103 protein-coding genes and 1 riboswitch (1 of these 104 running past the window's edge) are annotated in these 98,403 nt (G+C 37.9%); of the genes, 29 read left to right on the top strand and 74 right to left on the bottom strand.

Annotated elements, in window-relative coordinates:
* The 3 genes in view from N7931_RS01725 to N7931_RS01735 are tightly spaced (at most 38 nt apart) and all read left to right on the top strand, a layout consistent with a single transcriptional unit that may run on beyond the window.
* On the top strand, nt 1-189 hold the 3' portion of the coding sequence (locus N7931_RS01725) for a methyl-accepting chemotaxis protein (protein ID WP_262791515.1). It extends 1,443 nt beyond the left edge of the window; the window shows 189 of its 1,632 coding nt (coding positions 1,444-1,632); its start codon lies off the left edge, out of view; its stop codon occupies nt 187-189.
* Nucleotides 190-201: 12 nt separating this feature from the next.
* The gene (locus N7931_RS01730; RefSeq protein ID WP_262791516.1) at nt 202-657 is read left to right on the top strand and encodes a copper chaperone PCu(A)C; all 456 of its coding nucleotides are present in this window, start codon (nt 202-204) and stop codon (nt 655-657) included.
* A gap of 38 nt (nt 658-695) precedes the next feature.
* A complete protein-coding gene (locus tag N7931_RS01735; protein ID WP_262791517.1) occupies nt 696-1,667 on the top strand; it encodes a DUF2333 family protein in 972 nt (323 codons plus the stop codon).
* Between the two features lie 34 nt (nt 1,668-1,701).
* Here N7931_RS01735 and N7931_RS01740 read toward each other — a convergent pair whose 3' ends face one another.
* Nucleotides 1,702-2,307, bottom strand: a complete 606-nt coding sequence (locus N7931_RS01740; RefSeq protein WP_262791518.1) for an HAD family hydrolase — start codon at nt 2,305-2,307, stop codon at nt 1,702-1,704.
* A 102-nt stretch (nt 2,308-2,409) separates the two neighbouring features.
* Between N7931_RS01740 and N7931_RS01745 the strand changes: the two genes are divergently transcribed.
* Together N7931_RS01745 and N7931_RS01750 are read left to right on the top strand one after the other, a co-directional pair.
* On the top strand, nt 2,410-2,691 hold the full coding sequence (locus N7931_RS01745) for a SemiSWEET transporter (RefSeq protein ID WP_262791519.1): 282 nt from the start codon (nt 2,410-2,412) through the stop codon (nt 2,689-2,691).
* A 27-nt stretch (nt 2,692-2,718) separates the two neighbouring features.
* Nucleotides 2,719-3,681, top strand: coding sequence for a hypothetical protein (locus N7931_RS01750; RefSeq protein ID WP_262791520.1), 963 nt, complete (start codon nt 2,719-2,721; stop codon nt 3,679-3,681).
* A 12-nt stretch (nt 3,682-3,693) separates the two neighbouring features.
* Here the strand turns inward: N7931_RS01750 and moaD are convergent, their stop codons facing one another.
* The 5 genes from moaD to moaA all read right to left on the bottom strand — a co-directional run bounded on the left by moaD (nt 3,694) and on the right by moaA (nt 6,571).
* A complete protein-coding gene (gene moaD, locus N7931_RS01755) occupies nt 3,694-3,939 on the bottom strand; it encodes a molybdopterin synthase sulfur carrier subunit (RefSeq protein WP_262791521.1) in 246 nt (81 codons plus the stop codon).
* Entirely contained in the window at nt 3,936-4,436 is a 501-nt protein-coding gene (gene moaC / locus N7931_RS01760; protein WP_262791522.1) for a cyclic pyranopterin monophosphate synthase MoaC, read from the bottom strand. The genes moaD and moaC overlap by 4 nt, the downstream gene beginning before the upstream one ends.
* 3 nt (nt 4,437-4,439) lie before the next feature.
* Nucleotides 4,440-4,988 (bottom strand): molybdenum cofactor biosynthesis protein B, encoded by a 549-nt coding sequence (gene moaB, locus N7931_RS01765; protein ID WP_262791523.1) that lies wholly within the window; start codon nt 4,986-4,988, stop codon nt 4,440-4,442.
* A 14-nt stretch (nt 4,989-5,002) separates the two neighbouring features.
* Nucleotides 5,003-5,596 carry a molybdenum cofactor guanylyltransferase gene (locus N7931_RS01770; RefSeq protein WP_262791524.1) on the bottom strand — a complete coding sequence of 198 codons (594 nt, stop codon included), beginning with the start codon at nt 5,594-5,596 and terminating at the stop codon, nt 5,003-5,005.
* On the bottom strand, nt 5,597-6,571 hold the full coding sequence (gene moaA / locus N7931_RS01775) for a GTP 3',8-cyclase MoaA (protein ID WP_262791525.1): 975 nt from the start codon (nt 6,569-6,571) through the stop codon (nt 5,597-5,599).
* A riboswitch (molybdenum cofactor riboswitch) is annotated at nt 6,559-6,703 on the bottom strand. It overlaps the preceding gene by 13 nt.
* Nucleotides 6,704-7,013: 310 nt before the next feature.
* Between moaA and N7931_RS19515 the strand changes: the two genes are divergently transcribed.
* The 7 genes from N7931_RS19515 to yacG all read left to right on the top strand — a co-directional run bounded on the left by N7931_RS19515 (nt 7,014) and on the right by yacG (nt 13,055).
* On the top strand, nt 7,014-7,454 hold the full coding sequence (locus N7931_RS19515; protein WP_316250558.1) for a prepilin-type N-terminal cleavage/methylation domain-containing protein: 441 nt from the start codon (nt 7,014-7,016) through the stop codon (nt 7,452-7,454).
* Nucleotides 7,455-7,536: 82 nt separating this feature from the next.
* Entirely contained in the window at nt 7,537-9,222 is a 1,686-nt protein-coding gene (gene pilB / locus N7931_RS01785) for a type IV-A pilus assembly ATPase PilB (protein WP_262791526.1), read from the top strand.
* A 15-nt stretch (nt 9,223-9,237) separates the two neighbouring features.
* Nucleotides 9,238-10,479 (top strand): type II secretion system F family protein, encoded by a 1,242-nt coding sequence (locus N7931_RS01790; protein ID WP_262791527.1) that lies wholly within the window; start codon nt 9,238-9,240, stop codon nt 10,477-10,479.
* The gene (locus N7931_RS01795) at nt 10,479-11,390 is read left to right on the top strand and encodes a prepilin peptidase (protein WP_262791528.1); all 912 of its coding nucleotides are present in this window, start codon (nt 10,479-10,481) and stop codon (nt 11,388-11,390) included. Before N7931_RS01790 ends, N7931_RS01795 begins: the two co-directional genes overlap by 1 nt.
* Nucleotides 11,387-12,004, top strand: coding sequence for a dephospho-CoA kinase (coaE, locus tag N7931_RS01800; RefSeq protein WP_262791529.1), 618 nt, complete (start codon nt 11,387-11,389; stop codon nt 12,002-12,004). The genes N7931_RS01795 and coaE overlap by 4 nt, the downstream gene beginning before the upstream one ends.
* A gap of 61 nt (nt 12,005-12,065) precedes the next feature.
* Nucleotides 12,066-12,812: a cell division protein ZapD gene (gene zapD, locus N7931_RS01805; protein ID WP_262791530.1), complete on the top strand. Its 747-nt coding sequence runs from the start codon at nt 12,066-12,068 to the stop codon at nt 12,810-12,812.
* A 21-nt stretch (nt 12,813-12,833) separates the two neighbouring features.
* Nucleotides 12,834-13,055, top strand: a complete 222-nt coding sequence (yacG, locus tag N7931_RS01810; RefSeq protein WP_262791531.1) for a DNA gyrase inhibitor YacG — start codon at nt 12,834-12,836, stop codon at nt 13,053-13,055.
* A gap of 276 nt (nt 13,056-13,331) precedes the next feature.
* Here yacG and ubiA read toward each other — a convergent pair whose 3' ends face one another.
* Nucleotides 13,332-14,210: a 4-hydroxybenzoate octaprenyltransferase gene (gene ubiA / locus N7931_RS01815; protein ID WP_262791532.1), complete on the bottom strand. Its 879-nt coding sequence runs from the start codon at nt 14,208-14,210 to the stop codon at nt 13,332-13,334.
* Nucleotides 14,203-14,745, bottom strand: coding sequence for a chorismate--pyruvate lyase family protein (locus N7931_RS01820; protein ID WP_262791533.1), 543 nt, complete (start codon nt 14,743-14,745; stop codon nt 14,203-14,205). The genes ubiA and N7931_RS01820 overlap by 8 nt, the downstream gene beginning before the upstream one ends.
* Nucleotides 14,746-14,869: 124 nt before the next feature.
* Here N7931_RS01820 and N7931_RS01825 point away from each other — a divergent pair, with 124 nt between their 5' ends.
* Nucleotides 14,870-15,259, top strand: coding sequence for a flagellar basal body-associated protein FliL (locus tag N7931_RS01825; RefSeq protein WP_262791534.1), 390 nt, complete (start codon nt 14,870-14,872; stop codon nt 15,257-15,259).
* A 57-nt stretch (nt 15,260-15,316) separates the two neighbouring features.
* Here the strand turns inward: N7931_RS01825 and N7931_RS01830 are convergent, their stop codons facing one another.
* Genes N7931_RS01830 through nudE form a run of 5 tightly spaced genes read right to left on the bottom strand, consistent with a single transcriptional unit; the run spans nt 15,317 to nt 18,539 of the window.
* Nucleotides 15,317-16,156, bottom strand: a complete 840-nt coding sequence (locus N7931_RS01830) for a rhomboid family intramembrane serine protease (RefSeq protein WP_262791535.1) — start codon at nt 16,154-16,156, stop codon at nt 15,317-15,319.
* 5 nt (nt 16,157-16,161) lie between these two features.
* On the bottom strand, nt 16,162-16,491 hold the full coding sequence (glpE, locus tag N7931_RS01835) for a thiosulfate sulfurtransferase GlpE (protein ID WP_262791536.1): 330 nt from the start codon (nt 16,489-16,491) through the stop codon (nt 16,162-16,164).
* A gap of 56 nt (nt 16,492-16,547) precedes the next feature.
* On the bottom strand, nt 16,548-17,132 hold the full coding sequence (locus tag N7931_RS01840; RefSeq protein ID WP_262791537.1) for a YceI family protein: 585 nt from the start codon (nt 17,130-17,132) through the stop codon (nt 16,548-16,550).
* Between the two features lie 2 nt (nt 17,133-17,134).
* Nucleotides 17,135-17,965, bottom strand: coding sequence for a 3'(2'),5'-bisphosphate nucleotidase CysQ (gene cysQ / locus N7931_RS01845; RefSeq protein WP_262791538.1), 831 nt, complete (start codon nt 17,963-17,965; stop codon nt 17,135-17,137).
* Nucleotides 17,946-18,539, bottom strand: coding sequence for an ADP compounds hydrolase NudE (gene nudE, locus N7931_RS01850; RefSeq protein WP_262791539.1), 594 nt, complete (start codon nt 18,537-18,539; stop codon nt 17,946-17,948). The genes cysQ and nudE overlap by 20 nt, the downstream gene beginning before the upstream one ends.
* Nucleotides 18,540-18,587: 48 nt before the next feature.
* Here nudE and yrfG point away from each other — a divergent pair, with 48 nt between their 5' ends.
* Nucleotides 18,588-19,256 carry a GMP/IMP nucleotidase gene (yrfG, locus tag N7931_RS01855; RefSeq protein ID WP_262791540.1) on the top strand — a complete coding sequence of 223 codons (669 nt, stop codon included), beginning with the start codon at nt 18,588-18,590 and terminating at the stop codon, nt 19,254-19,256.
* Here the strand turns inward: yrfG and N7931_RS01860 are convergent.
* The 8 genes from N7931_RS01860 to hrpB all read right to left on the bottom strand — a co-directional run bounded on the left by N7931_RS01860 (nt 19,240) and on the right by hrpB (nt 31,244).
* Entirely contained in the window at nt 19,240-19,992 is a 753-nt protein-coding gene (locus tag N7931_RS01860; RefSeq protein ID WP_262791541.1) for a DUF5020 family protein, read from the bottom strand. The genes yrfG and N7931_RS01860 overlap by 17 nt on opposite strands.
* An 84-nt stretch (nt 19,993-20,076) precedes the next feature.
* Nucleotides 20,077-21,150 (bottom strand): PepSY-associated TM helix domain-containing protein, encoded by a 1,074-nt coding sequence (locus N7931_RS01865; RefSeq protein WP_262791542.1) that lies wholly within the window; start codon nt 21,148-21,150, stop codon nt 20,077-20,079.
* A gap of 74 nt (nt 21,151-21,224) precedes the next feature.
* Nucleotides 21,225-23,141, bottom strand: a complete 1,917-nt coding sequence (locus N7931_RS01870) for an alkaline phosphatase D family protein (RefSeq protein ID WP_262791543.1) — start codon at nt 23,139-23,141, stop codon at nt 21,225-21,227.
* A 79-nt stretch (nt 23,142-23,220) separates the two neighbouring features.
* Nucleotides 23,221-23,880 carry a dUTP diphosphatase gene (locus tag N7931_RS01875; protein ID WP_262791544.1) on the bottom strand — a complete coding sequence of 220 codons (660 nt, stop codon included), beginning with the start codon at nt 23,878-23,880 and terminating at the stop codon, nt 23,221-23,223.
* An 18-nt stretch (nt 23,881-23,898) separates the two neighbouring features.
* A complete protein-coding gene (locus N7931_RS01880) occupies nt 23,899-24,603 on the bottom strand; it encodes a pseudouridine synthase (protein WP_262791545.1) in 705 nt (234 codons plus the stop codon).
* A gap of 76 nt (nt 24,604-24,679) precedes the next feature.
* Nucleotides 24,680-25,945 carry a GGDEF domain-containing protein gene (locus N7931_RS01885; protein WP_262791546.1) on the bottom strand — a complete coding sequence of 422 codons (1,266 nt, stop codon included), beginning with the start codon at nt 25,943-25,945 and terminating at the stop codon, nt 24,680-24,682.
* Between the two features lie 291 nt (nt 25,946-26,236).
* Entirely contained in the window at nt 26,237-28,579 is a 2,343-nt protein-coding gene (gene mrcB / locus N7931_RS01890; RefSeq protein ID WP_262791547.1) for a penicillin-binding protein 1B, read from the bottom strand.
* 157 nt (nt 28,580-28,736) lie between these two features.
* A complete protein-coding gene (gene hrpB, locus N7931_RS01895; RefSeq protein WP_262791548.1) occupies nt 28,737-31,244 on the bottom strand; it encodes an ATP-dependent helicase HrpB in 2,508 nt (835 codons plus the stop codon).
* A 204-nt stretch (nt 31,245-31,448) separates the two neighbouring features.
* On the opposite strand from hrpB, the gene N7931_RS01900 reads away from it, so the two are divergent.
* Nucleotides 31,449-32,060, top strand: a complete 612-nt coding sequence (locus N7931_RS01900; protein ID WP_262791549.1) for an outer membrane protein — start codon at nt 31,449-31,451, stop codon at nt 32,058-32,060.
* A 103-nt stretch (nt 32,061-32,163) separates the two neighbouring features.
* Here the strand turns inward: N7931_RS01900 and prsT are convergent, their stop codons facing one another.
* The 6 genes from prsT to N7931_RS01930 form a co-directional block, all read right to left on the bottom strand.
* On the bottom strand, nt 32,164-34,977 hold the full coding sequence (prsT, locus tag N7931_RS01905; protein ID WP_262791550.1) for an XrtA/PEP-CTERM system TPR-repeat protein PrsT: 2,814 nt from the start codon (nt 34,975-34,977) through the stop codon (nt 32,164-32,166).
* A 94-nt stretch (nt 34,978-35,071) separates the two neighbouring features.
* Nucleotides 35,072-36,034 carry a choice-of-anchor A family protein gene (locus N7931_RS01910; protein ID WP_262791551.1) on the bottom strand — a complete coding sequence of 321 codons (963 nt, stop codon included), beginning with the start codon at nt 36,032-36,034 and terminating at the stop codon, nt 35,072-35,074.
* 160 nt (nt 36,035-36,194) lie between these two features.
* Complete coding sequence (locus tag N7931_RS01915; RefSeq protein ID WP_262791552.1) at nt 36,195-36,326, bottom strand: hypothetical protein; 132 nt, start codon at nt 36,324-36,326, stop codon at nt 36,195-36,197.
* Nucleotides 36,327-36,501: 175 nt separating this feature from the next.
* Nucleotides 36,502-36,918: a hypothetical protein gene (locus N7931_RS01920; protein WP_262791553.1), complete on the bottom strand. Its 417-nt coding sequence runs from the start codon at nt 36,916-36,918 to the stop codon at nt 36,502-36,504.
* A gap of 11 nt (nt 36,919-36,929) precedes the next feature.
* Nucleotides 36,930-37,262: a DUF883 C-terminal domain-containing protein gene (locus N7931_RS01925; RefSeq protein ID WP_262791554.1), complete on the bottom strand. Its 333-nt coding sequence runs from the start codon at nt 37,260-37,262 to the stop codon at nt 36,930-36,932.
* A 166-nt stretch (nt 37,263-37,428) separates the two neighbouring features.
* A complete protein-coding gene (locus N7931_RS01930; RefSeq protein WP_262791555.1) occupies nt 37,429-37,869 on the bottom strand; it encodes a hypothetical protein in 441 nt (146 codons plus the stop codon).
* A 219-nt stretch (nt 37,870-38,088) separates the two neighbouring features.
* On the opposite strand from N7931_RS01930, the gene N7931_RS01935 reads away from it, so the two are divergent.
* Nucleotides 38,089-39,426 (top strand): sigma-54 interaction domain-containing protein, encoded by a 1,338-nt coding sequence (locus N7931_RS01935; protein ID WP_262791556.1) that lies wholly within the window; start codon nt 38,089-38,091, stop codon nt 39,424-39,426.
* 41 nt (nt 39,427-39,467) lie between these two features.
* Here N7931_RS01935 and N7931_RS01940 read toward each other — a convergent pair whose 3' ends face one another.
* Together N7931_RS01940 and N7931_RS01945 are read right to left on the bottom strand one after the other, a co-directional pair.
* Nucleotides 39,468-40,973 carry an MFS transporter gene (locus tag N7931_RS01940; RefSeq protein WP_262791557.1) on the bottom strand — a complete coding sequence of 502 codons (1,506 nt, stop codon included), beginning with the start codon at nt 40,971-40,973 and terminating at the stop codon, nt 39,468-39,470.
* Nucleotides 40,974-41,275: 302 nt separating this feature from the next.
* Complete coding sequence (locus tag N7931_RS01945; RefSeq protein WP_262791558.1) at nt 41,276-41,476, bottom strand: CsbD family protein; 201 nt, start codon at nt 41,474-41,476, stop codon at nt 41,276-41,278.
* A gap of 347 nt (nt 41,477-41,823) precedes the next feature.
* On the opposite strand from N7931_RS01945, the gene N7931_RS01950 reads away from it, so the two are divergent.
* Entirely contained in the window at nt 41,824-44,241 is a 2,418-nt protein-coding gene (locus N7931_RS01950) for a phosphoketolase (protein ID WP_262791559.1), read from the top strand.
* Between the two features lie 69 nt (nt 44,242-44,310).
* Here the strand turns inward: N7931_RS01950 and sugE are convergent, their stop codons facing one another.
* The 13 genes from sugE to gspC form a co-directional block, all read right to left on the bottom strand.
* On the bottom strand, nt 44,311-44,625 hold the full coding sequence (gene sugE / locus N7931_RS01955) for a quaternary ammonium compound efflux SMR transporter SugE (protein ID WP_262791560.1): 315 nt from the start codon (nt 44,623-44,625) through the stop codon (nt 44,311-44,313).
* A gap of 154 nt (nt 44,626-44,779) precedes the next feature.
* On the bottom strand, nt 44,780-45,538 hold the full coding sequence (locus N7931_RS01960; RefSeq protein WP_262791561.1) for a type II secretion system protein N: 759 nt from the start codon (nt 45,536-45,538) through the stop codon (nt 44,780-44,782).
* Nucleotides 45,538-46,002: a type II secretion system protein M gene (locus tag N7931_RS01965; RefSeq protein ID WP_262791562.1), complete on the bottom strand. Its 465-nt coding sequence runs from the start codon at nt 46,000-46,002 to the stop codon at nt 45,538-45,540. The genes N7931_RS01960 and N7931_RS01965 overlap by 1 nt, the downstream gene beginning before the upstream one ends.
* Nucleotides 45,999-47,225, bottom strand: coding sequence for a type II secretion system protein GspL (gspL, locus tag N7931_RS01970; protein ID WP_262791563.1), 1,227 nt, complete (start codon nt 47,223-47,225; stop codon nt 45,999-46,001). The genes N7931_RS01965 and gspL overlap by 4 nt, the downstream gene beginning before the upstream one ends.
* Before the next feature lie 2 nt (nt 47,226-47,227).
* A complete protein-coding gene (gene gspK, locus N7931_RS01975; protein WP_262791564.1) occupies nt 47,228-48,298 on the bottom strand; it encodes a type II secretion system minor pseudopilin GspK in 1,071 nt (356 codons plus the stop codon).
* Complete coding sequence (gene gspJ, locus N7931_RS01980) at nt 48,286-48,945, bottom strand: type II secretion system minor pseudopilin GspJ (protein ID WP_262791565.1); 660 nt, start codon at nt 48,943-48,945, stop codon at nt 48,286-48,288. The genes gspK and gspJ overlap by 13 nt, the downstream gene beginning before the upstream one ends.
* On the bottom strand, nt 48,945-49,322 hold the full coding sequence (gspI, locus tag N7931_RS01985) for a type II secretion system minor pseudopilin GspI (RefSeq protein ID WP_262791566.1): 378 nt from the start codon (nt 49,320-49,322) through the stop codon (nt 48,945-48,947). Before gspI ends, gspJ begins: the two co-directional genes overlap by 1 nt.
* Entirely contained in the window at nt 49,319-49,915 is a 597-nt protein-coding gene (gspH, locus tag N7931_RS01990; RefSeq protein ID WP_262791567.1) for a type II secretion system minor pseudopilin GspH, read from the bottom strand. The genes gspI and gspH overlap by 4 nt, the downstream gene beginning before the upstream one ends.
* 18 nt (nt 49,916-49,933) lie before the next feature.
* On the bottom strand, nt 49,934-50,368 hold the full coding sequence (gene gspG / locus N7931_RS01995) for a type II secretion system major pseudopilin GspG (protein ID WP_262791568.1): 435 nt from the start codon (nt 50,366-50,368) through the stop codon (nt 49,934-49,936).
* Nucleotides 50,369-50,370: 2 nt separating this feature from the next.
* Nucleotides 50,371-51,597 (bottom strand): type II secretion system inner membrane protein GspF, encoded by a 1,227-nt coding sequence (gene gspF, locus N7931_RS02000; protein ID WP_262791569.1) that lies wholly within the window; start codon nt 51,595-51,597, stop codon nt 50,371-50,373.
* A gap of 6 nt (nt 51,598-51,603) precedes the next feature.
* Nucleotides 51,604-53,082: a type II secretion system ATPase GspE gene (gspE, locus tag N7931_RS02005; protein ID WP_262791620.1), complete on the bottom strand. Its 1,479-nt coding sequence runs from the start codon at nt 53,080-53,082 to the stop codon at nt 51,604-51,606.
* A gap of 80 nt (nt 53,083-53,162) precedes the next feature.
* Nucleotides 53,163-55,310: a type II secretion system secretin GspD gene (gene gspD / locus N7931_RS02010; RefSeq protein WP_262791621.1), complete on the bottom strand. Its 2,148-nt coding sequence runs from the start codon at nt 55,308-55,310 to the stop codon at nt 53,163-53,165.
* Between the two features lie 36 nt (nt 55,311-55,346).
* The gene (gene gspC, locus N7931_RS02015; protein ID WP_262791570.1) at nt 55,347-56,249 is read right to left on the bottom strand and encodes a type II secretion system protein GspC; all 903 of its coding nucleotides are present in this window, start codon (nt 56,247-56,249) and stop codon (nt 55,347-55,349) included.
* 290 nt (nt 56,250-56,539) lie between these two features.
* Here gspC and hslR point away from each other — a divergent pair, with 290 nt between their 5' ends.
* Entirely contained in the window at nt 56,540-56,953 is a 414-nt protein-coding gene (gene hslR / locus N7931_RS02020) for a ribosome-associated heat shock protein Hsp15 (RefSeq protein WP_262791571.1), read from the top strand.
* Nucleotides 56,950-57,834, top strand: a complete 885-nt coding sequence (hslO, locus tag N7931_RS02025; RefSeq protein WP_262791572.1) for an Hsp33 family molecular chaperone HslO — start codon at nt 56,950-56,952, stop codon at nt 57,832-57,834. The genes hslR and hslO overlap by 4 nt, the downstream gene beginning before the upstream one ends.
* A gap of 105 nt (nt 57,835-57,939) precedes the next feature.
* Here hslO and N7931_RS02030 read toward each other — a convergent pair whose 3' ends face one another.
* From N7931_RS02030 to ectA, 10 genes are all read right to left on the bottom strand, one after another.
* On the bottom strand, nt 57,940-58,482 hold the full coding sequence (locus N7931_RS02030; protein ID WP_262791573.1) for a hypothetical protein: 543 nt from the start codon (nt 58,480-58,482) through the stop codon (nt 57,940-57,942).
* A 112-nt stretch (nt 58,483-58,594) separates the two neighbouring features.
* A complete protein-coding gene (locus tag N7931_RS02035; RefSeq protein ID WP_262791574.1) occupies nt 58,595-58,825 on the bottom strand; it encodes a DUF2789 domain-containing protein in 231 nt (76 codons plus the stop codon).
* Between the two features lie 26 nt (nt 58,826-58,851).
* On the bottom strand, nt 58,852-59,052 hold the full coding sequence (locus N7931_RS02040; protein ID WP_262791575.1) for a hypothetical protein: 201 nt from the start codon (nt 59,050-59,052) through the stop codon (nt 58,852-58,854).
* Nucleotides 59,053-59,106: 54 nt separating this feature from the next.
* Nucleotides 59,107-60,012: a TPR end-of-group domain-containing protein gene (locus tag N7931_RS02045; protein WP_262791576.1), complete on the bottom strand. Its 906-nt coding sequence runs from the start codon at nt 60,010-60,012 to the stop codon at nt 59,107-59,109.
* A gap of 12 nt (nt 60,013-60,024) precedes the next feature.
* The gene (locus N7931_RS02050; RefSeq protein ID WP_262791577.1) at nt 60,025-61,431 is read right to left on the bottom strand and encodes a sodium/proline symporter; all 1,407 of its coding nucleotides are present in this window, start codon (nt 61,429-61,431) and stop codon (nt 60,025-60,027) included.
* Nucleotides 61,425-62,090, bottom strand: coding sequence for a class I SAM-dependent methyltransferase (locus N7931_RS02055; RefSeq protein WP_262791578.1), 666 nt, complete (start codon nt 62,088-62,090; stop codon nt 61,425-61,427). Before N7931_RS02055 ends, N7931_RS02050 begins: the two co-directional genes overlap by 7 nt.
* Entirely contained in the window at nt 62,068-63,531 is a 1,464-nt protein-coding gene (locus N7931_RS02060; RefSeq protein WP_262791579.1) for an aspartate kinase, read from the bottom strand. The genes N7931_RS02055 and N7931_RS02060 overlap by 23 nt, the downstream gene beginning before the upstream one ends.
* 110 nt (nt 63,532-63,641) lie before the next feature.
* Nucleotides 63,642-64,043, bottom strand: a complete 402-nt coding sequence (locus tag N7931_RS02065; RefSeq protein WP_262791580.1) for an ectoine synthase — start codon at nt 64,041-64,043, stop codon at nt 63,642-63,644.
* A gap of 10 nt (nt 64,044-64,053) precedes the next feature.
* Entirely contained in the window at nt 64,054-65,325 is a 1,272-nt protein-coding gene (gene ectB / locus N7931_RS02070; RefSeq protein ID WP_262791581.1) for a diaminobutyrate--2-oxoglutarate transaminase, read from the bottom strand.
* A 12-nt stretch (nt 65,326-65,337) separates the two neighbouring features.
* Nucleotides 65,338-65,910, bottom strand: a complete 573-nt coding sequence (ectA, locus tag N7931_RS02075) for a diaminobutyrate acetyltransferase (protein ID WP_262791582.1) — start codon at nt 65,908-65,910, stop codon at nt 65,338-65,340.
* A gap of 100 nt (nt 65,911-66,010) precedes the next feature.
* Between ectA and N7931_RS02080 the strand changes: the two genes are divergently transcribed.
* The 3 genes from N7931_RS02080 to mdh all read left to right on the top strand — a co-directional run bounded on the left by N7931_RS02080 (nt 66,011) and on the right by mdh (nt 68,161).
* Entirely contained in the window at nt 66,011-66,454 is a 444-nt protein-coding gene (locus N7931_RS02080) for a chemotaxis protein CheW (protein WP_262791583.1), read from the top strand.
* A 7-nt stretch (nt 66,455-66,461) separates the two neighbouring features.
* Nucleotides 66,462-67,022: a MarR family winged helix-turn-helix transcriptional regulator gene (locus N7931_RS02085; RefSeq protein ID WP_262791584.1), complete on the top strand. Its 561-nt coding sequence runs from the start codon at nt 66,462-66,464 to the stop codon at nt 67,020-67,022.
* 200 nt (nt 67,023-67,222) lie between these two features.
* Entirely contained in the window at nt 67,223-68,161 is a 939-nt protein-coding gene (gene mdh / locus N7931_RS02090; protein ID WP_262791585.1) for a malate dehydrogenase, read from the top strand.
* A gap of 297 nt (nt 68,162-68,458) precedes the next feature.
* On the opposite strand, the gene ispB is transcribed toward mdh, so the two are convergent.
* Complete coding sequence (gene ispB, locus N7931_RS02095; RefSeq protein WP_262791586.1) at nt 68,459-69,430, bottom strand: octaprenyl diphosphate synthase; 972 nt, start codon at nt 69,428-69,430, stop codon at nt 68,459-68,461.
* Nucleotides 69,431-69,848: 418 nt separating this feature from the next.
* On the opposite strand from ispB, the gene rplU reads away from it, so the two are divergent.
* The 4 genes from rplU (at nt 69,849) to N7931_RS02115 (ending at nt 72,352) form a co-directional block, all read left to right on the top strand.
* Nucleotides 69,849-70,160 carry a 50S ribosomal protein L21 gene (rplU, locus tag N7931_RS02100; RefSeq protein ID WP_262791587.1) on the top strand — a complete coding sequence of 104 codons (312 nt, stop codon included), beginning with the start codon at nt 69,849-69,851 and terminating at the stop codon, nt 70,158-70,160.
* A gap of 19 nt (nt 70,161-70,179) precedes the next feature.
* Nucleotides 70,180-70,437, top strand: coding sequence for a 50S ribosomal protein L27 (gene rpmA / locus N7931_RS02105; protein WP_262791588.1), 258 nt, complete (start codon nt 70,180-70,182; stop codon nt 70,435-70,437).
* A 216-nt stretch (nt 70,438-70,653) separates the two neighbouring features.
* Nucleotides 70,654-71,826 carry an Obg family GTPase CgtA gene (gene cgtA, locus N7931_RS02110; RefSeq protein ID WP_262791589.1) on the top strand — a complete coding sequence of 391 codons (1,173 nt, stop codon included), beginning with the start codon at nt 70,654-70,656 and terminating at the stop codon, nt 71,824-71,826.
* Nucleotides 71,827-71,839: 13 nt separating this feature from the next.
* On the top strand, nt 71,840-72,352 hold the full coding sequence (locus tag N7931_RS02115; RefSeq protein ID WP_262791590.1) for a dihydrofolate reductase: 513 nt from the start codon (nt 71,840-71,842) through the stop codon (nt 72,350-72,352).
* 1,073 nt (nt 72,353-73,425) lie between these two features.
* Here N7931_RS02115 and ilvN read toward each other — a convergent pair.
* The 3 genes from ilvN to N7931_RS02130 all read right to left on the bottom strand — a co-directional run bounded on the left by ilvN (nt 73,426) and on the right by N7931_RS02130 (nt 75,926).
* Nucleotides 73,426-73,923, bottom strand: coding sequence for an acetolactate synthase small subunit (ilvN, locus tag N7931_RS02120; RefSeq protein ID WP_262791591.1), 498 nt, complete (start codon nt 73,921-73,923; stop codon nt 73,426-73,428).
* A 3-nt stretch (nt 73,924-73,926) separates the two neighbouring features.
* Nucleotides 73,927-75,645, bottom strand: coding sequence for an acetolactate synthase 3 large subunit (locus tag N7931_RS02125; protein ID WP_262791592.1), 1,719 nt, complete (start codon nt 75,643-75,645; stop codon nt 73,927-73,929).
* A gap of 101 nt (nt 75,646-75,746) precedes the next feature.
* The gene (locus N7931_RS02130) at nt 75,747-75,926 is read right to left on the bottom strand and encodes a DUF1289 domain-containing protein (RefSeq protein ID WP_262791593.1); all 180 of its coding nucleotides are present in this window, start codon (nt 75,924-75,926) and stop codon (nt 75,747-75,749) included.
* Between the two features lie 282 nt (nt 75,927-76,208).
* Here N7931_RS02130 and N7931_RS02135 point away from each other — a divergent pair, with 282 nt between their 5' ends.
* Entirely contained in the window at nt 76,209-78,080 is a 1,872-nt protein-coding gene (locus tag N7931_RS02135) for a GGDEF domain-containing protein (protein ID WP_262791594.1), read from the top strand.
* Here N7931_RS02135 and amrA read toward each other — a convergent pair.
* From amrA to N7931_RS02195, 12 genes are all read right to left on the bottom strand, one after another.
* Entirely contained in the window at nt 77,968-78,570 is a 603-nt protein-coding gene (amrA, locus tag N7931_RS02140) for an AmmeMemoRadiSam system protein A (protein ID WP_262791595.1), read from the bottom strand. The genes N7931_RS02135 and amrA overlap by 113 nt on opposite strands.
* Before the next feature lie 183 nt (nt 78,571-78,753).
* On the bottom strand, nt 78,754-79,149 hold the full coding sequence (gene maoP, locus N7931_RS02145; RefSeq protein ID WP_262791596.1) for a DUF413 domain-containing protein: 396 nt from the start codon (nt 79,147-79,149) through the stop codon (nt 78,754-78,756).
* Nucleotides 79,150-79,350: 201 nt separating this feature from the next.
* Nucleotides 79,351-82,050, bottom strand: a complete 2,700-nt coding sequence (locus tag N7931_RS02150) for a methyl-accepting chemotaxis protein (protein WP_262791597.1) — start codon at nt 82,048-82,050, stop codon at nt 79,351-79,353.
* Nucleotides 82,051-82,092: 42 nt separating this feature from the next.
* A complete protein-coding gene (locus tag N7931_RS02155; RefSeq protein ID WP_410369324.1) occupies nt 82,093-82,572 on the bottom strand; it encodes a chemotaxis protein CheW in 480 nt (159 codons plus the stop codon).
* Nucleotides 82,573-82,574: 2 nt separating this feature from the next.
* Nucleotides 82,575-84,704 (bottom strand): chemotaxis protein CheA, encoded by a 2,130-nt coding sequence (locus tag N7931_RS02160; protein ID WP_262791599.1) that lies wholly within the window; start codon nt 84,702-84,704, stop codon nt 82,575-82,577.
* 4 nt (nt 84,705-84,708) lie between these two features.
* Entirely contained in the window at nt 84,709-85,071 is a 363-nt protein-coding gene (locus N7931_RS02165; RefSeq protein ID WP_262791600.1) for a response regulator, read from the bottom strand.
* Nucleotides 85,072-85,092: 21 nt separating this feature from the next.
* Nucleotides 85,093-85,371: an STAS domain-containing protein gene (locus tag N7931_RS02170; protein WP_262791601.1), complete on the bottom strand. Its 279-nt coding sequence runs from the start codon at nt 85,369-85,371 to the stop codon at nt 85,093-85,095.
* Nucleotides 85,372-85,487: 116 nt separating this feature from the next.
* On the bottom strand, nt 85,488-86,096 hold the full coding sequence (locus N7931_RS02175) for an SCO family protein (protein WP_262791602.1): 609 nt from the start codon (nt 86,094-86,096) through the stop codon (nt 85,488-85,490).
* Entirely contained in the window at nt 86,096-87,001 is a 906-nt protein-coding gene (cyoE, locus tag N7931_RS02180) for a heme o synthase (RefSeq protein WP_262791603.1), read from the bottom strand. Before cyoE ends, N7931_RS02175 begins: the two co-directional genes overlap by 1 nt.
* 18 nt (nt 87,002-87,019) lie before the next feature.
* Nucleotides 87,020-88,099: a COX15/CtaA family protein gene (locus tag N7931_RS02185; RefSeq protein WP_316250560.1), complete on the bottom strand. Its 1,080-nt coding sequence runs from the start codon at nt 88,097-88,099 to the stop codon at nt 87,020-87,022.
* A complete protein-coding gene (locus N7931_RS02190; RefSeq protein WP_262791604.1) occupies nt 88,096-88,638 on the bottom strand; it encodes a hypothetical protein in 543 nt (180 codons plus the stop codon). The genes N7931_RS02185 and N7931_RS02190 overlap by 4 nt, the downstream gene beginning before the upstream one ends.
* On the bottom strand, nt 88,608-89,363 hold the full coding sequence (locus tag N7931_RS02195) for an SURF1 family protein (RefSeq protein WP_262791605.1): 756 nt from the start codon (nt 89,361-89,363) through the stop codon (nt 88,608-88,610). The genes N7931_RS02190 and N7931_RS02195 overlap by 31 nt, the downstream gene beginning before the upstream one ends.
* Before the next feature lie 22 nt (nt 89,364-89,385).
* Between N7931_RS02195 and N7931_RS02200 the strand changes: the two genes are divergently transcribed.
* Nucleotides 89,386-89,589 carry a DUF2909 domain-containing protein gene (locus N7931_RS02200; RefSeq protein WP_262791606.1) on the top strand — a complete coding sequence of 68 codons (204 nt, stop codon included), beginning with the start codon at nt 89,386-89,388 and terminating at the stop codon, nt 89,587-89,589.
* A 40-nt stretch (nt 89,590-89,629) separates the two neighbouring features.
* Here N7931_RS02200 and N7931_RS02205 read toward each other — a convergent pair whose 3' ends face one another.
* From N7931_RS02205 to lexA, 5 genes are all read right to left on the bottom strand, one after another.
* Entirely contained in the window at nt 89,630-90,511 is an 882-nt protein-coding gene (locus tag N7931_RS02205; RefSeq protein ID WP_262791607.1) for a cytochrome c oxidase subunit 3, read from the bottom strand.
* Between the two features lie 3 nt (nt 90,512-90,514).
* The gene (locus N7931_RS02210) at nt 90,515-91,069 is read right to left on the bottom strand and encodes a cytochrome c oxidase assembly protein (RefSeq protein ID WP_262791608.1); all 555 of its coding nucleotides are present in this window, start codon (nt 91,067-91,069) and stop codon (nt 90,515-90,517) included.
* Between the two features lie 2 nt (nt 91,070-91,071).
* The gene (ctaD, locus tag N7931_RS02215; RefSeq protein ID WP_262791609.1) at nt 91,072-92,664 is read right to left on the bottom strand and encodes a cytochrome c oxidase subunit I; all 1,593 of its coding nucleotides are present in this window, start codon (nt 92,662-92,664) and stop codon (nt 91,072-91,074) included.
* Between the two features lie 14 nt (nt 92,665-92,678).
* Nucleotides 92,679-93,800 (bottom strand): cytochrome c oxidase subunit II, encoded by a 1,122-nt coding sequence (gene coxB, locus N7931_RS02220; protein ID WP_410369325.1) that lies wholly within the window; start codon nt 93,798-93,800, stop codon nt 92,679-92,681.
* A 255-nt stretch (nt 93,801-94,055) separates the two neighbouring features.
* Complete coding sequence (lexA, locus tag N7931_RS02225) at nt 94,056-94,679, bottom strand: transcriptional repressor LexA (protein WP_262791610.1); 624 nt, start codon at nt 94,677-94,679, stop codon at nt 94,056-94,058.
* A 147-nt stretch (nt 94,680-94,826) separates the two neighbouring features.
* Here lexA and plsB point away from each other — a divergent pair, with 147 nt between their 5' ends.
* A complete protein-coding gene (gene plsB, locus N7931_RS02230) occupies nt 94,827-97,256 on the top strand; it encodes a glycerol-3-phosphate 1-O-acyltransferase PlsB (protein WP_262791611.1) in 2,430 nt (809 codons plus the stop codon).
* Nucleotides 97,257-97,284: 28 nt separating this feature from the next.
* Here the strand turns inward: plsB and N7931_RS02235 are convergent, their stop codons facing one another.
* On the bottom strand, nt 97,285-98,178 hold the full coding sequence (locus N7931_RS02235; protein ID WP_262791612.1) for a phosphoribulokinase: 894 nt from the start codon (nt 98,176-98,178) through the stop codon (nt 97,285-97,287).
* Nucleotides 98,179-98,403 lie beyond the last annotated feature (225 nt).

Below are 98,403 nucleotides of genomic sequence, written 5' to 3' on the forward strand. Positions count from 1 at the left end.
AATAATCAAATCGCAAATACAACAGATCAACAGACTCAATTATCTAAAGATATTGTGCATCATGCTGATGATATTTATCATAAAACCACAGAAACAGAACAAAGCTCAGCTGCCCTTGCTGATTTAAGTTACCAATTAGCGGCATTAGCTGATAAATTAAAAACAACCTCAAATAAATTTAAAGTTTGATTAAGAGAATTTATGAAAAAACTCGCAACCGCCTTGCTTACCTTAGGTTTAACTTTTTCAGTAAATGCCGAACTGATCTTTGAACAAGTCAGTGTCAGGTTAATGCCAAACTCACAAAAAAATACCGCCGCGTTTATGAAAATCACGAACCAAAGTGATGCTACGGTAAAGTTAATTGAAATTCGCAGTAATATAAGTGAAACCGCCGAGTTTCATACCCACATAATGCAAGACGATATGGCGATGATGCAGAAAATGGATCAGTTAATCATACCGGCCAATCAAACTGTCATTTTAGAGTCAGGTGGCCGACATATTATGTTGCTAAACTTAAAACAGGACTGGGCTAAACAAGGCGAAGCTGAAATTATTTTCAGAGATGCTCAACAAAAGCGTTATGAGGTGCATGCACCTATTGAAGCTGCACACCAGATGCATCATCACCAACATCAACACCATAATCACTAACGCCCAACTCACCGCAATAACGTGTAAAAAGGATAGTTATGAACAATAAAATCGTAAAAATAACCGGTCTGGCAGCCATAAGCATTTTTATCGTTTTATGGATTGTCTCAATTTGGTGGAGTCAGGAACCGGAAATAAAATCAATCCGCGAAGCCAGCCAATCTCACAGTCAGGTAACTGGCTATGCAACCACAACAGCTTTAATTAACGTTGCCGAAACTTTATTAAATAAATCAGGTGGGTTCACCGCAAATGATGTACTGCCCCCTTCGTTGTTTATGGATAATATGCCGGCATGGGAATTTGGCGCATTAGAGCAAATCCGTGATTTATCTTTGGCTATGCGTAAAGATTTTAGCCGCTCGCAATCTCAATCTCAGGAAGATAAAGATCTAAAAGTAGCTCAACCTCAGTTTAATATTGATCACAAAAACTGGGCATGGCCAAGTGCAGAGGGCGAATATGAAAACGCAATTAGTGCTTTAAAAAGCTACCGTGAGCGTTTAACCGACCAAAATCAGGCTGATGGTCAGTTTTATTCGCGCGCAGATAATTTAAGCGACTGGTTAAAAGAAGTTGAAAAACGTTTAGGCTCAACCTCACAAAAACTCAGCGCAAGTGTAGGTAAAGACAGATACAATACTAATTTAGCAGGCGATTCATCGGCTGCGCAGTCAACTTACACTCCGTTACAGGGTAAAGTAAAAACCAGTTGGTGGAAAATTGATGATGTATTTTATGAAGCGCGTGGCACTTGCTGGGCATTGCATCATTTTTTACAGGCTGTAGAAATTGATTTTGCTGATGTGCTCGCCAAGAAAAATGCAACCGTCAGCTTGCAGCAAATTATCCGTGAATTAGAAGCCACTCAAGATACAGTTTGGAGCCCGTTAATTTTAAATGGCGATGGCTTTGGCTTTTTAGCCAATCACAGCTTAGTTATGGCGAATTATGTATCACGCGCCAATGCTGCGTTAATTGATTTACGAAAATTATTAGAGCAAGGTTAAAACCGATTGCCGTCAGCTTAGCTGACGGCTTTATTTACTCAGATAAAAAATAGTCATTTTCAATATTCAGCATTTCCAGTACATCAACCACAAACATACCGGCACTTTTAGCTGCCTGAATACCCGCTTTTGCATCTTCAAATACAATACACTGCTCAGGTCTCATATTCATTAACTCTGCACATCGTAAAAAAGTATCCGGCGCAGGCTTTGGATTTTTTACCTGATCGGCGCCCACTAAATGATCAATTAAATGGCTTAAACCACACACTTCTAAAATTTGTTTAGCTTCGCCGGTGTATGCGCCGGTTCCTACCGACATAGGACGTTTACCTAAGTTTTCGCGGGCAAACTCAGCTAATTTAGTCGGCTTTACATATTGGTGAATGGTTTCACGTACAATCGCTTCTTTAAAGTCATTCACTTCGTCACTGGTTGCATTAATATTTAAATCATAATGTTTAACTAAAATATCAACGGTTTCTTTGGTTGGTACACCAGCTAACGAGCGCATTAACTCAGGGTTAATCGGAATCGCAAATTTATTTAACGCCTCGGTCCAGGCATTTTGATGTAAACGACCGCTATCTACTAAAGTGCCATCCATATCAAAAATAATCGCATCAAATTCTGTATACATATTTATCTACCGTTAAATTTAAGTAACAATCGTTAAAATTTTTTTGTGTTAGCCCAAAACAATTAGTACGATATATCATACTTTATAGTCTGGAGTGTTTAAATGAGTTTTATCGACATCATTGGATTTAGCGCTGCGTTTTGTACAACTTCGGCTTTTTTACCTCAAGCTTTAAAAGTATTAAAAACCGGTGATACCAAATCCTTATCGCTTGCTATGTATATTATTTTTACAACCGGCGTTGGCCTTTGGCTTGCTTACGCTTTGTTTATACAAGATATGGCTATGATAACAGCAAACGCGATTACTTTTGTGTTTGCATTTGCAATATTAGTCACCATTATTAAAAATACAGTTAAAGCAAAGCAGGTTAAAACAGAATAAACTTGGCTTTATACCAGCGGATAAACAATGCAGCTTATAAACTCTAAAATCATTTGGCAAAATAATCAGCATAATGCGTTTACTGATATGGTTGAATATCAGGGGTTGTATTTATGCTGTTTTCGTCAGGCAACTAATCATGTCAGCAAAGATGGGTTTATCCGCATTTTGTCATCCACTGATTTAATTAACTGGCAAACGGTTAGCCTGATTCGTAAAAGCAATTGTGATTTAAGAGATCCTAAACTCATTGTTCATCCTAACGGTCAATTATTACTGCTTTATTATTGCAAAGTATTTGATAATCAAGGCCGTAATACCGCTAATGTAAATTGCATTCACTTTACCTCTAACCCAGTTAGTTGGTCTGGCGCTAAAGTGCTGGGCAATAATAACTGGTGGCTTTGGCGAATTCGGTTTTATCAAAAACAAGCGTTAGGTATTGCTTATAACCGCAGCCAGAATAAAGTTAATTTATATCAAGGCGATCCTTTGCGCAGTTTTCATTTAACAATTGATGGATTATTTGGCCTCAAGACCCATGGTAAAGCCTATCCAAATGAATCTGATATTAGCTTTTTAGCCGATGGTACTGCAATTTGTATATTAAGACGGGATGCCGATTCTTATACAGCTCAATTAGGGATAGCTAAACCCAATTATAAAAAGTGGCAATGGTTTGATTTAGGCGAGTATTTAGGTGGACCTGCACTTTATAAACTCAAAAATGGACGAATAATTATTGCAGCTAGACGAATTTTAATGCCGTTTAGATTAGCAACTTGGTTATTTGAGTTAGACTTAACCAATAAAAAAATCATTCCGTTAATTGAGCTGCCATCATCCGGCGATAACAGTTATCCGGCTATGCTTGAAAAAGATAATCATTTATTCGTGAGCTATTATTCTCAGCACAGACAAAATGCGCAAGGCCAAATCAACCATCCATCTCAACCTTGTGCAATTTATCTAGCAAAACTGAGCTTATAGAGCTAAATCAATTTAACCACCGGTTACCGGCGGAAAAAAAGCAACTTCATCACCAGCTTTAACGGTCATATTGCCTTGCGCCATGGTTTGATTTACCGCAGCTAATAATTTTTTGTTGGTAAAAGTTGTTTGCCAGTTAGGGTGTTGGTTTAAAATTGCCTGCTTGACCTCTTCCAGGGTTTGGCAACTTTCAGTTAACTCAATAGACTCACAACCTAACTCTTCTCTTAATCGGGCAAAAAATAAAACTTTAATCATACCTTTTGTGCCTGCTGATTTTGCCAATGGCCGGTTTTTCCGCCGGCTTTGCTTAATACTTTTATGCCACCAATTTCCATTGCAGGATCAACCGCTTTACACATATCAAATAAGGTTAAAGCAGCAACAGACGCCGCGGTTAAAGCTTCCATTTCAACACCGGTTTTACCCGCTAGTTTGCATAGTGCTTCAATTCTGATCTGCTGTTTATCGGCCTGCACTTCAAAATCGACCTGCACTTTAGACAACATTAACGGATGACATAACGGAATTAAATCCGCACATTTTTTAGCCGCTTGAATACCGGCAATTCTGGCAACCGCAAATACATCACCTTTGGCATGACCACCGCTGATGATCATCTGAATTGTCTCTGCCGACATTTTAATAAAGCCTTCGGCAACTGCGGTTCTGGTGGTAACGGCTTTTTCAGACACATCCACCATGTTGGCTTCGCCCTGCGCATTAACATGGCTAAATTGTTTATGTTCAGACATGCATTAACCTCGGCTTTGGCAAGCTTGAATTGTCTCACCCACTTGTTTTAACTGAGCCACAAAATTACAAGGGCGTACACTAGCATCAATCTGAGATTTTATAATTTCATTCCAGCCGGTTTTGCAGGCACCGGTAGACCCCGGTAAACAAAATATAACCACTTTATTTGCCATACCGGCAATGGCTCGTGACTGAATAGTTGAAGTGCCAATATCCACCAGTGAAACCTGCCTGAATAATTCACCAAAACCTTCGACCGTTTTATCGAATAATGGCAACATGGCTTCTGGCGTGCTATCTCGTCCGGTAAATCCGGTTCCTCCAGTTGAAATCACCACCTGTACATTATCTGAGGCAATCCACTGCGAGCAAATTGAGCGAATTTGATAAATATCATCTTTAACTATTTTTTTATCTGCCAGTATGTGTCCGGCCTCTTTCAGCGCTTCAACCAAGTATTGACCAGATGTATCTGTCGTTTCATCACGTGTATCTGAAATAGTTAATACGGCAATATTTAACGGCTTAAATGGGGTATTTGCTTTAGCCATTTTATCCTCTTAATTTATGAGTAAATTTTGTTGGTCTGTTCGTCAATATAAGCTTGCCACTGCACTTGTGTATTGACGTTGATCAAATTTTGTATTTTGGCAGGTTCATTTAACTTTATTTCAGTTGCATCAACTGCTTTTAATACAGCACGCACAGATCTTTGTTTTGCACTTTGCTGCATAATACGATTAAGCTCAGCCTTTAACTGAGCCACATCATAAAAATAGACAGGTAAAAAATGTTGTTCAAAGTAGCAACTGCATTGCTGTTGACAACCAAATTGAATCAACTGGTTTAATAGCTCAGGTGTGAGTTTAGGCATATCAACCGGCACCACCATTAAAGCATAGTTTTGCGGGACAAACTCAAGCGCAGCGTGAATTCCGGCAAGTGGCCCTGCCTGCTGGTGTTTATCTGCGATTTGGCCTTGGTTTTTACCACTGACCAACACAGATTTAGCACCAAGTTGAGTTAACAGGGCTTTATTTTTTTCAAGTAAACTTTGGCCGTTTATGATTAGCTCAGCTTTATCCGTTCCCATACGGGATGACAAACCACCGGCTAATACTAAACCGACAAAAGGTTTATTGATGATACTTGCCTGCATTTAACCACCAATCATAGCTAAATGCTGGGTAATGCCAGTTTTGCCTTGCTGTAATAAATGACTCGGCGTTTTCTCAGCCAAGGAAGTTTGTAGCTTTTCAATTAATGCTTGCTGTTGTTGATCGCTTTGTAAAAATGCTCTTAAATCAATTCCTTGTTCGGTAAACAAACATAAATGAAGCTGACCTAGCGAGCTGACCCGCAAGCGATTACAACTGGCACAAAAGTCTTTACTGTAAGGCATAATTAAGCCAATTTTACCGGCATAATCAGGATGGTAGAACTCTTGCGCCGGGCCTGCTGCTTTATCACGAATAACAGATGACCAGCCCTGCTCAACTAATTGCTGTTTAAGACTTTCACCACTGACATGATTTTTATTGAAAAATTGAAGGTTATCACCGGTTTGCATTAATTCGATAAAACGCAACGTATAAGCATGCTGCTTAATCCAGCTTAAATAATCATTAAACTGACTGGCGTTATATTGCCGCATTAATACCGAATTAATTTTAATTGAGTTAAGTCCAAGCGCTTTGGCTTTTTCTAACCCGTTTAAAATACTCACTAATTTATCGTGACCGGTAATCAGTTTAAACGCTTCTGGCTGCAAGCTATCAATACTGACATTAAGAGCATCCAAACCAGCATCCACCCAATGATTAATCTGTTTTTCAAGATTAAATCCATTAGTGGTTAATGCCACTTGTTTGATGCCGGGTGTGGTTTTGCACACTGCGATAATATCGGCTAAATCTTTACGTAAAGCAGGCTCACCACCAGTGATCCGTATTTTACTTGTGCCTAATTTAGCAAACCCCGCCACTAAACGACGAATTTCATCCAAACTTAAAAATTCACGCGATGTATCGCACTGATAACCATCAGGCAGGCAATAGGTGCATTTAAAATTGCACACATCAGTAATCGACAGCCTCAAATAATGAAACTGACGACCTAATTTATCTTGTAACATAAACACCTTTCCAAATTAGGGAGGCTGTGGCATTTCTTTCACAACCCTGGCGAATCTAACGATTCGCGGCCTGAGCAACTTATCTGGCAAACAACCAAACTTAGCTAAACAGGCTCGGAGTTATTTTAATGATCATATCTACTTAATTCACAAACTAGTAAATATAAACAGTCTTTCATTGCAAAGCATAGTAACTTTAATCGAGAGTTCACATCATAAAACAAATTAATTTTCTATGCACTTTTTCCCTCATAATTCGTAAAAACACTGCTAGTGATTAGTAAAGTTATAACGCCGCACAACAAATAATTAAAAAAAAGTTATTCGAGCTTGTTGGATATAAATTCATAGACTAATTTTAATGGTAGCTTTATCAATCGAATAGATGGACTTAAGCAATATTAGGTTAAAAGTGTAGTAATCCTTATCTGGAGATTTAAACATGATGAATAAACAAAACCGTAATCAGGGTTTTACCTTAATTGAATTAATGATTGTTGTTGCTATTATCGGCATTTTGGCGATGGTAGCAGTGCCAGCCTATACCGATTATATGAAAAACGCAAAAATGGTAGAGCTGGAAAATACTGCAGGTTCACTCAAAGGTTTAGTAACAGCTTGTATGCTAAAAAATGTTGCCAAAGGTGCTGATACTGGCGAAGAAGCGACTGGCTGTAATGGTGGTACTAACGGTATTCCCTCCAATCAAGCTGATGGCACCGGAACTGGTAATATTGGTGCAATTACAGTAACAAATGGCGTTATTACTGTAGCAGGCAAAACAGGTAGTGATTTAGCAGGCAGAACAGTTGAATTACATCCTACTTATGAAACGGCAACCAATAAAGTCACTTGGGCAGATGAGGCTGCTGCAGAAGAGTAATTGCGATAAAAAATACTTATCAAATTTTGACAAAGGGAATTCTTCCCTTTGTCTATTTACCTGTTTCAAGAGCAGCCTTTAAATGCCAGCCATAGATTTAAGACTCTACTCAAATGTCCTTAACTTGCATCAGCAAGAAGAACTAAAACAACAAAATCTAAAAAATCATATAGAAGCACAACAGTTTATCGCCAAAAAAGTTTGGCTTACAGAAAAAGCTTTAGTAACAAAAATAGCACGTTTTTACCAAGCACCATGCTTTGATTTATCCTACCTTGATTTAGATATTATTCCCGATTCAATTCTTAAAGAGAAACTATCTGAAAAGCACCAGGTTTTACCTTTATTTTTGCGTGGCCGTACACTTTTTTTAGCAACGGTAAATCCAATTGCCATGAGCGCAGCGGAGGATTTTCAATTTAGCACAGGCTTTAATGTAGAATATATTTGTGTTGAAGCCACTAAATTACAAAAAGCAATTGAACGTAAATATGAAGGGGATGAAGCTCACCTTAGTTTATCTGATTTCGATGATTCAGAGCTTGCTAACATTGAAGTATCTGAAATTAACGAGGATGAAAATAATGATTTACCGGATCAGGACGATGCCCCTATAGTTGTTTATATTAATAAAATATTATTAGACGCCATTAAACGCGGCGCATCAGATTTACACTTTGAGCCTTACGAACACAGTTACCGCATCCGCTTTAGAATTGATGGCTTATTACATGAAATAGCCTCGCCTCCGGTTAATTTATCAACCCGCTTAGCCGCCCGTTTAAAAGTCATGTCGCGTTTAGATATTGCTGAAAAACGCAAACCCCAAGACGGCCGGATAAAATTAAAAATCACCGCCAAAAAATCAATCGACTTTCGTGTTTCAACTTTACCCACTTTATGGGGCGAGAAAGTAGTTATGCGGATCTTAGATTCCAGCAGCGCCATGCTAGGCATTGATGCACTAGGTTATGAACCAAATCAAAAAAAACTTTATTTAGATGCACTCAGCAAACCGCAAGGCATGATATTAGTAACAGGCCCAACCGGCAGTGGCAAAACCGTTTCACTTTACACAGGGCTAAATATTTTAAATACTTCAGAACGCAATATTTCAACAGCTGAAGATCCGGTTGAAATTAACTTAGAAGGCATTAACCAAGTACAAATTAATGCTAAAGCTGGTCTCACATTTGCAGGAGCACTCAGATCGTTTTTACGACAAGACCCAGACGTTGTTATGGTGGGTGAAATTCGAGATTTAGACACCGCAGAAATTGCAATAAAAGCAGCTCAAACAGGCCATTTAGTTTTATCAACTTTACATACCAACTCTGCCGCAGAAACCTTAACCCGTTTATTAAACATGGGTGTACCCAGTTACAATATAGCCAGTTCGGTCAGCCTGATTATTGCCCAACGCCTTGCCCGCCGATTATGTAATCACTGCAAACAACCGATTGAAAACCCACCCACTCACAGTGAATTACTTGCTTTTGGTTTTACCCCAGAGCAACTAGAACAAGTAACTTTATATGAACCCAATGGCTGCGAGTTTTGCTCAAAAGGTTTTAAAGGGCGGATCGGTATTTACGAAGTCATGCCGATTTCAAATGAAATGGCCAATTTAATTATGCACGAAGGTAATGCACTGCAAATTGCTAAACAAGCCCAACAAGAAAATATTAATAATTTACGCCAATCCGGCATTCAAAAAGTTATCGCAGGCACAACCAGCTTAGGTGAAATTAGCAGAGTAACTAATTAAAGCAGGAACAGGTTTATGGCAGCAGATAAAAAGAAAAAAGAAAAAATTGTCATTCAGGATTTTTATATTTGGCGTGGTGTAAACCGTCGGGGTGAAAAAGTAAATGGCGAACTAGCCGCTGACAATTTAACGGCTGCCCGCGAACAATTAAAACGCCAAGGCGTAAACCCAACGCATTTAAAGAAAAAACCTAAACCTTTATTTGGTGGCGGTTCAAAAAAAATAGGGGCAAAAGAAGTTTCGGTTATTACCCGTCAGTTAGCCACTATGCTAAGTGCTGGTGTACCGCTTGTTCAGTCTGTAGATTTAATTGCCAAAGGAAATGAAAACGCAAATATTCGCCGTTTATTAAGCACAATTGAGGTTGGGCTTCAATCCGGTACACCTTTTAATCAAGTGCTTAGAGAACATCCACAATATTTTGATGATTTGTACTGTGATTTAGTCAAAGCGGGTGAATTATCCGGTGCTTTAGATGTGATTTACGACAGAATCGCAACCTATAAAGAAAAAACTGAAGCCTTAAAATCCAAAATAAAAAAAGCGATGACTTATCCGGTTGCAGTGATCGTGATCGCGATTATTGTGACCTTAATTTTATTGATTTTTGTTGTTCCTCAATTTGAACAAATTTTTGCCAGCTTTGGCGCTGAACTCCCCTTTTTTACGCGGATGATTATTCATATCTCTAACCTCATTCAAAATAATGGGCCATTTTTAGCCATTGGCTTAGCTATATTTATTTTTTTATTTGTCCGCAGTTATAAAAATTCACAAAAACTACGTGACAAAGTAGACGCCTTACTTTTAAAGGCCCCTATTTTTGGCACTATTTTAAATAAAGCCGCTTTAGCCCGATTTTCGCGTACACTCGCCACCACTTTTGCAGCCGGTGTCCCATTAGTTGAAGCGCTGGATTCAGCCGCTGGTGCATCTGGTAACGCTGTTTACCGTAAAGCAATCAACGAGATAAAACTCGAAGTTTCAGCCGGTATGCAAATGAATATTGCAATGCGAACCACTAAATTATTCCCAGATATGGTGATTCAAATGGTACAAATAGGTGAGGAGTCCGGGGCAATTGATGATATGCTAAATAAGGTTGCAACCATTTATGAACAGGAAGTTGATGATGCCGTTGACGGTTTATCTGCTTTAATAGAACCGTTAATTATGGCTGTGTTAGGGGTCGTGATTGGAGGATTAATTGTTGCTATGTATTTACCTATCTTCCAAATGGGAAAAATTGTAAGCTGATGTTTGATAATTTAATTGAAGTATTTAACTTATACCCTGCTGTTTTTTATATTTCTGCTTTTGTTTTTAGTTTATTGGTTGGTAGCTTTTTAAATGTGGTCATTTACCGCTTACCGATCATGCTGGAAAGAGACTGGAAAAACGAATGCAAACTGCTTTTGAGCGATCCCCTAAACGAGCCTGACAATGACAAAATTCAGCAACAAATTGATCAGCAACCTACATTTAACTTAATCAAGCCTAATTCGTCTTGTCCGCATTGTAAAACCGAGCTCAAACCTTGGCATAATATTCCCCTATTAAGCTGGCTGGCTTTAGGCGGCAAATGTAGCCATTGCAAAACAGCTATTTCAGTGCGTTATCCCCTCATTGAATTATTAACCGGATTAACTGGGTTATTTGCCGCTTATCAGTTTGGGGTTTCTACCTTAACGCTTTGGGCTATGTTATTTAGCTTTATTTTAATCTGCTTATGTTTTATTGACTTAGACACCATGCTACTGCCCGATCAATTAACCTTAGGGTTAATTTGGTTAGGTTTAATGGCCAATCTCAATGGCCTGTTTGCTGCATTACCGGATGCCGTAATTGGCGCTGTTGCCGGTTATTCCGTGTTATGGATTATCTTTCAAGGTTTTAAATTATTAACCGGTAAAGAAGGCATGGGGTTTGGCGATTTTAAATTATTAGCTGCGTTAGGTGCATGGATGGGATGGCAGGCTTTACTGGTTATTATTTTATTATCTTCTGTCGTTGGTGCAGTGTTAGGTCTTATTTTGCTCAAACTACAAAATAAAAATAGCCAAACCGCAATTCCTTTTGGCCCTTACCTTGCTGTTGCGGGCTTTATCGCGTTTTACTGGCGACAAGATATTATTGAATATTACCTGCAAAACTGGGTTTATCTATGAGCCAGTTTATTGTCGGCTTAACCGGTGGTATTGGCAGTGGAAAAACCACTGTGGCCAATATGTTTGCTGAATTAGGGGTTGAGATTATTGATGCTGATATTATCGCCAGAGATGTGGTTAAACCAAATACACCAGCCTTAAACAAAATCGCCCAACAATTTGGTAAATCGGTTTTATTGGCTAATGGAGAGCTAAATCGCGCGGAACTCAGAACCATTATTTTTGCTGATGAGCAGGCAAAAAGTTGGTTAAATGCACTACTACATCCTGTTATCCGTAATGAAATGATTACCCAAAGTAAAGCAGCACAATCTGACTATTGTATTTTAGCCGTGCCTTTATTACTGGAAAATAACCTAACCAGTTTGGTTAACCGTATTTTAATTACAGATTGCAAACCTGAAACCCAAGTTTTTCGAGCCTGTCACAGAGATAAAAATTCAGCAGAGCAAATTAAGCGGATTATGGCTGCGCAACTTGACCGCGAATCACGAATAAATTACGCTGACGACATTATAGATACTGAGCTATCTATCGAGCAAGTTGCGCAAAAATGTAAAAAATTGCATCAACTTTATCTGAATTTAGCTTCAAACAGGCAAAAAATTAGCTAAATTTTAACCAGTGAGTTAAGCTAATTCAAACAATAAAAACATAAAAGAAACGAATCGTCACATGACTGATATTTTGTATGAATTTCCATTAAATGAAAAGATTCGCACTTATTTGCGAATTGAAAACCTGCTTGCCCGTTTAACTCATCAACTTGGTGATACAACGCCATGGGCGAGTCTGGATTTTTTAAGTGCCCTGTTTGCAATTTTGGATATTATTGAACGTGGTGATTTAAAGTCGGATTTATTAAAAGATCTTGAAAAACACGAAAAACAATTAGTCGCTTGGTCTCAACACCCCAGTATTAATAATTCAGCTTTGCAGGATTTATTACAAACCATAGTACAGCTCTCTGGGAAATTAACCACAACCAACAAATTGGGACAAAAATTACGAGATGATAAATTTTTAGCGTCACTTAAACAAAGGTTTTCTATCCCTGGTGGTAGCTGCTGTTTTGATTTACCCCATCTGCACCAGTGGCAACATCAGGATTCAGATATCATTGTTGCAGACCAACAGAGATGGCTGTCTGAACTAGAAATTTTAAAAACCATTATTGAACTAGATTTAAAAATGATCCGAGAGCGTGGGCAATTCCATAGCTATAGCGCTGAGAATGGCTTATATACAGACACTGTGGAAAACGTAGAGTTATTACAAATAAAAGTGCCCTCAGATAGCGCTTATTACCCAACCGTTAGCGGCCATAAACACAGGTTTTCAATTCGTTTTATGGAAAATAATCAGGAACAGGTTAAATCTGCTTGCCTGCAAAGTGTCAGATTTTTATTATCTGCCTGTTGATAATAAACCAGAGATAACCCAATGAAAGTGAAATGCCCCACCTGCCAGAATGAGGTAGAGTGGAAACCAGAAAATAAATATAAACCTTTTTGCAGTGAACGTTGCCGCTTAATTGACTTAGGCGAATGGGCAAGTGAAAGCCATGTCATTAAAGGTGAATCTTTTAATCAGCAGTTAACACCTCAAATTGATGAGTTTTCTGAAGATTTACCACCCGCTGATGAAGATTTTTTTAAACATTAAATTCTAAATTACCAACCGAGCTGTCCTTCTATTTAATCTAAATAATGACAGCTCATATCTAATATTATTTTAAGTTAACCTCAACTCTGGATAAGAAGTTAGCTAAAGCCTTAAATTTATTGGTTTTTAGTTTAAGTTCTTTTTCTTGTGAGGGATTTTTTCTGAGAACAAGGCGAATTTGAGTACGTAATAGCTGGCTATTACTAGCGAATTCAACGTAGTTATCGGGGAAAATAACCACTAGAAAGCAATTTGTTATCCAGAGTTGAGGTTAAGCTACGCAGTGCCGTAACTTAAAATAATACCGATTAACACGACTAACCCTGCATAATGGTTTTGTAAAAAAGCTTTAAAACAAACATCGCGTTCTCGGTGCCTGATTTGCCACTGCTGATATATAAAAAGTGCCAATGCTAAACCGACTGTTTGGTAATAAATTGCCCCTAACTGCGCCAGTTGACCCGCCCAAATTAACCCAGTAATAGTCAGCACATGTAAAATAAACACTGCTAGCTTATCAAAGCGCCCAAATAAAATAGCGGTCGATTTAACCCCAATTTTTAAGTCATCGTCTCTGTCAACCATTGCATATAAAGTATCGTATGCAACAGTCCAAGCCAAATTGGTAAAAAACAATACCCAAACAATTAATGCCAATTCGGCTTTAACTGCCATATATGCCATTGGAATTGCCCAACTAAAAGCGGCACCCAATACAACTTGTGGCAAATGCGTATAGCGTTTCATAAAAGGGTAGAGTGTTGCCAGTCCCAACCCGACAAACGACAATAAAATCGTTTGCTGATTAAGTAATAACACTAACCCAAACGAAACAATCACCAGCCCCAAAAACAACATTAACGCTTCTTTACTGCTCACTTTACCGGTTGCAAGTGGCCGATTTTTGGTGCGTTTTACATGACCGTCTACTTTTCTATCAGCAAAATCGTTAATAACACAACCTGCCGCCCGCATCACAAATACACCAAGCACAAAAATAATGAACAAATCTAACTTTGGCACACCTTCGCTCGCAATCCACAACGCCCATAATGTAGGCCAGAGCAACAGATAAGTGCCGATTGGTCTGTCAATTCGCATTAACTGGCAATAAGCGATTAATTTTTCAGAAAACTTCATGGTTTGATTATTCATAATAAAATTGGCAATCCGCTAAAAAAACTTCAGTAACGGTAAAAGGAAATTGTTGTAGTTTAAACACAGAGCGTCGTCCGTATAAGATATTTGGTAACTCACCGTTAAATAAAGTTTTGGCTAACTCAAATACCTTAGACTGAGCCGTAAATTCGGCTACTTCAATATCACAGCGCTCTAATCCGGGTAATTTAAAAATATATTCACCTAAAGGCTGCTCACCTAAATTTTGCAAACTCTGATTACCAGCTTCAATGGTTGAACGAGGCACTTGAGTATGCGCATAAACCCAAGGTTTATTTTGACAAAACAATAACACTTCACGAATTAAAGTTGGCTCATTAAAATTAAGTGAATTGCAATCTTCGGGATTAACCCAAGCTTCACCCAACACTTGAAGCTTAAATTGCGAAGATATAGTTTTGAGTTTTGCCGTTAACGACATAGGATCAAACAACCACTGTAAAATCTCAGGTTTTACAGTTAGACTATTAAGCCAATGAGCCTGCTCTCCGATTGGAAAAAAACGATGCATAAAATAGTGTCGCTAAACTCTAATTCATTGATATAGTTAATGTAGGCTATATGATAACAAGTTATGCTAAGGTTTTACCTGTTATCTTTTATTTTTTTAATTTATCGCTGGTCTTAAACACAAAATGAAACGATTAATTTTATTAGCTCCTCTACTTTATTTATCTATATTAAATAAAAGTTTTGCCGAAGATACATTCGCTTATTTTGGTTTTGAGCCAGATATAATTACTAACTATATCACAAGCAAAAAGAAGCCAGGTTATGTCAGAATCACTGTAGAGCTAATGTTAGAAGACGCTAGCTATATTGAAGTGGTAGAACACCATTCCCCACTCCTAAGAGATGCAATTGTTGATATTTTAGGAAAAGAACCCGAAGAAAAGATTAAATCTTTAAAAGGTCGAGAAGAAGTAAGAGCGTTATGTGCTCAGCAGATAAAATTACTACTTAAACAAGAAACAGGACAAGAGATAATAAGAGACGTTTTATTTACTAATTATCTCTATCATTAGATGAAAACTTGAAACAGCAAAAATGGCATTTATCCACTTTTGCTGTTCTTGAAAACGTTATTTTTTGAGCCATTTGGCTTCAACAATCGCCATTGCTAAACCAGCTAATAGTCCACCTAAATGCGCCCAGTTAGCCATTCTCAGGTTTAATATTTCACTAAAGCCAACCGCTAACCAAAGTAACATCATCACAATAATCCCGCTTGGCAGGTTGAGTCCGTTTAAACGGCCAAATTTCCCCGCTAACCAAGCATAACCCAGCAAGCCATAAACCACACCAGAAAGCCCGATAAAACTGCTGCTAACCATTAAATACTGGCATAAATGCGCAGTTAACCCTGTGATTAAGGTTGCATTAAACAACCAGCTTGCGCCTTTGATTTTTTCAAGTTGACCTGCCAGCCACACCCACCAAAATAAATTTAAAACTAAGTGAGTTAAATCACCATGCATAAATGCGGGTGTGATCAAACGGTAAATTTCATGCCAGTTTAAATTATGCAGTTGAGCCGGAAAACCTAAGTGCTGATATAGCGCACCTGAATAGCCCAATACCTGCAAGATAAAAATGAATAAAACGAATAACCCCAAAACTCGGGTCAAATAACCGGTATTTTGCCAAACGGTTCGTAATATACCGGTTGATGGTGGCTGGTTAGCAGATAAATCATCTACTTGTCCTCTATCCCACGAGGCTGCCCAAAATTTATCGTCATTAGGATTTTTAACAAAATCATCCAATAGTATTCTGGCATTATCCAAATCCGAGTCTTGCTCACATAATAAATGAAAACCATCTTCTTTATGAATAATCTGGTTCTCAATATTATTTTGGTGCAAATAATCGGATACCGCTTTTGCGGCTCTAATATTGCCAAATACAGCCAAAGTTAGCATCGGCTTTATTGCTCGTCTGCCAAAGTGACAAATTCAAACTCACGTCGCCAAGCTTCAAAACCGCCATCCATACTATAAACCTGCTCAAAACCTTGCTCGGCGATATATTGCGCAGCCCCCTGACTAGAAACACCGTGGTAACACACAACTACAACAGGTTGTTCATAATCGGTTTGCTGCATAAATTGCGCAAGTGAACCATTGGTTAAATGAAAAGCACCTTGAATATGCCCAGCATTAAAAGACGCTTCGTCACGAATATCAACAATGGCGACTTTTTGTGTTTGTTGGAGTTCAGTTAATTGCTGGCAACTTAAATGGGAAAAATCAGACATAATAAAATTCTAACCGCAGGCAAGTTGCACTTGCCTGCCTACTAAATTCAAAAAAGTTACGCTTGAACGTTAAAGCGTAATGAAAAGGTCACCGGTACAACATAAGTAATGGATGGCAAACCAGCTAGCTCTTGTAACTTATTAACACCGTCAACTAATTTAAAATCCGCAGCATTAATTAAAACAGGCTGGCGGCTCACTGCACTAATGTTGCCTTTATTGTCTTTAAATACGACTAAAGATAAAGCTAAGTTTTGTGATTGACCATGCAAGTTTAGTTGTGCATTAACGTCCATTTGAGTCACTGAGCCCGCTTCAATAGATTGTAATTGTGCAGGTTTTAACTGAGCTGTAATAGTAGCTTTAGCAAACTGGTTAGTTTCAAATAAAAACTCTTGCATGCGCTCATTACGAATTGGAATTAAGGTATCTACTGATGCTAAATCAATTTCAACCGTTACTTTACCTAAATCCGAAATTTCACCTGATAAGGTTTTAAAATGATGCGTTTCTGTGATTTGTGCTTTTTTGGTTGATAAAAAATTAAGCTGTGACTGTGAATTATCTAATTGCCATGCAGCCATAGCTGAATTGCCGAACAAACCTGCGGCAACTAATAAAACTTTTGGTAATAATTTCATTTTTATAAAGTCCTTAATGTTTTATGTGGAATAATCACATCTTGCCAGTTTATAGACTGGTCGCCAAGTACCAAAAAGTCAGGGTTGGCTAATGTTTCTCGCTGGTTATAAGTCAGCGGATTAAATTCAGCATCTAATATTTCGCCCCCTGCTTCGTGTAAAATACAGTGGCTTGCACCTGTATCCCACTCACCAGTAGGACCAATTCTTAAATAAAAATCGGCAACCCCTTCGGCGATCAGACAACTTTTAAGCGAGCAGCTACCTTGTTGCACTTTAGCATGGCTATTTGGATGAGTTAAATAACGCCCAACTGTATCCGACTTTTGAACTCTGGATACAGCAATGGTCAGTTGATCATTCGGTTGGTGTTTGGCTACTTGAATTGAAGTAACATGCTCGTCTTTCTGTTTAAAAGCGCCGTTGCCTTTGGTGGCATAATACCAAGTATTTTGAGTTGGCCAATAAATCACCCCCAATACCGGCCAGCCATTTTCAACCAGCGCAATATTAACGGCAAAATCGCCACTGCGGGAAACAAATTCTTGGGTTCCATCCATAGGATCAAGTAACCAATATCTTGACCAGTGTTCACGTTGAGCAAGCTTTAACAATTTAGTTTCTTCCGAAATCACCGGAATATCCGGCGTCAGTTCGGTTAACGCTTTAATTAAAACTTCGTTAGCCGCATAATCTGCGGTTGTAACTGGCGATTCATCATTTTTTTGATATAGCTCAAAATCACCATGCTCATATATTGTCATAATTGCATCGCCGGCTAAACGTGCAATCTCTTTAACTTGCTCTAACAGCTCAATCGGTTGTGGCTTCATTGTCACTCTTAAAATATGCTTGTGCTAAAAATAATGCAGCAACGCTTCTGGCTTCAGAAAAGTCTTCACGCGCAAGCAACTCGTCTATATTATGAACTGACCAAGGCACAATATCCAATGGTTCTGGCTCGTCTCCGTCAAGTTTTTCGGGATAGAGTGACTTAACTAACAAAATATGCATACTTGAACCAAAATAACTTGGCGCTAAGGTTAAACTTTTTAGCCTTTGAGTATATTTACACCCCATTCCAATCTCTTCTTTTAGCTCTCTTAATGCAGCTTGTTCAGGCGTTTCGCCTTCATCAATCAAGCCTTTTGGAAAGCCAAGCTGATAGTCATGAGTACCGGCCGAATATTCCCGAATTAAAATAAAAGTTTCATCATCTAACATAGGCACCATCATAACAGCACCTGGGCTTTTTCCGCGGTTTCCTCTTAGCCTTTCATAGCTGCGTTTTTCACCATTGCTAAATTCTAGCTCTAATGCTTCAATTTTGAATAAACGACTCTGCGCGGCGGTATGACTGGCTAATATTTTAGGTAATACTTTTTCAGGTAAAGATTTTTTAGTCATTTTTGTTATACTCGGAATCAACCAAAACAACATACCCTAATTAGATTTATGCTGCAATGGCAAGATATTGATACCGTTTTATTAGACATGGACGGCACTTTGTTGGATTTATATTTTGATAATCACTTTTGGTTATCTCATTTACCAATGCGCTATGCCCAAATCCATCAAAAAGATATTAATCAGGTTAAACAACAACTAAAACAAAGCTATCAGGCCTTACAAGGCCAATTAAAATGGTATTGTTTTGATTATTGGGAAAACACGCTTAACCTCGACATAATGCAGCTAAAAGCAGAAGTTGAGCATTTAATTCAGGTGAGAGACAGCGTGCCTGAATTTTTAACCGCGCTTAAAAATGCAAATAAAAAGGTGATTTTATTAACCAACTCTCACCCCAAGGGGCTTAAATTAAAACTGAATAAAACTCAGTTAACTCATTATTTTGATCAAGTTTATTCAACTCATGAATTTGGGTTTAGTAAAGAATCTCAAAAGCTCTGGCAAGCATTAATTGAAAAAGAAAGGTTTGATAAAAACAGAACTTTATTTGTTGATGACAGTTTAGATATTTTGCATTCAGCAAAACAATTTGGCATTAAACATCTTATTGCAATTGCCAACCCTGACAGCCAGCAACCCAGCAGAAATATCACTGAATTTTATTCAATTGAAGACTACTGGGCGCTGATTAAAGCGCTTAAAGGTGGTACTTAACCATTAAGCTAAATACGCTTTCGTCTTCAAGAATGTCTAAACCGTATTTGTTTTTCCAATAAGAATATTCAAAACCGGCTTCAAGTTTAGAGTCAGTCAAACCAATGTATGGGCTTAAATTAACCAATAATTGCGGGTTAAAATGAAAATCGGCCTTATGATCACTGCGCGCAGATGACCAGTCGAGATAACCATCAAATGAAACTTCAATAGCTTCCAGTGGTAATTGATAGCCCCAAACTAAGGTGAGCTGCACATCGTTTTTAGTGGTATCGTTGGCGGCATAATAGAGTTTACTGGAGAAATGTTTAAACGCGGCAAAATCCCAGTTTAAACCAACCCCATATAAAAAATTATCCATTTGGCCACCAAACTCATACGTGGCGGATAAAGTAACATCTTTAACCGCACCAAATTTAAGCTCGCTGCCAGTTAAATAACTTAAACTGATATCCGGTGAAATTTCGCCATAGGTATCATATTTAGCAAATCCAGTTGGTGCATCTTTTTTTTCAGTGCGATCTAAAAAGAAAAATACCCCACCCCATTTATAACCGGAGATATGTTCTAATGTCACCACATTTTGCTCACTGCTATCGCTGTAAAAATCAGAATGATTTTCACCATGTAAAAGCGATATGCTGTTATCACTCCAGATAGGTTTAGCAATGACAGTTTCTGCGCCTACCACGCTGCTAGCCATACAGGCAAAAGACAATAAAGTTTTAAATTTCATAAGTCAGTTTTTATTTACTCAAAAAGCTAGTTTAAACGATAAATAGCAAATGCACTAAATCCAGCAATAAAAATAGTAAACACCTTATTTTTTATGCCTAGCCCAAAATAAATAAAAACCGGTGATCACAAAAAATGCAGGCGTAAGCGCTAACACAAACCACAGAGCTTGAATTAAAGATCCGGCAAAATCCCCGATATGAAATTTATATCTAAAGTTCCAAACCTGAGTTGCAAAGTTAGCTTTTGAAGCATCATAAACTTGTAATACATTACCGCTTAATGGATCACTCCAAACCCAACTATAAGCATGAGTTTCGCCGGGCATTTTCATTCTAAAACCAATTGGCTGAGTTTGTTCTTTAGGTAAATAAATACGAAATAACTCAGCTTCCGGCAAAGCAGATAATGCGTTTTTATGTGCCAGTGTAAGCTGTAAATTAGCTAAGTTATTTGATGCAACCAGTGGCGCATCAGGTCTATCTTCAATTGACTGAAAAGTCACGGCTTCTACAATACTTGCTGTCACGTTTTTCCAGTTAAACGCCATGCCCGAAAATGCAACCAAAATGAGCGGTAATAAAATATATACTCCAACAACTGTATGTAATTGGTTATAAAATATTTTGGGTTTCGCTTTGCGGTTTATTTTTAGTCTTTTTAAGCGTTTTTTAGGTCTGACCCACAAATAAAAACCAATCAATAACTCAATAATTAAACATAAGCTGGCGATAGATATCCAATCTCTTAATACATATTCGCCCTGCTCATTTTGATACAATAACCAGCGATGATAACCGAGCAAATACCCATAAAATGTTTGGTAATATTGGTAACGGTGTAAAATATCACCGGTGAATTGATTGACACTGACATAGGTTTTATCCGCTAATTGAAATTGCCAAGCTAGGTTAGGTTTTGGCTCAAAAGAAACCGCATAAACCTGAGTATTGAGTTTGGTTTGAACTTGCTGTGTTAATACATCTAAACTCAATGCGGGTTGGTGATTTTCAGTTACCTGCCAATAATCTGGCTGAAAATAATGCTGTAGATCCTTGGCATAAATAAGCAAGGCGCCGGTAATACTTAATCCAATAAATAAAATGCCAGCAAGCAATGCAATTAATAAATGTGCCCGTCTGAGCCAAAGTTTAACCAATCTAATTTACTCCGCTTAGATTTGAATTAGCTAAATGCCAAAGCGTTAATTGTAAATAAGAAAGGTTTCTATTTTCAATCTTTATCTGAAAAAGCTATTTGTTCGCCGTTGCCAATTAACTGGTAAATATTGCGTGGTGCGCCTTTTTCATCCAGCTCAACTAAACCGATTCCTGCTTGGTTAAGCAGCCTTTCACCGTGAGAGGCTTGCGCAGGTTTTATCGGTTTAACTTTCATATTTTTACGTTTAGTAAACCAGTTAAGTGGCGACCAAGGTGCATACAACCAACGGTTGAGTCTATCTAACCAGTTTAATAAATCTGGCGGGAACTCGTTTTTTAAACCACTGCTGGTGATTTGCCAAATATTCGGGCTGTTTTTTCGTCCGCGTAAACTAACTTTAAATGCAAATGAATAATGCACATCGCCGGATAAAATAACAAAGTTTTGTGGTGTTTTTGGGTGGCGGAATAAGTTTAATAAAGTGTAAGCAGCGCCTTTATGTGCCATCCAGTTTTCGGCATCGACCATTAATGGTTTACCAAACCAAGTAAATACCTGCTGAATAGCCTCTATTAATTTTACGCCAAACATAGGGGCTGGTGAAACCAAAACAACAGACTCTTGCTCAAACAAGCTTTGCTGTAATTCAATTAAGGCTTCCCAGTCCATTAACCCGGAAGGTTTATCAGGTTTAGATAAAGACTGCCATCTTTGTGTTCTGCTGTCTAAAACCAAAAGTTTAGGGGTGGTCTGCCAGTGATAATGCCAATGGCCAAAATTAAGTAAGTCATCAATCAAATCTTGATGCGTTTGCTCACCTAATTGATCTAACGATTGTTGTACTTTTTCAATTAAAGCAGGTGAAAAATTGCTGGGTTCGTTGCCCCACCCTTGGCAAATAAAATACGCAAATAAGGCATTCCCTAAAATCCGTTTTGAAAAGTCATTCTGATAAGCTGTTTTTTCCCAATTGGCGGTTAAATTCCAATCATCGGTGACATCGTGATCATCAAAAATCATAGCACAGGGTAAATGCGCCATCACCCGTCTCACTTGATTTAAATTTTTAACAAATGTTTCTAAGACTTGCTGCTGCTTATAATAAGTTTCGCGCTCTTCTTCGGCAATTTCATCTGGCATTGAAAAGTCGGTAAAACACCAAGGTTCAGGTGACCAAGCCAACAAATACATGGCTAAAACTTCGTCTAATGCTATTAAATGATTGCCGGCATTGTCAGAGGTAAAAATAGGCTTTTTAACCGAGCTGAATAAAAGTTTTTTAACTTCGCCGCCAACTTTATCTTTAGGTAAAATCTGCTCTCTGTGATTGTAATAACTGGCATTAGTTTTTAATTCATCGGAATTATCTATTTGCGCGCCGTTAAACTTTTCACTGGCCCAGTTTAACTCTTTAAGTAAACGATGGATCGCGACCAGCATAGGTGTCGCCACATCGTCGGCATAAATCTGATCGCCACTCATAATTAATGCGCCCGGCCAGGTATTAGGCGACTCAATACGAGTTTGTAAAAACTCATCGGCGACCACTAAACCATCGGTTTGTCTTTCATTGCCTTTATGATGAGGTTTACGGCACGAGCCATGCAAAATATGCTCTAGTTTAGAGCGCAAAACAAATCCGGGTGTGGATTTTCCCGGATAACAAATATCATCAATTAACTCAGTTAATTTAATGGCCGGTAAATCATGGTGATGAAATTTAAGATCATAACCAACCCAGCTATCAAAAGGTAAAGTCTCTTCAAGCTGAAAATGAATTAAATGAAAATAACAATGCGGTGATGCAGTTAAGGTATGGCAAGTATCTCCATTGGCAGAATCGTAATGCAACGTTTGTTCAGGAGACACAAATAAGCTTAATTCAATATCGACAGGTTTTGAGGTTGCCAGCCAAATTGTCATTTGGTTTGGGGTTATTTTTCTTAAAATTGGGCCTGCTAATACTGACAATCCTTGATTAAAACTCATCCTGTCTCCTTAAATTTAAAGCCTGTTATTTATACCATTTATATTATTCGAGTTAACTTAATTAACAGGCTGAGGTGGGTTAGGTTAAATCCAATAACGCATACCTTTTTGCCAACTCATGATAAAGCTGATCTTGATAATCTTCGGCTTTCACATCTAGCTTTGCCATTACTTCAACTAAATGCTCGTTGTCTTCTCGACCACTCCACACCTTTACATAAGTACCTTCTTTATAACCGTTATCCTGACGGAAGAAGTTCAAAACATTTTTACTCACGTATTGAGCGTACAACTCATCCCAACTCATTTGGCAGTCAGCTAATAAAGCAGAAAATAAACCAATATCGTAACGTTTAGCGGCAGCAAGACCAATTAACAGCTCTAGTTTTTCCAACAAGTTAAGCTCAGCAAATACATAAGTTTGCCCATCAAAATTTAACTGTTGTGAACTTAAATTATCAAAAACATCTGCTTGTGCCTGAGTTTGTTCACCGTCATGTTTGATTAAAATAGCGGACAAAACAAAATGCCAAATATCAACTAACTCCATTTGTAACTGAGCTAAATCGCAGTCTTGTTTTTTCCACCATTTCCAGCCGTGATGTTCTATTGCTTCTGCACCTTCTATAACTACAGCACGAAGAAAAGGTGAACGCACTTGTATCCAGTTTGGATTTACTTTCGCATTCATTTTATCTTGTAAAGCCAACATGGTAGCAGCTTGGTTTGTTGTTAACATGATCATTCCTAATTTTAATTAAAATAATGCGACTTCATCGTCAGTTAAATAACGCCATTCACAAGGTTCAAGCTCGTCATCTAAACCTAATTCACCAATTTTAGCTCTATGCAAACCAACCACTTTATTACCCAAAGCGGCAAACATACGTTTAACTTGATGATAGCGCCCTTCAGCAATAGTGAGTTCACAATGCTGCGGTGAATTAAATTTAAGTTTGGCCGGTAAAGTTGGTTTATCATCGCTTTTTAAATCAATCCCTACCGCCACTTTTTCTATCATGGATAGTTGCTCATCTGCTAACACTGGCTCAGCTAATTCGACAATATATAATTTTTCACACTGGTAGTTAGGAGATGTCACCCGATGCGACCATTTTCCATCGTCAGTAATTAATACTAATCCGGTTGTATCGGCATCTAACCTACCAGCAATATGCAAACGTTCGGGTTTATCAATTTCCATTAACGAAATAACCGACTGATAAGCTTCTGTATCAGAGGTACTGCAAATGGTATCAATTGGTTTATGCATCATAATATAACGCTGACCAACAGTTTCAACCTGCTCTTCTAAATATTCAACATTTGCGTCTGCTGTTACTTTAAATGCAGGGTTAGTGATCACCTCACCATCTACTGTAAAACACCCTTTTTTTATCGCTTTTTTAGCTTCGTTACGGGTTAAATCTATTGCTTCACACGCATATTTATCTAAGCGCATTGCATTCCTCATTTAGCTATTTTTTTGATATTGTACGCAGAATTAAATTGAACGCTATTGTTGCAGGTAAATTTGCTTAGGCAATTTCAAACACTAATTGATTTTTTCCATTTAATTTCGCTTTATACAAATTTTGATCTGCTTGCTTGAATACCTGTTCATAGTTAATAACAACATCACCAGTCAGACAAATAGCTCCAGCGCTGACAGTTGTCTTTGGTGAAGTTGAAAGAGGCGTTAACTCTACAATGCTTTTAAACAATGCTTGGATAGTATCAGGGGAGCTATTCAGCATAATAACAATAAATTCTTCTCCTCCCGCTCGAACAATTAAATCTAATGGCCTTTGAGCAACCGACCTTAGAACTTGAGCAAAAGATTTTAAAATATTATCGCCAATGTCATGTCCAAACTGGTCATTAATCTGCTTAAAATTGTCTAAATCAAATACAGCAACAGCTAAGCAAGTTTTTGATCGAATAGCTGTTTTCATTAATCTATTATATTCTTCTGCAATACCTCGTCTATTGCGTAATAAAGTAAGAGGATCTTTTGTCGCAAGATCTTCCAGCTCTGCTTGAACCCCTTTTAAACGGCTAATTTCCATCCCATGCATTAATAAATACTGACTTTCTAAAATATCAGCTAATACGCACTCAAATTCAAAGGGAATAGATTTACCTTGGGCATTAATCAAGTTTACTTCAAATGATAATTGCCCTTTATCTCTCACATTCTCTATAAAATCAAACCAGTGTGCAGCAGTTTCAAATTGTTCTGAAATATGAAAATATGAACGACTTTTAACCTGCTCTTTAGATAAGCCTAAAAATTGAATCAACGCTTGATTAAATGTGATTAAAAAACTGGTTTGGGGATCACATACCATGATTAAGCTGGGGGTATTATCAATTACAGCTCTTAATAACATTAATTCTGAACGCTCAGTTTGCAATGCTTGTTGACGTTTTTTCTGGTGGATAACATGAATGATTGCATCACGAATTTCGGCGGGCTTAATGTCGCTAGTTTGTAAACAATCGCTAGCACCTAGTAGAAAAGCTTTTCGTTGAATGTCAGAGCTAATTTTTTTTGCAAATAGAACAAAAGCACATACTTGAGTGCTTTCTATTACAGTTGAAAAGAATAAAAATGGTTCAAATTTTCTAGGTTCGTAGTTAAATAAAATTAAATCAATATTGACCATTTTTAATATCGAGCTTAGATTATCTGCATTCTTATAAGCAATAATTTCGATATTGTACTTAGCCTTAACCATCAACGCAGAAAAACCTTCAACGTCTTGTTCATGATAGCCAAGCATTAATATTGTGCTACGCATAATTTGAACCCGTTAAGTAACCATCACCGATAGCTAAATCGAACTTTTGTTTAAAACGTGTTCTAGGTTGTCTTTTTTAAGTTGCTCTACCCCGTCTTGGGATACCAATATATCTAAAGAGCTAAGCTCTTTTGTTAAACTGAACCCCATTCATTAATATTAGTTCAGCTTAGTTAAAAAGAAAGTACTCGTTGAAATATCTTGAGTTCATGGTAACTCACCTGAGTTGAATTCATGCCTATTTACCTAAAGCCGAATAAATTCATCCTCCCATTTAAATAACAACAGTTTTTACCAATTAAATAAACGCTCAAGCCAAGATTTATCCTGCTCTTTTTTCTCCCACTCTTTACTTTTTGCACAAGTTTTTGCTGGTGGTAATAAATCGGTTTTTGCCGGTAACATAATCAGGTTTTCACAACCGGGTAAAGCATGTTCTCCGGTCAATTGATTAAAATAACGCATATCAACTGAGTCTGGTTTTGCCATCACCAAACTGGATGGCGTTCGCAGTTTTTGGTATTCACCAAATAACCTGAGCGCACCGGTTGCACCAGTTAATTTAGTTGGTTGGTTATCGTCTTTACCAATCCAAAATACAGCCAACTGGGCTTGATCATAACCAACAAACCAGCTGTCCAATAAATCATTAGTTGTACCGGTTTTACCAGCAAATTCTAGCCGAGAAAACTGGCTATTTAACCATTTAGCACTGCCTTTTCGAGTAACTTGGTTCAGTGCATAATTCATTAAATAAGCGTCAGCTTTATTCATAATTTCAACCGGTTGACTGTCATATTGCCAAATTGGTTGATTATCCATTGAATTAATGGTTTGAATTGCATGAATTTGCTGTTTTTGCCCAAAGTTAGCAAATACCTGATACAGTTCTGCGACTTCAAATGGCGATAAACTAATAGAACCAAGCAACATCGACGGATATAAATCTGGCTCATATCTCAGTCCCAACGCCATTAAAGTATCCGCTACATTTTTAAGCCCCAAACTCATCCCCAAATTAACGGTAGGCACGTTGCGTGAATGAACTAAAGCATCCACTAATAAAACGTCACCCAAAAACTGTTTATCATAATTTTTAGGTGCCCATTCTTTACCGGTTGAACTCGCTAATTTAATTGGCTGATCTTTTAAAATGCTGGCTAAGTTGTATTCAGGTTGCTCAAGTGCGGTTAAATAAACCGCCGGTTTAACCAAAGAGCCAATATTACGCTGGGCATTTAGCGCACGGTTAAAACCTTCATAATTAGCTTGCCTGTCACCTACAATGGCCTGAATACCACCACTTGCGCTGTCAATAATCAAACTCGCAGCTTGTAAGTCAGTTAATTTACGCTGAGATTCTATAGTATTTAAACCTGAGCTAATTGCCGTTTGTGCCTGATACTGAGTCAGCGGGTCAAAATGGGTGAATATTTTTAAGCCCGAGTGTAAATTAATATTTTTATCTAATACTCGTTTTAACTCAGCTTGTACCTGATCGATATAATCCGGATAGCGTCTTTTAGCTATCGCGTTTTTATCCTGCACTCGGATATCACGGGTGATCTCATATTGGTAATCTTCAGCACTAATTAAATTATTCTGAGTCATTAAACGTAAAATTAAATCGCGTCGTGCCATTGCTCTTTCTGGATGGCGACTTGGATTATAATAAGACGGCCCTTTAATCATCCCAACTAAAGTAGCAATTTCGTGAGGGGCTAACTCATTAACCGGTTTTTTAAAATAATAATGACTGGCTAAACCAATGCCATGAACAGAGCGGTTATGATTTTGTCCTAAATAAACCTCGTTTAAATAAGCTTGCAGAATTTCCGATTTGTTATATCTGGCATCTAATAAAATCGCAATATAGGCTTCTTTAAGTTTCCGCCACAAACTGCGCTCGTTAGTTAAAAACATATTTTTGACTAACTGCTGAGTTAATGTGCTTCCGCCCTGCACGGTTCTGCCTGCCTGAATATTAACCCATAAAGCCCGCGCAATAGATAAAGGGGCAACCCCATGATGCTGATAAAACTTTTGATCCTCAACCAACAATAAAGTATCAATAAATAATTTAGGCACTTCATGCAGTTTAACTAAAATTCTGTCTTCCAGATTATTTGCCTGTAACCTATCAATTAAATAAGGCTCTAACGTAAATTGAGTTTGGTTTTTAGTTTCCGTACTTTGTGCTTGATGCGTTTTGATTTGGTCAATCCGGTTTTTATAAAAATTAACTTCAATGACCTGCTCGTATACTTCGCTACGAGGTAAAGAATAAGCTCGTCGGAAAAAAGCCACGCCATTTGCGGTTTGTTTAAATTCACCCGGTGCTGTTAACTGACGCACTTTACGATAATCTAATAACTCCAAATGCTGAATTAAAGCACTACGGCTCAAGGCATCCGACTTTTTATAGCTGTGCTCAACACCATAAACTAATACTGGCAACTGCCATTTATTACCTTCAAATTTTTGTTTTATTTGTGCGTCAAAGTAAACCCCGGCTGCAACAATAACAATTAATAAAACAATAAAAATTTTAAATACCGTTCGCCAAAACCAAGGTTTTTTAGTGGATTTATTTTTGTTGGCCGATTTGGAAGATTTTGTTTTTTCAGTTGCCATAAGTTATTTGTACTGCCCGTATTAATTTACTACTGCGCATATCCGCACTTGCTTTCAAGTTATCAATTTTTAAATCACAAAAATAGAAAAACACTTTACCGTTAAATCAACCCATTCAAAAGTGTAGAATCTAAAATTTGAGACTTATCAAACAAGGTTAGTTAAATTTTTTAATTGATCGACCGGGCTTTTCATCAAGTGGTTTTTCCGGCCAGCGATGTTTAGGATATTTACCCCGCATGTCTTTAGCTACATCAAAATAAGAGTTGCGCCAAAAGTGAGCTAAATCACTGGTGGTTTGGATTGGCCGCCGCGCAGGTGATAATAGCTCAAATCTAAGCATTACTTTAGCTTGAGCTAATTTAGGTGATTCCAGTTGACCAAACATTTCTTGCAAAATAACCGCAACGGTTGGCCCTTGGAACTCGTCATAACGAATCGCTATTTTTTTATCACTCGGAGTAACATAAAACTCAGGGGCCTGTTCTGCCATAAATTGCTGCTGCTCCCAAGTTAAATTAGCTAATAACAAGTTATAAATATCAACTTGCTTGAGCTGTTTTAACGTTTTGACATTTTGCAGATAAGGCAATAACCAATGCTCAGCCTGTTTAATTAACTCAGCTTCAGTAATGGTTGGGAAATCATCAATTTGCTCGCCCAGCCACTTAGCTCTTGCTAGCCAATTTTGACACGCTGACGACCAGTTTAAAAAACTCAAACCTTCTTGTTTTACGATTGCTTTAACGCAGTTTTCAAACTCATGATTTGGAATATCCCTTAACTGATTTTCAGATAAAACCAGTGCTTGATACTTTAATTTTAAACGCCCTGTAATTGCCTCTTTTTTAGCATCCAGCGCATATTCTTTATGCTCGACTAACTGGTGTTTTAACTCAGCAGTGATTTGCTCAAAAGCAATTGGAGCTGAGCTAAATACGACGCCATCCTTGTTTTTTCCGTCACAGTCGCAAATCACCAGCCAAGGTTCGCCTTGCATTTTGTCGGTTTGATACAGCATCACACCACGGCCATTTGCCAACAAATACCTAAGCCCATTGCCTGCTCTAAGCTGAGCTAATCTATCAGGGTAGGCTTTTAATAACAAAGTGCTCGTTAAATCTTGCACTTTTGCTAAATTAATTGGCTCTGTTGGCAGTTGAATATTAAGTTTGTGAGCAAAACTTTTAGCTAATAAAACCACCTGCGCAATCAGGTTTTGTCGAACAATATGCTGACTTTGAGCCTGTTTTTTATCCCGAATATAATCCATTAAAAACAATAAACGTTCGGTAATATCTGAACTGTCGGCATTAATAAAAATATCTCTTTCAGATAACAGTGCAGCTAATAAACAAGCCAGTTGTTTTGCTGGTTTTGTTTGTGCGCTTAACAGCATACTGCTTAGTCTTGGCTCTAAACCAAATTGTGCAGCTCTTTGCCCTAGCGGGGTAATTTTTTGGTGAGAATCGAATAAACCAAGTGATTGATTTAAAAGCGATGCTTGCTGAAAATGATGCAAAGGCGCGGGGGTGAGCCAGTTTACATCCTGATACTGGTTTATGCCCCAAGCAGATAGCTCCAAAACTAAACTGGATAAATCTGAATTTAGTATCTCTTCGGGTTGATATTCATTTAAGTTATTTTGCTGGGATTCGCCCCATAAACGAAAACAAATACCACTTTGTAAACGACCCGCTCGCCCTGCTCTCTGAGTGGCTGATGCTTTTGAAATATAATTTGTTTCTAATCTTGATAAGCCACTTTTAACATCATAAACCAGCACTTTTTCTAAACCGGAATCAATCACAGCAGTAATGCCCTGAATAGTTAAACTGGTTTCAGCAATGTTAGTGGCAAAAATGATTCTGCGCTGCGTTGGGTGATAATCTGCCAGCACTAATTCTTGTTTACTAAGTGGTAAAGCGCCATACAAAGGCAATAACTCAGTTTGGCTCAGCTCTAATGTTTTAGCCGCATCGATACAGCGTTTAATGTCCGCTTGTCCGGGTAAAAAAACTAAAATATCGCCGCAGGTTTGACGATAACAAACCTCTTTTAAAGCTGACATAACCTGCTCAGTTAAAGTGCTTTTTGTTTTAGCAAAATATTCAACTTCTACCGGGTAAGTCCGGCCGGGGCACTTAATCACTGGAGCCTGGTTTAAATACGCCGAAATTTGCGCAGTGTCGATAGTAGCTGACATCACCAACAGCTTTAAATCGTCCCGAAAAGCCTGCTGTACTTCAAGCGATAACATAAGAGCTAAATCTGCATGGATCGACCTTTCATGAAATTCATCAAAAATAATTAACCCGATACCATTTAATTCAGGATCTTGCTGTAAGCGTCGGGTTAAAACCCCCTCAGTTACAATTTCTAAACGTGTTTGTTTAGAGATTTTTGACTCATTACGAATTTGATAGCCAATGCTTTGCCCTACGGTTTCATTTAATTGTTTAGCCAAATAAGTAGCAATTGATTTAGCCGCCATTCTGCGCGGCTCTAACATAATAATTTTACTGCCAGAAAATAAATTAGCCTGCAATAAAGCCAATGGGACAAAAGTGGATTTACCCGCTCCTGGCTCTGCCTGTAAAACTAAAGCAGAGTGCTCGGTAAGCTGTTTGGTAATCTCTGGAATAAATTCTTTAATTGGTAACAAAACTAAACACACTTTATGGTAAATTTGCTGCGCTATGTAGGGCTTAGCAATAAGTTAAGGTATATAAACAGCCGCTATGTTATACCGCAACAAGCCGAACAACAATCTGGCGTTTAAGCCTGTTACCAACATTTGCAAAAAATGCATGAGTTCATTACTCTGCGTGCAAATTATTAAAAACAATTAAAGATAAAGGAAATCACAGTGATTAAAAAATTACTTATCTGCTCACTCGCTTTGACCCCGCTTAGCGTTTTCGCTAACAACTTTTTTTATTTAGGTGCAAAAGGCGGTCTTGAAGATTTACGCGCTAAAGAAACACAATTAGTCAGCTATAATGCAGGCGGTGTGAGTGAATCGATTGCAGGTGGATATTTAGGCTATCAGGTTGAATTTTCAAAGTATTTTTCTGCAGCCATTGAAGCTGAGGTATTATCAAGAGATCATGAACTGCTTTACTCTGCAAGCGGCACAGATTATCAAGCCAAGATGGATGGTGCAACATCGGTTGGTGTAGTTTTAAAACATCACTATGCACCTAATGTCGATTTTAATCTAAGGTTTTCAGGGGTACAGTCTGAAGTAACAATTAACCCAAGCGCCGATGCAACCAGCAAAGAAACTGGTGATTTAAATGGCTACCAAATGGCTGTTGGTTTTGATTTAATGAATCAATCTCAAATGAGTTTCCGAATTGAATACGTCTACTCAAACTATGGTGAAGTTGCACTTTACCCATCAACAGAAACAGTTGAAGCAGATGAAACAGCGATTCGTTCAAATACAATTATGATTGGTGCTCATTACCGGTTTTAAGCTGAAAATGCCCTGTGAACAGGGCATTTTTCTGATTTAGTTCAGTAGCGTAACCAAATTAGTATTGCAGTAAAATTTGAGTTACCCTTTTTCTAAATTAGGTCTACTTTAGCTTCCCTAATAAATCTCTAGCTTGAGCTTGCTCTGCAAATTTTTGGCTAGTTGAAAGCGTATATTCCAGCTCTTTAACTGCTTGCTCATTTAATCCTAATTGGCTTAAACTAACAGCAATATAGTATCTTAATGATAAATTTTGAGGTGTTAGTACATACGCTTTACGTAATAAACCAAGCCCCTCATTAGCCTTCCCCTGTTGAGTTAAAATCCAGCCATAAGTCGTTAATATATCAGCATTATCAGGAGATAGCTGATAAGCATCAAACGCATACTTTGCACTTTTATCTATTTCATTCAATTCAGGCGTTAGATAAATTTGGGCGAGTCTCTCTAATAGAGCGGCTCGGTTAGGATTATTTTTATAATTCAAAAGAATTTCATATTCAATAGCTGCTTTATTAAATGATTTACGATAAAAATAATACTGCGCTAATAAATTCCTAGGGAAGTATCGTTCAGGGTACCTTTCAATTATCTCAGTTAAACAATGCACAAATGTATCTGCCGAATATCCTCGGAAGGTTAAGTGATACAACTTAGCTAATGCCAGTTCATTTGAATCATTTAGTTCAATTGCTGTAAGATAATGTTTTCCTGCTATTTCAATTTTACTTTGCTGTTCAGCCAGACGACCTTTTAAAAATAATATATAGCTCTCATTTGGATAAGCTTGGCTGATCTGATTCAACTGAATTTGTGCTGCCTGTGTTTGTTGGGTATCCAATAAAAGCTGAATCAGGTCTAGACTCACATTTTTATTCTCTGGCTGTATTTTTAAAATATCTCTTAAGCTTTTTTCTGCTCCAATGGGGTCCACCAGTTTTAATTGTAATTGGCTAAGAGCTAATAGATATACAGTGTTACCTTTTGCTATTAAAGTAAGTTTATTTGCCTCTTCTTTAGCTTTATCAATTTCATTTAAAGCAATCAGTATATAAGCACTCTGTAATATGTATTGGAAGTTATTAATAGAGAACCGCTTTAACTCTTCCAATTCAGCTAGTGCTTTACGAAATTGCTTTTCCGCTAGATATATATTGACCTTGCCTTCCCGCGCTGCAACATTATCAGACTCTATAACAATTATTGATTGGTAGCGCTTTAGCGCTGACTCAAATTTACCTAATTTAACTTCAATATTTGCTAATAATAAGAGACTGGGCAGGTGTAAATGATGCTGAGACAAAATTTGATTTAGTACGTTTTCAGCTTCACGGGTTTTATCTTGTAGGCTATAAATAGTTGCCAAATTATATTGTGCGCCTAATAAATCTTTATTCTGCGCCAGTGCGTCTTGAATTATTTGAAACGCCAAATTTAGCTGCTTAGTTTGAATGAAAATAGCCGCTTTTGTATTTAAAAAATTCGCATTGTTAGGATGGTTTATCAGTAGCTTTTCAATACTGCTTAATGCTTTATCGTATTGTCTAGTCTGTAAATTTAATATGCTATGCACTAATAATAATTTTTCGGATGCAGGGTAATCAACCAACAAAGCATCTAAATGCTGAAGCCCTTCATCATTTTTTCCTCTGGCTAACATAACCTTAATCATAAGTAATTTAACATCTAGGTTATTAGGGTATTCAGCAAGTAATAAATCTGAGATCGTGAGGGCCTTGAAAGTTTTTCCACGTAATAAATATTGCTCAGCTAAAACAATAAGAATTTTTGGATTATTAATTAAATCGCCCTGATAAGTTTCCAATAGGTTGACACCATCCATTATTTTCCCTAACGCAAAATGTGTTTTGGCTAATAAAATAACCACTTGGATATTATTTTTCTCTTTTTGATTTAGTGTTTGAAAATCTCTGAGAGCTTGTTCATAGCTAGTTTCAAAAAAAGATATTAAGCCTCTTAACATTAGTAAATCAGATTCAGAGTCAATTACTTCATTAGGAAGTGCAAAAAGCTTCTCTGTTAGGAACTCTAATTTACTATTGTATCCCTGATTATCCGGACGACTACTTTGCTCTTCCAACTGACTATTAACCAATATGGCAAAAGGATCATTAGGTTGCTGTTGTAATATTTGTGCTAGGGTATGCTGTGCGTGATTTTTTTCGCCCATAGCCAAATATAGATCAGCTAAGCTTTTTAAGATTAATTCATTATTTGGGGTTAATTGATGAGCTTGTAATAAATGATTAAGTGCTACATCATAATTTCCTTGAGATTTTTCAAGTGAAGCTAATAACTGTAAACTTGCAGCTGAATTAGGTTGATAACTTAAAGACTCAGTCAAATATACTTTAGCTTCGTCGTAATTATGTTGTTCTAATGCAATATTTGCTAAACCATTCAATTTATCTATAGGGTTCTGGGTGATAATACTGATCTGATGATAAGCATCTGCGGCACATGTATAGTTTTTTATTTTAAGGCATGCATTAACAACTGACTGATACCATTTAGTTTTTTGTTCATAACTCAGAGTGTCTGGTAATTGAAACTCAATAATCTGCTGATATAGCCTTAATTGGATTAACACCTGTGCCCATGAGTCGATAAATAGACTAAAATCTACTTTTTTGGCTATCACCTGATTAAATAACTCTTTAGCTTCGATGTATTTCCCCTGCTCAGTGAGTACTTTTGCCATTAAGACTTTTGCAGGTAAATGCTCTGGTTCACTTTGTAGAGCATTTTTTAAAAAAAGATTTGCATCTGAAAATTGCTGATTCTGATATGCAACTAAAGCCTTTTCATAATCAATTTGAACATCAGCTATAGAAGAGAAACTCAAATACCAAGACAAGCTTCCTATTAATAAATTAAGAATATTTTTTTTAAACATAACAAGTCGTTATTTTTTATTTTCTCCGATTATATAACAACAAAGACGGCTATAGCCGTCTTTGTTGTTATATAATCGGATTTAGGGACTAGTATTATGCTGCTTTATCTTTGTTTAAACGTACTAATAATAACAAGGCTGCAGCAAAAATGATTAAACTGGAAGGTTCAGGTACAGGCGTAACTTCAGGAGTCGGGGGCGAATAATTATATAACTTATTATGTAACTCTACTGAACTGTTAAAAGACAATGCAGCTAACCCCCCATCAATACTGCCAGTGGAAGCATACACATTAGCAAATGGAGCTAATACAGAACCATTCCAACCATCACCAATAAAATTGATTCCAGAAGCTTCATAAAAATTCCAAAGAACTAAAGGTGCCGCATTATTTTTATCAAAGTTTCCTGTAGCTTTAGACTTTAAATCTAAAATGCCAGTCCCACTAACATTAATAACAACAGGGATACTGGGGTTAGTATTAAAGGAAAAGCTACCATTTTGATTAAACAAGTCTGATGCTGAAATGCTATAAACAGATAATAAATCATCAGAGCTTGCACCTGAGGTAAATTTTAAATTATTAGAATCCCGAGTATCAAAAACACTATTAGTTGTTAAACTTTGATAATAAGCACTCTCAGCCAACACTTGTTCGTAAAGTAAATCAAAATCTGACTGTAACTCACTCTTTGGAACCTTTGTAACTGCGCCACCTGAGCCATTAGTTATCAAAGATGTACCAGATTTAATTTCTCCACCATAAACAATATTGTGCCCATTCTCTGCTTTAACTGAGCTAGCTTCAATATCACCTACGACGGTTACAGCATCCACCTTTGGGTTAGATGTAAGCCTAGAACCAACATCAATAGATAGACCAGGAGCGTTAATATTTCCCCCGACAAAAATTTTACCTTCAATATCACTACTTGTAGAAAGGTCTTCTTTAATAATTAAGTTGTAGGTATCTAATGTACCTTGGGCATTACTTTGGAAAGAAAACAAACATATAGATAAAAAGTAAACAACGGTGGTTTGCACGACATGCTTCATATAGCTTCTACTTCTAAAAATCAGAATCTTTATTTCGTTATTTAATATAAAGCAAAAAACAGACCAATAAATTTAACTATTTAATTTTAAACAACTTTAAAATAGACCAATGTTTAGAGTGTAAAGATAACTGACAATATAAACTAATGAAAAATTACCGTCATTTAGGTTCTGAATCCATTTGAGAGGGTGACCAAATATCTAATAATAAAGTAGTAACAACGCTTGGAGTCACAGCCAAAATACCTGAAGCAATAGATTTTAAAAGTGTATTGCCTGTTAGCATTGTCATTCCAAAACCTGCTATAAAACAACAACTCAGTCCTTTTTTACTAGACAGTATCTGTGCCGAATGAGTGTTTACCAAAGCTTTATGAACTCCGACTCTGGCATATAATTTAACTCTCTCCTCTTGTAGTTTTACTAAATTATACTCATTATTCCGACAGAACCATCTTAATAACATGTTAACCTCTGCTAAATTTGGCTTTAATATGGCTAATATTTTTTCTCAAAGAATAAAAAAGGTAAAACACCATAATTATATTCAATGACACCATCAGTAAAGCGACCAACCACCAAACCATTCCTGCTTTTATTAAAGCAACACTGATAAATGCAATTAAAGCAAACCAAACTCCTGCAACTAAAATAACAATTAATAGGATAACGGCCACGATAAAAAGTAAGCTTTTTAATCCTATTTCAATGTGCTGCTCTGCTGTTTTAAGATAATTAAAAAATAGATTTTGATAATCATCTACAATTTGAGTAATAGCAGAAATAAGCTCATTATACTCAGTTTGATTGGAACCAGAGGTTGAATTTGGTTCAACCTCTTTAGTTTGCTGCTTGGTCAGATCTGGCTGACCTGAATCCTGCATATAAAATCCCGTTAGCTTCGCTTAGAAAAACAAGAAGCTAATAATGCCCCAGCTGCAAAAGCAATTCCGGCTGATGCGAATGGGTGCTTATGAACAAAACCCTGAGCATTTTCTGCTAAATGATTCGCCTGAGCTTGTAACTCAGCTTTTTTCTGTGCAAGTGCTTCCGACGAATGGTGGGCACCTTGCCGAGTTGCCGTTTCTGCAGCTCGGGCTTTTTCTGCCATTGCTTCAATTGCTTTATGGGCTGCGGCAGTTGCTGCTTCGGTGATCACAGCTTGATTAGCTGTATTTAAAGTTTCAGTATTTTCACTAGTATTGGTTGATTTTGCTGTAGTTGCCATAACTAACACTCCTGATTGGTTTAATTAACTGGAATACTACTTTTGTTCCATCATTATTGATAATTTAGATTTATTACCTTCAAGCTATTGAACGTAAATAACAAACTCAAATTTCTACTTTCTGAGCATACCTATCTAATAGGCAAGATCCTTGCCATCACAACTATTACAAACACAAAGAAAACTGCCTGAAATCATCTAAATCAATTTGCAACCATGCGACCTGACTTGATAAAGAGCGCTTTAAAGAACCGTTTGGCAATTGGCTAATAGATTGTTTCAATTTGGATAAACAAGCTAACTCTATTTCCAACAACCTGTCAAAAACCTCACTTAAATTCTCATTTTCAAGATCTTGTGTAATTTTTTCTAAATGTGTTGAGTAATAATTACATATTTCAGCTTCTGAACTGATTGATATGTGAGACTCTGTAATATGTAAATTGCATACCTTGATCAAGCTTAGATAACGATTACTTAGTTTAACTAAACCAGTTTGCAACTGAAAATAGTCAAATTGTGAACTAAGTTGCTGACAAAACCTAAATGCTTCTTTAGATATGCACAATACCTCAAAAATAATTGTTTTCTCTTGATTTAACATCATAATGCCTACACTATACCAGTTGATGAATTTAAATTTTTACTGACCAGAGGAACAGATTTAACTTCTTAGCTGCCAGAACTTGTCTCTTACGAAACAAAACTATTGAAGTTATTTTTTGTACAAAATATCGACATTTCTCATAAACCTCATATATTTTCTTGGTTAATAAGTGCCTGCATAAATTACACCAAAAAATATATGTGAATGGAGGCACAAACCATGGCTCGCCCAAAATTACTCCTCAGAGTAAAGCAAAATAAGCTTTCGCAACAGATTTCAAAAATAATAGAAAGTATTGATTTTAATGTAGAATACCTGACGCCTACTCAAGACTTAGAACAGTTACAGACAAGCAATGCGGACTTGTTTCTGCTTGAGGTAAATGAAAGTGATAGAGAAGCCATTCAAACCCTATTAAATTCTAATTTACATTTTTATAGAGACTTTATTTTTATTAGTAACGGGCAACCCATTTCGCCATTGGATGAAATGATGCGTCAAGGTGCTGGTTACCACCTTCGTCAACCTATTGATTTAAAACAACTAAAAGAAGTTTTACAAGACTATTTTTCAGAGTTGCTTAATAATCATAAAGGGGTTGAAACAATTCAAGCAAGTAATATTGACCAATTTGGATTATTAACAGGTTCTTCTTTAGTAATGCGTAAACTTTACCGAACCATTCGTCGTGTTGCGAGTACCGAAAGTAATGTTTTAATTCAAGGAGAAAGTGGTGCGGGTAAAGAACTTGTTGCGCAAACTATTCATAGTCAAAGTAAACGCAATTTAAATCCGTTTATTGCGGTTAACTGTGGGGCGCTTAGCCCAGAGTTAATTGATAGTGAGTTATTTGGTCATATCAAAGGGGCATTTACCGGTGCACTAAAAGATCATAAGGGCTTATTTGAACAAGCAGAAGGCGGCACTCTATTTTTAGATGAAGTAACTGAAATGCCTCTTGAACAGCAGGTTAAGTTATTAAGAGTCTTGGAGAATGGAGAATATCGTCCAGTTGGCAGTCAAAAAACGATGCTGGCAAATGTTCGTATAATCGCCGCTACGAACCGAAATCCATTACAAGCAATTCAGGATGAAATATTTCGTGAAGATCTATATTTTCGCCTGTGCCAATTCCCACTTCAAGTTCCTCCATTAAGAGCTAGAGGTAAAGATGTAACTGAACTAGCAAAACATTTTCTAGCTTACCGTTGCAGTGAAGAAAAAGTGGCTAAGTCAATTACCGAGCAAGCGTTAGAAAAAATAGCTAATTACAATTGGCCTGGTAATGTCCGAGAATTACGCCATACAGTTGAAAGAGCATTTATCTTAGCTGAAGCGATAATTGATGTAGACCATTTAATCTTTGAAGCAGATAAAAGCCAAGATGATATCAGCGATATAATCCCTAGTGGTTTAACTTTAGAGGAACTTGAAAAGATAGCCATACATAAAGCACTCGATGAGAATAAAGGTAATAAAACGGAAGCAGCCCAACAGCTTGGAATTAGTGTAAAAACTTTATATAACAAATTAGAAAAATACGCTGAGATGAAATAATAAATTGGTGGGCTAAATTGCCCACCAGATAAGCTTTTTAATTAAGATTGCTGAGGATGAGATTCATGTTCCAGTTTTTCAGCTAATTTAGGATCAGATAACTCTTCTTTATCATTCACAAAGACCACAGACAGCGCCCCCAGCACCATAGCTCCACCAGCCAACATCATGATATAAATGGCATGATTATCAAAAACATGAAGTAAAATTTGGCCAGCTACCGCACCACTAACAATTTGAGGTGCTGCAATAGTAAAGTTAAAAATTCCCATATATACACCGGTTTTATTAGCTGGTAATGAACCGGCTAAAATCGCATAAGGCATCGCCAAAATCGCAGCCCAAGCAATACCAATCCCTATCATAGGAATTAATAAACCTAACGCACCAACAGGCACATCAACTTCTGTAATTAATAAGTTAACATGAGTAATTTGAGAATCATTAAATAAAATAAAACTTAAATATCCCAAACCACCTGCTAATAAAGATAAAGAATAGGTTAGTTTACGGCCAAACTTATCTGCAATTCTTGACAATACAATTGAAAATAAAGCGGCTGATAATGAATAAGCAGCAAATAAAATACCAACCCAATCACCGGCTGCCCCTTTTGCTTTAGCGATCTCAGCAGGTATGGCATCTAAACTGGCTAAATAAGCAGAATCAAACCATTTGGCATCTAATCCCCAAGCATTTTGAGCAATAGCCGGCATGGTGTACACCCACAAAATATATAAAGCAAACCAAGAGAAAAACTGAACAAGTGCCAGTTGTTTCATGGTTGAAGGCATAGAAACAAATAACTTAAAGAAACCAGATAATTTTTCAGCTAAAGATTTTTTTTCAGCTTTAGCACGAGCTTCTGCTTCGTGATCTAACCCTTTATAAGCACTATATTCTTCTGGTGGATATTCTTTAGTACGAATAACTGTCCATAACACTGAACCTAATAAGGCAGTAGCGCCAAGGTAAAATGCCCACATCACAGACGGCGCAACTTCACCCGCTTTTGATGTATTCTCAAGGCCGATAACATTGGTTAAAACAAAAGGCAGAATTGAACCAACAACAGCACCAATATTAATGACTAAAGATTGAACCGAATAACCCTGATTACGCTGCTCTGCTGGTACCATATCAGAGACTAAAGCTCGAAACGGTTGCATAGTTAAATTAAATGCACCGTCCATTAATGCCAGCATTAACCCCCCAAATAACATTGGCGCAATAAAAGTGACAAAAAGCGGCGCGTTTGGCATTAAACACATACCAATAGCAGCAGCTATTGCGCCAGCTAAAATATATGGATTGCGGCGCCCAAAACGGGTCCAAGTGCGATCAGATGCTGACCCAACTATCGGCTGAATAATCAACCCCATCACAGGCGCAACCAGCCAAAATAAAGAAAGTGAATGTAAATCTGCCCCTAAATCAGACAATACTCGGCTTACATTTGCATTTTGCAGCGCAAAACCTATTTGCACCCCTAAAAAGCCAAAGCTAACATTCCAAACCTGCCAAAATGATAGTTTAGGTTGTTTCATTAAAAATTCTCACTATTTTTGTCGTCTGAATAGCTGATTAAAAAATGTAACCAACAATACATATTCATAACTTTATAATAACGTTTTTTCGTTACAAAGCTATGTTATGAAGTCGTTAGAACTGATGCATACGTATGCAGATGAAAATATTTAATCATTAAATATAAAAATGACTTCAGAAAAAGAAATATTTACATATCTACTTGTAAATATTATTGAGTTTAGACTAAGGCAAGGTGATACTTAGGGTAAGTAAATAATTAAAGAGGCTATGAACATAGCCTCTTTAATACAAATAAAAACTAATTCAGCGAACGTGAAAAGGCTTTCATTTCCTCTTCAGCTTCTTCTTTGCTAATGCCGTACAGCTCTTGAATTCGCCCGGCTAACTCTTTTTGGTTGCCTTTGATAACATCTAAATCATCGTCGGTTAACTTGCCCCACTTTTGCTGAGCTTTACCTTTATACTGCTCCCACTTACCTTCGATTTGTTGCCAATTCATAATTTCCTCCAAATGAAAATATTCGTTGAAAAACGGCTTTTTAATTTAAAGCCATTTTTTAACCAGCAAACAACATACCAAAATGCAATAGTGAAGAATCAAAGGGGTTGATTTAGATCACGGCAGGATTATTGCAGCTTGCTAACATTTACTTGCAACATGAGAGTGATTAAAAATCATTCATTACAAACTGATTCAGTTTTAGCTTAAGCAAGATTACCTGTAAAAATCGGGCTTTAAGATATCACACAGTTTATGTGCCAATACGGCTGATTTACCTATTATCACCGTATTGTTCTTCAAACCAGAGGGTAAATAAGTTGTACTCAATAAATAAGGATGTCTGTATGCAAAGTGCAAAACCTATTGAAACAATTTTAAATGATTCTGAACTTGATTTAATTCACCGTTATTGGAATGCCTGTAACTATCTAGCTGCCGGTATGATCTACTTGCAAAACAATCCTCTACTCCACCAACCATTACAAAAAGAAGATATTAAAAACCGCTTATTAGGCCACTGGGGAGCATCACCCGCATTAAGTTTTAGCTATGTACATTTAAACCGGATGATCAATAAATATGACTTAAATTGTATATTTATTGCAGGCCCTGGGCATGGCGCACCAGGGGTATTGGCACCGATTTATTTAGAAGGCACCTATGCCGAAATTTATCCGGATAAAGCCGAAAGCCTTGACGGTTTGCAAAAATTTTTGAAAGAGTTTTCTTTTCCGGGTTACATCGGCAGCCACTGCACACCAGAAACACCGGGGTCGATTCATGAAGGCGGCGAATTAGGCTATAGCTTATCTCATGCCTATGGCGCAGCGTTTGACAACCCAGATTTAATTGTTGCCTGTGTAGTAGGTGATGGTGAAGCGGAAACGGGACCACTGGCAACAGCATGGCATTCAAATAAGTTTTTAAACCCTGTTAAAGATGGTGCTGTCCTGCCTATTTTAAATTTAAATGGCTATAAAATAGCTAACCCAACTATTTTATCACGTATAGATGAGCAAAGTTTACTCCAGCTTTTTTCCGGTTATGGATACGACCCGATTATTGTTGAAGGCTCAGATCCAAATAATATGCATCAACAAATGGCGTCTGCGATGGAGCACTCAGTTAATCAAATCAAAACCATCCAACAAGCGGCAAAAAATACAACTCAGCTCAAATATACTAAGTGGCCAATGATTATTTTACGCACGCCAAAAGGCTGGACAGGTCCAAAAGAAGTTGATGGCCATAAAGTTGAAGATACATGGCGTGCGCATCAAGTGCCTTTAGCTCAGGTTAAAGAAAATCCGGATCATTTAGCTTTATTAGAGCAATGGTTGAAAAGCTATCAACCGGAAAACCTGTTTGATCAAAATGGGCAGTTTTCGCCAGAGTTAAAAGCATTATCGCCACAAAACTCACGTAGAATGAGCGCAAACCCAATAGCCAATGGCGGATTAATTCGCCGCCCGTTAACCCTGCCTGCTTGTGCTGAATTTGCAGTTAAAGTTAAACAACCCGGCGCAACCGAAATCTCAAATACTTCGGTTTTAGGGCAATATTTAAATCAGGTATTTATTGATAATCCTGATAATTTTCGCTTATTTGGCCCAGACGAAACAGCCTCAAACAAGTTAGATGCTGTTTATCAGACCACCCAAAAAACTTGGCTGGCACAAACCAAACCAGAAGATGAAGATGGTGCTTATTTAGCTGCCGATGGTCGGGTGATGGAAATATTAAGTGAACATACTCTTGAGGGCTGGCTGGAAGGTTACCTGTTAACTGGTCGTCATGGTTTATTACATACTTACGAAGCATTTGCTCATGTTATTGACTCCATGATCAATCAACATGCTAAATGGCTGGATATTTGTAAACACAAAGTAAAATGGCGAGCGCCTATCTCATCACTCAATATTTTATTATCTTCGGTTGTCTGGCGACAGGATCACAATGGTTTTTCTCATCAAGATCCGGGCTTTATTGATTTAGTCACCAATAAAAGTGCGGATGTTAGCCGGATTTATTTTCCACCGGATGCCAATTGTTTGTTATCGGTTGCAAATCATTGTTTAAACAGCGTCAACTATATCAACCTGATTGTGGCTGATAAACAAAAGCATTTGCAATATTTAACGATGGAGCAAGCAAATGAACATTGCCGCAAAGGGCTGAATATTTGGAATTGGGCCAGCCATCCGCAAGCAACTAATAGCGAAACACAGGATGTTGATATTGTACTGGCCTGCTGTGGCGATATTCCAACAATGGAAGCATTAGCAGCCGCAGCGATCTTAAAGCAAGAATTACCCAAACTAAAACTCAGATTTATTAATATCGTTGATTTATATCGGCTACAAACCGAAGATGAGCATCCACACGGTTTAAACAAAACGGCTTTTGCTAAATTATTTACCGCAGACAAACCGGTTATTTTTAACTTTCATGGTTACCCTTGGTTAATCCATAAGCTGGCTTACAAACAATGTTCAAGTGAGCGATTGCATGTTCACGGATATATTGAAAAAGGCAATATCAATACCCCTTTAGAACTGGCGATTTTAAACAAAATCGACCGGTTTAATCTGGTAATTGACATTATTAACCGACTGGAAGCGCAAACAGAGCAAACCATTCAGTTAAAACAAGCGATGCAACAAGCAATTGATGCGCATTTAACTCATGCGCATACTTACGGTATGGATTGTGAAACAATGATTAATTGGAAGTGGCCTGAGGTTAATATCAGAGTCCAATAAATTAAGCTAAAGTAAGGCGAATAGAGCCTATTCGCCTTATGTTAAATATCTCACTAATGTATACAAGATTTAATGACTTAACTTAAGCCCCACAACTCCAATCAAAATCAAAACCAAGCTCAAGACTTTAGAAAAGTGCAAAGGCTCAGAAAATAAAAGAATACCAGCAATAACAGTACCTAAAGTACCTATCCCAACCCATATTCCATAAGCAGTTGTAAAAGGTAAAGAACGCATTGCAATGGATAGCAAGGATAAACTGAAGATTAGAGATACAATAGTAATGATACTCGGAGTAAATTTACTGAAACCATCACTATATTTAAGACCCAGCGCCCAAATAATTTCAAAAACACCAGCAATAACTAAAATAAACCAACTCATAAACAACCTCACTAAAAGTTAAATTTAATGGGCCGTCCCAAGTTGAATGTACACTATGAATTTAAAGCGGAGGTCGTCCTCGTTCTAATCATTTTTTAAGCTAGAACTAAAGTAAGCATATCAAACACAAACTTTAGTTCAACTGTTTATGGCTTTAAAATTTAATTGAATAACGTCCCTGACTATCTGCTTTACCTAAATAGCTTAGTGCATTTCTCAGATCTTGACTGGCATTGCTACCTGCTGAAATAAAACCATTAACAGAATAACTGCTAAAGCTAGTTAGTTTAGCGTCTATATCTAAACGTAATAACTCTGGATTACCGAGAATTTTGGCAAGTGCAGCACCATTTTCATCACAGCTTAAATTTGCTTTGATATCGCCATACGAAAAGTTCGTTTTCATCTCAATTAAGTTAACCGCAGCCAGTTTCCAGTTAATTTGTCCGTCTAACGCCTGACAAACCGGTTCGCCTAATTGCATTGTACTAATATTTGCATCAACCAGACCTGCTGCTTGCACTTTAAATGGCAAGTTAATTTGCTGGGCGATTAAATCAGCCGGTAGTTTAATTTGCAAATCAGCAACAGAAGCGCCGTTTAAGCCATATCTGAGCTGACTAGAACCTTGCGGCTCTAAGTTTTTTCTCGGGCTACCAAACTCAATATCAACCGCAAATCTGGCGGCTAATAATTGGGCAAAATTAACATCCCAAGTGACATCTTTCACCAAAGTTTTATCAACTTTAACTGTGTCAATTTTACCCGACCAAATTGTGCCAGAAACATTACCTAACTGAATATTTTTATCTAACTGAATGCGGGAAACCACAAGATAAGCGGGCAAAGTCGCAATTAAAAACACTAAATAAAATAATAACGCCCAAGTAATACGGTTAATCCACTGCTTCATTATTTACTCACTTGCAGGCGTCTTACTCTTACTGCACCTGTTTTTTCTGCTTCACTGATATCTACAGCTTCAATTGTCAGACCTTGATTTTGAGTCAAATCAGCTAGCCATCGAATAAAAGCATTAAACTCAATTTCGTCAATCTGCACCTGCAACGTATCGCCCTGCGGCTGCATTCTGGCTAACGAGATATTCGCTCTGCGCGCGGCGTTGTTTACAATTTGGCTGAGAGAGCCGGTCGCAACTTGTTTTTGGCTGCCTTTAAGCTGCTTATATTCGGTTAGCTTTTCATTTACCCATGCCAATGTTGTTTGTTTATTTTGCACAGACATTTCCGCTTTTTCTAAGCGGCTATTCACCGGCCCCCAAATAAGCTGAAAAAATAAACCGATAGCAAAGACAATACCGGCACCAACCACTAATTGCTTTTCGCGCTCGGATAAAGCTTCAAACCACTGCTTCATGATTCACCTCGAATACTAATCGCGCCAATAACCTCATTTCCTTGATTATTCAACGAGCCTTGATCCACTTTCAATGCATTTTGCTCTGCGGTTAGTTTAAATTTCTCAAAACTTTGGAAATTTTTTGCGCTGGCATTAATCCGAATCTCACCACGTTTAAAGTCAAAACGTAAACTCTCTGGTTTTAGATCCGGTACTGCTTCAAATGCTCCGCTTGACGCTTCCACTAAAGCTAAAAATGATTGTTGGCCTGAACCGCCACCAATTCCGCCTAGCTTGCGCTTTAATTCTTTTTGAATAATAGCGACCGATAAATTTTTCCCACTAGGAAAAACGCTGGCATAACTTTTCTGGATTTGAGTATCTAGCTGCTGCGCCTGAGTTTCATACTGATGAATTTGCACACCTTTATGAATTAAATTAGCAGTTAAAGCGACACCGGCAACAATCGCCGCATTGCGCCAAACTTTAAAATATTTGCTCGAATCTTTTTTGTATTGATAAATGCCCTGACGCAAATTAAAAGCACTTGCAGCACTTTGTTTTGCTAATAATTCCAGTGCTAACACATAGTCAGCTTCGCTTAATACTTGTTCGTCAAAACGGCTTTTAATTTCATTCGGTAATGGTGAATATTGGCAAATTGCCGGATTTTCTTGAGTATAGCTTATTTGCTCAAGCCAAAACCCTAAATGCTCTGCATTGGTATTTAAACCACCAAATGAAGAGAATCGAACCAGCCATTCATTACCTAATTGCAAAACATTAACTTTGTTATCATCCGGCAGCGCCAGTGTATCCGGCAGCATTTTCTGACATTTAATGCCAGCCTGAGCTAACCAGTCGAGCCAGTTTTGCATTTTTTGTTTATGAACAACCGCCACTTCAAGCTTGTGAATATCATCATCTACAAACTTTTTCCCTTGTGCAAAAAACAGCTCATCAACATCGGTTGCCAGTTCTTCTTCAAGCATATATGGTAATGCCTGCGAAAATTGTCTGGTTAATTTAGCTGGTGTTTCTACCTGTTTAAATAAAATGTCGCAGCTTGGCACAAAAACAGTTGCGTTACGGCTACTAGCCCGCTCACTCAATGTAGACATTTGATCAACATTGTTTAATTCGCCCGAAGCGATCACTTCAGCTTCGCTTGTTGACCAGACCAGCCAATGAACACTTTGTTCAGCTTGGCTTGGTAAACGAATAAATAATTGTTCAGACACAATTAAACTCCAATTTCTCGGGCTATTACTACAAATTTACCCTGTTTATCCAGAGCAATAAGAGAATTTAAATTAATCCAGCTTTGGTTGTATTCGGTTTTACTCTTGAGCCGGAAAAACTCACTTTTTAAACTAAACTGCTCTTTAAATGATTTACTTAACCGGCCTACCGCTTTAATTTCTGATAGCTCCCAAAAGTCGTTAATATCATCAAATCCATCTTCCGGTCTCGATTCTATCACGCTGCTGGCAGCAGCCACGGTTAATTTATTATCAAACATAGCGGCCAATACTTCGGCTTGCTCTGGTTTGATTGTATTAATATTCAATACCATTTTGTCATTATTTGGAATAACACACACAAAAGGTAAAATTTTATCTAACGCAGCCTGACCATTGGTTGGGTTATCTAACCCTTGTATGAGTTTAAGCTCAGATACATCAACAAAATATCCGTTTGCCGCTAAATAAGGCATTTCTTTCGCTTCATACATATAATCTTCTGCGCCATAGCTGCGGGCAATACTATCCTGATCAAGCCAGTCTGCCACACCATCCCTAATCTGCTCGGCTTCGTAATCGTCAATTCCGGCCAGTATCAATAAACTTTTAAATTGCTCCTGAGGTGTCGGCTTTAACGATTTTTTACCGTTTTCATTCTCGGGCTGAGTATCTTCCCCTGCACTTTCTGCATCAGAGTCAGATTCATCGTCATCTGTATTATTATCTTGCGCTTCAACAACAGCATTAATGTTAAAACAGGCTTGCAGATCATAAATGTTGCCAGATATTTGTCCGCCTTCAACCGGAAAAACCATATCTTCAACCGCCCAAGGCTGAGTTAAATTTAAAACCCCGTCATTATCTTGGCTGGACTCGTTTAATACCAATTTAGCCAGTTCCTCAGCACTAATCGCATACCAATAAGCTTGCTGGTTAGAATTTAAATTATCTACCCGCTTAATTTGCATTTGCATACGCACAGCCATTTCAGCCGCAATAATCGTTACCAGCGCGACAATCAGCAGCACAGTAATTAACGCGATGCCTTTTTGTTTATTTACTGAGTCCATGCGCTACGATCTCCGGTTTGGGCAGATTCTAACGAGGCCGAACTAGGTACAGTAAAAATACGGGTAATTTCACCAAATTCTTTGCTTTCAATTTTAAGTTGAATCCCTGCTGGTAATGCATTGCTTTCCCATTTATTTTTCCACGACTTAGCTTTAGAGTCGTAAAACTCAAAATGAATTTGCTCAACCCCTTCCAATAAAATCCGGATTTTAGGTTCTTCACCTTTTACCGGATCAGGAAAGTCATAATACATACGTTCTAAATTACCGTCATAAACTCGATAAGCAATCGACTGCACTTCGCTTCTTGGCAAAATATTCATTGGATTAACCCAGCCTAAACGGCGAAATGCCAAAACTTCCGAGTCACTGTCTAAAATTAATTCACCATGAGACAACAAGTTATTACTCGCCTGCTCACCGTTTGCCCTTACTTTACGCTCTGCTAATTGGGCTAAATCACGCTCAATTACCAGCATCGCACGCTGAAACTGTGCCATTTTATCGCCATGAGCCAGCGAGACTTCATTCGTTTTGACCGTACTGGATAAAATACCGGTTCCGGCTAGCCCCAGCAAAGCAAAAATGGCGATAGCAAGCAGCATTTCTATTAATGTAAAACCCAATTGCTTGTGACTAAATTGCATTAAGGTTTACCTATATAGCTGGTTAATTCGGTAATATATTCCTGATAATCTGCATCCTGATAAACACTAATAGTGACCGCAACCAGCTCATCGCCAAAATTCGTTTTTACTCTTTTTTGTTGCCAGTACCAAGTTGCACCAGCCATTTCAGCTTCGCCTTTTTGGCTATTTTGCACAGGCCATTCGCGTTCAATTAATATCGTGTTTAATCTATTGCTGGCAATCCAATTTGCCATCATTACTTGCTGTAATTTATCTTGATTACTAATATGCACAGAGCTTGACTGAACAATAGCAACCCCGGCAGTTGCCAAAATCGCCATCGCGACTATGACTTCTAAAATAGTAAAACCTTTTTTATTTTTTATTATTTTCATGGTTTTACCTCGGCTAAATCCTGAACTTTTAATGGCAGTTCGGTTTCGCCAGATACTTCAAAAACAATTTCATCTTCGCCAGAAAACGGGCGGTTAAAAACAAACTGAATGCTAAAAGGCGTAATTTCACCACTCGAAAACAAATAAACCTGCGGAATCAACTTAGGTTTACCGTCATCATCTTCTTCATCTTGATTACGACCAAATAAACCAGCTTCTTCATCTACATTATCAAGCCAAGGAATATCACCCAGCGTTAATTTAAGTTCAAAGTTTTCATCCATTTCGTATTTAGATAAAACTTTATCGTCTTCAATTTCTTGCCATAATTCGCCATCATAACCTAAAAACTGATAGCTGTTTTTGTCCACCAGCAGGCCAAGCTGTAAATTATTCAATAAAGCATAATCTGAAGCTAACTGAACCACAGCCTGTAATCTTTTGGCTTCGTCTTCTACTTTATTTCTGTCACTGCGAATATCAAAAGATAAGCTAACACTGCTTAGCACAACGGCCATCAGCACCATTACTAGCATGACCTCTAATAAAGTAAAGCCGCGTTGGCGGCTTAACTTTGTTTGATATTTTTGCATATTCGCCGACATTAAATATTATAAAAACTCGTCAACGTTCCAGTTACCAATATCGTCTTCGGTATCAGCCTGACCGTCTGGCCCTAACGAGAAAATATCAATTTTACCATTTTCGCCAGGGCTTAATAATTGATAATCATTATCCCAAGGATCTTTCGGTAAACGTTTGATAAAACCACCTTCTGGGAAATTTTTTGGCATAGGCTCAATGCTTGGCTCGTTCACTAATGCATCTAAACCTTGCTCGGTTGTTGGATATACATGGTTATTTAACTTATACATATCCATTGCTTGCTCAAGCGTTACAATATCGGTTGCCGCTTTTTTAACTCTGGCTTTATCACTTTCACCAATAAAGTTTGGCGCAATCATACTGGCTAAAATACCGATAATAACCAGCACCACCATGATTTCTAAAATGGTAAAACCCTGTTGTTTACGATTGATTTTCATTGTTAACCTACCATTGAATTAAGTGCCATAATTGGCTGTAGAATTGAAATTACGATAAAAAATACCACGGCTGCCATAGACAAAACCATAGCCGGACCAATAATGCTTAAAGTAACATTCACCATGCCTTCAAACTCTCTGTCTTGATTATCTGCCGCGCGTGATAACATGCTTTCCAGCTCACCACTTTTTTCACCACTGGCGATCATGTGTAGCATCATGGGTGGAAATAGTTTGGTTTGATCAAGTGCCGCCCGTAAACTTGTTCCTTCACGCACTCTTAATCTAGCTTCCTGAATGGCTTCTTTGATGTAGTCGTTACTTAATACATCACCTGCGATTTTCATGCTTTCAAGTAATGGTACGGCACTGGCTGTTAAAATACTTAAAGTACGGGCAAATCTAGCTGTATTTAAGCCGCGTGATACTTTACCGGCCAGCGGCATTTTAAGTAATAATTTATGGTACTGATATCTAGGCTTCTCTTTTTTCATTAAACGCTGAAAAACCACTGCACTACCCAGTACCAATAAAATTAAAAATGGTCCGTATGCACTTAAAAAGTTACTCATCGCAATCATAAATTGAGTTGTGCCCGGTAGTTCTCCACCTAATCGGTCAAACTGAGCAACTATTTTTGGTACAACTGAGGTTAATAAAAAATAAACCACAGAAAAAGCAACCACCATCAACATAACCGGATAAACCGAGGCTTGCTGAATTTTGGATTTAGTAACCTGACGCTGCTCGGTATAATCAGCCAGCCTTTCAAGCACAGTATCTAAATGCCCAGATTTTTCACCGGCGGCAACCATAGAACAAAACAGGTTATCAAAAATATGGGGATATTCCGCCATGCTGTCTGCCAGCGTATAACCTTCGGTCACTTTTGAGCGAACCGCCATAATCATTCGCTCGATTCGTGGCACATCACATTGCTGAGCAACCGCTAGTAAAGATTCTTCAATCGGTAAACCAGACGCAGATAAAGTAGATAACTGACGGGTAATTAATGCTAAATCAGCAGCCGATATTTTGCGCTCAAAACTAAATAACGGCTGTTTTTGACTTGCGGTGTTTTTTTCCTGCTGGGCTGCGGTTTGAACCTCTACCGGAATTAAACCTTTATCACGCAATAAACCTCTTGCCGCTTTAGCTGTATCCGCTTCTATAATGCCTTTTTTATTGCGTCCTTTAGCATCTAACGCTTTGTATGCAAATGCAGCCATTTTGGATTAATCCTCTCGCGTAACCCGAACCACTTCTTCCAGCGAGGTAATACCGGCTAAAACTTTATCGCAACCATCCTGACGAATACTCGGCGTTGTCTGACGAACCAGTTTTTCAATTGCCTGTTCGCCTCTGCCATTGTGGATCATCTCTCGCACTTCTTCGGTTACAACCAATAATTCGTGAATACCTGAACGGCCTTTATAACCGCTCATATTACATTCAGCACAACCAACTGAGCGATAAATTAACTGCTGACTATTGTCGATTAACCCTAAAATCTCACGCTCACGGGCATCCGGCAAATGCGCTTCTTTACAGCTTGGGCATAAAGTTCTGACTAATCGCTGCGCTAATACCCCCAATAAACTGGAAGATAATAAGAAAGGTTCAACCCCCATATCTTCTAAACGGGTAATCGCACCAGCTGCGGTATTTGTATGCAGAGTAGACATTACCAAGTGACCGGTTAAACTGGCTTGTACCGCAATATGTGCGGTTTCTAAATCACGGATTTCACCAACCATAACCACATCAGGATCCTGACGTAAAATCGCTCTTAAACCACGCGCAAATGTCATATCCACTTTGGTATTAACCTGAGTTTGACCAACACCTTCCAGCGCATATTCAATTGGATCTTCAACCGTTAAAATATTTCTGTCGGTTGAGTTAAGCTCAGTTAAACCAGCATAAAGCGTGGTTGATTTACCAGAACCAGTAGGACCGGTTACCAAAATAATCCCGTGCGGTTTATGAATTAACTCATTAAATAATTCACGGTTATTTGCTGTCATGCCTAAGTCTTTTAAGTTTAACTTAGCATTATTTTTATCCAGCAAACGCAGTACCGCTCGCTCACCGTGGCTCGATGGCATAGTACTAACCCGCACATCAACGGCTCGGCCTGCAATTTTTAATGAAATACGACCATCCTGCGGAACGCGCTTTTCAGCAATATCCAGCTTAGCCATAACTTTAATCCGTGAAATTAAAACCGACGCTAATTTACGGTTAGGTTTTAAAACTTCACGTAAAATACCATCTACCCTAAAACGGATTTTCAGGTCTTTTTCAAATGTCTCAACGTGAATATCCGACGCACCTTCTTTAATCGCCTCACTTAACATGGCGTTAATTAATTTGATAATGGGCGCATCATCTTCGTTTTCTAATAAATCTTCGGTTTCAGGCAATTCATCAATTAATGAAAACAAGTCGGCTTCGTTCCCAATATCTTCCATTAACTGGCGAGCTTCAGACGAGTCGCGCTGGTAAGCCACGGTCATTCTAAGCTCAAAAGCATCATCCGTTACTTTTTCAACTGCAAACTCTTTACCTAAAAAACGGCGGACTTCGAGCAAAGTATCCAAACTAACTGAATTGCGGCAAATAGCCGTCCATTCATCATCTTCTTTTTCTAACAAAACGCCAAGTCGGTTAGCAAAACCAAATGGCAGTCGGGACTCACCAACTGCGATCATTTCTTCGTTTTCTGGTTCTGCCAGTTCTGCGGCTTCCGCCAGCAAGTTTTCGTTAGCTAAATCTTGAGTTGTTTGTGTCATTACTCAGCCTCAGACTGCTCGCTGTTTTGTTCTGCTCTTTGCTTCTTATCAGCTTCTAAATACTGTTTAAGCGCACCTTTTTGAGTTAAATACTCTTCAAACGATGGCGGCAGTTCTAACTTATTATCCCAGTGTGGTAATACCGGAATATCTTCGCTGTAAGATAAGAAATTACCGTTAGCACGGCGCTCTAACTGCTGCGCACGAATATAATTATATTTTTTATGGCTGATAGTATTTTGAGTAATATCGTCGGTGACAATAGTCGGTTTAATAAATACCATCAAGTTACGCTTACGTTTGGTATTACTGGTTGATTTAAATAAGTTACCAATAATTGGAATATCACCTAACAATGGTACTTTAGAGACACTTTCTTGCACGTCTTCATCAATTAAACCACCTAGTACAATAGTCGCGCCATTCTCAGCCATAACCGTGGTTTTAATTTCACGTTTATTAAAGCTGACATCGATACCAGTTGCGCCGGCAACGCTAGATACTTCCTGTTCAATTTCTAATTTAACTGCGGAGCCTTCGTTTACCTGAGGTGTTACTTTTAATTTAATCCCCACCTCTTTACGATCTACCGTCTGGAAAGGGTTAGCATTATTACTTGAAGCGGTTGAGCCTGTAATAGTTGGAACTTCCTGACCAACTAAAATAGAGGCTTCTTGGTTATCTAAAGTTGTAATATTTGGAGTTGCCAGAATATTTGAATTTGTAGAGGTGGTTACCGCTTGTAATACTGCACCCCAACCATTTTTAACAATACCGACTAAAGTACCGTTTACCCCACCTAATAAACTAGCCAGAGTTGAGAAATCGCCCTGAATTTCTTCACCTTCAACAATGCTGGCGATTACTCGGTTACCATCTTCATCGTAAACTGGTTGACCAGCCGCATCAGTTCGGTAAGTAATATCATCTTCACCATAACGGGTTCTAGCCTGCTCTGCACCAACAGCTAAAGAGCCTATTGGCGTTGAGTTAGTAAACTGGACCATACCACCATCTTCACTAATCCATTGCACGCCTAAATTAAATCCATCACCATCAAATACTTCCACAATAATTGCTTCAACCTGGATTTGCGCACGGCGAATATCAAGCTGGCGAATCACATCTTCAAGCGAGCGCATTACATCTGGTTCAGCTGTAATTACTAAGGCATTGCTATCCTGGTGCGCTTCAATGCTAATATCACGGTTAGATTTAGCTGAGGTCGTTTTTGCTCCACCAGATTTATCATCAAGAATACTGGTGCTTACCCCTTGTAAAACTTTAACTAAATCTTCTGCTTTTGCGTATTTAAGATAATACACTTTGGTATTACCGCTTGATTCAAGCTCGCTGTCTAAACGCTCAATCATTTTAATGGTACGAGCACGCGCTTTACCTTCACCGCTGACAATAACGCTGTTTGTTCTGTCATCCGCAACAACTTTTGGGATCAAGTTATCTGGCGTTCTGTCTTTAGCCGCATTTTTATTCAAGGTTTCAATAATTCGAACAATTTCAGTGGCCGAAGCAAATCTAAGTTTTACAATTTCAACGTCCTGATCACCAGCCTGATCGACCCGCTTAATAATTTCAGTTAAGCGGTTAACCACAGAGGCGCGGCCCGTTAGCATAATAACGTTAGACGGATCATAGTGAACTACGTTACCGCCACCTGCCTGATCGTTTAGTTGGCGTAATAATGGCGATAATTCTTTTACCGATACGTTATATACCTGAACAACACGGGTAACCATTTCATCGCCATCGCCCTTTTCCTGATTTTCTACAACCGGAATAGAAGATGTTTTTGCATCTTTGTCACGGATAACTTTTAACACCCCGTTAGACATTTCAACAACCGCGTAGTCGTATACTTCCAATACGTTTAAAAAGAACTGATAGTATTGCTCTTCAGTTAACAGATCATAACTACGGACATTAATTTTACCGCGGACATTTGGATCAACAATGATGGTTTTTTTAAGGTTTTTACCAACAATATTGATAAATTCGTTAATGTCTGTGCCTTTGAAATTTGGAGAATATTCTGCGGCGAATGAAGTCGGAGTAGAAAAAGTAATAAATGCCGACAAAGCTAATGCAGAAAATTGCTTAACTACTGCGGGGCGCTGTTTAGTGCTCATCATGCCCTGATGCTCCGTATTTTTAATTTTATTCATTTAATAAAGCGAAATATAAATTTGTTTAACACTGCCGTTGCGTTCAACAATGAGAGAAGCTTCTTGAGCCTCTTTTAACTGATTCATTGCCTGCATAGCTTGAGATAAATTGGTTAAGTCATAACCATTGATTTCGGTTGCAATATCGCCGGCTTCTAAACCAACAGCTGCAAATAATTTAGGATCTTTACCCGGAAACAAGCGGTAGCCAACCAACTCACCATCACGCTTAACCGGAGATGCTTTTAAATAATCAACCAGTTTACCCGGATCGGATAAGGCTTCTTCTCTAATTTGCTCAATAACCTCTTTGCCTTCTTCGGTTAATTCAGCATTTTCAGTTGTCTCTGGTTCAACTTTAGCTGCAGGCGCAATAGGCTCTGAAACGGCAATTGCGCTATAATCTTGTCCTTCCAGCATTAAAGTTTCACGACGGCCTGTTTGTTCTAAAATAATTCTGTCAGCGTAAATTTCTTTAATAACCGCTCTGGTACCATCAATTTTTTCATCTATGCCGTATACGTCTTGCGAACCGCTTTTTTCAATAATTGCTGCAGCTAATAGTTTGTCACTACTTGGCACTACGCCAGTTAATTTTAAGTTTAATGTTGTTTCCGGTGCATCTTCAGGTTGAGTTTCAACTACAACCGGCTCAGCATTAAAATCACCAAATAAATTTAAGCCCGTAATTTTACTGGTATCTGCCGCAACTACCGAACTATTAACAGTATTAGTCGCATTGCTTTGTAATATGTTTAAGTCAGGTTTTGGAAAAAGCTGCCAGGTAATTTGAGCTAACAACCAAGCAATATAAGCTAATAGCAATAAGATAATTGCCGAGCTTATTTTATCCTGTGGCAGTTTTTTTAATTTATCTAAACTTTGGAGAAGATTGTCTTGCAAAATAAGTAACCAAAATAAAAATTTGTTAGTGTAATTTTTAACCACGCAAGGTTAAACTTTTATATTATCGCAACAGAATGTTACGTTTTTTGTAATATTGCAACAGCAATTAATAATATTTTATTCCATTACCTATTCCATCTTCAAACTATCCATTTGTTTTATAAGTGTAAATTTTTATTAAATAGGAAATTTAGTATATCGTATTTAGTTATTATACAATAGCGTCTGTTTCATCCAACCGCTTGAGCTAAGATAAAGCTTATTTTTGTAACGAATCTTTGGGTAACATGACAAAAAAAAGTTCAACCGAAACTCAGTTAAATGTCCGTCTGGATAAATGGCTGTGGGCAGCCAGATTTTATAAAACCCGTGCACTGGCTCGCGCTATGATCGAAAACGGTAAAGTAAAATATAATCAGCAAAGATGCAAACCAAGCCGTACTGTTGAAGTAGGTGCTTACTTAACGATTAGCCAAGGGTTTGATGATAAAGAAATTGAAGTGCTTGAATTATCTGATCAACGCCGCAGCGCACCACAAGCTCAATTGCTATACGCTGAAACTGACGAGAGTTTAAAAAAGCGTACAGAACAAGCTCAGCTTCGAAAAATACAACATTCGCTTAATCCGCATCCGGAGACTAAACCGGATAAAAAACAGCGACGCCAATTAATCCAAGTGAAACAGAAGAATCATTCATGATAAATACAGCAGATCAACTTAACCGTTATGTGTTTGAAAATACGCATGTTCGTGGTGAATTAGTCCAACTAAACCAAAGCTATCAAGCGATGTTGGAAAACCATAACTATCCACCCGCTATTGCCAAAGTGATCGGCGAATTATTTGCCGCAACTAGCTTATTAACTGCCACCTTAAAATTTGAAGGGGATATTGCGGTACAAATTCAGGGCAACGGTCCGGTTTCTTATATCTCAATAAATGGCAGCCATGATCAACAACTACGAGGCGTAGCTCGGTTTCAGGCAGAACCAGAATCAAACCGTTTATCTGATTTATTTGGCGACAAAGGATTTATGGTGATCACGATTAGCCCAACTAAAGGTGAGCGTTATCAGGGCATAGTTGCGCTTGAAAAAGAAACAATTGCTGGCTGTTTAGAAAACTATTTTGCCCAGTCAGAGCAGCTCCCAACCCATATTTGGTTATTTGCCGATGAAACTCAGCAACAGGCAGCCGGTATTATGTTACAAACCTTACCGGGTAATTCTGAATCGAAAAAAACCAAAGCCGAGATTGAAAGCGATTTAGAACATTTAGCTCAACTGACCGCGACTATTAGTCAAGATGAATTATTTAGTTTAGATGCTCAGGATGCGTTATACCGTTTATACCATCAGGAAACAGTAAAACTATTTGAACCAACATCTGTTAAGTTCAATTGTGGCTGTTCAAAAGAGCGTAGCTTAAAAGCATTGACCACCATTGCGCCTAGTGAATTAAAAGAGATTTTGGAAGAACAAGGTAAAATTGAAATGAAATGCGAATATTGTCTGACTAACTATGAGTTTGTTGAATCTGACTTATTGCATTTGATCAATGCGCCCCAAAACGAGCAGTAAATAGCTCGGTTTTAGTATTGAATTTTTGCATTATTTTGCGATTATAGGATTACAAAGCCGATACTAAATGCTCGCGTAGCGAGCATTTAGTATCCAACAGTTAGATTATAATAGCGCGGTAACCCCGTGTAATTTCAACAGTTCGTATGATGAACAATTTGGCCAAAAGTATGATTTAAAATACACCACATCAGGAGCTGCTTTTAAAAACAAGTTTCGTTTAAAAATTAGCAAATAAATCATATTTGGAATTATTACAAATGAAATAATGTTTGAAATCCCAAAAGCGTAAATAGTAACAACCCCCATAAAACTGAGAAAAACTAAATACGTGTAAAGATGCACTTTTGATTGAGTTAGATAAGTTAGGTATATCATTAATAAAATTTCAATTAAAAGTAAAAAATTTTCAAGGGATAATCCTCTTGACTCATTTATTTGAGCTTTAATATTCTCTACATTCTGTCTGTGAATCTCCTTAGCTTTTTCCAAACTTCTGTTTATTTCTGATTTTGTCATTTCGTATGGGCCGGGAGGTGGCGGGTCAACAAGTGTTCGGTTTACGTATTCAAATTGACCCAAAATCGCAGCTCTAACAATAACAACGATTACTAACAAAACTAAAGCATATTGAAATTTTATATTCATATCTATTAAAAATGGCTGGTTGGCAAAAGGACAACCAGATCAAAGAGGTCAGTTAATGGAAAAGCAGCTTTAACTGCTTTTCCGGCAGGTGTTGTAACTTGCTATACCCGTGCTACCTTAATTGCGCATCTAAATGATCAACCACTTCTGCCCAATCTGAGTCTGCGGCAATCGCTTCAGTTAAAAAGGCTCGCTGGCTGTTATTCCAGCAATCTGCTTTATTTAACGCAACATTTGCTGGGAGCGGCTTATGCTGATTGATAAATGCTTCAATCGCCTCGTCATTATCCGGTAAACCTAACTGTAAAAATAAGTTATTCATTGTATGAAATTCAGTTTCCATCTTAATCTCCGGTTAATAAATACTTGTTATTCAATATTAGATGAAGCGCCACGACTGGCTTTTTTAATCTGATTTACAATATAAATAATGGCTAAATATAATAAACCAGAAAAAGGTATCGCTAACCAGTCTACTTGTTCAGCTTTAATAAATAAAAGCTGAAAAACCAAAACTGTGAACATAATTGCAAATGCAATTTTAAGGCTCCGCCGCCAGCTAATCTCCATGTTATCACCTGATAAACTCACTTTTTAATTAGGCTTTAAAGCCTAGTTGCTCAATTAAGAAACAGCAACTTTGTTTAATAAAGCCTGAAATGCTTCTATCTCATATAAACTTTCGAACATAGTTTCATTAGATAGTTCAGTCATTAATGCAGGTGATTTTTCAAGTGCGATATTAATGTCTGCCAAAGCCGCTTCGGTTTGCCCTAAAGCAGCCTCAGCACAAGCTCTTTGCCAATAGGCAAGTGCATAATTAATATCTAATTCGATTGCTTTGGTTGATAAACTAAGCGCCCATTCACATTCGCCCAGTTCAATAACTGCGTCTGCTTTGTAAGTAATGGCTTCAACATCATCTTTATTCAGCGCTAAAATTTCATCATAAATTTTAACTCTTTGCTGCGGGTTAGTCTCAAGCCCTGCCCGCATCCATAATGCATGAAGCTGGTTAGACAGGGAGATTTCTTCCTGAGCTAATAAAATTTGTTCTGAGCGCCGTTTAAGCTTTTCTTCAACATCTTTAAGCCTATGTTCATATTCCTGACTGACTTTGCTGACTTTTTGGCTAACGTGCTCTTCGATTTGGGTTTGAATATCTCTTAATGAGCGCCAGCCCATTAAAACCAATACCGAGGCCGCTGCGGTAATAATAAAAAATACATTATTAACCGTATCTGAGGTATATCTTAATGCGCGATCTGATGATTCAAGTTTGCTATTGGCGATTTTATCTATCATTTCGGAGCGCATTAAAAGCTGCTCTTGGCGCAAGCTCTTAATTTCGTCTAATACATAACGTTCTATAAAGGGCGTATAAAGCGGCTCTTTTAATGTTTCCACTTTTTGCTCCGCCTGTTGCATTTGTGGATCTGTACTGTTTTGTGTTGCTGGTTCATTTTGCGCAGCGATAGCACTTTGGCAGGCTAAACCTAACCATAAAATAATTGGCAAGAATTTTTTCATTCAATTGTCCACTTATTGTGTTACTTCAGGTTTCTTGGATTGATTAAGCATAGCAAAACATATAACGCCTAATAAAATTCCGATAACCCCTTCATAAACACTGTTATGTAATCCAAAGTAGCGCCAAACAATACTACTGCCTACACTCAGAATAACCACAAAGATAGCGCCCCATTCGCTGATTCGCCAGCCGCGGATAAAGCCAATTAATAAAGGTGCAATTGCGCAGCCCATTGCCGACCACGAAAACACCACTAAACTAAATACGCTTTGCTGCGCATACAAAGCGATTAATAAAGTGACAAGGGTAATCACTAAAGTGGCTGTTTTTATGATTTTGGTATTTAATATTTTTTGTTTAAATGCATCCTGCGTAAACGCAGCAGAACAACTTAAAATTAATGAATCTGCGGTTGATAAAGTTGCAGCAAAAATACCGGCTAATATTAACCCAACTAACCAGCCCGGCAACAATTCAACTGAAATCAGCGGCAAAGCCAGTTCTGCATCAAAAGTGGCTGAATTATCTAAAATTAACCGGCTTAACATGCCAACAGCCGTCGCCATTAAATAAAAAATAGTAAACCAAACATAATACCAAATCCGCACTGTCGACATTTTTTGCTCGCCGCTCAGCGCAATAAATCTAACCATGACATGAGGTTGACCAACCACAGAAAAACCAGCAAAAAACCAGCCAACAGTAAAAGCAATCACCCCAGCCCAACCGGGAATTAATAGCCCCTCTGGTTGCATATTCATAAAATTAGGGACTTGCTGAAGCTGTTGCCAAACGGCGCTAACCCCGCCCTGACTATTGGTTGCTGTGACCAATAAGATGCCCATCGCAATGACCATCACAAAAGATTGTGCGGCATCGGTCCAAATAGAAGCACGTATTCCACCGGCAAAACAGTAAGCCGCCACCAAAATAGCAACCAGCACAACCCCTAACCAAATAGGCCAGTCTAATAAAACGTGTAAGGCTTTACTGCCCGCCAAAAATTGTGCTGCGGCATAAGACATCATTAAAATTAATGCGGCCCATGCTAACAATCGCCTTAAAACAGGATGTGTTTTACCTTGCCACAGGCTCACCAGTGACATAACAGAAACCGCATTATGCTTTTTAGCTTGCGACTGAACATGGCGGTGAATATAAAATGATGCAACAATATCCCCCACAATCCAGCCAAACATTAACCAAATAGCGGCAAAACCAGAATGATAGGTATAGCCAATCACCCCAATAAACATATAACCACTGTTATTGGTTGCCACAGCTGACAAACCGGTTAACCAGGCAGAAACGCTGCGTCCGGCTAGGTAATAATCATCTTTACTTTTTTGAGCAAATTTTGCTGCACTTAACCCAACTAACGCAAAGCAGCTCATAAACAGAATAAAGCTGATTAGCATACTAACTCCTGTATATTGTTAACACTTAGAATATATCCGTCTAATGCCATAGGTTGTTTGATTGAATGCGGATTGACATCAACATCAATTAAATTATTACTGTCCTGACTGAGCTTAAAAAAAGCTTTACGGCCAATATCGGCAAGCAACATAACGGTATCGCTGCGACAAGCCACTTGTTCGACTAAAATTTGTAGTTCATTTTTAGTTTGCTGGTCGTAACAAATATCAGAGGCAACAATTAAATCGATATGATCAAGCTTTTGCTCGGTAATTTGATTAATCCGGATGGTTTGGCTGCCAACACTGGCCTGATTACGTTTAGCCAGCATTTGCTGAAATGGTTTTACATTTTTATCTAGGTCACTGGCGATAACTTGAGCATTAAAATGTTTACTTAGAAATACACTTAACGCGCCCCAGCCTGCACCAATTTCAAGTACATTGAGTGAGCGTTTAAGTGATAGCTTTGACAATAAATCCATTAATAAAAAATTAGACTGCCAGACTTTTGAGCCAAAACATTCTGGTTCAAATCCGGCAGATTTAATATCGTCAACAGCTTCATGGTTGGGCTTAACGATATTGACACCGTAAGCCCAAAAATGATCCTGACTACCTTTAATTTTTGTTGTTTTATACTGCGGTTGGGGCGTCAAGCGTAACTCCGGCAAAAGCGTTTTCAGATTCAACTAAATGCTTATGCAGTGCAACCACTGCTGATTCAAAATGTTTTTCATCTAATACAAATTGAATATCAACCTGACGCATTGACTGATGCAGCGCCTGAATACTAATGCCCTGCTCGGCAATTGCCGCTACAGCTCTGGCTAACATACCGGCTTCTTGCATATCGCTACCAATTGCCGACACAATACATACTTTACGCACATTCACTTCAGCTTCAGGGAAGTGTTTTTCAAGTAAGGTTTGTAAGCGTTTAGCTTTTTTAAGATTACAGCTTAAATAATGGGTAATACTATTTGCCGTCACATCTTTACTCACCATTTGCATTTTCAGCTCATGGATTAAATCTAACGTTTTACGGTCAAACGCATCAACCTGCCCCATCATATCCTGATCAAACAACTCAAATGCATAAACCTTTTCACGCCCGGCAATAATCTCAACTTTAGGTTTATCACTAATATAAGTTGACGTAATTAATGTCCCTTTATGCTCAGGTTCAAACGTATTTTTAACTCGCAGTGGAATCTCTGACTGACGTAACCCTTTAGCGGCTCTTGGGTGAATAGCTTCCATTCCTAAATTCGCTAACTGATCAGCCACGTCATAATTTGTTAAGCCAATCGGCACAACTTTATCTAAACCAACCAGTTTAGGATCAGCACTACTTAAATGATATTCTTTATGAATAACCGCTTCTTTAGCTTTGGTTAATACCGCAATTCGGCTAAATGTCATTTCACTATAACCACGATCAAAGGTTGCCATTAAACCTTTTTCACTATGACAATAACCCGTTGCAATAGGTAAACATTTAGATAAATCCAGTGACCAGAATTTTTCTTTGATTAACTCATCCATATCAACTGCTTTGTCGATATCCCAACCGGTTAAATCAACAAAAACCGCATTAATCCCTTCTTTTTGTAATAAATGAGTCAAATTAAAGGCACTATGCGCTTCACCAATGCTGGCTAACATTTCACGTACTTTTAATAAATGGTCGGCAATTTCAAAATGACCATGCTGACATAAGCTGCTTAAATCTGACAATACACGCTCGGCATCGGTTAAACGGCGTAAAATAAATTTATCGGCTTTTTCTTTTAATGCGCTGTCGTCACCAAACAGTTCTGAGTTGATGCTCAGCATTTTGTCTTTTACCAAGCCAAAAGCTTCAATCCATGATTGATCTTCTTCCGCTAAAGCAAAACGGCCATAAATACCCGGCTCAGCTGTTTTTTTATGTTCTAATAATAAATTAGTTAAACCACCATAAGCTGATACCACAAAAACCCTTTGGTATGGGTTTTTTAACAGCTTGTTTAACATAATATTATCCCGTACCGCAGGATAATCGCTCATCGACGTACCGCCGATTTTTTCAACCGTGTGATTATTTGAAGTTGTCATAATATTTATTCTGTAAATTAGCTAAATTAAAGTTTTGATTGAGAAATAAAGTAAGTTGCAGGCATATAAAATAATATACCTGCTTTTTAGGAGGGTGTTTAAGCCGTTGCTTAGTTACCGCCAACTTCTTCGGCTTCAAGCGGGTATGCACCCGTTGCATCATGAACTTCTTTGCCGTTTAGCGGTGGATTAAATACACAGGCCATTTTCATTTCCTGAGTTGCACGCAGGATATGTTTATCATGTTTGTCTAATAAATAGATAACACCCGGCTCAATTGGATGGATTTCACCCGTTGCTAAATCTTCAATCGAACCTTCACCAGAAATACAATAAACTGACTCTAAATGGTTTTGATAATGTAATGGCAATTCCGCATCACGGAAAATAGTCGTGATATGAAATGAAAAGCCCATATTGTCATTTTTTAAACATAAACGAGTGCTATCCCAACCTTCGCTTACAATTTTACGATCTGTTTTTTCTGCGTCTTGTAGTTTTCTAACAATCATTATTTACACCTTAACTTGCTAATTTAAGTTCTGTTTTAAATTCTTCGGCAATCGCCTCTAGTAAAGTATCTAACCCTTGAGTTAAATCTTCTTTGCTAATCGTTAACGGACAAAAACATTTAACGATTTGTCCTTGATTACCTGCCGTTTCAATCACTAAACCTTTTTTAAAGGCACTGGCTGTAACTCTGTCAGCAATTTCACCGTTTCTAAATTCAATGCCCTGCATCATACCGCGGCCTTTAACTCTGGCATGAGTAACGCCTAATTCATCGGCAACCGTTTGGAAATATTCGCGCACAATAGCTGATTTTTGCGCGATTTCTTGTTCAAAGTTTTGATCTGCCCAATACTGTTTTAATGCAGCCGTAGCAGTAATAAATGCATGGTTATTACCACGGAAAGTACCGTTATGTTCGCCCGGAGCCCATTCATCCAGCTCAGGTTTTAATAAAACAATCGCCATTGGCAAACCAAAACCACTTAATGATTTTGACAAAGTCACAATATCTGGCTTAATGCCTGATTCTTCAAAGCTAAAAAATGTACCGGTTCGGCCACAGCCAGCTTGAATATCATCCACAATTAATAAAGCACCGTGCTTTTTCGCAAGCGCTTGTAAACCTTGCAGCCATTCATTGGTCGCAACATTTAACCCACCTTCACCCTGTACTGTTTCCACAATAAACGCAGCTGGCGCATCAATACCACTGGATGGATCGGATAATTGTTTATCAATCATTTTTAAGGTATCGGCGTTGTAACCGTAATAACCGCAATAAGGCATACGGGTTACACCCGATAACGGAATACTGGCACCGCCTCTATGATGCTGATTACCGGTCGCGGCAACAGCACCTAAAGTCACGCCATGAAAACCATTAGTGAACGAAATAATATTCGTTCGGCCTGTTACTTTACGAGCCAGCTTTAAAGCAGCTTCAACCGCATTAGCCCCTGTTGGACCGGTAAACTGAACTTTAAAATCTAAACCTCTTGGTTTAAATATCACTGACTGCAAAGTATCTAAAAACTCTGCTTTTGCTTTAGTATGCATATCAAGACCATGCGTGATCCCGTCTTGCATAATGTAATCAACTAAAGCCTCTTTTAACTCTGGTTGATTATGACCATAGTTTAACGAACCGGCACCCGCCAAAAAATCAAGGTATTGGTCACCTGATTCGGTATATAAATGTGCGCCTTGTGCTCGGTTAAACGTCACTGGGAACGAATTGGCATAACACTGAACGTTAGATTCCATCTGTTTGAAAATATTCATAACTTTCCTCTATTACAGTTTAATTTTTTGCAACTGTTCTGCTGCTATAGGTCCAATTGTAAATAAATACTCGGTATTGTGTTTACCGCCAAAATGTACTTCTTTTGAAAACATTACCGACTCAACACAATCTGTTTCAAAACCTTCGGCTAACTTTTGGAATACCCGGCGAGAAGCCAAGTTATCCGCAGTAATTGTGGTTTCAACAAAACGTGTGGCGCTGCACTGGCGCTGAGCTAATAAAAACATCAGCATGCGTTGTGCTAATGCACAGCCACGCGCTTTTTCTGATACAGCCATTTGCCAAATAAATAAATTTTGTGGCTGTTTTGGCTCTATATAGGCAGATACCCAACCGACAATCTCGCCATTTAATTCAGCTACAACACAAGTGTCTGAAAAATGCGAACACTGTAATAAGTTGCAGTAGGCTGAGTTAGTATCGAGTGGCGGGCAAGCTGCAATTAATTGGTTAATTGCAAAACCATCTTCAGACACCGGATGCCTGAAACTAATCTCTCCTTTGTTTTCAGTTGCAGGAGTTACAACTTTGCTCTGATTATTAATCAAAATGAGTTCACCCATTTAATTTTTCGACATTAAAATTATTTTGATGTCTAAATAATTATTTATATAGTACACTAAATAATATACAAATTTCCAGTTTAATATTTTTGATAGTTTTATGAACAATAAATGGTTCTCGTTTTTTATTGGCAACGAAAGGTACTGCGCCAATATATCAGACATAAAAGAGGTTTTACCTTATAGAGAGGCAAATCCCTTTCCTGGCTCAGATGAAAATACTGAGGGGATTTTAAGTATAAGAGGCGAGATATTAACTATATTGAATGGCGATCAAATATTTAGTTGTGAAAACATTACACCTAAAAACAATATCATTATTATTGAGGATGAGTCAGAAAATAGACTGGGTATCACCATAGATAATATTGATGAAATTATAGAGTTTGAATTAAAACAAATCGAAAGCTCAGATAATCAATCTAATGATCTGGTGCTGGGCACAGTAAATACTCATGGTCATTTATTTGTTGTTTTAAATTTCAAAGCCTTAATAGCAATTCAACAAGGTTTGAATTCAAAAGTTTCAACCGACGAAAACTAGGATTATAATGGCGTTCATTTCTAATACAGATCTGGATTTAACTTTGGCAAATAACGAACCAATTGAAGCAGTGTTAATTACATTACGCAGATTAATCAGAGCAACTGACTTACATTCAAAACAACTTGTAAAAACAGCCGGCATTACTGCGCCACAGTTATTATTGCTAAAAGCAATTCATGATCGAGGCGAAGTCACCATTGGCGAAATCGCAAATGAGATCAGTTTAAGTCAAGCAACTGTTACTACTATTTTAGACCGGCTGGAAAAGCGTGAATTGGTTTTTAGAGCACGATCTAATCAAGATAAACGTAAAGTGCATGCTTATTTAACCGATGCAGGCCGAGATTTATTGCAAAATGCACCACTGCCGTTGCAAGAACATTTTATTCGCCAGTTTAAAGACTTAAAAGATTGGGAACAAACCATGATTTTGTCGTCTTTACAACGTGTTGTACAAATGATGGATGCCCAACATTTAGATGCAGCGCCCATGCTCGAAATTGGCGATTTAGACAGAAATACGCCAGAAAAATATTCAGAGACTAACTTAGATCATAAAAAATAGTGATTATAGCTAAAATTAATATCGCTTTAATCGACTGACGATTGTTATTTGTTGATCAATCTTTTATCTTTGTTCTACTTTTTATTCACTCTCGCTTGTTTTGTAAATCGGTTGTGTATACCTAAACCTTTTTAGGTACAAACCAACCCAAAAAACAAGCTATCTTTGAATATCTGTTCAACCATTCTATGGAGAATACAATGAAAGTTGCTGTTATCGGTGCTGCTGGTGGTATTGGTCAGGCTTTGGGTCTGTTACTTAAATTAAACTTACCTGCAGGTTCAAAATTAAGCTTATATGATATTGCCCCTGTTACTCCAGGTGTAGCTAAAGATTTAAGCCACATTCCTACTGATGTGGAAGTAACTGGTTTTGCCGGTGAAGATTGCACGCCAGCACTTGAAGGTGCGGATGTTGTTTTAATTTCTGCTGGTGTTGCTCGTAAGCCAGGTATGGATCGTTCTGATTTATTCAACATTAATGCTGGTATTATTAAAACATTAGCAGGCAAAGTTGCAGAAACTTGTCCAAAAGCTTTATTAGGTATTATTACTAACCCAGTCAATACAACTGTGCCAATTGCGGCTGAAGTATTGAAAAAAGCAGGTGTGTACGATCCTAAGCGTTTATTTGGTGTAACGACATTAGATGTTATCCGCGCAGAAACTTTTGTTGCAGAAGCTAAAGGCAAATCAACTCAAGACATTCATGTAGATGTAATTGGCGGCCATAGCGGTGTAACTATTTTACCTTTATTGTCTCAAATTGATGGCGTTGAATTCTCTGATGACGAAATTGCTAGCTTAACAACTCGTATCCAAAATGCAGGCACTGAAGTTGTAGAAGCTAAAGCTGGTGGCGGTTCAGCAACTTTATCTATGGGTCAAGCAGCAGCACGTTTTGGTTTGTCTTTAATTAAAGGCTTAACTGGCGAAGACGTGATTGAGTGTGCGTATGTTCAAGGTCAGGGCGCTAATGCACCTTTCTTTGCTCAACCAGTTAAATTAGGTAAAGATGGTGTTGAAGCCATTTTAGATTATGGTTCATTAAGCGCATTTGAACAAAAAGCCTTAGACGATATGTTACCAACTTTAATCGGTGACATTGAAAAAGGTGTTGAGTTTGGTCAAGCAGAATAAGCTTAATTGATCTCAAAACTAAAAAAGCGGCATTAGCCGCTTTTTTTGTCTTAACTATTTTTTAGGTTTATAAGCTAAAAGCTATCTTTGAGTAGGATTAATTAACCTCGACTCTGGATAAGAAGTTAGCTAAAGCCTTAAATTTATTGGTTTTTAGTTTAAGTTCGTTTCTAGTGAGGGATTTTTTCTGAGAACAAGGCGAATTTGCGTACGTAATAGCTGGCTATTACTAGCGAATTCAACGCTGTTATCGGGGAAAATAACCACTAGAAAGCAATTTGTTATCCAGAGTTGAGGTTAGTTATCACGCTTCACAGACAGCCAAGCTAAACTGGCTAAAGCAGCTTTGTAATCTGAATCCGGCAACACAGCTAACGCATCTACCGCCATTTGTGCATGTTTTTCAGCCTGAGCATAAGTGTAATCTAAAGATTGAGTTTGCTTGATAATCGCTAATACGTCTTCTAATTTATCTAACCCATCACCTTGCTCAATAACCTGACGAATTAATAAAACTTGCTCTGCATTACCATGTGCCATCGCATGAATTAAAGGTAAAGTGGGTTTTCCCTCAGCTAAATCATCACCGACATTTTTGCCCAAGGCGTCAGAGTTACCAGCATAATCTAACCAGTCATCCATTAACTGAAAAGCGGTGCCTAAATATCGGCCATAATCCGCCATCGCGTTTTCAATGTCTTTAGGCTGATCGGCAATAACAGCAGCGAGTTGAGTCGCAGCTTCAAATAACTTGGCTGTTTTACTGTAAATTACATCCATATAAATACTTTCTGTTGCGTCAGGGTTATTACAATTCATTAATTGTAAAACTTCCCCTTCTGCAATCACATTAGTCGCGTTAGAAAGCACTTGCATGATTTGCATACGCTCAAGCGAAACCATCATTTGAAATGAGCGGGTATATAAAAAGTCACCAACCAATACAGATGCCTGATTGCCAAATAAAGCATTAGCCGTATCTCGGCCTCGTCTTTTCATTGATTCATCTACAACATCGTCATGTAATAAAGTAGCAGTATGAATAAACTCAATAATTGCGGCTAAAGTAATATGTTGTTCGGCCTGATAATTAAGTGCCCGGGCAGCTAAAGTCGTAATGAGGGGGCGAATGCGTTTACCACCACTGTTGACTATATAAAAACCGAGTTGTTGGATTAAAGCGACATCGCTTTGAAGCTGTCCTGCTATTACCTGATTTACGGCTCGCATATCCGGCTCTGCGAGTGATTTGATCTCTGTCAGCAACATGAATAAATAAAAAGTTAAAGTTGTATATCTCTATTAATCGACTAATTCTACACAATTTTTTTACTAAATGATGCATTTTAACACGATAGATTGTTAGATTTATCATTTAAATTACCGTTTTAGAGCTGAATACTTAGAAATAAATTTTAAAAATCAATTTCTTAGCCTAAAAACATTTTACTTATAATTATTTGTAATTGCTCATTTTTTTACCATTTATTGGCTTTAAATCTTATTCTTCAACTAGCTAAAATAGCGCCTTAAAATTAACTTGATCAGAATTCAATCAATTAAAGTGAATTTAGGCTTGCGATCTCTACAGGCTTGGCGTAGAATTCGCGCCCTGTTTTGAAGAATTGTACGTCTTGTTTATTATTAAAATAATAAGGCGTCATAGATATAGTGAGCGGAGTAAAATATGTACGCGGTTTTCCAAAGTGGTGGTAAACAACACCGTGTAGCCGAAGGTCAAACCGTTCGCCTAGAGAAAGTAGAACTTGAAGCAGGCGCTTCAATCGAGTTCTCTGAAGTTCTTTTAATCTCTAATGGCGAAGACATTAAGATTGGTGCACCTTACGTAGACGGCGGCAAAGTAACAGCAGAAGTTGTTAGTCATGGTCGTGGTGAGAAAGTTAAGATTGTTAAATTCAGACGTCGTAAGCATTCTCGCAAACAAGCAGGTCACCGTCAGTGGTTTACTGAAGTTAAAATCACTGGCATCAGCGCTTAATTTTTAGGAGACTTAACCAATGGCACATAAAAAGGCAGCAGGTAGTACTCGAAATGGTCGTGATTCAGAAAGCAAACGCTTAGGTGTTAAGCGTTTCGGTGGCGAATCAGTATTAGCGGGTAACATTCTTGTTCGTCAACGTGGTACCAAGTTCCACGCTGGTACAAACGTTGGCATCGGTAAAGACCACACTTTATTTGCTTTATCTGACGGTAAAGTAAAATTTGAAGTTAAAGGTCCTCAAAATCGTAAATTTATCAGCATCGAAGCTGCTTAATTTTTGCGAGAGCCAAAAAATTCAAGAAAACCCCGCTTTAGCGGGGTTTTTTATTTGTACAGCTAATACTAAGTCACATCCATTTAGGTATTTACACTTTATATTTATTAGTTTTCTAACTTAGTCTAACTAGTTATCAGTTATCTCCCTTCTCGCGTTATAATAGCTAATATCTAGTCAGATTATATCCAGCACAGGTTGCTAAAGAGGTTATGTATGAATTTTGTCGATGAAGTTGAAATTAAAGTTGATGCGGGTGATGGTGGTAACGGCTGTATTAGCTTTCGTCGTGAAAAATACGTCCCTAATGGTGGTCCTGATGGCGGCGATGGCGGCGATGGTGGCGACGTTTACCTAATTGCGGATGAAGGTTTAAATACCTTAATTGACTACAGATTTGAGCGCTTTCATGCCGCCCAACGTGGCGAAAATGGTAAAAGTAAAAACTGTACCGGTAAACGTGGTGAAGACAAATATTTAAAAGTACCGGTCGGTACTCGTGCAACTGATGCTGATACAGGTGAAGTGATTGGTGAGGTATTACGCCATGAGCAAAAATTACTGGTGGCAAAAGGTGGTTATCACGGTTTAGGAAATACCCGTTTTAAAAGTAGTGTTAATCGCGCTCCTCGCCAAAAAACAGATGGCACTTCAGGTGAAGTCAGACCGTTAAAATTAGAACTAATGTTGCTGGCCGATGTTGGCTTATTAGGTTTACCAAATGCTGGCAAATCCACTTTTATCTCCTCTGTTTCTGCGGCTAAACCAAAAATAGCGAATTATCCTTTCACAACTTTAGTTCCAAATTTAGGTGTTGTGCGAGTGGGAGAAGGTAATAGTTTTGTTATTGCGGATATTCCCGGATTAATTGAAGGTGCTTCAGAAGGTGCAGGCCTAGGCATTCGCTTTTTAAAACATTTAGAGCGCTGTCGTGTTTTATTACATGTTATTGATATTGAACCATTTGACGGTTCTGATCCGGTTGAAAATGCGTTTTCTATTTTAGAAGAATTACAAAAGTACAGTCCTGAGTTAGCAGAAAAACCTCGCTGGGTCGTATTTAATAAAATCGATCTGATGCTGGAAGAAGACGCGCAGGAAAAAATGGATGAAATTATTGAAGCATTAGACTGGCAAGGCCCTACTTTTGCAATTTCAGCTGCCGAACGTAACGGCACTAATGAATTAGTCAAAGCAATCGGTGATTGGTTAATTGAAAATCCATTACCAAGTCTGGAAGAGCAAAAAACAGAGCAGCAAGTCGAGTTTAAATGGCAAAGTTACCATGATAGTGTCATGGATCATGAAGAAGATTGGGACGATTTAGATGACGATGATGATGACTGGGATGAAGACGAAGATGGCCCAGAAATTATCTACCAAAAATAACTAAGGACAATTTATGATAATTTCAATGATTGCAGCTATGACACCTGATTATGTAATTGGTAAAGATAATCAGATGTTATGGCACTTGCCAGCCGACTTTAAGTTTTTTAAACAAACGACTTTGGGCAAACCTATCATTATGGGTAGAAAAACATTTGAGTCAATTGGCAAGCCTTTACCCGGTCGGCTTAATATAGTGTTAAGCACAGGCTCGGATTCACCACACCCGGATGTTGTCTTGGTTAACACTCCGCAAGAGGCAATTACAACCGCTCAGCAAGAGCTTGAGCATGGTGAAGAAAATGAAATTATGGTGATTGGCGGTGGTGTTATTTACCAATTATTTTTACCTTTGGCAGATCGCCTTTATATTACTGAAGTTAATGCCAAGATAGATGGTGATGCTTATTTTCCTCAAATAGATAACACTCAGTGGCAGGAAGTGTCCCGAACCATAGGTACTGTGGATGAAAAAAACCAATTACCACATCAATTTGTTACCTATCAAAAAATAGAGATGGCATAAGGCTATCTCTACCTCTCATAAAAAACACAAATAACCCTCAATTAAAAAACAAGCTATTAACACAGTTAAAACAAGTCATTTTTTGCAGTTAAAACCCTTTTCGACAAGTTAGCAGATTATTGCCAAATCCATGTGAGACATTTCCTACATAAGCTATCAGATTAAGCTTAAAAATAGTCGACATTTATCAAAATTAAATTTTAACACTTTGAAATTAATACATTTTATTTCTACATCGAGAATGGCAATTTAATGTCAAAAAAATAATTGAGGATCCGTCATTTCACACACTGCCCAATTTAACTATGATTAACTTGTCGCTCAGGAACACGGATGAGATTTGGAAAGAGAGTGACAAGGAAAAAGTAAAACAGGAAATGGAAAAGTTTTACATGATGTAAAGCTTTTAGGAATAAGGATAGCCAGCCAGTGAGGCGTTGTCAGGAAGATAAATAGGAATATGAGCAAGGTTGCTTATTTAGGAAAATAGGATAAACGGATCACAATTCAGGATGAAATAAGGATAGATTTAGCATGGAGCTGTTATTATAGGAAATGAGAGAGCAAAACAGGACTAAAGGACGCTAAAGGATCAACGGAACTACTAGGACGGTAATAAGGATAAACACGCAGGAGCTAATACGGAAATAAGACCAAAGGACATTGGTTTATTACACGCTAGGATAGCGATAAGGAAACGGGAAGACTTACGGATGAGATTAAAAGGATAATGGGGTGGATTCCCGCTGGAAGCAAAATAAAATAATAAAAACAGCTCAGGACACACCGCAAGGTGCAATTAGGGAAACCTACGACATGGCTTGTCTTCATCAGGGTTAGATGATGTGTATTTGGTGGCGACTGAGGTCGCCACCCCTCCCTCTTAAAAACTTTAAACTTCCTTTTTAATAAACCTACAAACCATAGCTATATTTGCATTCCCCATTCAATTTTTTCACTGAGTTTCTAATAGAGCAGGATAATTTGGTGACTCCATGTTTATCTAAACCAAAATAGGATCAAAAAAGGCAGGAATATCCTGCCTTAATATTTTGGGTTAAATCAGCTTAAAATTAAAATCTAAGCGATTTTTCTCCGCGGGATAACCCTGTCACACCAGAACGTGCGACTTCAATAATTTCAGCTTCACTACGTAAAGCTTCAATAAAAGCGTCTAATTTAGCGGTAGTGCCAACTAGCTGAATAACATAAGTAGTTGGTGTTACATCCACAATTAATCCTCTGAAAATATCAGACAAGCGCTTTAACTCATCACGTAAACCTGTAGTATCCGCTTTTACCTTAACCATCATTAACTCTCGTTCAATATGGTCGCCATCAGTAATATCAGATACCTTTAACACATCAACTAGTTTGTTAACTTGTTTAGTAATTTGTTCAATTACTCTGTCGTCACCCACGGTTGTCACGGTCAAACGTGATAAAGTTGAGTCATCCGTTGGTGCTACAGTTAGCGTTTCAATGTTGTAACCACGCTGAGAAAACAAACCAACAATGCGAGATAATGCGCCTGGTTCATTTTCTAATAAAACAGATAAAATTCTTCGCATCTTTTACTCCGCCTTAGGTTTGCCTAATAACATATCATCCATTGCACCAAACTTAATTTGCATTGGATAAACATGCTCATCTTGATCAACTAAAATATCCATAAAGACTAATTTATCAGTCATTGAGAAACATTTTTCTAAGGCTTCATCTAAATCTTTTGGATCACTCACTCGAATACCAACATGGCCGTAAGCTTCTACCAACTTAACAAAGTCAGGTAAAGACTCCATATATGAATGACTATGTCGGCCACCATAAATCAAATCTTGCCACTGACGAACCATACCCAATGCTTGGTTATTTAAAGAAATTATTTTGACAGGGATACCGTATTGCATACAGGTTGATAATTCCTGAATATTCATCTGAATACTACCGTCACCGGTAATACATACAGAAATTGACTCAGGCAAAGCAACTTTAACACCCATTGCGGCAGGTAAACCAAAGCCCATAGTGCCTAAACCACCAGAGTTAATCCAACGGCGAGGTTTATTAAATGGGTGATATAGCGCAGCAAACATTTGGTGCTGACCCACATCAGACGAAATATACGCTTCGCCTTTAGTTACGCGGTGTAACGCTTCAACTACCTGCTGAGGTTTAATTTTGTCTGTTGACTTTGCATAACTTAAACATTTTTGCTCACGCCAAACTTGAATTTCAGACCACCAACTTGCAAGCGCAGCAGCATCTAAAGTTTCACCAGTTGAGTCTAAAACATCTATCATGTCCGATAAAACTTGCTTAACAGAACCAACAATAGGGACATCAGCTGTCACTGTTTTTGAGATTGAAGTTGGGTCGATATCAACATGCAAAATAGTCGCATTCGGGCAGAACTTTTTGACATTGTTAGTCACCCTGTCATCAAAACGGGCACCTAAAGCTAAAATTACGTCTGAGTTATGCATAGTTTTATTCGCTTCAAGCGTACCATGCATACCTAACATACCAAGACATTGTTTATGTTCACCCGGAAATGCGCCTAAACCCATAAGCGTATTAGTAACAGGTAAGTTTAAACGCTCAGCAAAAGCAGCAATCAAATCACTACACTCTGCTGAAATTGCACCACCACCTAAATAAAGAACCGGTTTTTTAGCTGCCAATAAAATTTGCAATGCTTTTTTAACCTGCCCTTTGTGCCCTTTCACTGTTGGGTTATAAGAACGCATATTTATACTTTCAGGGAAAATATAAGGATGAGACTCTTTAGGGTTAACAATATCTTTTGGTAAATCAACAACAACCGGACCAGGTCGGCCAGTTGACGCGATATGGTAAGCTTTTGCGATCATAGTTGGAATGTCTTCAGCTTTTTTCACTAAAAAGCTATGTTTTACAACTGGACGAGAACAACCAATCATATCACATTCCTGAAACGCATCTTCACCTATCATTGAAGTTGCTACCTGACCAGATAAAACCACCATAGGAATAGAATCCATATAGGCAGTTGCAATACCGGTAATGGTATTAGTTGCACCCGGGCCTGAAGTGACTAGCACTGTTCCAACTTTACCAGTTGCACGTGCATAACCGTCAGCCATGTGTGCTGCGGCTTGTTCATGACGAACTAAAATATGTTCAATATCGCTGGCTTCAAATAAAGCATCATAGATATCAAGCACTGCGCCACCCGGATAACCAAAAATATGCTTAACTCCTAATTGAGTTAGCGTCCGAACCACCATTTCGGCACCAGACATCATTTCCACAATAGAATTCCCCTAAAACTAATTATTAACGCAAGGATACCAAGATGTAACCATTTTAAAAACGTAAAAATTCAATACCAAGGTAATTAACCCAAAATAGACTAACTTTTATAGCTTAATTTACTTAACCTCAACTTAGCTTGTTTAATAACAGCCTGTTGTTGCCATTTTCTCAACTCAACCCAACCAGTGATCTCATCTAGGGTTCGTCCGCATCCAATACATACATCCTGCTCATTTAAACAGCATCTGCGCACACAAGGAGATTTCACTTTACTCATAATGACCATTGGCCTGTTGTCATTAAATTTTAATATACCTAGATTAAACTTGTATTAAATACATAAGCTAGGCAAAGCATTGATTTATCGAGGCTATACACTTCATAAGCCAGTACATTTGAAGCCTACATATTAGCTTATAAGCGTAAAAATTAACACCGTAATGTGGCACGTAAGCGTAGGCAGAGATAGGTTAAAGCAGCCAATTTAAAACTAACCTAATTAAATTGCCAATCCAGGGAGTAGGAAACAAAATTAACAGCGTGTGTTTAGGAGTTTATTGTGAAGTACCAGACCCCAAATAACATAACATTAGAGCACGTATTAAAAAACAAATTAATCAACACTTTACTCCAACCTATTTATAACCTAGCCAGCCAAAGGTTTTTAGGGTTTGAAGCACTCAGCAGAGGCCCTGCCGATACAGAATTGGAATCGCCGCAAAACCTATTTACGGCTGCACTGGATAATAACTGCCACCAGCAACTCGAAGTGATTTGTGTTGAAAGTGCTATAAAAAGCTTCGCTACACAAAACTTACCGGGCAAGTTATTTTTAAACATGACACCTAACTTTATTGTTAGTCAATTGACAAATCTGGATTATTTAAAAGAGCTATTACATAGATTTGGATTAAGCGGAAACAGGTTAATTATTGAAATAACGGAAGATAATCCAGCTAACAGTCTGGAAGATCTAAAAAATACCATTGCTCGATTACGCAGTATTGGGATTCAGTTTGCAATCGATGATTTAGGTGCGGGTTATTCAGGGCTAATTCAATGGTCAAAAATAAAACCCAATTTAATCAAAATTGACCGCTATTTTGTCCAAGGTTGCGATCAGGACATTATGAAACGAGAGTTTCTAAATGCGGTATTACGGCTAGCGGATAATACAGGTGCAATGACTATTGTAGAAGGAATTGAAACACAAGCTGAACTCGACAGTGTTAGAGCACTAGGAGTCACTTTTGCTCAAGGTTACTTTTTGGCAAGACCAACAGCAACGCCCAGTTTAACCATGCCTGCAGCCTTATCTCGCTCAACCAAATATTATTCGGCCTACCATTTTATTAAACAACAAACCGTTTCATTGCTACTTAAAAAAGTTTCAGCTGAAGCTTGGGATACGCCAACTCGAACTATTATGGATAGATTTCGTAATGACAAAACCCTATATACTATTCCTATTTTAGATGGATTAAGAGTGGTTGGCATTGTGATGCGAGAAGAGCTAATGGAACATTTTTCTCAGCCCCTTGGTCATGCTTTATACGATAAAAAGCCGATTAGCTGTTTAATGAAAACAGACTTTATTGTTGCTGAGTCGGAAATGCCGATAGAAGAATTAAGCCGGGTTTTAACCGACGAAACCAGACTAGAAGCCAGAACCCCGTTTGTGATCACAGAAAACGGACAGTATTTAGGAATGGGCTCAGTGAGAACCCTGCTCAGAAAAATTACCGATGCCAAAATAGAAAGAGCAAAACATTCCAATCCACTTTCTCAATTACCGGGCAATGTTCCAATCGACAAAGAAGTAGATGCGCTGCTAGCCAGTAAACAAAACTTTTCATTAGCCTATTTAGACTTAAATCATTTTAAACCTTTTAATGATCAATATGGCTACGCCAGAGGGGATCAGGTGATTTTAATGCTGGCTAATTTATTAACTCAGTTTCAAAACCGCCATTCTTGTTTTATCGGTCATATTGGCGGAGATGATTTTGTTATTATTTTTTATACAACGAACTATAAATCTGAACTGGAATATTTGTTAACTCAATTTGACCAAAATATCGCTGAATTTTTTACCGATGCAGATATGGAAGCAGGCGGTTATCCGGGGCAAACTAGAACAGGTGAAGCGGTATTTTACCCACTATTAAGCTTATCAATTGGCTTAGTGACACCTTGTATATATTCATGTCAGAACCATGACCATGTTGCAGAATTAGCTGTTGAAGCTAAAAAATATGCCAAACAACACAATAAAAGCTCGGTTTATTACAGTAGTAAAATTGTGCCAGATAGCTTAACTAAACCATTAACTGTTTCAGGTTCAGATCTCCCTCCACTTTATAAGTCTGAAATACCCAAGCTTTCATTGCCTTTGTCCAACCGTGATCAGGCCAACCCGCTTTTAGCTTAAGCTGATATAAAAACTCATCCGGCTGCGGGTAACTCTGCCACTGGCAAGGTAAAAAAATGCCGGATAGTTGCCCATACTGGATCATCAAACCATCTTTAAAGGGGATCAGTTGTTCAAGCAAATCATTTTCCGAAGTCACAGCAAGCGGTAAAGGTTTAGTCATCACAGATACCGCAGTGGACAACTGAGTTAGTTCTTTGCTGTCAATGGGATCAAATCTGGGATCATGAAACGCAGCTTCATGCGTATACCAGGCAATATTGGTATCCAACCGCTCTGTTGTAAAAGTAGTACCAACACAGCCTCTTAATACACTTTTAGCACTTAAAGAGACAAAACAAGCTAATGGTTCAGCCAATAACGGGTGTTTAGGAATTAAATGTTCGGGTAGTCGATTACCATTGTTTTCAAAGGCATAGGCAAGAGAATCTGTTACAACAGACAAAATATGCTGTTTTACATCTGTTTGCTCAAATACTGATAAAGGCACTTTAATCACCTTATTAAAAGTTGATAGCAGCTAAGCTATAACATAACTTAATGATTAGTAAAATGATACTTTCAGTATAGACAAAGGTTTGAAGATCTCAAAACAACTAAGAGCAATGAAGTTAACCCCAGCCCAGTTTAATCAAGCTGAACTGGAGTTAAATAAAGCTAAACTTAGGACAGATTATTCATCACTATCTGAATCTAAGCCGTCACCTAAATCATCAGACAAATCAACATCATCGTCTGAATCATCACCGTCATCTAAATCGATAGATTGTTTTTTATTACCATACAAACTACCCAATTTAGGCCGGTTCAATCTGGATTGATATTTTTGCCAGGCAACTTCTTCAACTGATTCAGCAGATGCTTCACCGCGCATAATAGAAATAATTCTATTATCTTGCTCATCACTGGCTGTTATTTCGCCTTTGTATAGTGCGTTAAATAAACAACCATATTTTGACAAAGCGTCTGATTCATTAATTGAAAAATCACCTGAGCGGCGGAAACCATAAGGGTAATTTTTTGGATCGTCATAGATTCGAGATAGCAATTGCTGCTTAGTTTTTGCCATTTAGGACCTCTCAACTTAGAAAAGCATTCAGGCATTCTCACAATTGATTGAATGCGGTTTGATTTTTAGCGCTAAAAAATAAATCTGTCAAAGTATTCTGCATGAATTTTTTATTTATTTTTTGCAATCACGGCATTTTGATTAAAACTCAGTCAAAATACCGTATATCTCGCATTACCTATCGTAAAAATTATGACTTAACTAAAACTCTTCCCAATCTTCATCATCGTTAAATGATAAAGCGGCTGGTGATGTTTTTTGAGTCGTAGTCTGGCTTGGTTTAGTTTGATATTGAGTTGTTTTATTAGTTTTAGGTATAGCGCTAATTGCTTCAATATGACGACTATCAGCACCAGATTCCACCGTAAAAAACGATAATAATTGTTTCATCGCTCTTGCTTGCTCAGACATAGACTCTCCAGCAGCAGATGCCTGCTCAACTAAAGCGGCATTTTGCTGAGTCATCTCATCCATTTGAGTAATAGCTTTATTAACTTGTTCAATACCGGAGCTTTGCTCTTTTGAGGCAACAGAAATATCAGCAATCATCTGGCTTACTTTTTCAACTGCAGCAACAATTTCAGATAAAGTTTCGCCGGATTCATTCACCAAAGCAGAGCCATCTTCTACTTTAGCAACACTATCTCTGATTAAATTTTTAATTTCTTTAGCCGCTTCAGCACTTCGTTGTGCAAGGTTTCGAACCTCACCGGCGACTACCGCAAAACCTCGGCCTTGCTCACCCGCTCTAGCCGCTTCAACCGCTGCATTTAAAGCAAGTAAGTTGGTTTGAAATGCAATTTCATCAATCACACCAATAATATCGGCTATTTTTTTACTGGCATCATTAATTTCTGCCATACCAGATACCGCACGCTTAACAACCGCGCCGCCTTCTGTCGCTTTAATTCTGGCATCACTCGCTAATTGATTTGCAACCGCGGCATTATCAGCATTTTGCTTAACTGTGCTGGTCATTTCCTCCATACTAGATGCAGTTTCTTCGAGTGAAGAAGCTTGCTCTTCAGTTCGTTGACTTAAATCAGCATTACCTTGAGCTATTTCATCAGCTCCAGCAGCTACGGTTGTAGCAGCCTGATTAATACGGGCAATAATTTCGGTTAATTTAGTTACTGTTGCATTGGCGTCATCTTTTAATTTCGCAAAGTTACCAGAATAATCACCTTCAATACGCTGGGTTAAGTTACCATGAGCCATTGCATCTAACATGCTTACGGTATCTTTAATTACCCCATCGGCTATTCCAACTAGCTCGTTTAACCCTTTTGATAAATTAAGTACAAATCCTTTTTTACCATTTACATCTAACCGCGCCGATAGATCCCCATCCGCAGCTCTTTGAATTAACTGATCTATTTCATTTTCAATAAAGACTTCTTCTGTTCTATCTTCCCATTCAACAATGGTCCCTAAGCGCTGACCTTGCGGGCTAATCCAAGGAGTAGCAATTAGATCAAAGTGTAAATTCCCAACTTTAATGTTGGCGAAATACGGCTCGGTTAAATTTGCTAATACTCTACGCTGATGAGAAGGCTCTTTATGAAAGATATCAATACATTCGCCAATTAAATTTTGAGTGTTAAAGGCTGGTAATACTTTTTGAATTTCATTTTCACGCCGTTTGAGCATTTTCATATTCTGCTCATTGATATAAACAATGTTTAAATCATTGTCGGCAATCATCACATTCGCCTGACAAATTTTAAGTGCATTGGATAGATTAGCTATTTGAATATTTTCTATTTCAGCCAGCTTTTGAGCGGTAATATCAGTTGCATACTTCACCACTTTAAACGGCTTACCATTCATATCAAAAATAGGGTTGTAAGAAGCCTGAATCCATACAGATTCTCCGGATTTACCTATACGTTTAAATTCCCCAGCCTTAAATTTCCCTTGTTTTAAATCAGTCCAAAACTTTTGGTATTCATCACTTTCAACCAGATGTTGTTCAACAAATAAAGCATGGTGCTTGCCTTTAACTTCAGCTAATTCATAACCTAATGTTTTTAAAAAATTATCATTAGCCGCTAAAATATACCCATTTAAATCAAACTCAATAACGGCTTGGGATTTATGAATTGCGTCAATCTGCCCTGATAAATCAGCCCATTGTAATTTTTGGTCTGTCACTTCTGACGCAAATTTAACCACTTTGTAGGGACGACCCTGAATATCAAAAATGGGGTTATAAGTTGCCTGAATCCAAATGTCATCACCATTTTTGTCAATACGCTTAAACTCACCGGAAATAAATTCACCATGGTTTAAGCGCTGCCAAAACGCTTTATATTCAGCGCTGTTGGCATAATCTTTATCAACAAATAAAGAGTGATGCTGACCTTTGATTTCATTTAGGCTGTAGCTCATGGTTTTTAAAAAGTTATCATTAGCCGTTAAAATTTCGCCCACTAAGTTAAATTCAATAACCGCCTGCGATTTATTAATTGCTGATATTTGTCCTGAAAAGTTCGCATTTTGTTGCTTTTGCTCTGTTATATCGTGAGCAATTAGAATCACTTTAGACAGTTCACCAGCCGTTGTTAATACCGGATTATATGAAGCTTGTACCCAAACTGAATTACCCAGACTATCTTGATACTCAAACTCACCGGCTACGCTTTCGCCTTGTTTAAAACGAGTCCATAAACCCGTGTACTGAGGCTGACCAGTCTGGTTGTCTGAGATTAGCTTAGTGTGCCCTGCACCAATTAATTCTTCAGAGTCATAATTTAATAAATTTAAAAAGTTACGATTAGCAGATAAAATTTTTGCATCTGTATCGAACTCAACCACCGCATTTGTTCGGCTAAGTGCATCAACCACAGATTGATCATCACTTTGTTTTTTCTGCCCAAAAATACTGGCTAAAATCCCCATAATCGTCCCCTTTTTGACGAAACGCTAAACCTATCAATAAAATTAAAGCACTTGATTTAAGTTGAGTAAAATTAATGTACTCTCATCAACTTGCGCTAACCCTTTAATATACTGTCTATTTTTGTTTTGTTCCAAACTCGGTGGAACTTTAAGCTGAATATTATCTATGGCATAGACATCGGACACAGCATCCACAACAATTCCAATGGTTTTATTGGTATTGTCCTGCTCAATGGTTAAAATAATCACGACAGTGACTGGTGTATAAGCCACACTTGGTAAGCCAAATTTACTACGCAAGTCCAGTACAGGTACAATTGTGCCGCGTAAATTCATTACCCCTTTAATATAATCTGGCGAATTAGGAATACTGGTCGTTTGCTCCCACCCGCGAATTTCCTGCACGGTTAAAATATCAATGCCATATTCTTCGCCAGCCATTTCAAAACTTAAATATTGATCAGCATCCGTATCCGGCGTTAATTCCTGATTTTCAAGAAGCTGAGCATTTAAAGATTCTATATTCATGCTTGTGCTAATTCTGCTTGAGTTGCTAACATGGCATGATGCCTTGCTGATAAGCCTGATAATTTAACGACTCCGGCAATATCTAATATTAATGAAACTGTTCCATCGCCTAAAATGGTCGCACCGGAGATACCATCCACTTTAAAATAATTAGCTTCCAGACTTTTTATCACCACCTGCTGTTGCGATAAAAGCTCATCGACAAAAATACCAACTTTTTCATTTTCGTTTTCAACAACAACCAACAAACCATCGGTTAAATTTTGTGTGCTAGGCTGGTGTGAAAAAACATCGTATAAACGCACTATCGGAATATAATCTTCCCTTAGTCGTAAAATATCTAACTCTCCACCTAAATTACTAATATGCTGAGCATTAATTTGCAGAGATTCAATAATATTAACTAAAGGGATAATATAAATGTGTTCGCCTACTCGCGCTAACTGACCATCTAAAATGGCTAAAGTCAGCGGTAAACGAATCGTAAAAATAGAGCCTTCACCTGGAGTAGAGGCCAACTCAACTGTACCGTTAAGTGCCTGAATATTTCGCCGGACAACATCCATACCAACCCCTCGGCCGGATAAATCAGAAACCGCATCCGCAGTAGAAAAACCCGGCTCAAAAATGAGCATATTAAGCTGTTCGTCTGTTAATTCATCCGACTCATTTATTAATCCATTAATAATCGCTTTTTGGCGGATTTTTTGCGTATTTAATCCTCGTCCGTCATCAATGATTTCAATCACAATATTACCACCCTGATGATAAGCGTTCAGGGTAATTTTGCCGGTTTCATTTTTACCGGCAGCAATACGTTCATCTGCCGGTTCTAAACCATGGTCCATCGCATTTCTAACCAAATGAACCATAGGATCAGAAATTTTTTCCATCAGCGTTTTATCTAGCTCGGTATGCTCACCTAACAGTTTTAACTCTATTTGTTTATTGAGCTTTTTACTGGTGTCTCTGACTAATCTTGGAAACCGGCTAAATACAGAGCTAATTGGCAACATTCTGATCCGCATAACACTTTCTTGTAAATCACGGGTATTATGCGCAAGCTGAGCAAGCCCGGCTTTAAGGCTGGCAAGCTTAGCATCATCAAATTCACCTTCAGATAACTGGGTTAACATTGCCTGCGTTATCACTAACTCTCCCACCATATTGATCAGCGAATCCACCTTTTCAATCCCAACCCGAATAGAGCCGGATTCGGTTGGTTTCGTTACTTTAGGTTTAACAGATGTTGAAGCTTTGTCTGTTTCGGTTAGATTATCTGAAACTGTGCTAACTTCAGCGGGGCTGAGTTTGTCTGAAATATCTGCGGGATGGTTGATTAATTCTGTCTGTTCAGATTCAGCTAATAAATCAGGTTGAGGTAGATTGCGGTTTAGCGATAGCTGGGTGATGTCAATTTCACATTCATCTTCAATCCACTCAAAAATTTCCGTTATCGCTTCACGCTTGCAATCACTTTTTAAGCTAAACTGCCATTTAAAATAACAATCTTCTGGTTCTATCTCAGTTAAATTACCAACCGCGCTCAAATCAATATCGACCGATAATTCACCCAGTGCTGCTAACTCCTGGATCAGGTATAAAGGCTCATTACCCGTTTTTAAAATATCCTTACCGGGTATAAAATTAATTAACCAACCAGTTACTGAACCAGTTTCTGTTTCCTCGGTTGGCTCATTCGTTGGTTCAGTAGCACCGTTTTTTGGTAAATTTAAGCTACCTGCCAAAATGGTATCAAACTGAAGCTTTAGTAAACTAGCTTGTTCAGAATCAGGTTCTTCGCCAGCTTTTAAAGCCTGTAACATATCCCGCAAACAATCGACTGATTGCAGTAACAAATCAATATGCGTTTGCGTTAAAGCTCGGCGGCCATCACGAATTTGATCAAGCAAGGTTTCTACAACATGAGTAAACTCAGTCACAGATGTGAATCCAAAAGTACCGCTGCCACCTTTAATTGAGTGGGCAGCTCGAAAGATAGTATTAATGGTTTCAGTTTCGCATTCACCAGGTTGTAACTCTAACAATCCGGCTTCCATGACATCCAGACCTTCAAAGCTTTCTTCATAAAAAACTTCAAAGAATTGACTGAGATCTATACTCATTTGATTATCTTAATACTTTGCCAATTGTTGCGATTAATTGATCCGGATTAAATGGTTTTACAATCCATCCAGTTGCACCAGCGGCTTTACCTGCAGATTTTTTTTCAAGCCCTGATTCTGTAGTTAACATTAATAAGGGGACAAATTTATATTCGGCTAAACCACGCAGATGAGAGATAAGGGTAATGCCATCCATGTTTGGCATGTTTACATCAGAGATAACTAAATCAAATTGATGGCTTTTAGCAATTTCTAAAGCCTCAACTCCGTCTTTTGCTTCTGTCACATCAAATCCAGCTTTTTTTAAAGTAAAGCTTACCATTTGTCGCATAGATGCAGAGTCATCTACAGCTAAGATTTTTTTCATAACTATTCCTAACAATATTATTCAATTAATTTTTAAAATTTGAGTAAGGCCAACAGCTTCTATTGAAGCTAAAAAACACTGACTAGGACTAAGAATGATCAACCCCAATTCTTTTTCGATAAGTGTTTTTTGTAAGGATATTATTAGCTGCATTACAGCTGTATCAATCTTTTCGACTAGACTAGCATCTAATGCGACTGATTGCCCAAGTATACTTAATGCTCTAAAGTCAGCTAAAATATGTTCTGCTTGAGTAATATTAGCAATTGCATTTAATTGGTAATTAGTAGTATTGACCATCTTTCAAACGCCACCTTGCCCTTTTAATTATATCCAAAAATTAACTCTAAATTATTTCTTTTTATAATAGAATCAACCAGAAAAAAATCCATTCAAAGTAATGATTTTATTTTTCTTTATTTTGACAAAAATTGAACGACTGAAACTAATTGCTGATAATCAATTTTAGCTGGTTGAACTTTCATGTCCGGCTTTACTCTTGCCCGTAATCTACCTTCAGGATCAACAATCACCAAAGATGCAGAATGATTAACCAAATAATTATCCCCTTCTCCAGCTAATGAATATATCAGCCCCAATTCACGAGTAAAAGGTAATAACTTTGGATGCTGCGCCGTTGCAGCAATAAACTCAGGATGGAAAAAACGAATATATTGATCAAGTTGTTTGATATTGTCCCGCTGCGGATCCGCAGAAATAAATACAACTTGTAGATCTTGATTAGCTTGCTTTAAATCAGGATAAACTCGGGCTAAATCCGCTAAAGTGGTTGGGCAAATATCTGGACAATAGGTATAGCCTAAAAAAATAATACTCCAGTGATTTTTTAGACTATCCAGCGTTAAATTTGTGTGCTGATTATTGGTAAGCTCAAATGGGCTTAATATTCTTGCCGGCTCAAAAATCTGAACGTTATCAAAGTTATTTTGTGCCTTATCACCACATGAAGATAAAAAAACTAAACAAGTGATAAAAATTAAACGAGAAAAACTAAATTGCTTCATTAAAGACTCGGATCCACCAGCATAACAATAAACATCAGCATTAAATGCCATATCGAAAATTTAAACGTTTTATAAGCAAGCCCAGCTTTATCAAACCATTTTAATCTAACGGCATAACAAATAAACTGCAAATTAAGTACAAGGCTAATCGCTAAATACCAATACCCAAATAAACCGGATAACCAAGGTAGAATACTCACCAGAGTTAAAATAACACAATACAGTAAAATCATGGTTTTAGTAAACTCAACTCCATGAGTAATTGGTAACATAGGGATTTTAGCCTGCGCATAATCTTGCTTACGGTGTATTGCCAGTGCCCAAAAATGTGGCGGTGTCCAACTAAATATAATCAGCACTAATAACAGCGCGTTAGGGTCAATTGAGTTACTCACTGCGCTCCAACCTAATAAAGGCGGCATTGCCCCTGCTAATCCACCAATAACAATATTTTGAGGCGTCGCTCGCTTTAAATACAAAGTATAAATAAAGGCATAACCAACCAAAGATGCAAGTGTTAACCAAGCGGTTAATTGGTTAACCAAAAACCATAAAATCGCAAAACCTGAGATACCTAAACCACCGGCAAAAAATAATGCATTAAATGCACTAATTCGGCCTTTAACGATAGGTCTGTGATAAGTTCTGGCCATTTGGGCATCTATTTGAGAGTCAACCACATGATTAACTGCCGCGGCAGCTGCGGCTAAAAAGCCAATCCCAAGTAAAGTTGTTACTAATAAAGCAAAGTTAGGTAAAGCCTGATTTGGCAAATACACACCCACTAACGCGGTTAACAAAATGAGGGCGACAACCTTAGGTTTGGTTAGCTCAAAATAATCTTTTGCTCTGTCTTTCGCTCGACTAAGACTTGCTGTTTTTAAACTTAATGTTTCACTGCGCATATTAACCCCGTCTTTTAGTTAAGCTCTTTTGGTTGATTCGTTCAGTCTAAAATTTAAAGCTTGTTGGGAAGCATGTTTATAAAAAGGAAAAGCAGAAAAATAATATAAACTCACAGACATTACGCTCAGCAATAACAACGCAACCGCATTGTGCATAACGGCAACTAAAATGGGTAACGATAAGACAATATTAGCCACCCCTAAACTAAACTGAGCAGCCAGTAATAATAATAACGAGATATTAAACAAATAAATGTTTTTTACCGGCAACTTAGTATTCTGCGCTTGTTTTTTAAGTATCTGAAATGAAAATAAGCTCCATAAGATCAACATAAAGACAGTCACCACAGCCCAAAACCGATGGCCAATATGAATTGTCATCCGAGCAGAATAATCCAGCACACCATACAAATAAGTATCCGCCTGCGGGCTAATTAAATGAAAAGCATTTAAATCTAGTCTTTCCTGCCAACCGGGTTCACATACAGGTAGTTGTGTACAGGCTAACGCCGCATAGTTAGAAGAAGTCCAGCCACCTAATGCAATTTGAAATAGCAGCACAGCTAAACATAACCAACCAAATTTAGGGACTCGGCCTTTTTCTATTTTGCTGTAGGTTTTATTATCTGCTTGAGCATGGCTTAATTTTCGTTCAAGCAAAACCAACAAAACAAAAATACTAAAACCACCTAATAAATGCGCCATAACAATCACAGGCATTAGCACTAACGTCACAGTCCACATCCCTAAAATAGCTTGAAAACAGACTAAAGCTAATAAACCTGAACTGTATTTTTTGATACTGGCACTATAGGGTTTAATAAAAGCTGCCAAGGTAATAATCAAAATTAACAAACCTAAACTGCCAGCAAAGTATCGGTGGATCATTTCATTCCATGCTTTTTCAGGCTCAATTAATTGATTTGGGTATTTAGCCTGAGCAGCTTCAACCTGATGTTCGGCCGGAACAGTCAGATGGCCATAACAGCCGGGCCAGTCGGGACAACCTAAACCAGCATCGGTTAATCTTGTATAAGCTCCCAAAACCACTACAACAAAAGCTAAAACAATAGATAATCTGACTAAAGCTCTCATCATCCCACCCTAGATAATTTTAGCAATTTACGTAAATCTGCCAGCATGTGCTTCGCAGCCAAAATGTTATCTTCTCTTTGATTCATTACCTGATAACGTAAAATAATTTGCCCGAGCGGATCAGCAATATACACATATTCTGGCGCGAGTATGGTTAAATCTATTGTTGAAAAGTCTGGATGTTCTAAAGCTTTTATTTGGTTTTGATCCGTTACATATTGTGCAACTTCAACTCTGTCCGTTTCTCGCCCTAAAGCAGAGTCGGTCTGAGAAGCGAGATAAAAAGCCTCGTTACAATCTTGCTGGCAGCTAGAAGAAGCCGGAATGATGATTAACCATTTATGCTTGAGCGCATCAGGTAATTGCTGGGTATTTAACGATACAGCAGGCTGAATAAGCTCCCCCTGATTGGTCGATGCTAAATCAAACCATTGCCACTTTAACGCCAGATAAGCCAGCAAAACAGGCAAAATAAAGACTAAGCTGATTAATAATAAATTAGATTTGGCACTTATTGTTTTTGTTGGATTGACTTGTTCCATCTGCCCGCCTTAATCAAAATAATAATGCTTAACGCACCAGCTAAACCAAACCATTGAATTGCATAGCCGTAATGTTTTTTCGCTGGCATCACAATGGGTTGCCAGTGCGGCTTAAAAGCATCAACACTAAAATCATCTACCACTGCAAGTATAGGTAAAAATTCTAAATTTGCAGATTTGCTTAATACTTCAATATCAACCTGCTGGATAAATGAGTATGTTTTCCCTGCAATAATCTGAGTCCCCATAAAATAATTATGCTTAGGCACCACCAACCGAACAGCCAGATTTTCAACTCGCTCAGTTATCACATTAGGTAAGATCGGCTGCCTGTTTTGATTAATCGCAACCCAACCCAAATTGAGTAAAAGATAATAAGCTTTATTGCCTGATTTAACCTCTACAGCAACAATACAATCTGCCCCCACCTGATTATCCACAACCTGATTTTCAATAAACCAAACAAAGGGTTTAACAACTGAGCCTGTTAAATTCACTTTTACATCCTGATATTTAGCCCAAACAACTGACTTATCTAACAGCTCTGTTAGATTAACTCGATTCTGGCTATTCAGCATTGCTAATTTTTGTTGGCGATTTTGCTTTAGCTCTGCTCTGTCGAGCTGCCACAAACCCAATTTAATTAAAATGCTACAACACACTAAAAAAATTAATGAGGGCCAAATTTTTACAATTAACTGAAAACGACCTAAAGTTAAAATCACACACTAACCTGTTGAGAAACTTATGATTAAATTAATCATTGTTATTTTATTGTTTATCGTTATCTTTAATTTATTTAAAGCTCTGCTGGCGATGACCAAAAACGACCAATCCAAACAAATGACCAAAAGTTTAGGTCTAAGGCTTATGTTTTCGGTATTCACTCTTGTGTTTATTTTGCTTATGGTTGGGTTAGGCTTTATTACCCCCAATCCATCACCTTATTAATTAATCACTGATCTAAGATTGAATCCGTGCTTTGTTTAATTTAAATAATGTAAACAAAAACAAATAAACAAAGCCAAACCACATCAACAAAATGCCAGTACCAACTTGCGGATTGGAAAGCAAAATGATTATCCGGTGAAAAATGGCCGGCTAATACTCTAAAAAAGATAACGATTAAAAACAGAGTTCCCAAAGTGACATGCATACCGTGAAAGCCTGTTAACAAAAAGAAGGTATTACCATAAACACCAGAATCCAACTTGAGTCCTAAATCCTGATAAGCATGAATATATTCCTCTACTTGCAATACTAAAAAACTCATTCCCAATAAAATAGTTAAGCCCAGCATTAAGGTAAGTTGCTTACGCTTGTTGGCTTCCAAACCGGTATGTGCAAAATGAATAGTAATTGAAGAAGTTAATAAAATAATGGTGTTAATTAACGGTAGCCCCCAATAACCCATAGCTTGAGTTGTAGTACCTCCGGGAGTTGTTGTTAAAGGCCAAATAGCCTCAAAGCTAGGCCATAAGACTTCGGCTGTCATCGCGTTATTACTAGCGCCGCCCAACCAAGGAACCGAGATCATGCGGGCATAAAATAATGCGCCAAAAAATGCAGCAAAAAACATCACCTCAGAAAAAATAAACCAGCTCATTCCCTGACGGTAAGAAACGCCTAATTGAGCATTATGTAGCCCGGCTCTCGACTCACTAATTTGATCTTTAAACCAACCAAACATCATCACCAATAAAATGATAAAACCAACCAGTAGTATAAAACGTCCCCATCCTGCTTCACCGGTCTGGCTTAACTGAGCGACTAAATTACCTGCTCCAACAGCAACCAGAAAAAAACCGATAGCACCAACAATCGGCCACGGGCTTTGAGCCGGAACATAATAATGAGAGTTTTGCTCTGCCATAATTTATCTCCTCAACACTTGAGCAACAACTGGCTGTTCAATTGGATAAAGTGTGTACGCAAGGGTCAACACTTCTATGTTTTTAGGTAGATCTTTATCAATAAAAAATTTGAGTTTAAATTCGCTTACCCGCTCAGGTTCAAGCGACTGCTGATTAAAACAAAAACATTCTGCTTTATTTAAATAAAGGCTTGCCTGACCAGGTGATACAGACGGAATAGCCTGTACAATTTGCAAATGGCTAAGCGGATTATTAATTGTAAAAGTCACTTCTTTCATTTCCCCCGGATGCACTTGAAGATACTGAGCTTGCGGACGAAAAGTCATCTGTTTGCCGGTTTTATCAAAAGTCACAAATTCAATTTTAATCACTCGGGAGTCATCCACTAAACTTTGTGCAAGCGCATCCACCCGTTGAACACTTCTGCCGTTTAATCCGGTTAAATCACAAAACACATCGTATAAAGGCACCAAAGCAAAACCAAAACCAAACATAGCGACCACCACTAATAACAAGCGGTTCACTAATCGAGTGTTTGCATTGCTTTGATTAGCCATATTTATTTAATCTCTGGTGGGGTAGTAAATGTATGGTATGGCGCTGGAGAAGCAACTTCCCACTCTAACCCATGTGCCCCATCCCAAACCTTGGCCGGAACAGGTTCGCCCTGTTTTCGGCAAGCTTTTATAACCAAAGCTAAAAAGATTAATTGAGACAAACCAAATGCAAAACCACCTAAACTAATCAGTTGATTCCAGTTAGCAAACTGGATTGAATAATCCGGTATCCGGCGTGGCATACCTGCAAGGCCAACAAAATGCATAGGAAAAAACAACACATTGACTGAAATTAAAGAGCACCAAAAATGTAATTTAGCTAACCCGATGTCATACATCACCCCTGTCCATTTAGGTAACCAATAATAAGTAGCTGCAATTAAAGAAAAAATTGCGCCTGTAACTAATACATAATGAAAATGGGCAACCACAAAATAAGTATCATGATATTGAAAATCGACCGGCGTGATCGCCAGCATTAAGCCAGAGAATCCCCCCAAGGTAAAAAGTACAATAAAAGCAATTGAGAACAACATAGGCACTTCAAAACTTAATGCGCCTCGCCACATAGTTGCAACCCAGTTAAATACTTTAACCCCAGTAGGCACTGAGATCAGCATAGTACAGTACATAAAAAACAGCTCTGCGAATACTGGCATCCCAGTTGTAAACATATGATGCGCCCAAACAATAAACGATAAAAATGCAATCGAAGCAGTTGCATAAACCATTGAGGGATAACCAAATAATGGTTTTCGGCTAAAGGTAGGCACAATAGTAGAGATAATCCCAAAAGCGGGCAGAATCATGATATAAACTTCTGGGTGACCAAAAAACCAGAAAATATGCTGAAACATAACAGGATCGCCACCGCCTGCGGCATTAAAAAAGGATGTGCCAAAATATTTATCAGTTAATACCATAGTCACTGCACCAGCTAAAACAGGCATAACAGCAATTAATAAATAAGCAGTAATAAACCATGTCCATACAAACAATGGCATTTTCATCCATGTCATACCGGGTGCACGCATGTTCCAAATTGTCACTATCACATTGATTGCTCCCATAATGGAAGAAATCCCCATAATATGAACTGCAAATACAAATAAAGCTGTGCTGTCGCCACTATATGTGGTTGAGAGTGGCGCATAAAAAGTCCAGCCAAATGCAGGGCCACCGCCTTCAACAAATAAGCTGGCTAATAAAATTAAAAATGCAAAAGGTAGAATCCAGAAGCTAAGATTATTCATTCTTGGCAAAGCCATATCCGGCGCCCCAATCATCATAGGAATCATCCAGTTAGCCATGCCGGTAAAAGCAGGCATAACTGCACCAAATACCATAATAAGGCCATGCACAGTAGTCATTTGATTAAAGAAGTGAGGCTCAACTATTTGCAGACCGGGTTGAAATAGCTCGGCACGAATAACCATTGCCATAGCACCACCAACCAAAAACATAATAAAGGCAAACCATAAATATAACGTGCCTATATCTTTATGATTCGTTGTAAAAATCCAGCGCTTTATGCCTTTAGCCGGACCATGATGATGTTCAGTATCGTGAGATGCAGTTTCAGTTAATGTATTCATGTAGCGACTCCTGACTATTCTTGTAATAACTGATGAACATCTTTTGGTTGAATTAACTCACCAGAGTTAATTCCCCACGCATTTCGCTCATAAGTAACAACTGCTGCCACTTGTTTAAGCGTAAGTTGTTTAGCAAATGCCTGCATAGCAGTTCCTTTTTTACCATGCAAAACAATATCAATATGCGCTTTAACATCACCGGTTGTAATTGGACTACCTACTAAAGCAGGAAAAACCCCGGGTAAACCCATCCCATTCTGCTGATGACAAGCGGCGCAATATCCCATATATACCGACTCCCCCTCACTCATCAGCTCATCTTTTGACATGTTCATTGCTAATAAACGTTTTTCTTCTGCTTGGGCAGCGGCTTTTTCAGCTTTTTTATTTGCTAGCCAAGCATCAAAATCATCCGGGCTAACCGCTTCAACCACAACCGGCATAAATCCATGATCTTTACCACAAAGTTCTGCGCACTGGCCTCTGTATATGCCCTCTTCATTAACTTTGGTCCATGCTTCATTAATAAATCCGGGGTTGGCATCTTTTTTAACCGCAAAATCTGGCACCCACCAACTATGAATGACATCGTCAGAAGTCACTAAAAAGCGGACTTTTTTATTAGTCGGAATCACTAGCTGCTTATCAACATCTAATAGGTAGTTATCGCCTTTAATCCACTGCCCGCCAATTTGCTCTTTTGGGGTCGACAATAAACTATAAAACTCAATATCATGTTCAAGATATTTGTAGTGCCATTTCCACTGTGAGCCAGTCACTAAAATGGTTAAATCAGATTCTGACGGGTCTTCCATTGCAATAAGGGTTTTAGTAGCCGGAATAGCCATGACCACTAAAATAATAACGGGGATAATTGTCCAAGCAATTTCAACTTTTATACTTTCATGAAAATTAGCCGCTTTGGCACCTTTAGATTTTCGATGAAAAATAATCGCATAAAACATAGCACCAAAAACAATAATGCCAATCACAACACATATATAAAATATGGTCATGTGAAGATCGTAAACCTGTTGGCTAATGTCTGTAACGCCTGTTCTTAAATTTATATTGGAACGAACAAAGGCTTCATTGGCAAAAACTTCGGAATAATGCAATAAAGAAACTAAAGCCAAAATAATAGGTGACTTTTTAACCACAGCTTTTACTCCTTGTTATTTTAATAATGCGTTGTAAAAATGCCCGCGCAAAAACAAAGCATGTATAAAAATTAGACAAGGATTGTGAAATTTACAATTTTTTTATAAAAATAAAACAAGAGAATAAATAATAAGTTAGCGCAGAGCTTAAAAGATATATTAAAAAAATATGGGAGAAAGATAAGAAATGAACCGGTTAAAACATGGCTGCTTAACCGGTAAATAAAATAGCTAGATCCAATTAGAATTACGGATAACACCAACAGCCAAACCTTCAATTGCAAAGGCGGTTGTTTTAAGATCAACTTCGATAGGGGCAAAATCTTTATTTTCAGCAATTAAAGTCACTTTACTCCCTTTTTGCTGATAACGCTTAACAGTGACATCATCTTCTACACGAGCCACAACAACCTGCCCGTTAACCGCTGTTTGAGCTTTATGTACAGCTAATAAATCACCATCCATTATACCAATATCGATCATACTGTCGCCATGCACTTTCAATAAAAAGTCAGCACTTGGTTTAAACATGCCTGGGTCAACTTTATAATGATTTTCGACATGCTCTTGAGCCAAAATAGGAGACCCAGCAGCAACTTGCCCAATTAAAGGTAATCCCTCTTCTTCCGGCGAATCAGATTCATCCTGAATTAAACGAATGCCACGGCTTGTTCCAGCCATAATTTCAATCACCCCTTTTTTAGCTAAAGCTTTTAAATGCTCTTCTGCCGCATTAGGTGAACGAAATCCAAGAATTGCAGCGATCTCCGCTCTGGTTGGCGGCATGCCAGTTTCCTGAATGTTATCTTTAATGAGTTGTAAAATTTGACTTTGCCGTGGGGTTAAAGCTTTCATTTAATGTTTATCCATACAGTATACATTACTGTTAGTATATACAGGTAAGTTTAAAAGGCAAATAGAATATAAATTTAAATTGTTAGACTTGGGGTAAGCTTGCCATGCTACAATAGCCCAAAATAGTTACTTTTTTATATTGACTCAATGACTGACTTTAAAAAAATTTTTGCTGGTATCTTAAAACTGCCGATGAAACTTATCGTAAGCTCCAAAGTGATCTTAGATGAGTTATCTAGCGTTAAGTTAGGTGCTAAAAAGCAGCCTATTTTCTATGTTGTAAAACATGATTCACTTTCCGATTTAATTGCCCTACGCAATGCCTGTAAAGAAGCTGGTTTACCTGATCCATTTAAACCGGTTAAAGTAAATGACAAATTATTCCGTCGATATGTTTGTCTGGATAAATTATCTCCGGTTTTGACTAAAGCTTCTGGCAAAACAGATGCCCATCAACAAATGCAAATTGTATTAAATCAGCATGTTGAAGATCCTGAGTTAGATGCGCAGCTTATTCCTTGTTTTGTTAGCTGGGGGCGTTCACCAGGTAAAGAAACCAATAATATTCAAACTTTATTTGATCACCAAAAAAAACCAAACTGGCTTAAGAAAATTTTTGTCGTCTTGTTTTTAGGACGGGATAATTTTGTATCAGTTAACCAGCCACTTTCATTACGAATGGTTGTTGAACAGCACGGCTGCAACCAAGAAATAACACGAAAACTCTTACGTGTTGCCCGCTTTCATTTCCAACGTCAACAATTAGCAATGGCTGGTCCTAGGCTCTGGCAAAGAGAACAATTACTAACCTCTTTATTAGCGGCGCCAGCAGTGAAAGAAGCCATTAGTGATGAAGTAAAAACTAAAAATATCTCAAGTGAGCAAGCCAAACAGTTGGCTAAAACATATTTAGAAGAAATAGCGGCAGACTACCGAGATAGTTGGATTAGAATGGGTGATGCTGTTTTAACTTGGGTTTGGAATAAACTATATTCGGGTATTAATGTTACCAATGGCGAAAAAGTTAGAAAACTAGCTAAAGAAGGTCATGAAATTATTTATATGCCGTGTCACAGAAGTCATATGGATTATCTTTTACTGACTTATGTAATTTATCATCAGGGGCTAGTTCCACCACATATTGCAGCAGGTGTAAATTTAAACTTTTGGCCAATGGGCGGTATATTTCGCCGCTCTGGCGCATTTTTTATGCGTCGTTCATTTAGAGGGAATAAACTCTACTCTGAAGTATTTAAAGAATATGTGTCTCAACTTGTTAGTAAAGGCCATTCCATTAAGTTTTATCCCGAATCGGGGCGCTCACGTACGGGTCGTTTGTTAAAACCTAAAACAGGTATGCTGGCGATGATTGTACAAAATATGTTTAAAGGCCAGGATAGACCCGTCACTATTGTGCCGGTTTATATTGGTTACGAGCACGTCATGGAAGTGAAAACTTATCTGAAAGAGTTAAGCGGCGAGAAAAAGAAAAAAGAGTCAGCCTTACACCTGTTTAGCATAGTTAAAAATTTACGCCATTTTGGTCGTGGTTATGTAAACTTTGGCGAGCCAATCAACCTCAATAAATCAATGGAAGTTTTTCAACCTGAGTGGAAACAAAATAACGAAGCTAATTCAAAGCCAAGTTGGCTACCAAATTATATCAATAATTTAAGCCATGAAGTCATGTGTAATATAAACCATGCAGCTGCATTAAATGGTGTTACCCTCAGTGCTATGTGTTTATCGGTTGCTAATCAACATACTCTTTTTAATGATGATTTAGTTCGCCAAATTAATATTTATTTAGATTTACATAAATCAGCGTCCCCATTTTCAAACTTAAGTTTTCCGCCAGAAAACTCAATTCAGGAGTTAATAGATAATGCGGTAAAAATGGAAAAGTTTACTCAGGATAAAGAGAGTAATACAATTTCAATTCCAGAAGAAAGTGTGGTTGAACTCAGCTATTACCGAAATAATATTCTTCATTTATATATTATCCCATCACTGGTAGCGTGTATTATTCTTGAAGCGGGTACTATATCTAAAGCTGATTTATATAGCGAAATATCAAAGCTCTACCCAATAATTTCCAATGAGTATTTTTTATCAATCAATCCAAGCGCACTTGGCGAGCATTTGGATGAATGCATTCAGGTACTTGTAAAACATAATTTAGCGACTGAAAATGAAGAGAGTATTACTACAGTAAATCATGATCAACCTAACTATTTACAACTCCACCTACTCAGCCTAATTGTTCAGCAAACGTTGCAGCGATATGCCGTTGTATTGCATGCAATTGAAAACTCAGAACAAGGCCTAAGCCGTTCGGCATTAGAAAAAGAGTCATTGGAAGCAGCTAAAAACTTAGCTAAATTACATGATATAAAATCGCCTGCATTCACTGATAAATCAATCTTAAGTCAATTTGTTGGTGAGCTTAAAGAGCAGGAATTAATTGTAATTTTAGAGGAAGGACGCTTTGTGGCAACGGATACACTCAAAGCGCTTAGCTTAAAAATATACCGCCTAATTGATGGTGATATTTTAAATACGATAAAACATGGATAAAAATAAGTTAAGGTAAAAGCATTAGCTTTTACCTTAATAACCATTCTGTAGGGGTGATTTTTTTCCCTTTCTTTTTCATTAATTCTTCTATTAACGGCGTTATAATCAGCTCCATTGCTAATCCCATCTTCCCACCGGGGACCACCATTGTATTCACCCGAGACATAAAAGCCCCGTCTATCATCTGTAAATAGTAAGGGAAGTTAATACCTTTAGTTCCTCTAAAGCGAATAACGACAAAACTTTCATCTAAACTTGGAATATCTTTGGCAGAAAAAGGATTTGAAGTATCAACCGTTGGTACTCGCTGAAAGTTAATATGAGTCCGGCTAAACTGTGGTGTTATGTAATTAATATAATCGTCCATACTACGCACAATAGAAGCCATTACCGCCTCATGACTATGCCCTCTATCCGTCGTATCGCGGATAATTTTTTGAATCCACTCTAAGTTGATAATAGGTACCATGCCAATTAAAAGATCAACATGCTTTGCTACATCGTTTTCTTCTGTAACGACACCACCATGTAAACCTTCATAAAATAAGAGATCAGATTCAGGTAAGTCTTCCCAAGGTGTAAAAGTTCCTGGCATCTGATTATAAGGTACGGCTTCATCAAATGAGTGTAAGTAGCGTCTTAAACGTCCAGAACCAGTTTCCCCATAGGTTTGAAATAAATCTTCAAGCAAAGCAAAGTCGTTCGCAACAGGACCAAAATAGCTGATATGTCGTCCTTGTTCCTGTGCTTTTCTTATTTCAACTTCCATTTCAGCTCTGGTAAAACGGTGGAAACTATCACCTTCAACTTCAGCAGCTTTAATATCAAAGCTCCTGAATATATGCCTAAAAGCTTTTGTTGTTGTTGATGTTCCAGCACCGGAAGAACCTGTTATCGCAATAATAGGGTTTTTTGTGGACATAAATTATAGCCTTAAAAAGAATTAACCTATTTATACGGGAATCAATATAAAGATCAAGGGGTCAAAAACAGAATAAGTTTGAGTTAAAACTCATTCTGTTTTTATTTAATTTTGCTACGATTAAAAATCCAAACAAAAAAAGCCCGGCTCTTTCGAGTCGGGCTTAATATCTTGTGCTCATCTATCGAGCAAATTAAGAGCCTGGCAGTGTGCTACTCTCACATG

This window comes from Catenovulum sp. 2E275, from assembly GCF_025515275.1.
Lineage (GTDB): Bacteria > Pseudomonadota > Gammaproteobacteria > Enterobacterales > Alteromonadaceae > Catenovulum.

Coding starts and splice junctions, on each gene's coding strand:
- N7931_RS02035 (WP_262791574.1), bottom strand. CDS start 58,825: ATGGAAACTGAATTTCATACAATGAATAACTTATTTTTACAGTTAGGT.
- N7931_RS01750 (WP_262791520.1), top strand. CDS start 2,719: ATGCAGCTTATAAACTCTAAAATCATTTGGCAAAATAATCAGCATAAT.
- N7931_RS01870 (WP_262791543.1), bottom strand. CDS start 23,141: ATGAGTTTTAATCAAGGATTGTCAGTATTAGCAGGCCCAATTTTAAGA.
- N7931_RS01945 (WP_262791558.1), bottom strand. CDS start 41,476: ATGAATTGGCAACAAATCGAAGGTAAGTGGGAGCAGTATAAAGGTAAA.
- coaE (WP_262791529.1), top strand. CDS start 11,387: ATGAGCCAGTTTATTGTCGGCTTAACCGGTGGTATTGGCAGTGGAAAA.
- yacG (WP_262791531.1), top strand. CDS start 12,834: ATGAAAGTGAAATGCCCCACCTGCCAGAATGAGGTAGAGTGGAAACCA.
- N7931_RS01885 (WP_262791546.1), bottom strand. CDS start 25,945: ATGCGTAGCACAATATTAATGCTTGGCTATCATGAACAAGACGTTGAA.
- N7931_RS02160 (WP_262791599.1), bottom strand. CDS start 84,704: ATGAGTATAGATCTCAGTCAATTCTTTGAAGTTTTTTATGAAGAAAGC.
- rpmA (WP_262791588.1), top strand. CDS start 70,180: ATGGCACATAAAAAGGCAGCAGGTAGTACTCGAAATGGTCGTGATTCA.
- lexA (WP_262791610.1), bottom strand. CDS start 94,679: ATGAAAGCTTTAACCCCACGGCAAAGTCAAATTTTACAACTCATTAAA.
- N7931_RS02210 (WP_262791608.1), bottom strand. CDS start 91,069: ATGGCTAATCAAAGCAATGCAAACACTCGATTAGTGAACCGCTTGTTA.
- ilvN (WP_262791591.1), bottom strand. CDS start 73,923: ATGCGAAGAATTTTATCTGTTTTATTAGAAAATGAACCAGGCGCATTA.
- gspF (WP_262791569.1), bottom strand. CDS start 51,597: ATGGCTGCATTTGCATACAAAGCGTTAGATGCTAAAGGACGCAATAAA.
- N7931_RS02115 (WP_262791590.1), top strand. CDS start 71,840: ATGATAATTTCAATGATTGCAGCTATGACACCTGATTATGTAATTGGT.
- N7931_RS02175 (WP_262791602.1), bottom strand. CDS start 86,096: ATGAAGCAATTTAGTTTTTCTCGTTTAATTTTTATCACTTGTTTAGTT.
- zapD (WP_262791530.1), top strand. CDS start 12,066: ATGACTGATATTTTGTATGAATTTCCATTAAATGAAAAGATTCGCACT.
- hslO (WP_262791572.1), top strand. CDS start 56,950: ATGATAAATACAGCAGATCAACTTAACCGTTATGTGTTTGAAAATACG.
- N7931_RS01935 (WP_262791556.1), top strand. CDS start 38,089: ATGGCTCGCCCAAAATTACTCCTCAGAGTAAAGCAAAATAAGCTTTCG.
- N7931_RS02030 (WP_262791573.1), bottom strand. CDS start 58,482: ATGAATATAAAATTTCAATATGCTTTAGTTTTGTTAGTAATCGTTGTT.
- gspH (WP_262791567.1), bottom strand. CDS start 49,915: ATGCAAAAATATCAAACAAAGTTAAGCCGCCAACGCGGCTTTACTTTA.
- gspK (WP_262791564.1), bottom strand. CDS start 48,298: ATGGACTCAGTAAATAAACAAAAAGGCATCGCGTTAATTACTGTGCTG.
- gspJ (WP_262791565.1), bottom strand. CDS start 48,945: ATGCAATTTAGTCACAAGCAATTGGGTTTTACATTAATAGAAATGCTG.
- N7931_RS01770 (WP_262791524.1), bottom strand. CDS start 5,596: ATGCAGGCAAGTATCATCAATAAACCTTTTGTCGGTTTAGTATTAGCC.
- gspG (WP_262791568.1), bottom strand. CDS start 50,368: ATGAAAATCAATCGTAAACAACAGGGTTTTACCATTTTAGAAATCATG.
- N7931_RS01925 (WP_262791554.1), bottom strand. CDS start 37,262: ATGGCAACTACAGCAAAATCAACCAATACTAGTGAAAATACTGAAACT.
- N7931_RS01920 (WP_262791553.1), bottom strand. CDS start 36,918: ATGCAGGATTCAGGTCAGCCAGATCTGACCAAGCAGCAAACTAAAGAG.
- N7931_RS01950 (WP_262791559.1), top strand. CDS start 41,824: ATGCAAAGTGCAAAACCTATTGAAACAATTTTAAATGATTCTGAACTT.
- N7931_RS02080 (WP_262791583.1), top strand. CDS start 66,011: ATGAACAATAAATGGTTCTCGTTTTTTATTGGCAACGAAAGGTACTGC.
- N7931_RS01915 (WP_262791552.1), bottom strand. CDS start 36,326: ATGACAATGCTAACAGGCAATACACTTTTAAAATCTATTGCTTCAGGT.
- N7931_RS01960 (WP_262791561.1), bottom strand. CDS start 45,538: ATGAAGCAGTGGATTAACCGTATTACTTGGGCGTTATTATTTTATTTA.
- N7931_RS01730 (WP_262791516.1), top strand. CDS start 202: ATGAAAAAACTCGCAACCGCCTTGCTTACCTTAGGTTTAACTTTTTCA.
- ectB (WP_262791581.1), bottom strand. CDS start 65,325: ATGAATATTTTCAAACAGATGGAATCTAACGTTCAGTGTTATGCCAAT.
- N7931_RS02235 (WP_262791612.1), bottom strand. CDS start 98,178: ATGTCCACAAAAAACCCTATTATTGCGATAACAGGTTCTTCCGGTGCT.
- N7931_RS02205 (WP_262791607.1), bottom strand. CDS start 90,511: ATGGCAGAGCAAAACTCTCATTATTATGTTCCGGCTCAAAGCCCGTGG.
- N7931_RS01940 (WP_262791557.1), bottom strand. CDS start 40,973: ATGAAACAACCTAAACTATCATTTTGGCAGGTTTGGAATGTTAGCTTT.
- moaA (WP_262791525.1), bottom strand. CDS start 6,571: ATGTTACAAGATAAATTAGGTCGTCAGTTTCATTATTTGAGGCTGTCG.
- N7931_RS01860 (WP_262791541.1), bottom strand. CDS start 19,992: ATGAAATTTAAAACTTTATTGTCTTTTGCCTGTATGGCTAGCAGCGTG.
- plsB (WP_262791611.1), top strand. CDS start 94,827: ATGACTGACTTTAAAAAAATTTTTGCTGGTATCTTAAAACTGCCGATG.
- N7931_RS01790 (WP_262791527.1), top strand. CDS start 9,238: ATGGCAGCAGATAAAAAGAAAAAAGAAAAAATTGTCATTCAGGATTTT.
- N7931_RS02040 (WP_262791575.1), bottom strand. CDS start 59,052: ATGGAGATTAGCTGGCGGCGGAGCCTTAAAATTGCATTTGCAATTATG.
- moaB (WP_262791523.1), bottom strand. CDS start 4,988: ATGGCTAAAGCAAATACCCCATTTAAGCCGTTAAATATTGCCGTATTA.
- N7931_RS01880 (WP_262791545.1), bottom strand. CDS start 24,603: ATGCGCTTAGATAAATATGCGTGTGAAGCAATAGATTTAACCCGTAAC.
- rplU (WP_262791587.1), top strand. CDS start 69,849: ATGTACGCGGTTTTCCAAAGTGGTGGTAAACAACACCGTGTAGCCGAA.
- cyoE (WP_262791603.1), bottom strand. CDS start 87,001: ATGCGCAGTGAAACATTAAGTTTAAAAACAGCAAGTCTTAGTCGAGCG.
- gspD (WP_262791621.1), bottom strand. CDS start 55,310: ATGAGCACTAAACAGCGCCCCGCAGTAGTTAAGCAATTTTCTGCATTA.
- moaD (WP_262791521.1), bottom strand. CDS start 3,939: ATGATTAAAGTTTTATTTTTTGCCCGATTAAGAGAAGAGTTAGGTTGT.
- prsT (WP_262791550.1), bottom strand. CDS start 34,977: ATGTTTAAAAAAAATATTCTTAATTTATTAATAGGAAGCTTGTCTTGG.
- ubiA (WP_262791532.1), bottom strand. CDS start 14,210: ATGAATAATCAAACCATGAAGTTTTCTGAAAAATTAATCGCTTATTGC.
- N7931_RS01745 (WP_262791519.1), top strand. CDS start 2,410: ATGAGTTTTATCGACATCATTGGATTTAGCGCTGCGTTTTGTACAACT.
- N7931_RS02065 (WP_262791580.1), bottom strand. CDS start 64,043: ATGATTGTTAGAAAACTACAAGACGCAGAAAAAACAGATCGTAAAATT.
- ispB (WP_262791586.1), bottom strand. CDS start 69,430: ATGTTGCTGACAGAGATCAAATCACTCGCAGAGCCGGATATGCGAGCC.
- N7931_RS02185 (WP_316250560.1), bottom strand. CDS start 88,099: ATGATGAGAGCTTTAGTCAGATTATCTATTGTTTTAGCTTTTGTTGTA.
- N7931_RS02045 (WP_262791576.1), bottom strand. CDS start 60,012: ATGAAAAAATTCTTGCCAATTATTTTATGGTTAGGTTTAGCCTGCCAA.
- N7931_RS01735 (WP_262791517.1), top strand. CDS start 696: ATGAACAATAAAATCGTAAAAATAACCGGTCTGGCAGCCATAAGCATT.
- N7931_RS01930 (WP_262791555.1), bottom strand. CDS start 37,869: ATGATGTTAAATCAAGAGAAAACAATTATTTTTGAGGTATTGTGCATA.
- nudE (WP_262791539.1), bottom strand. CDS start 18,539: ATGACTAAAAAATCTTTACCTGAAAAAGTATTACCTAAAATATTAGCC.
- ctaD (WP_262791609.1), bottom strand. CDS start 92,664: ATGAATACATTAACTGAAACTGCATCTCACGATACTGAACATCATCAT.
- N7931_RS02190 (WP_262791604.1), bottom strand. CDS start 88,638: ATGGAACAAGTCAATCCAACAAAAACAATAAGTGCCAAATCTAATTTA.
- maoP (WP_262791596.1), bottom strand. CDS start 79,149: ATGGCAAAAACTAAGCAGCAATTGCTATCTCGAATCTATGACGATCCA.
- N7931_RS02200 (WP_262791606.1), top strand. CDS start 89,386: ATGATTAAATTAATCATTGTTATTTTATTGTTTATCGTTATCTTTAAT.
- gspE (WP_262791620.1), bottom strand. CDS start 53,082: ATGATCGCAGTTGGTGAGTCCCGACTGCCATTTGGTTTTGCTAACCGA.
- mrcB (WP_262791547.1), bottom strand. CDS start 28,579: ATGGCAACTGAAAAAACAAAATCTTCCAAATCGGCCAACAAAAATAAA.
- N7931_RS01825 (WP_262791534.1), top strand. CDS start 14,870: ATGAAACGATTAATTTTATTAGCTCCTCTACTTTATTTATCTATATTA.
- cgtA (WP_262791589.1), top strand. CDS start 70,654: ATGAATTTTGTCGATGAAGTTGAAATTAAAGTTGATGCGGGTGATGGT.
- N7931_RS02085 (WP_262791584.1), top strand. CDS start 66,462: ATGGCGTTCATTTCTAATACAGATCTGGATTTAACTTTGGCAAATAAC.
- hslR (WP_262791571.1), top strand. CDS start 56,540: ATGACAAAAAAAAGTTCAACCGAAACTCAGTTAAATGTCCGTCTGGAT.
- N7931_RS02130 (WP_262791593.1), bottom strand. CDS start 75,926: ATGAGTAAAGTGAAATCTCCTTGTGTGCGCAGATGCTGTTTAAATGAG.
- ectA (WP_262791582.1), bottom strand. CDS start 65,910: ATGGGTGAACTCATTTTGATTAATAATCAGAGCAAAGTTGTAACTCCT.
- N7931_RS01820 (WP_262791533.1), bottom strand. CDS start 14,745: ATGCATCGTTTTTTTCCAATCGGAGAGCAGGCTCATTGGCTTAATAGT.
- yrfG (WP_262791540.1), top strand. CDS start 18,588: ATGCTGCAATGGCAAGATATTGATACCGTTTTATTAGACATGGACGGC.
- N7931_RS01840 (WP_262791537.1), bottom strand. CDS start 17,132: ATGAAATTATTACCAAAAGTTTTATTAGTTGCCGCAGGTTTGTTCGGC.
- N7931_RS02060 (WP_262791579.1), bottom strand. CDS start 63,531: ATGACAACTTCAAATAATCACACGGTTGAAAAAATCGGCGGTACGTCG.
- N7931_RS19515 (WP_316250558.1), top strand. CDS start 7,014: ATGATGAATAAACAAAACCGTAATCAGGGTTTTACCTTAATTGAATTA.
- N7931_RS01910 (WP_262791551.1), bottom strand. CDS start 36,034: ATGAAGCATGTCGTGCAAACCACCGTTGTTTACTTTTTATCTATATGT.
- N7931_RS01830 (WP_262791535.1), bottom strand. CDS start 16,156: ATGCTAACTTTGGCTGTATTTGGCAATATTAGAGCCGCAAAAGCGGTA.
- N7931_RS02165 (WP_262791600.1), bottom strand. CDS start 85,071: ATGAAAAAAATCTTAGCTGTAGATGACTCTGCATCTATGCGACAAATG.
- N7931_RS01875 (WP_262791544.1), bottom strand. CDS start 23,880: ATGTTAACAACAAACCAAGCTGCTACCATGTTGGCTTTACAAGATAAA.
- N7931_RS01965 (WP_262791562.1), bottom strand. CDS start 46,002: ATGAAGCAGTGGTTTGAAGCTTTATCCGAGCGCGAAAAGCAATTAGTG.
- N7931_RS02170 (WP_262791601.1), bottom strand. CDS start 85,371: ATGGTCAATACTACTAATTACCAATTAAATGCAATTGCTAATATTACT.
- N7931_RS01795 (WP_262791528.1), top strand. CDS start 10,479: ATGTTTGATAATTTAATTGAAGTATTTAACTTATACCCTGCTGTTTTT.
- N7931_RS01740 (WP_262791518.1), bottom strand. CDS start 2,307: ATGTATACAGAATTTGATGCGATTATTTTTGATATGGATGGCACTTTA.
- glpE (WP_262791536.1), bottom strand. CDS start 16,491: ATGTCTGATTTTTCCCATTTAAGTTGCCAGCAATTAACTGAACTCCAA.
- pilB (WP_262791526.1), top strand. CDS start 7,537: ATGCCAGCCATAGATTTAAGACTCTACTCAAATGTCCTTAACTTGCAT.
- cysQ (WP_262791538.1), bottom strand. CDS start 17,965: ATGAAGCCACAACCGATTGAGCTGTTAGAGCAAGTTAAAGAGATTGCA.
- gspI (WP_262791566.1), bottom strand. CDS start 49,322: ATGAAAATAATAAAAAATAAAAAAGGTTTTACTATTTTAGAAGTCATA.
- N7931_RS02050 (WP_262791577.1), bottom strand. CDS start 61,431: ATGCTAATCAGCTTTATTCTGTTTATGAGCTGCTTTGCGTTAGTTGGG.
- mdh (WP_262791585.1), top strand. CDS start 67,223: ATGAAAGTTGCTGTTATCGGTGCTGCTGGTGGTATTGGTCAGGCTTTG.
- sugE (WP_262791560.1), bottom strand. CDS start 44,625: ATGAGTTGGTTTATTTTAGTTATTGCTGGTGTTTTTGAAATTATTTGG.
- N7931_RS02150 (WP_262791597.1), bottom strand. CDS start 82,050: ATGGGGATTTTAGCCAGTATTTTTGGGCAGAAAAAACAAAGTGATGAT.
- moaC (WP_262791522.1), bottom strand. CDS start 4,436: ATGTCTGAACATAAACAATTTAGCCATGTTAATGCGCAGGGCGAAGCC.